Origin of the sequence: Oleidesulfovibrio sp., from assembly GCF_047973035.1 — a bacterium.
In the GTDB taxonomy this organism is placed as follows: domain Bacteria; phylum Desulfobacterota; class Desulfovibrionia; order Desulfovibrionales; family Desulfovibrionaceae; genus Oleidesulfovibrio.
Genome location: NZ_JBKEBF010000031.1, coordinates 115343 through 206923, shown reverse-complemented (window position 1 = coordinate 206923; position 91581 = coordinate 115343). Strand labels below are relative to the sequence as shown.

Annotated in this window: 70 protein-coding genes and 3 pseudogenes; 36 read left to right on the top strand and 37 right to left on the bottom strand. The window is 53.0% G+C overall.

Translation table 11 applies throughout. The features are described 5' to 3' along the window. Positions 1 to 284 precede the first annotated feature (284 nt). The gene (locus tag ACK5LI_RS09670; protein ID WP_416948674.1) at positions 285 to 620 is read left to right on the top strand and encodes a zinc ribbon domain-containing protein YjdM; all 336 of its coding nucleotides are present in this window, start codon (positions 285 to 287) and stop codon (positions 618 to 620) included. Between the two features lie 126 nt (positions 621 to 746). On the opposite strand, the gene ACK5LI_RS09665 is transcribed toward ACK5LI_RS09670, so the two are convergent. From ACK5LI_RS09665 to ACK5LI_RS09650, 4 genes and pseudogenes are all read right to left on the bottom strand, one after another. Next, positions 747 to 3152 (bottom strand): methyl-accepting chemotaxis protein, encoded by a 2406-nt coding sequence (locus ACK5LI_RS09665; protein WP_416948672.1) that lies wholly within the window; start codon positions 3150 to 3152, stop codon positions 747 to 749. Between the two features lie 235 nt (positions 3153 to 3387). Then, positions 3388 to 4527 carry an ABC transporter permease gene (locus ACK5LI_RS09660; RefSeq protein ID WP_416948670.1) on the bottom strand — a complete coding sequence of 380 codons (1140 nt, stop codon included), beginning with the start codon at positions 4525 to 4527 and terminating at the stop codon, positions 3388 to 3390. 392 nt (positions 4528 to 4919) lie between these two features. Continuing rightward, positions 4920 to 5879, bottom strand: a pseudogene (locus tag ACK5LI_RS09655) (ABC transporter ATP-binding protein); the annotation flags it as partial. An 18-nt stretch (positions 5880 to 5897) separates the two neighbouring features. Further along, entirely contained in the window at positions 5898 to 7010 is a 1113-nt protein-coding gene (locus tag ACK5LI_RS09650) for an HlyD family secretion protein (RefSeq protein ID WP_416948668.1), read from the bottom strand. A gap of 608 nt (positions 7011 to 7618) precedes the next feature. Between ACK5LI_RS09650 and ACK5LI_RS09645 the strand changes: the two genes are divergently transcribed. Both ACK5LI_RS09645 and ACK5LI_RS09640 read left to right on the top strand, forming a co-directional pair. Next, entirely contained in the window at positions 7619 to 8926 is a 1308-nt protein-coding gene (locus ACK5LI_RS09645; protein WP_416948666.1) for a nucleobase:cation symporter-2 family protein, read from the top strand. A 14-nt stretch (positions 8927 to 8940) separates the two neighbouring features. Next, positions 8941 to 10308, top strand: a complete 1368-nt coding sequence (locus ACK5LI_RS09640) for an amidohydrolase (RefSeq protein ID WP_416948664.1) — start codon at positions 8941 to 8943, stop codon at positions 10306 to 10308. Positions 10309 to 10458: 150 nt separating this feature from the next. On the opposite strand, the gene ACK5LI_RS09635 is transcribed toward ACK5LI_RS09640, so the two are convergent. Both ACK5LI_RS09635 and msrB read right to left on the bottom strand, forming a co-directional pair. Beyond that, on the bottom strand, positions 10459 to 12876 hold the full coding sequence (locus ACK5LI_RS09635) for a methyl-accepting chemotaxis protein (protein WP_416948662.1): 2418 nt from the start codon (positions 12874 to 12876) through the stop codon (positions 10459 to 10461). Between the two features lie 168 nt (positions 12877 to 13044). Then, positions 13045 to 13461, bottom strand: a pseudogene (gene msrB / locus ACK5LI_RS09630) (peptide-methionine (R)-S-oxide reductase MsrB); the annotation flags it as partial. Positions 13462 to 13995: 534 nt separating this feature from the next. On the opposite strand from msrB, the gene ACK5LI_RS09625 reads away from it, so the two are divergent. The 5 genes from ACK5LI_RS09625 to ACK5LI_RS09605 all read left to right on the top strand — a co-directional run bounded on the left by ACK5LI_RS09625 (position 13996) and on the right by ACK5LI_RS09605 (position 19522). Next, a complete protein-coding gene (locus ACK5LI_RS09625) occupies positions 13996 to 14877 on the top strand; it encodes a formate dehydrogenase accessory protein FdhE (protein ID WP_416948660.1) in 882 nt (293 codons plus the stop codon). Between the two features lie 4 nt (positions 14878 to 14881). After that, the gene (locus tag ACK5LI_RS09620) at positions 14882 to 15601 is read left to right on the top strand and encodes a formate dehydrogenase accessory sulfurtransferase FdhD (RefSeq protein WP_416948658.1); all 720 of its coding nucleotides are present in this window, start codon (positions 14882 to 14884) and stop codon (positions 15599 to 15601) included. Further along, positions 15601 to 16227, top strand: a complete 627-nt coding sequence (locus tag ACK5LI_RS09615) for a molybdenum cofactor guanylyltransferase (protein ID WP_416948656.1) — start codon at positions 15601 to 15603, stop codon at positions 16225 to 16227. Before ACK5LI_RS09620 ends, ACK5LI_RS09615 begins: the two co-directional genes overlap by 1 nt. Next, positions 16224 to 17285: a GTP 3',8-cyclase MoaA gene (moaA, locus tag ACK5LI_RS09610; RefSeq protein WP_416948654.1), complete on the top strand. Its 1062-nt coding sequence runs from the start codon at positions 16224 to 16226 to the stop codon at positions 17283 to 17285. Before ACK5LI_RS09615 ends, moaA begins: the two co-directional genes overlap by 4 nt. 140 nt (positions 17286 to 17425) lie before the next feature. Further along, positions 17426 to 19522: a hypothetical protein gene (locus ACK5LI_RS09605; protein WP_416948652.1), complete on the top strand. Its 2097-nt coding sequence runs from the start codon at positions 17426 to 17428 to the stop codon at positions 19520 to 19522. 18 nt (positions 19523 to 19540) lie between these two features. On the opposite strand, the gene ACK5LI_RS09600 is transcribed toward ACK5LI_RS09605, so the two are convergent. From ACK5LI_RS09600 to ACK5LI_RS09590, 3 genes are all read right to left on the bottom strand, one after another. Continuing rightward, positions 19541 to 20251 (bottom strand): response regulator, encoded by a 711-nt coding sequence (locus ACK5LI_RS09600; RefSeq protein WP_416948650.1) that lies wholly within the window; start codon positions 20249 to 20251, stop codon positions 19541 to 19543. A gap of 235 nt (positions 20252 to 20486) precedes the next feature. Beyond that, positions 20487 to 22568, bottom strand: a complete 2082-nt coding sequence (locus ACK5LI_RS09595) for an ATP-binding protein (RefSeq protein WP_416948648.1) — start codon at positions 22566 to 22568, stop codon at positions 20487 to 20489. Continuing rightward, positions 22565 to 23959, bottom strand: coding sequence for an ABC transporter substrate-binding protein (locus ACK5LI_RS09590; RefSeq protein WP_416948680.1), 1395 nt, complete (start codon positions 23957 to 23959; stop codon positions 22565 to 22567). Before ACK5LI_RS09590 ends, ACK5LI_RS09595 begins: the two co-directional genes overlap by 4 nt. A gap of 329 nt (positions 23960 to 24288) precedes the next feature. Between ACK5LI_RS09590 and ACK5LI_RS09585 the strand changes: the two genes are divergently transcribed. The 6 genes from ACK5LI_RS09585 to ACK5LI_RS09560 all read left to right on the top strand — a co-directional run bounded on the left by ACK5LI_RS09585 (position 24289) and on the right by ACK5LI_RS09560 (position 31369). Then, positions 24289 to 24951: a TlpA disulfide reductase family protein gene (locus ACK5LI_RS09585; protein ID WP_416948646.1), complete on the top strand. Its 663-nt coding sequence runs from the start codon at positions 24289 to 24291 to the stop codon at positions 24949 to 24951. A gap of 191 nt (positions 24952 to 25142) precedes the next feature. Further along, a complete protein-coding gene (locus ACK5LI_RS09580; protein WP_416948644.1) occupies positions 25143 to 26072 on the top strand; it encodes a transposase in 930 nt (309 codons plus the stop codon). A 255-nt stretch (positions 26073 to 26327) separates the two neighbouring features. Continuing rightward, positions 26328 to 26555 (top strand): hypothetical protein, encoded by a 228-nt coding sequence (locus ACK5LI_RS09575; RefSeq protein WP_416948642.1) that lies wholly within the window; start codon positions 26328 to 26330, stop codon positions 26553 to 26555. A gap of 25 nt (positions 26556 to 26580) precedes the next feature. Beyond that, entirely contained in the window at positions 26581 to 29601 is a 3021-nt protein-coding gene (fdnG, locus tag ACK5LI_RS09570) for a formate dehydrogenase-N subunit alpha (protein WP_416948640.1), read from the top strand. 12 nt (positions 29602 to 29613) lie between these two features. Next, a complete protein-coding gene (locus tag ACK5LI_RS09565; RefSeq protein ID WP_416948638.1) occupies positions 29614 to 30327 on the top strand; it encodes a 4Fe-4S dicluster domain-containing protein in 714 nt (237 codons plus the stop codon). A 322-nt stretch (positions 30328 to 30649) separates the two neighbouring features. Continuing rightward, positions 30650 to 31369 carry a molybdopterin-guanine dinucleotide biosynthesis protein MobB gene (locus ACK5LI_RS09560; protein WP_416948635.1) on the top strand — a complete coding sequence of 240 codons (720 nt, stop codon included), beginning with the start codon at positions 30650 to 30652 and terminating at the stop codon, positions 31367 to 31369. Positions 31370 to 31464: 95 nt separating this feature from the next. On the opposite strand, the gene ACK5LI_RS09555 is transcribed toward ACK5LI_RS09560, so the two are convergent. Continuing rightward, the gene (locus ACK5LI_RS09555) at positions 31465 to 31797 is read right to left on the bottom strand and encodes an STAS domain-containing protein (protein WP_416948633.1); all 333 of its coding nucleotides are present in this window, start codon (positions 31795 to 31797) and stop codon (positions 31465 to 31467) included. An 11-nt stretch (positions 31798 to 31808) separates the two neighbouring features. After that, positions 31809 to 34448: a SpoIIE family protein phosphatase gene (locus tag ACK5LI_RS09550; RefSeq protein WP_416948631.1), complete on the bottom strand. Its 2640-nt coding sequence runs from the start codon at positions 34446 to 34448 to the stop codon at positions 31809 to 31811. A gap of 172 nt (positions 34449 to 34620) precedes the next feature. Between ACK5LI_RS09550 and ACK5LI_RS09545 the strand changes: the two genes are divergently transcribed. From ACK5LI_RS09545 to ACK5LI_RS09535, 3 genes are all read left to right on the top strand, one after another. Then, complete coding sequence (locus tag ACK5LI_RS09545) at positions 34621 to 37116, top strand: ABC transporter ATP-binding protein/permease (RefSeq protein ID WP_416948629.1); 2496 nt, start codon at positions 34621 to 34623, stop codon at positions 37114 to 37116. Further along, positions 37091 to 37615 (top strand): cyclic nucleotide-binding domain-containing protein, encoded by a 525-nt coding sequence (locus tag ACK5LI_RS09540; protein WP_416948627.1) that lies wholly within the window; start codon positions 37091 to 37093, stop codon positions 37613 to 37615. Before ACK5LI_RS09545 ends, ACK5LI_RS09540 begins: the two co-directional genes overlap by 26 nt. A 284-nt stretch (positions 37616 to 37899) precedes the next feature. Continuing rightward, a complete protein-coding gene (locus tag ACK5LI_RS09535; protein WP_416948625.1) occupies positions 37900 to 39351 on the top strand; it encodes a 4Fe-4S dicluster domain-containing protein in 1452 nt (483 codons plus the stop codon). 249 nt (positions 39352 to 39600) lie between these two features. Here ACK5LI_RS09535 and ACK5LI_RS09530 read toward each other — a convergent pair whose 3' ends face one another. Continuing rightward, positions 39601 to 39825, bottom strand: a complete 225-nt coding sequence (locus tag ACK5LI_RS09530) for a hypothetical protein (protein ID WP_416948623.1) — start codon at positions 39823 to 39825, stop codon at positions 39601 to 39603. Positions 39826 to 39919: 94 nt separating this feature from the next. Here ACK5LI_RS09530 and hydG point away from each other — a divergent pair, with 94 nt between their 5' ends. Beyond that, positions 39920 to 40945: a [FeFe] hydrogenase H-cluster radical SAM maturase HydG gene (gene hydG / locus ACK5LI_RS09525; protein WP_416948621.1), complete on the top strand. Its 1026-nt coding sequence runs from the start codon at positions 39920 to 39922 to the stop codon at positions 40943 to 40945. Positions 40946 to 41262: 317 nt separating this feature from the next. Then, complete coding sequence (locus tag ACK5LI_RS09520; RefSeq protein ID WP_416948618.1) at positions 41263 to 43272, top strand: cation:proton antiporter; 2010 nt, start codon at positions 41263 to 41265, stop codon at positions 43270 to 43272. Positions 43273 to 43637: 365 nt separating this feature from the next. On the opposite strand, the gene ACK5LI_RS09515 is transcribed toward ACK5LI_RS09520, so the two are convergent. The 13 genes from ACK5LI_RS09515 to ACK5LI_RS09455 all read right to left on the bottom strand — a co-directional run bounded on the left by ACK5LI_RS09515 (position 43638) and on the right by ACK5LI_RS09455 (position 63489). Then, the gene (locus ACK5LI_RS09515; RefSeq protein WP_416948616.1) at positions 43638 to 45593 is read right to left on the bottom strand and encodes a peptide transporter; all 1956 of its coding nucleotides are present in this window, start codon (positions 45591 to 45593) and stop codon (positions 43638 to 43640) included. Positions 45594 to 45602: 9 nt separating this feature from the next. After that, the gene (locus ACK5LI_RS09510) at positions 45603 to 47696 is read right to left on the bottom strand and encodes a DUF6785 family protein (RefSeq protein ID WP_416948615.1); all 2094 of its coding nucleotides are present in this window, start codon (positions 47694 to 47696) and stop codon (positions 45603 to 45605) included. Then, positions 47693 to 53233 carry an FtsX-like permease family protein gene (locus ACK5LI_RS09505; protein ID WP_416948613.1) on the bottom strand — a complete coding sequence of 1847 codons (5541 nt, stop codon included), beginning with the start codon at positions 53231 to 53233 and terminating at the stop codon, positions 47693 to 47695. Before ACK5LI_RS09505 ends, ACK5LI_RS09510 begins: the two co-directional genes overlap by 4 nt. A gap of 24 nt (positions 53234 to 53257) precedes the next feature. Beyond that, positions 53258 to 54007, bottom strand: coding sequence for an ABC transporter ATP-binding protein (locus tag ACK5LI_RS09500; RefSeq protein ID WP_416948611.1), 750 nt, complete (start codon positions 54005 to 54007; stop codon positions 53258 to 53260). A 28-nt stretch (positions 54008 to 54035) separates the two neighbouring features. Beyond that, positions 54036 to 54890, bottom strand: a complete 855-nt coding sequence (locus ACK5LI_RS09495) for a class I SAM-dependent methyltransferase (RefSeq protein WP_416948609.1) — start codon at positions 54888 to 54890, stop codon at positions 54036 to 54038. A gap of 129 nt (positions 54891 to 55019) precedes the next feature. Beyond that, complete coding sequence (locus ACK5LI_RS09490) at positions 55020 to 55697, bottom strand: ABC transporter permease (RefSeq protein ID WP_416948607.1); 678 nt, start codon at positions 55695 to 55697, stop codon at positions 55020 to 55022. A 73-nt stretch (positions 55698 to 55770) separates the two neighbouring features. Then, positions 55771 to 56619: a polysaccharide deacetylase gene (locus tag ACK5LI_RS09485; RefSeq protein WP_416948605.1), complete on the bottom strand. Its 849-nt coding sequence runs from the start codon at positions 56617 to 56619 to the stop codon at positions 55771 to 55773. A gap of 103 nt (positions 56620 to 56722) precedes the next feature. Continuing rightward, entirely contained in the window at positions 56723 to 58036 is a 1314-nt protein-coding gene (locus tag ACK5LI_RS09480; RefSeq protein ID WP_416948603.1) for a glycosyltransferase family protein, read from the bottom strand. Further along, on the bottom strand, positions 58036 to 58656 hold the full coding sequence (locus tag ACK5LI_RS09475) for a histidine phosphatase family protein (RefSeq protein WP_416948601.1): 621 nt from the start codon (positions 58654 to 58656) through the stop codon (positions 58036 to 58038). Before ACK5LI_RS09475 ends, ACK5LI_RS09480 begins: the two co-directional genes overlap by 1 nt. Continuing rightward, positions 58653 to 59801 (bottom strand): glycosyltransferase family 4 protein, encoded by a 1149-nt coding sequence (locus ACK5LI_RS09470; RefSeq protein ID WP_416948599.1) that lies wholly within the window; start codon positions 59799 to 59801, stop codon positions 58653 to 58655. The genes ACK5LI_RS09475 and ACK5LI_RS09470 overlap by 4 nt, the downstream gene beginning before the upstream one ends. A gap of 22 nt (positions 59802 to 59823) precedes the next feature. Beyond that, complete coding sequence (locus ACK5LI_RS09465) at positions 59824 to 61155, bottom strand: glycosyltransferase (RefSeq protein WP_416948597.1); 1332 nt, start codon at positions 61153 to 61155, stop codon at positions 59824 to 59826. Beyond that, positions 61152 to 62336: a glycosyltransferase family protein gene (locus tag ACK5LI_RS09460; protein WP_416948594.1), complete on the bottom strand. Its 1185-nt coding sequence runs from the start codon at positions 62334 to 62336 to the stop codon at positions 61152 to 61154. Before ACK5LI_RS09460 ends, ACK5LI_RS09465 begins: the two co-directional genes overlap by 4 nt. A 19-nt stretch (positions 62337 to 62355) precedes the next feature. Further along, entirely contained in the window at positions 62356 to 63489 is a 1134-nt protein-coding gene (locus ACK5LI_RS09455) for a radical SAM protein (RefSeq protein WP_416948592.1), read from the bottom strand. 242 nt (positions 63490 to 63731) lie between these two features. On the opposite strand from ACK5LI_RS09455, the gene ACK5LI_RS09450 reads away from it, so the two are divergent. From ACK5LI_RS09450 to ACK5LI_RS09415, 8 genes are all read left to right on the top strand, one after another. After that, the gene (locus ACK5LI_RS09450) at positions 63732 to 64046 is read left to right on the top strand and encodes a hypothetical protein (protein ID WP_416948590.1); all 315 of its coding nucleotides are present in this window, start codon (positions 63732 to 63734) and stop codon (positions 64044 to 64046) included. 68 nt (positions 64047 to 64114) lie between these two features. Beyond that, the gene (locus ACK5LI_RS09445; RefSeq protein ID WP_416948588.1) at positions 64115 to 66583 is read left to right on the top strand and encodes a PAS domain-containing protein; all 2469 of its coding nucleotides are present in this window, start codon (positions 64115 to 64117) and stop codon (positions 66581 to 66583) included. An 87-nt stretch (positions 66584 to 66670) separates the two neighbouring features. After that, on the top strand, positions 66671 to 67033 hold the full coding sequence (locus tag ACK5LI_RS09440) for an ArsR/SmtB family transcription factor (protein ID WP_416948586.1): 363 nt from the start codon (positions 66671 to 66673) through the stop codon (positions 67031 to 67033). A gap of 60 nt (positions 67034 to 67093) precedes the next feature. Continuing rightward, positions 67094 to 67576, top strand: coding sequence for a DUF3124 domain-containing protein (locus ACK5LI_RS09435; RefSeq protein WP_416948584.1), 483 nt, complete (start codon positions 67094 to 67096; stop codon positions 67574 to 67576). Positions 67577 to 67621: 45 nt separating this feature from the next. Beyond that, positions 67622 to 68332 (top strand): FadR/GntR family transcriptional regulator, encoded by a 711-nt coding sequence (locus ACK5LI_RS09430; protein ID WP_416948582.1) that lies wholly within the window; start codon positions 67622 to 67624, stop codon positions 68330 to 68332. Positions 68333 to 68533: 201 nt separating this feature from the next. Beyond that, positions 68534 to 69556: an alpha-hydroxy-acid oxidizing protein gene (locus tag ACK5LI_RS09425; protein ID WP_416948581.1), complete on the top strand. Its 1023-nt coding sequence runs from the start codon at positions 68534 to 68536 to the stop codon at positions 69554 to 69556. 71 nt (positions 69557 to 69627) lie between these two features. Further along, entirely contained in the window at positions 69628 to 70425 is a 798-nt protein-coding gene (locus ACK5LI_RS09420) for a sulfite exporter TauE/SafE family protein (RefSeq protein WP_416948579.1), read from the top strand. A gap of 124 nt (positions 70426 to 70549) precedes the next feature. Then, on the top strand, positions 70550 to 70870 hold the full coding sequence (locus ACK5LI_RS09415) for a hypothetical protein (RefSeq protein WP_416948577.1): 321 nt from the start codon (positions 70550 to 70552) through the stop codon (positions 70868 to 70870). Between the two features lie 211 nt (positions 70871 to 71081). On the opposite strand, the gene ACK5LI_RS09410 is transcribed toward ACK5LI_RS09415, so the two are convergent. After that, positions 71082 to 71522: a Fur family transcriptional regulator gene (locus ACK5LI_RS09410; protein WP_416948575.1), complete on the bottom strand. Its 441-nt coding sequence runs from the start codon at positions 71520 to 71522 to the stop codon at positions 71082 to 71084. Positions 71523 to 71613: 91 nt separating this feature from the next. On the opposite strand from ACK5LI_RS09410, the gene dctP reads away from it, so the two are divergent. From dctP to ACK5LI_RS09380, 6 genes are all read left to right on the top strand, one after another. Beyond that, positions 71614 to 72651 carry a TRAP transporter substrate-binding protein DctP gene (gene dctP / locus ACK5LI_RS09405; RefSeq protein ID WP_416948573.1) on the top strand — a complete coding sequence of 346 codons (1038 nt, stop codon included), beginning with the start codon at positions 71614 to 71616 and terminating at the stop codon, positions 72649 to 72651. Then, a complete protein-coding gene (locus ACK5LI_RS09400) occupies positions 72641 to 75718 on the top strand; it encodes an ATP-binding protein (protein ID WP_416948571.1) in 3078 nt (1025 codons plus the stop codon). Before dctP ends, ACK5LI_RS09400 begins: the two co-directional genes overlap by 11 nt. Before the next feature lie 25 nt (positions 75719 to 75743). Beyond that, positions 75744 to 76967 carry an ABC transporter substrate-binding protein gene (locus ACK5LI_RS09395; RefSeq protein WP_416948569.1) on the top strand — a complete coding sequence of 408 codons (1224 nt, stop codon included), beginning with the start codon at positions 75744 to 75746 and terminating at the stop codon, positions 76965 to 76967. Positions 76968 to 77045: 78 nt separating this feature from the next. Next, a complete protein-coding gene (locus tag ACK5LI_RS09390; RefSeq protein ID WP_416948567.1) occupies positions 77046 to 78104 on the top strand; it encodes a nucleoside hydrolase in 1059 nt (352 codons plus the stop codon). A gap of 227 nt (positions 78105 to 78331) precedes the next feature. Further along, positions 78332 to 78607, top strand: coding sequence for a hypothetical protein (locus ACK5LI_RS09385; protein WP_416948565.1), 276 nt, complete (start codon positions 78332 to 78334; stop codon positions 78605 to 78607). Positions 78608 to 78833: 226 nt separating this feature from the next. After that, positions 78834 to 79832: a glycosyltransferase gene (locus ACK5LI_RS09380; RefSeq protein WP_416948563.1), complete on the top strand. Its 999-nt coding sequence runs from the start codon at positions 78834 to 78836 to the stop codon at positions 79830 to 79832. Positions 79833 to 80174: 342 nt separating this feature from the next. On the opposite strand, the gene ACK5LI_RS09375 is transcribed toward ACK5LI_RS09380, so the two are convergent. Together ACK5LI_RS09375 and ACK5LI_RS09370 are read right to left on the bottom strand one after the other, a co-directional pair. Next, complete coding sequence (locus ACK5LI_RS09375) at positions 80175 to 80492, bottom strand: TusE/DsrC/DsvC family sulfur relay protein (protein WP_416948561.1); 318 nt, start codon at positions 80490 to 80492, stop codon at positions 80175 to 80177. Positions 80493 to 81051: 559 nt separating this feature from the next. Next, positions 81052 to 81726 carry a CBS domain-containing protein gene (locus ACK5LI_RS09370; protein WP_416948559.1) on the bottom strand — a complete coding sequence of 225 codons (675 nt, stop codon included), beginning with the start codon at positions 81724 to 81726 and terminating at the stop codon, positions 81052 to 81054. 130 nt (positions 81727 to 81856) lie between these two features. Between ACK5LI_RS09370 and larC the strand changes: the two genes are divergently transcribed. Then, positions 81857 to 83005, top strand: a complete 1149-nt coding sequence (larC, locus tag ACK5LI_RS09365; protein ID WP_416948557.1) for a nickel pincer cofactor biosynthesis protein LarC — start codon at positions 81857 to 81859, stop codon at positions 83003 to 83005. A 399-nt stretch (positions 83006 to 83404) separates the two neighbouring features. On the opposite strand, the gene ACK5LI_RS09360 is transcribed toward larC, so the two are convergent. From ACK5LI_RS09360 to ACK5LI_RS09345, 4 genes are read right to left on the bottom strand one after another with little or no spacing between them, the layout of a single operon-like run. Continuing rightward, positions 83405 to 84316, bottom strand: coding sequence for a hypothetical protein (locus tag ACK5LI_RS09360; protein ID WP_416948555.1), 912 nt, complete (start codon positions 84314 to 84316; stop codon positions 83405 to 83407). Further along, complete coding sequence (locus tag ACK5LI_RS09355) at positions 84313 to 84705, bottom strand: PqqD family protein (RefSeq protein WP_416948553.1); 393 nt, start codon at positions 84703 to 84705, stop codon at positions 84313 to 84315. The genes ACK5LI_RS09360 and ACK5LI_RS09355 overlap by 4 nt, the downstream gene beginning before the upstream one ends. After that, positions 84692 to 85633 carry a hypothetical protein gene (locus tag ACK5LI_RS09350; protein ID WP_416948551.1) on the bottom strand — a complete coding sequence of 314 codons (942 nt, stop codon included), beginning with the start codon at positions 85631 to 85633 and terminating at the stop codon, positions 84692 to 84694. The genes ACK5LI_RS09355 and ACK5LI_RS09350 overlap by 14 nt, the downstream gene beginning before the upstream one ends. 17 nt (positions 85634 to 85650) lie before the next feature. Next, a complete protein-coding gene (locus ACK5LI_RS09345) occupies positions 85651 to 86250 on the bottom strand; it encodes a hypothetical protein (RefSeq protein ID WP_416948549.1) in 600 nt (199 codons plus the stop codon). A 182-nt stretch (positions 86251 to 86432) separates the two neighbouring features. Here ACK5LI_RS09345 and ACK5LI_RS09340 point away from each other — a divergent pair. Both ACK5LI_RS09340 and ACK5LI_RS09335 read left to right on the top strand, forming a co-directional pair. Beyond that, positions 86433 to 86936 (top strand): annotated as a pseudogene (locus tag ACK5LI_RS09340) (hypothetical protein); the annotation flags it as partial. A 15-nt stretch (positions 86937 to 86951) separates the two neighbouring features. Beyond that, positions 86952 to 87920: a SpoIIE family protein phosphatase gene (locus ACK5LI_RS09335; protein WP_416948678.1), complete on the top strand. Its 969-nt coding sequence runs from the start codon at positions 86952 to 86954 to the stop codon at positions 87918 to 87920. 327 nt (positions 87921 to 88247) lie between these two features. On the opposite strand, the gene ACK5LI_RS09330 is transcribed toward ACK5LI_RS09335, so the two are convergent. The 5 genes from ACK5LI_RS09330 to ACK5LI_RS09310 form a co-directional block, all read right to left on the bottom strand. Continuing rightward, a complete protein-coding gene (locus ACK5LI_RS09330; RefSeq protein ID WP_416948547.1) occupies positions 88248 to 89156 on the bottom strand; it encodes a Tim44 domain-containing protein in 909 nt (302 codons plus the stop codon). Between the two features lie 103 nt (positions 89157 to 89259). Further along, positions 89260 to 89658 carry a response regulator gene (locus tag ACK5LI_RS09325; RefSeq protein ID WP_416948545.1) on the bottom strand — a complete coding sequence of 133 codons (399 nt, stop codon included), beginning with the start codon at positions 89656 to 89658 and terminating at the stop codon, positions 89260 to 89262. Between the two features lie 195 nt (positions 89659 to 89853). Beyond that, complete coding sequence (locus ACK5LI_RS09320; protein ID WP_416948543.1) at positions 89854 to 90597, bottom strand: ComF family protein; 744 nt, start codon at positions 90595 to 90597, stop codon at positions 89854 to 89856. Positions 90598 to 90699: 102 nt separating this feature from the next. Continuing rightward, positions 90700 to 91320, bottom strand: coding sequence for a flavodoxin family protein (locus tag ACK5LI_RS09315; protein WP_416948541.1), 621 nt, complete (start codon positions 91318 to 91320; stop codon positions 90700 to 90702). A 5-nt stretch (positions 91321 to 91325) separates the two neighbouring features. Continuing rightward, entirely contained in the window at positions 91326 to 91475 is a 150-nt protein-coding gene (locus ACK5LI_RS09310) for a hypothetical protein (protein ID WP_416948539.1), read from the bottom strand. Positions 91476 to 91581 lie beyond the last annotated feature (106 nt).

Genomic DNA, 91581 nt, shown 5'->3' with positions numbered 1-91581 from the left:
GCCACCCCAGAAAAGAAGATCCCACAAGAATAACGTTTCTCATCAAACATATTTCTCATTTTGGGTGTACAAAGAAGGGCGAAATCCAGAGTTTTTCTCATTTTGGATTTCGCCCTTCTTTTTATCCGAAACAGTCGACCTATACTCACTAGAAGGCCGCGCCAGTAGCGGATTTGGCCTATATCTGTCCTATGTTTGTCCTATCTGTTTTAGGCTCCACGCTATTTCTCATCTTGGCTGTCCCCCTATAGTTGCGTCGGGTAAATAAAACCAAGTAGGAAGTTATGGAAAATCTCCCCAATTGCCCGCAGTGCAATTCTGAATATGTGTATTCTGACGGCAGCATGCTTATCTGTCCTGAATGCAGCCACGAGTTTAAGGCTGATGACGTAGCAGAAAGAGTGTATAAAGATGCCAACGGTAATGTTCTGGAAAATGGCGATACCGTTATCGTAATTCAGGACTTGAAAGTTAAAGGTGCTTCTTCGCCCATTAAAAAGGGCACCAAAGTAAAAAACATCAAGCTGATTGAACCTGAAGACGGCGTGCATGACATTTCATGCAAGGTGCCCGGCTTTGGTTCTATGCTGCTGAAGACTTCTGTCGTTAAAAAAGGTTGATAGCCGCGCACCGGCTGCTGTGTGCAATACATGCGTTGGTGAAAATTCAGGCTGCAAATGAAACCGGCCCTGTCCTAATGTGGACAGGGCCGGTTTTTTATTCCGGACAGGTACGTGGGGACGTGATTAGTGCCGCAGCCGCTCGATGAGCGTTTTCAGGTGCTGGGCGTTTTCTGCCATTTCTTCAACCGCGCTGCTGGCAAGATGCATTGCCTCTGCCGTTTCATCAGATATGGCGCTGATATCGCCCATTGCGCGGTTTACTTCTTCACTGGCGGCGGATTGTTCTTCGCTGGCAGTGGCTATGGCCTCAACCTGTCTGGCTGTGTCCGCCACGATACCGACTATTTTATTCAAGATGGTGCCGGAATCGGCAGCAAGCCCTGTGCTTTGTTCAACGGATTGTGTTGCCGTAGCGGTGGCCCTGATACTGGCTTGTGCTCCTTGCTGGATGCTGGTGATAGCTTGCGTTACTTCGCGCGTTGCCCCCATTGTTTTTTCTGCCAGCTTGCGCACTTCGTCCGCTACAACCGCAAAGCCTCTGCCTGCCTCACCCGCGCGTGCGGCTTCGATGGCGGCATTAAGTGCCAGCAGGTTCGTCTGGTCGGCTATATCTTCAATTACGGTAATAACGTTGCCGATGTCCTGTGCCTGCTGGCCAAGAGCATCCATATTGCCGCGTAGTGCATCCATCTGGTGATGAACTTCACGGATGGATGCCACGGTCTGCTCAACTATTCTTTCACCTTCTGATGCGGTTTCCCGAGCCAGAGTGGCATTTTGTGCCGCTTGCGAAGCACTGCCTGCCACCTCCAGAATGGTGGTGCCCATCTGGCTCATGGCAGAAGCCGTTTCGCCGGTGCGGCTGCTTTGGCGGCGGGCGCCTTGCGTTGTTTCAGTAACCTGTGCGGCCAGTTCGTCGGCACTGCCGGAGACAACCTCTGCAATGTCGGTAGCCTGTTGTGCAATGTCTGCCATCAGGGAATTTTGTTTTTCAATTTCCCGTTGCTGTGCTCTCACCGGAGTCAGGTCGTAATAAACGCTGAACACACCGATAAGCTTCTTATCAAGGTCAAAGATGGGAGTTGCGGTTACTTCCAGCGTACGCGTGCCGGATTTTGACGTGGCGGTAACCTCTGCCTGTTCCATCTGTTGCTTTTTCAGCGCGTTGATAACAGGCGCGGCAGAGGCATCGTTAATAAATTCCGAAAACGGTTTGCCGTAGAATTCTTTGGGTGCTTCTGTTCTGCCGTATGCTTCCAGCAGCATCTTGTTGGCAAAGGCAATGTTGCCGCCAGCGTCCAGCGTGATGACGGGAAAGCGGTTGGAAACGCCCTCCATAACGCCTTGTGCGTATCCCAGACGCTCTTTAAGGTTTGCCACCATACGCTGGATGGCAACACGAAGCATGTCAAATTCTTTGGGGTAGCTGCCCTGCAATACCGCACTCAAGTCGCCGTCTGCTACTTTGCCTGCAAATTCGCGTAGTGCGCGAAGCTGGCCGTTCATGCGTGAAGTGATGAATATGGTGGTGCAGATACCGAGTATAAGTGAACCCAGAGTGATGATGGCGGTCCCCGTGTTTACCGTTTGTAAAGAAGAAACAAGATTTGTCAGGGCGGTAGTTGCTTCTGTTACTTCTTCTTCTGCCGTGGTGCTGAGGATTTCGTTCAGCTGTCTGATCTGCGATGCTTCTATGACTTCCGCAGCAGCTAATGCGCGGTTGTACGCTGTAGGGTCAAATTTAGTGAAAAGTTCATTTCCTGTTTTTTTCAGCGCATTGAAGCTGTCTTCAATTGTCTTTACTTGTTCTTTTTCAACCGCAGATTTCTGCAGCGGTTTAAGCGTATCCAGCGTATCCTCAAATTCCATGACAAAACTGTCGAAGTTGTACTTCTGCTCTGCATCGCCGCACACATACAGGCTTCCGGCTTCGCTCAGTTCGCTTGCAATGTGCAGCAGGTCGGATACGTATTTTATTTCCAGAAGATACAGGCTGAACGAATGGCCTGCGCCTTGTGAAGCAAGAGCTTTTTCCACTTTGATTTCAGTAAGCGCCTTTAATTGCATCTTTAAAGGCGTGCTGAGTTCTTTTTTCAGGCGATCGCTCTCTGTCACAGCCCATCGTGCCAGCTCAGGATCATAGACAGCAAAAACGTCCGAACGGGCCTTTGCTATAAAGTCATCTGCCTGTGCCCGGACCTGTTCCATCATCTCGATACCTTTCGGAGTGGCGGACTCCAGCACCAGCAGCCGTTCATACTGTTCGTTAAACATGGAGTAGCTGTGTTCAAATTCTTTGCGTGCCGCCTTTTGTCCGGTCAGGTAATCCAGCATGTCGGTATGCATCTTGGACGTATTATCCAGCAACCGAAGTGAAGCAATTGTGCCTGGCACGTCGTCTGTAGCCACTTCGGTTGATATGCCGATGCTACGTGTGTTCATGGTGAATGTTGTGACGCCGGAAAGAACGATAAACAGCAGTATTATGCCGAATCCCAGCATAAGCTGCATCCTGATGGATACTTGCACAAGGCCCCCTTATTGCTTTGTACAATTATTGCGTGCCATGTACTGGCACATTCTGGTGAAAGATTCGGCACGTCTGACAGCTCGTGCGAATCTATCCTCCATGCCTCTTATGGAGGTGACCTACGCAACGTACAGTGAAGTATTGTTGCATAGTGAGTGGGTGTTAACATGCGGCAAAACAGGTGGGTAAGGCAAGCGATTCAATAAAAATATACTTGAGCTGAGTAAGTCTATATCAGTCTATGGTCTCGCTGTATCGTTTTAGCGCAATAAGCACGGCAGCAAGCCAGAAAACCAGTATAGGCCATAACGAAGGCCATGACGCCTCAAATCCGTTACCCTTCAGCAATACGCCGCGCACAATACGCAGAAAGTGCGTTAGCGGAAGGATAGAACCGATTGCCTGTGCCCATTCCGGCATTCCGCGAAAAGGAAACATGAAACCGGAAAGAAGTAATGAAGGCAGAAAGAAGAAGATGGAAAGCTGCACTGCCTGCAACTGGTTTTTGGCGATGGTGGAAAAAGTAACTCCCATGCTCAGGTTGGCCCCGATAAAGGGTAGGGCCATGACAAAAACCAGCCATACATCGCCTGCAATCGGCACCGCAAAGATGTAGCGCGCGGCAGCAACTATGAGCACCATCTGTACATACCCCACAAGAATGTAAGGCAGTATTTTGCCTATGATGACCTCAAGCGGGCTGACAGGCGTTGAAAGCAGGTACTCCATGGTTCCGCGTTCGCGCTCCCGCGTGATTGCCACCGCAGTTATAACCACAAGGGTAAGTGTAAGGATTACTCCCATCAGGCCCGGAACAATATTGTATTGCGAAACGGCTTCGGGGTTATAGTCCGCGTGAATGCGGATCTCTACAGGGAGTTGGCCTGACTGCTGCAGCGCGATGCTGCCGGTAAGGTCTCGGTCAAGAGCCCTGCGGACTATTTCAGGAAATGACGTTGTACCACCGCTTGATGCCACCGGATCCGTAGCGTCGGCTTCCAGCAGCAGCACTGGTCTTTCTCCGCGCAGGATGCGGGTTTCAAGGTTTTCAGGAATGGTCAGAGCAAACTGGACTTCTCCGGTGCTCAGCAGATTGCGCAGCTCCGCCCTGCTGTGCGCATGGCGGGTGATACGGAAAAACGTACTGTTTTGCATGGCGCTGACAATGGAGCGGGCAAAAGGCGAATTGTCAGCAGAGAGTATAGCTGTAGGTAGATTGCGCGGGTCGGAGTTTATGGCAAAGCCGAACAGAATAAGCTGCAGCAGAGGAATACCCAGCATCATCCCCAGCGTCATACGGTCGCGACGCATCTGAATGAACTCTTTTGCCACAATGGCAAAGAAACGACGCGGGGAGAATGATGCCAAAGTCATCAGCGGCTACCGTCTTTGTTTTTTGGTGGCGGGACAGGAGTTGGCGATTCAACCTTCGACTCAGCCTGCCGGCTTTTCTGCGGACCGGTTACGGCTGGTGATGAGCCTGATAAAACTGTCTCGTCCTGTTTGGTGCTATCCGGCGGGGCTGAGTTTTGTCTGGTCGCCCCTGATGCTGCTGTTGAAGGGGAAGCACCCTGTTTTTTTGAAGCTGGAGGGACTTGTTGCTGGGCGGAACGTGCTGTGTTTCCAGATTGGTCTGGTTGTTGAGGGGCCGTTTTCTGCCCCGCGTTAGTTGTGCTGTGCCCGCCACGCTTACTGTGTCCGGTGTCTCCTTTCTGTTTATCTTCTCTGGCGAGCTCCCCTGCAGGCGACTCCGCAGGCTGGTGTGACTGCATCAGGGCGATAAACACTTCTTCCAGTCCGGTTTCAATAAGCTGGCACCGTGCACCGGCAGCTTCAATCCGGCTGATGGCTGCTTGCAGGGCCACGGCATCTTTTCCGCTGACATGCAGCTCGTTTCCGAAAGCTGCCACTTGTTCAACGCCTGCCTTGTCGCGCAGTCCTCTGGCTGTATGGTGCGGGTCGTCGGCTGTTACCCGCCATGTTGTGAGGCCGGAAGAGGCTATCAGTTCTGCGCCTGTCCCCTGTGCCAGCAGGTCTCCGTAGGCGATGTATGCAAGGCGGTTACAGCGCTCTGCTTCATCCATGTAGTGGGTACTGATAAGCGATGTGATGCCTTCTTCCGCTAGCAGGTGAACCTCTTCCCAGAAGTCACGACGGGCGCCGGGGTCTACACCTGCCGTAGGCTCATCGAGCAGCAGTAATTTGGGATTGTGCAACGTGCATGCAGCAAGAGCTACACGTTGTTTCCAACCGCCCGAAAGCTGGCCTGCCAGATGCCATTCAAAGCGGCGCAACCCCATGCGGTCCAGACTTTGCTGTACTGTACTGCGAATATTTTCAATGCGATACATCCGCGCCGCAAACGTAAGGTTTTCGGTAACTGTTAAATCTTCGTACAGGCTGAACCGCTGAGTCATATAGCCTACCAGCGGCTTGATGCGATGTGCTTCATCAATAACGTCAAAGCCCAGACATGTTCCGCTTCCTGCATCGGGCCGCAGCAGCCCGCACAACATCCTGATAAATGTGGTTTTACCTGAACCGTTGGGCCCTAGAAAACCGAAAATTTCCCCGCGGGATACTTGCAGGTCAAGGCTGTTGACCACAGTCCGTTGGCCGAAAATTTTGCTGATGCCGCGCACATCAATGACCAGCCGGCTGCTGCCGGAGGGAGAATCTGAAGACTTCTGGTCCTCAGCCTGCGGAGTGTGAGTATAGCTGGTCATGGCATAGCCTGCTTCAGTTTATTGATCTGCAGAGGCAGGTACATCTTGCTCCGGCAACAGTGAGGCCGGAACAAACACATCCACAGGCAGCCCCGGGCGCAGAACGTAACTGTCTGAAAGAGGGTATGCAGATGTACTGTTATTGTGGGCGGCAGCCGGTTGAACTGTCTCATCCGCGGGGGAAGCGTTCTCGTTAGGCTCCTTTGCCGGGGCGCATGGTGCGGCTTCCAGCATAAAGACCAGTTTTGCACGTTGTGAGCTGGAATAAATGACAGGAGGGGTATACTCCGCATTGTCCGCAATGTAGCTGACACACATGGGGAAGGGCCCGCGAACGCCGTCGATGCGAACCTCTGCCTTGTCGCCGGTGCTGATGCGCCCAGCTACGGGTTCGGGCACAAAAAAGCGGACTTTGATATTTTGCGGCGGCAATAACGAAACTACAGGCTTTCCGGCCGGAACCCATTCTCCTTGCCTGTACATAGTGTCGTGGACCTCTGCAGCGGCAGGCGCACGCTGCGTTTTTTCGTCCAGCAGCCATTTGGCCTGCAGTAATTTCGCTTCTGCAGCCTGTACGTCTGCTTCTGCCGCCCGTATAGCGTCTTCCCGTCCACCCATGCGTGCAGTTGCCAGCTCGGCGCGTATCTGGCGCACCCTTGCGGCAGTCTCGCTCAGCTCTGTTTGCGCACGGTCCAGTTCTTCGCGTGAAATGGTACCGCCCTTGAATAACGATGCTCTGCGTGTGTGTACATCTTTTGCCAGCTCATAGGCAGACTGTGCTTGCCGTAATTGTGCCTCGATGGCCCGCAACTCGCTTGGGCGCTGACCTTTGCTCAGATCCTGCAATTTGTCTTTTGCCTGTTGTACGCGCTGCTCTGCTTCGTGCACGGCAGGCGCCTCCTGTCCTGCATCAAGACTGTAAAGCAGGGCTCCCTGTTGTACATCCTGACCACGGGCGACTGTCAGGCTCTCCAGCCTGCCACCGACCCCGGAGCTTATGTAAACGTATTCGCCTTCCACATAGCCTTGATAGATACCAGTGGGGGCTTCGTTTTTGGGGATGAGCAGAAATACGGCTGTAACCAGTACAACAACGGGCATCAGCAGTATGGGTTTGAACCTGAAAGGCATCAGCAGCTCCGGATGTTCAATGTGCGTTACGGTAATACATACCAGTAGTTGCGCTTATATGGCAATGAGGAGTCTGTAAGAGACGTATTTCATGCTTGCTTCCTGACCGGTTGTGCGCAAAGCGGGCTTCTTGTGCCTGACTGCCTGTGTTTTTAATTGTGTGAAAAGCATGTCTGATGCGCATAATTCAATAATATTAACGGTCTTCTGCCTCATGTGTCAGCAGCGCGTGCGGTATTGATGCGGATTGGGCTGAGGAGTGGGGAAGGGGCGGTTCACTCCTTGGGGCATTGCACGCATATGTCAGATCAATGCGCTTGAGGCGTTTGTTCTGTGACCGAAAGCCGGAAAATGTAAAAAAATATGCAAGCAGACAAGTGAAGGCTGCAAAGCTGTGCTGCAGACTGCATAATCTGGAAAATGTCTGTATTAAGAAAGGTTACAGATAGCGGATCATGATTGATAGTATGGTGCGCAGTCTTCTAAGTGCATGTGATTTTTTTTAAACAAGTAGGATTACATGTATGTGGTACTTTACATGAGTGCTGTGAAAGAGTACCGAAAGCCCCCTGTTTCCAATCATAAATATTCCGGCTCGGAGGATGCCCATGGACCGTGAAAACGAACTGCACCTGACAGTGGGTGTGGATGATCCCGTATCGCCGCTGAAGGCATTTGCTCTCGGCCTGCAGCATGTGCTTGCGATGGATGTGTATATTGCTCCGTTTGTCATGGCGGGCATATTGTCGCTGACAGTGACAGAAACAGCGTCCTTCATTCAGATGACCTTTGTGGCGGCGGGTATTGCCACTCTGATTCAGGCAGGTTTCGGTATACGTTTACCGGTCATGCAGGGACCTTCTTATGTTCCTATCGGTGCGCTGGCTTCCATCGGCAACTCGTTGGGGCTTGGGGCCATGTTCGGTTCGTTGCTTCCCGGTGCGCTTATTATGACCCTGCTGGGCAGGCCGCTGAAAGTGTTCAGTAAAATTGTCCGCTATTTTATTCCTCCGCTTGTAGGCGGTACTGTCATCGTTATCGTAGGTATTGCTTTGATGCCTGTTGCGCTTAAAGGTTGCTACGGGTACTACGGCGATCCTGCAAACAACGCCATTGTGGCGCTGGTTTCGGCCGCTGTGCTTGTTATGCTTACCGTAATGGGCGCACGCCCCGGTAAAGTGAACCAGATGGTGCGCATGAGCTCTGTTGTTATGAGCATGGTTGCGGGAACGCTGACTGCGTCCATGTTCGGCATGGTAGATTTTGGCAGTGTTGCCGCTGCTCCCTGGGTGGCTCTGCCCGCAATTTTTCCTTTCGGTACGCCGGAAATCGACCTTTCCGCCACGCTGACTTTATTTTTCATTTATCTTGTCGTGCTGGTGGAAACCACTGGTACGTGGTTTGCCGTAGAGGCAGTTACAGGGGCAAAGCTGGATGATGACCGCATAAATGGCGGCACTTTTGGTGAAGGTATGGGCTGTTTTCTTGGCGCGATGCTGGGCGGAACCCCTGTAACCGGGTACTCCACAAACGCCGGAATCATTGCTATTACCGGCGTGGCCAGCCGCTGGGCCATCATGGCCGGCGGTGTGATTCTGCTGGTGCTGGGTATGGTGCCCAAGCTGATGAACGTCATTGCCAGCATTCCCGGGCCTGTTATCAGCGGTGTGTTTGCAGTTATCTGTGTGGTAATCGCCATGAACGGCTTTCGCGTTGTGCGTAATGTAAAGCTGACCGAAAGGAATATGCTGGTCATGGGGCTGCCTATTCTGCTTACACTTGCCGCCGTATTTATGCCGGAAGAATTACGCAACAAACTGCCCGACCTTGTCCGTTACCTTGTGGAATCGGGCATTGCCGTGGGTGCTGTTTCTGCTGTTGTATTTAACCTCGTGCTACCGCGTGATGCGGAGTAGTTAAAGGATTTGCCATGGGTTCAACCCTGTTACGTAATGCCACTGTTCTTTCCATGGACGCCGAGCGCCGTATTTTTGAAAACGGCGATGTCCTTATTAAAGATGACCGTATTGCCGCTGTCGGCGTTGTAGAACCGCAGGATGCCGATGCCGCCGATGAAGTGCTGGATATGGCAGGACGCATTGTGCTGCCCGGTCTGGTGAACACGCACGTGCACACTTCGCAGCAGCTTGAACGTGGCCTTGCAGATGATGTTGACCTGCTTACATGGCTGCATGACCGTACATGGCCTTTTGAAAGCGCACTTTCAGAAGAGGACCAGTATCTTTCCACGTTGGCCTGCGGCTGTGAACTTATCCGTTCCGGTGTAACCACCTTCGGTGAAGCCGGTGGACAGCATGTGGACGCTACCGGCCGTGCTGTAGAGGAACTGGGGCTGCGTGCCAACCTTTGCCTTTCCAGCATGGACTGTGGTGAAGGACTGCCGGACGGCTGGGTTCGCCCGACGCAGGAAGTGCTGGCAGAGCAGAAGGGCCTGTACGACAGATGGCATGGCAAAGCTGATGGCCGCATTAACATGTGGTTCGGCCTTCGGACAATTTTCAACTGTTCTGATGAGCTGATTGTTGCCACCAAGGACATGGCAGATACCCTGAACACCGGCGTGCATATGCATGTTGCGGAAATTCTGGAAGAAGTCCGCTTTGCAGAACAGACCCGCGGTGCCACTACCGTGGAACATCTGGCTTCGCTGGGTGCTCTCGGGGCAAACCTTCTGGCCGTGCACCATGTGTGGCTGACCCCCAAAGAGGTGGACCTGCTTGCGCTGCACAACGTGAAGACTTCGCACAATGCAGCGGCTGCCATGCGTTATCTGGGCTTTGCGCCTGTGCCGGAAATGCTGCGCAAGGGGATTTCCGTTTCCATAGGTACGGATGGTGCACCCAGCAACAATCATATGGATATGATGAGTGAGATGTATCTTGTTTCGCTTATCCACAAAGGACGTCACCTTGACCCTTATGCCGTAACGGCTGAACGGGTACTGGAAATGGCAACCGTCATGGGCGCACAGTGCATGTTGATGGAAGAGTCCATCGGCTCGTTGTCAGCAGGTATGAAGGCAGATCTTATTGTGGTTAACCCCTGCGATTTCGGAACCCTGCCTGTGCATGATCCTGTTTCAGCTATGGTCGGGGCTATGTATTCGGCAAATGTGGAGTCTTCCATGTGCGACGGGCGCTGGCTGATGCGCGACCGTAAGGTGCTGACCGTGGATATGGAAAGTGTGCTTGGTGAAATACAGTCCAGAGCTGACACCGTACGTAAACGTGCCGGTATTCAACTGCCCCCGCGTTTTCCCGTAACAAAAGTACGGTAGCAGGGTGGCTCTTACGCCAACTTGCCTTTGTTCGTTTATCTGTTGCCTAGCAGCCCAGATACATGAGCGATGGTGCAGTTGGCCTGATGAAATAAGAAAGCCGGTCGGTGAGAACCCCGACCGGCTTTTTATTGTTCTGCGTGATGGTTGCTAGCCTTGGGACAGTTCGTCCAGTTTTTCTGCAAGAATCGTCAGGTTCTGGACTGAGCCGGAAGATTCTTCCATCCTGCCTGCCACTTCATTTGCGATGTGGCTTACCTCGTCCATGGCGGAGCGTATCTGCTCGCTGGATGCGGATTGCTCTTCCGCCGCGGTGGCGATGGCGTCTACCTGTGATGACGACTGATTTACCAGTTCGACAATTTTATTCAGTGCTTCGCCTGACTGCTCTGCCAGCTTGGACGCATTGCCCACCATTTCGGTGGTCGTGTCCACGTTTTTGATGGATTCCTGCGCGCCGGTCTGAATGGCATTAATGGCACCGCCGACTTCGTGTGTAGCGCTCATGGTTTTTTCTGCCAGTTTTCGTACTTCATCGGCAACAACGGCAAAACCGCGTCCTGCGTCACCGGCACGGGCAGCTTCGATGGCGGCGTTCAGCGCCAGCAGGTTGGTCTGGTCCGCTATATCGCGGATGACTGTCATTACCTGACCGATGCCTTCTGCCTGCGAACCGAGATTCTGCATTACGTCTTTGAGTGCTGCTGTCTGTTCCTGCACTTGAAGGATGGCAGATACGGAGTCGCCTACGATTCGTGCACCTTCCAGAGCCTGCTCGCGGGTTTCAGATGCCTGTTGCGCCGCAGCGGATGCGTTGCTTGCCACCTCAAGCACTGTGGCATTCATCTGCTCCATGGCGGTGGCTGTTTCCGCCACGCGTTGCTGCTGCATCATGATACCTGAGTTTATCTGTTCAAACTCGCCCGAAAGCTGATGGCCGGTGCGGGACACTTCGGATGCAGCCTCGCGCGTGGTGTCATTGACTTCTCTGATACGGTTAAGCTGATTTTCAATGGCGTTTTGCGAGTGAACAAGATCAGTCACGTTGGATGCTACTTCCACATATCCATACTGACGTCCGCGCGAATCGCGCAGAACATCGGCAGAAGGATGCACATACAAGGTCTGTCCGCCCGTTTCGATACATATGATTTCCGCTTTGACGGGGCCATTGGCTGCTTTGGCCATTTCAATGGGGCAGTGGGGAGTCTGGCAGACTTCCGTGTTGAACTTGTCATGGCAGTGGCATTCTGCCAGCTGGTTTTCATCAACTCCGATAAAGTCTTTTGCGGCCTTGTTGGCCATGATGATTTTAAAGTTGCCGTCCACTGCAAAGATGGGGTCGGGTACTGTGTTCAGCACGTCTACATACTTTTGCATATCAACCATCATCAGACCCAGCTTGGCCATAAGCGTGTTAAACCAGCGGGCAAGATCGCCGATTTCGTCTTTCTGACTGTCGTTCAGCCTGTCGTCAAAATTGGCACGGTCTTCTGCAATATCTTTGATTTTGCCTACCATCTGACTGACGGGAGTAATCACAAAGCGGCGCAGCATAAAGAATGCAACCAGAGCGGGAAGGATAAGGATGATTGTCAGTGCGCTGATGAGCACGTTGGAAGAATACGCTTTGATGGCTGCAAACTCGCTAAGGTCAAGAGCGCAGACAAGCACGCCGACCTGATCGCCGCGGTAGTCTACAATAGGATGGGTGGCAAGGGCTGTGCTTCCGTATCTGCGGAACTCAAGAGATTTTTTGCCTGCTTCCAGAAGCGGAGCATCAGTATGTTCTACCAGTTCCGTGTTGTCCTGGCCGCTGACCAGCACAAAGTCATTGCCGATAACAGGGTATTTCTTCGGGTTGTTAAGCGAACGGGCAATGGACAGCATGTCCTTGTTCATAAAAAGGGAAAGTGCCGTACCCTCGGCGGAACTGGCAGCAAGAATGGGGTCGAAGGGTACAAGTGTTTCGACAGAGCCGAGTGTTTTACCGTCCGGCCCGATGACGGGGGCCACACCGCGCACAACAAAGCCGCCGCGTCCCAGCTCGATACCCTGAACGGGCTTGCCGGCCTTGTTTACATCAAGAACAGTATTGCGAAAGCTACTGATGTCGTCCGAAACGTCTGTCCACTTGCCGTTGCGCTGGGTTTGCTTTTCGCGCCATAGCCGTACAAGGCTCCGGCCGTTGGGCAGATGATAGTGCAGGCGCATGCTTTTGCCGGTGTTGCTTTTATAGCCCTGCAAAGCCGGCGCAAGCGCAGTGCGCAAAAGCTCTCTTGCCCTTTGCGACTCTGGTGAGTTTTCATCGTTGATGTTGCCGCTGTGAGCAAGCTGAAAAGCCTGAATTACCTCCGGCTGACCGCTGAAGGATGACGCAAGTGCAAGTGCTGAATCTCCGGCAGTGTTGATTCCGGAATCCACTGCATTGAAGACATCTGTTACCATGGAGGAGACGAATTTTTCCTGCATGCGTTCAAAGGATGTGCTGATAATGGCATAACTGGCTATGCCAAGCCCTAATACGATGATGATCTGGGGAAGTGACAATTTCCAGCCGAGTTTCATGGTGGTTCCTTGCATGTGTTTATGCCTGAATCTGATTTAAATACAGGCATGACAGCGGCCCGCCTGCGCCACCGGTGTTTTGATGGTATTATTTTGCATTTTAAAATAAGGCCTTGCAATTTTTGATTATTATTTGCCCCTAAATCAAGAAAAGCAACAGGCCGTGCTTCACTCAAACAAATACATGAATGCCCCATAGCCCTCCTGTTCCAGTTTTTCTGCCGGTATGAACCTAAGTGCTGCAGAGTTGATGCAGTACCTTAACCCTGTAGGCTGCGGACCGTCAGTAAAAACATGCCCTAAGTGAGAGTCTGCATGCTTGCTGCGGACTTCAGTTCTTATAGAAAAAAAGCTGCGGTCTTCTTTTTCAACAATATTCTGCGGTGTCAGCGGTTGATAAAAACTGGGCCAGCCCGTTCCCGAGTCATATTTGTGGATGGAACTGAAAAGCGGCTCGCCTGATACAATATCCACATAGAGGCCGGGCTTTTTATTGTCCCAGTATTCGTTATCGAAAGGAGGTTCAGTACCATCCTGTCGGGTAACTTTAAATTGCAGCGGTGTTAGTTGTTTTTTCAGAACATCAACAGGTGGAGTTAAATATTGTTCACTGCTGGCGGTCTGTTTCTGTTCGGTTGTATGATATTCGTCTGCAAATGCTACGTTCTGAAAAGACAAATAGCCAAAAAAGACTGTAAAACCAAGAATCATTATGTCTCTAAATGCCATAAGAATCTCCTTTTGGATTTAAAATGATCTCTTTTGGTGCTGTGTAACGCTATATAATATGTGTGATTGCGTGGCGAACTGCCTATAACTACAGAAATAATAGGTGTGATAGCTTCTTCGTCAAGAGCGTTGCTCTTGGTTGCGTCCGCCCTGATCGTTGCGGGTTGTTATCTGTTTTTTTGAATAGAATTCTCTGAATTTTTGTTTCAAAATGTGGCGTTACGACCTGCGCAGAACAAAAGAACATTATTTGCAGGATGCTGGCGTGTCGGCATGCGCCTGTGCAAGACCGAGCGCAGGAAGGTTGAAATTGTTTCGTGTACATGGCCATGACACAAAAAACACATCCCCGATGAAAATCGGCAGACATTAGAGACACAAGGAAAAGACATGAGCTTTGATCTGGATAAAGAACGTAGCAGGCTGGAACGCAAACTGGAAGCGTTGCGTAAAAAAGAATTTATTCCTGCCCCCCTGCTTGAGATTGTTGCCAGAACGGCAGAACTGCAGCTGGAAGCACGAGGCAAGGTTCAGGTTTCGTTGCCGGACCAGATTGCTCCGGCTGATGCTCATGCTCAGGGCGCTTCTTTGCTGCCTCGTGAACAATTTCCGTACGACAAGGCTGTGACGGCTGAGACCTTCGGCAAGCTGCTGGCTCTTATGGCTCAGTCGGGCGGTTCCATGGCGGAGGGAGCTACTTCGCTGCATAAGGCTCTTGAGGCCCGTGAATTTTCGCTGGAAGAAGCCTGTGATGCGTTGTTGCAGGATGATCAGCTGTTTTTTGCCGACTGGGGAGCACGTATGCCTGAAGCTCCCAGTTTTGTCCGGTATCTTGTGCAGGGCAGTCTGGTTCCTTCGCTGATGGCGGTAAGTGACCTGCTGGCGGAGCGTCGCGATACCGAAACCGTCTGGTCGCACGGGCATTGTCCGCACTGCGGCTCAATGCCGCTGGTGGCAAGCCTGCGTAATAAAGAGGGCTTCCGGTATCTTACCTGTTCGCTGTGCAGGCATGAGTATCGTGCAAAGCGTTTGCAGTGTCCTTTCTGCGGAGAAGAAGATCACAGCAAACTGGAATATTTCAAGGCAGAAGGTGAGGCCGGTTTTGAAGTGCATGTCTGTCGCAGTTGTCACTGTTATTTGAAAGTTGCAGACTTCCGCGAACTGGACAGGCTTTCAATTCCCGTTCTGGATGATCTTGAATCTCTTGCGCTCGACATTCTTGCGCGGGAGCAGGGATTTGTAAGGCCGACGCAGTCGGCATGGGGGTTTTGATGCCATGAAACTGGCTGGTTGCGGTGCGGCCCCGAGAACAATCGGGGTTCGCCAGTATAAAGATGGCGGGTGGTACACTTTTGATGATGTCCTTAGCCGCGAAGTGCCGGTAACGGTGCGTATCGGCGAGGCAGAGCCCAGAACGCTGTGGGCCTGGCCTGAACAGCTGGAGGATCTTGCCGCAGGGCACGCTTTGCTTGATATGGGGCTGGACGGCCGTAAAGTGCTGGTGACAGCCGCCGGAGAGCGCAGCTTTGTGATTACCCATCACGAACAGCCGCAACCGGCAGTTCTGCCTGATCCCGGTCGACTGGATGCAGCTTCGCTTTTGCAATGTATGGCCGGTTTCATGGGTGCTCAGGGGCTTTGGGATGGTACAGGGTGCTTTCATCGGGCCGGAGTTCTTGATGCCGCTACCCGTACCGTCCTGCACCGTACCGAAGATATCGGCAGGCATAATTGCATAGACCGGCTGGCAGGCTGGGCGGCACGGAATGACGTGCAGCTTGGCGGGCTGGTGATGCTGGTTTCGGCCAGAGTTACCGCCAGCCTGTGCGCAAAGGCAATGCGCGCTGGGTTTCGTTTTATTGTCAGCCGCTCTGCGGTAACCACGGCCTCGGTAGATATGGCCTCTGATGCAGGCGTGACGCTGGTCGGATTTGCACGTGACAGAGAGAACCGGTTTACGCTGTTTACCGATGCGGAAGGAAGGGTGACAGAATAATGGCAGGGATGCACGCTGATGATACTGCGCCTGTGGGCGTAGTGCTGGCTGGAGGGCTGAGCGCCCGTCTGGGCAGCGATAAGCGTGGCGTGCACCTGTTCGGCGAAGGTGAGCCGGATCTTCTGAACCGCTGTGCGGCTCTTTTGAAAGACGTTGTCGGCGAAGTCTGGATAAGCGTGCGCGATTGCCGCCCCAATGCAAATGGATATTTCTGGCTGTGCGACGAAGAGGAAGGTCTGGGGCCGCTAGGCGGTATTATGACCGCTCTTCGGGTGGCTCAGGGGCCGGTTCTGGTGCTTTCATGTGATCTGCCGTTTATGGACAGGTCCATGCTGGAGCGCTTGCTTGCGGCCCGCACACAGCGACAACCGGATAGCCTGATGACAACTTTTGTGCAGGAAGATACCGGTTACATTGAGGCGCTGGTCGCGATATACGAATTCGGTGCACTGGAATGGTTCCGCAAGGCAGCTGACCGCGGGGTTTACAAAGTAAGCCGTGTGGTGCCACAAGAGTTACAGCATCGTGTTTCATATTCAAGGGAAGAATCCCTGCCCTTTTTCAACGTGAACTATCCGGCGGATCTGGAAATGGCCCGTCGGGTAATACGGGCACTTACAGTATGAGTACAATCCACAAAGCCCTGTACGACAATGTCCCGCAAGACCAGCAAAGTCCTGCGGTGGAGCGTTTTTCAGATGAATACGGCAGGCAGGTAAGCTATCTCAGGCTTTCTGTAACGGACAGATGCAACCTGCGCTGTATGTATTGCTGGACTTGTGACGGCTTGTCCTTCATTCCGCATACAAAGATTCTGACGTATGAAGAAATGCTGCGTCTTGTGGATGCTGCTGTAAGCCTTGGCGTGGAAAAGGTGCGTCTTACCGGCGGTGAGCCTTTTGTAAGAAAAGGTTTTCTGTATCTTGTTGAATCACTTGCAAAGCGTCACCCTTCGTTGGATGTGCGCATTACTACCAATGCCACTCTGCTGGCGGGTAAGGTTGCCGCGTTGCGCGATCTTGGGGTCCGCTATGTGAACGTATCCCTTGATACGTTTGACCGTGAACGCTTCCAGAAAGTGACAGGGCGTGACATGCTGCGGCAGGTGCGGCGTGCGCTGGATGAAGTGCTTGAGCACCAGATCGGGCTTAAGTTGAATGCTGTTGCCCTGCGTGGGTTCAATGATGACGAATTGCCCGTATTTTTGAATTTTGCCCGGCGCAACCCTGTTGATGTGCGTTTTATCGAATTTATGCCTATGGGTGGGTGTACCCGCTGGCGTGAAGAAAATTTCTGGTCTGCCAAAGATATTCTGTCTCAGGCCGGTGATTACGCAAATCTTATTCCCGTGCAAGGGCGTACACGCCGTAGCGGTCCCGCAAAGCTGTACGACATTGAAGGGGGCAAAGGGCGTTTCGGCCTTATCACCCCGCTTTCCGACCACTTCTGCAAGTCGTGCAACCGTCTGCGCATTACGCCGGACGGCCGTCTGCGGACCTGTCTTTTTTCGGATAAAGAATACCGTCTGCGCCCTGTAATCCGGCATCCCAAGCTGGGTATGGAGGCTGCGCGCAAGATCATGCAACTGGCGGCACTCCGAAAGCCTTTGGGCTACCGGATGCTTGAACATCTGCATGCTGACGGTTCTGTAGCCGAAAAGCGTATGTCCGCTATCGGCGGGTGATACTTCTCTTTCAACTTCCTGTAGAATAAAGCTTTATATATGTGTATACACTGCCTCAGTGTGTACGGTTTTTTGCCGTGCTTTTTTCGGGCATGTATGCCGATGTCGTACCATAGGTCCAAAGTTTACAGGTTCTTATAATGCTAAAATCTTTTTTTACATGCGTTTTCATTTTATTTGCTGTTCCAGTGCAGGGCGCTGCAGTTGATGATGGGTACTATACTGTTGCGGATGTGCGTGTTGACGTGCTTGAAAAAGGCCTGATGGATCAGGAAAATGTTGTGGCAATGATCCGGAAAAGTGCCAGATTCATTTATTTTTCCATTAATAATCCACAACGTACTGTAACCACGTACAGGCGGGGACGTGCGAGTGTCGCTCCGCTGGTGGTGGACGGCAAGCAGATGACTACCAGCGTGGATGGCGAATCTGTAGTTTTGCTTTTTGAAAAATCGCACCTTGTGCTGCGAAGTCATATTACCGATTTTGCGCTGGGCAGCATTGATGTCTATTTACAGCTAAAGCATGTGAAGGAAGATGATACAGATTTTTCTGAACTGCGTAAGATTCATAAAAAGCAATATGATGGGCATGTTGCATATGTGAAGGACTTGCGGCAACGATTTACAGCAGCTGCGCCTTCTCAGGATAGTTATTTTTTTTCCACAACAGATGAAGGGATAACATTCCTCAGACCTGTAGATGCCACTGTACATAAATGGGACAGCGGAATGTACGTATGGGCTGTAGATGAAATATACATCAACAGGCAGCGTCCTGATGATAATGTGTATACTCTGGTTCCGTATGACGTAGATATAGTGACGACTAAAGGTCCTGCAGAGGCCTTTAATATGCAGCGCTGGATGAAGAAACAGGGAATATTGCCGGAAGACTGCCTGCTGCGGAAACAAGATTATGTGGCCTATGTGGACGCAGCCGGAGGCATACATATGCTGCTGCATTATTATGCGGACGGAACGCATATTTTCGGAAAAGCGGAAATCGATGCAGATACAGACATTACAGCTGTTCGCAAAATATACGATATGGTGACCGCTCTTGCCCCTGCATCGCAGGATCAGCATTCGATTTTTGATCTGAAGCAACGGTTGGGAGAAGGGCGGAAAAAGTCTCAGCCTGATTTTGAGGTAAAGTTGAAGGAACAGCTGGACAACCTGCTGACTCTGGCCCGCCTGCTTATGGAGGACACACAGGACAGTAGCCGTTCCTTCCGGCCCCAGGAGTTTGCGGGCGAAATTGACCTTGCAGTCAGCAAGATGCCATTTGGTGAATATCTGGCTGGCAAGGTGCAGGAACTCGGGCCGGAGTGGGCAGAATATCTGCGGGGAGATACGTATACCGTTTTGCAGCATAGGAACTACGCAGACCGGTTTATTGTTTTTTATGCCTTGAGTGACAATGGCCTGAACTATATCGTGTCTTATGAGGATGTCCAGAATCCCGAAGAGTTTGCGCGCCTTATAGAAGCGTGCAGAGCGCTTGAGCCGTTTCGCCTGCATAATTACGACAAGGAATTTCTTGGCCGCTATGTATTCAAGTATGCTTTTGCTCAGGCCATTGACGGCGGGTTTATCGTTACAGAATATGATGACCGTGGGTTCTGGGGATTAAAAGGCTTTCTGCGTGCGGACGGAGTGCTTCTTATTCCCGCACATTGTGAGTCTATCAAGACTCTGAAACATGGTTTGTTGTGTGAAACAAAGCGTGACACGGATGTGCTTTTCGACCACGCGGGCAGAAAATTGCTGGAAGCACATTCTATCCGTATGACTTCGGATACCGTGGCAACTGTCAGAGTGCGCGGGGCCGAAGGCAGGCTGGTAGGGCAATATGCGTTGCCGTCAAAGGCTTGGACAATACGGCCGCTTTATGCCTCACTGGAAAAGATTAATTCGCCGGTAGAGCGGTTCATTGTTTCGCGGCATGTGGAAGCGCAGGGTGATGCCTCGCCTGATAAGCGCACAAGGCTGGTGGGCGTGATCGATAGTGTAGGTAACGAGGTCATAGCTCTTTCAGACTATGAGTGGATTGTATTTAACGAGGCATACGGAGTGTTTCTGGCAAAGAAAAGAGAGAACGGGACTTTCCGGTTCGGACTTTTTGATGTGAATGGTAAGACGGTCTATCCCATGGAGTATGAAGCTGTACGCGGACCGCTGAGTAACCGGATAGAGCTGCTGAAAGACGGCAACTGGGAAACCGTGGTGCGATAGCTGAAGCGGTTGTACAGGCTAGTCCGCGTGGTCCATTGCTGAATGCAGAGTATCGCAGACAGCTACATGTGCCAGCACTCCCATTGCTTCAAATACGTTGCGGAAGCTTTCTGACAATCCGGAAATAGTAACCGGAATTCCGCCCAGAGCCGTATTGCGGATGCACTCGGCCAGAATGGTGATAGCGGCTCCGTTGATGGATGTGCTTGAGGCAAAGTCCAAGATGATGGCATGTCCGCGCTTTTCTGCCGTCTGAAAAATATTGTGAATGGCAGCCTCAGCTGATGTGCCCAATGTTCCGCGTAATGTGATTACAGAAGCTTCGCAGTTTTCCGTAAGCGTCAGTTCCTCTGCCTGCTGACTACGCAGCTGCAGTCTTTCTTCTGCGCGGACCAATGCCTGATCAAGCGCTTCGCGTCTGATGGGTTTGTTGATGAAGTCCGTGGCATCAAGATTAAGTGCCTGCAGTGCAAGGTCCATATCACCGTGACCGGTGATGACTATGACTTCCGTTGCGGGGGCCAGCTTTTTTATCTGACGCAGCACTTCCATTCCGTCCATGCCGGGCATCCGGATATCTGTCAGAACCAGCGGTGGCTGGTGCGCTTTAAAACGGACAAGCCCTGCTTCGCCTGAGTCTGCCGTGAATACCTTGTGCCCGTAGGCCCCCAGCAAAAGCGAGAACATTTTCAGGGTTGGGGCTTCATCGTCTATAACCAGTATTCGCAAGCAAGTACTCCGCAAAAAACAAATTATCTTAATCAAGCCGGAAAGGCTGTTCTTCCGGCAGAAACAACTGCCGTACCGGACCTATGCACGACCCTGCTCCAGTTACGCTGTTTCCGCACTCTGTGCAAACGGCTGTAGCTTGCGCAAAGTGCGGCACCGGCTCCTGTAGGGCTGTGTAGACCTTTGCCAATAATGATTTTTGCCATTCAGCACAAGGGCGGCCTCAGGCATAAGGTTAAGCCGATGCTGAATTTTGTCCGTTCTGAGTGTTTGCCGCCTGTCTGACTGCATCTGTGGCGTGTACCGGAAAGCTGAGATGAAAAGTCGTGCCTTCGCCTGCTTTGCTTTCTGTTCTTATCTGGCCGCCATAATCGCGTACGATACCGTAACTGATTGCCAGCCCCAGTCCCATGCCTTGTCCCGTTACTTTTGTAGTAAAAAACGGTTCGAAGACCTTGTCGCGGATGCTGTCTGAAAAACCGCAACCATTGTCGGAAAATGAAAGAACGACCTGATCTTCCGCTGTGCGCGAAGAAATGGTGATTATGCCCGAAGTGGGGCGCTGCTGCGAACGTTGCCGTTCAATGATGGCATCGCGCGAGTTACTGATAAGGTTAAAGAACACCTGCTGAAGCCTGTTGTCGTGTGCCAGCACCAGTGGCGGATTTTCCTGCAGATCAAGCTTGATGTTCACGTTTTGCAGTTGGAACTGGCGTAAGGCCAGAGATACTACAGCCTTGACGGGTGCATTGATATCTATGGGGGCGGCTAGAAAATCTGCTTTGCGGCTGAATGAACGTAGCGTGGTAATAATTTCCGTGGCTCTGTCTACCTGAACGTTAATCTCGTCCAGTACTTCCTGTATCTGCGCTTCCTTTGCTTCATGCGGAAGGGGTGCCATGGGCGAGTCGGGCGAAACAAGCATGGTAAGATAGTCGCTGCCCATGCGAATGGCATTGAGCGGCTGATTCAGTTCATGCGCCACACCGGCGCTCATTTCGCCCAGTGACTTCATTTTAGACGCCTGAACAAGCTGGGCGTCTTTTTCCATCATGTCCGTTATGTCCGTTGTGGCCACAATAATTGCCGGTCTGCCGCGGTAGCCGATGGGGCAGGCGTGCATATTGACGTAAAACGGCTGTCTGCCTTTCCGGTAGTGCACCACCTTGTTGTAATACAGGCATCCTGTCGAAGTCTGGATGTCGCCGCCCTCATCAAATACTGCCAGACATTCTCTGTTGGGGTCCGGCCCGACTTCCAGGAATGAAATTCCTTTCAGCTCTCCGTGACTGTATCCGTACACTTCTTCTGCCCGCGGGTTGGCATCCAGAATTGCCTGATTGGTGCAATCCACAACAAAAATTGGATCGGGCCCGCTGTTAAAGAGCGAACGGTATTTCCCTTCCGACTCCTGCAGACGCTGACGGTACAGCTTGATGGACCAGACCATGTTACGGAATGAGTCTGTCAGTTGCAGCACCTCGTCGCCTTTACGTTTGCGATAAAACAGGCACTTTTTGCATCGATGCAGAGAATCCAGCCGCGAACTGCTTTTCAGCTGTTCGTCAAAATGCCAGCAAGGCAGGTCTGTATCGTCGTAGGCAGGGCAGTCCTGAATCGTCCAGCCGGAGTCGCCCCCGTCCAGCGTGCCTGCGGATTGAAAGTTCCCGCGCGAAAGGTCGTCTGAAATGCGTGTAAGCTGAACCACAGGTGCTGTAATGTACTGCGAAAGCCGGTGGCTGATTAAAAATATGATGATAATTACTGCTGAGATAAAACCAAGAAACGTTATGCGCAGCTTGCCCACCAGACTGTCGATATGGTCTTTGCTTAAGCCCACGTGCACTGTGCCTATACGGTACAGGCCTTCGTAAATGGGCACAGCGATGTCGTATGCTGGCTCGTTGTGTACGGAAACCACTTTAACGCTACGCTGTTCACCTTCTGCCAGCGGGTTTGCCTGTGTCAGCTTATCCGGCAGAGGGCGCACCAGCGTGTGCCCCAGTACCGTGTTTTCGTTATCCTGAACAAAAATATATGCCACAAGCTGCTGGCGTTCGCGCAGCTGTGCCTCGTCAAAAATAAGGTTCAGCAACTGCGGCTTATCGTTATCAAGAATATACCCTGCGCCGCGTGCGGCTACGCTGTGAGCAATGGCTGTGCCTCGCAGTTCCAGCTCGGTCGTCAGGCTTGAGACAAGAATCCAGCGCGCTAGCAGGGCTATGGTGCCGCTGATGATCATAATCACCGCAAGGATGGAAATGAAAAATTTGTTTTGCAGGCTCAATGTGGAAAAGCGATCGATGATGCGCCTCATATGGCGGCCTCCTTTCCTGCGTTATCAGCAGCAGGCAGCGGGCTGCCGGTTTTATGACCGACCGGAACCTTAGTCTCAGGTTTTAAGTCGGGAGGCGTTGGCTCCGGGAGTAGTAACGGCTTGTCGGCAGTGCCATTTGATGGCGCATCAGTGGAGAATTCCTTGCTGCAATCCTGCCGGAGGGGGGGCATCAGTTCTTTTACGGGGGCGAAGTCTTTTATAAGGACAAACTCCCCGTTGCACAGCAATGTAAAGTAAACTTGGTCCATTCCCTGATGATCTTTCGCACTGAAGGATACGGTGCTCCGGCCGCCAAGCGAAAAACCGTGCAGTGACTCGACGGCGTCGATGAACGATTCACGGGTAAGCTCCGGTCCTGCTTTTTTCAGAGCCTCAACCAATACCCGCGCATTGACGTACCCTTCAAGGCCGATGATGGATGGCGTATCCTGCGGAAAGTAGCGTTGCATCAACTGAACATATTGCTTCGCATCTGCCATGAGGTCAGGTGTCTGCGGGGCAAGCGGCGGGGGCACAACCTGCGACATTGTTACAGGGTTGCGGGATTCGCCTTCCAGAAGGCGCGCCAGCTCTTCTGCTCCCACAAAAGAAAGAGTATGAAAAACGGCACTTATTCCGGCATCGCCGGCCATGCGGATAAAGCGGGCACTTGGTTCGTATGTTCCGATAACTACAACCGCCTGCGGGTCTGCTGCCAGAATCCGTTGCAGGCCGTCTTTCACGTCCATTGTTCCCCGCTGGTATGAACCGCGTGCCACCGGAGCAAGGCCAAGTTCGCGCAGGGCAAGTTCGGTACCGGTCAGCCCGTCAAACCCGTAGTCATCATATTGGTAAAACACGGCAATGCGGGTCAGGCCCATATCTTCTACCAGATGGCGCACGGCAGCCTCTGTTTCCTGATAGTATGACGCCCGCACATTGATGACATATCTGCTGAAGGGTTTGCGCAGACGGTTTGCACCTGTAAACATTCCTAACAGCGGCACACGTGCTTCTTCGATAAGCGGCAGTACCCGGACTGTTGTCGGGGTGCCCACATAGCAGAAAAGGCCGAACACATCGCCTTCGATAAGCAGTGCCTGAGTATTTGCCAGACAACGAGGCGGGTCGTACCCGTCGTCACGTGCATCCAGCACTATTTTCCTTCCGTATACCCCGCCGTTTTCGTTTATATAATTAATGTAGCTGAGAGCCCCGCGCATGGTCTGAATGCCCAGATAGCTGGCGTGCCCCGTAAGCGGCAGTGATGAGCCGAACCGTATTTCAGTATCCGAGATACCGGCGCGTTGCTGCGAATCCTCTGTGCCCTGCTGCAGGTTGCAACCGGAGAGCAGAGCGGCTGCGGTAATCAGGATAACGACAGCCAGCATGTGTAAACAGCAAATACAGGATGCCCTGTAGGCGGTGATGGGGGAATGTGTGTGGCGCACGGTCTCTCCGCTGAGCAAGAGTCTGTGGGGAAACAGCACATAAGTATGCTGCCGATTCAGACAGGTACGTACCTTGTATAGGTGCTTTTGGGCAAGCGTACGGAAGCCGGTAAAAGGAAGGGAGCTGTTCAGCATGATGTGTCTGTCTGCCGCTTTTATAGCCGGTTTTCATTGTCATACTGTAATGCACGGGGTAGGCTTGATGATAAGAAGCTGCTTTCAGGGATGCAGGAACACCGTGAATAACCATCCGAAAAGGAGTGTGCTGCATGAATATTGCTCACATTTTTACGCCTTGGTCAAAGTCGTACTGCGCGAATGCCCCTATGGCCGGAGCTATATTCCAAAGAGGACAGGCTGAAAGAGGTCGAGGGGGAACAGGGAGAAAAGGCTGCTTGCGGGATGCGGCAAGGCTTTCGGGCTGTTGCCTGCTGCTTTGCATTCTGTTGTTGCCGCTATCAAGTGCGCAGGCAGGGCAACCTTTTCCAGACCTCAAGCTTCCGGCACATCCTCAGGCTGCTGCGCTCGGGCTGCCTGATTCGGCATTTTTTTTGTCGGAACTGGAGGCGGATGTACTGCTTATCAATGTATACAGCTGGTTTTGCGGGCCGTGCCAGCAGGAAGCTCCTTTGCTGGCTATGCTGAATGCAGAAATATACAAGCTGGGTTTGGACAACCGTGTTCTTCTGCTGGGTATTGCGGCAGGAGATACGCCTGATTTGGTTGATAAATTCAGAGACAAACATCAGATAAAGTTTGCCCTGTTTGCTGATCCGGACATGGAGCTGTACAGTAAGCTGGGCAACCTTCCCGTTCCGGCACTGCATGTTGTTGTTAAGGGCTCTGCCGGACTGGAGCGGCGTGAACTGCTTTTGGGACGCTTTACGGAAGACCCGCGTGAATTTCTGCGGCGAATTGCAGTTTTACCATGACAGATTTTTGTCTCACTGCTATAGGGCTTCAGCGTTGATGAAAAAACGCGGCGCATTGTTACGGAAGTTCTGCATCGTGTTGCGTGCTATCGGATGCCGGTGTTCAGGTCTGCTTTTGGCGTGTCATAACTTACCGTTTTTTGACGGTTCCCCTGTTTGCCTTCGGGGTGAATTCTGTATATATCATTGTAATGTCTAAAGCATCTCGACAAGAGCTGTTGCAGTCTGAAGAAGCTGCACTTGCATACGTGCTGGCAGAATGCTGGCCCGGTGGTCTGCGTTTTTGTCCCCGTTGCGGCGAGGACAAACTGTATGATCTTGCCGGAGGACGTGCGAGATGTGCCCGATGCAAATATACATTTCAGGATTTCAGCGGTCGCTGGATCAATAATGGCGGACTGTCGCCGCAAACGTGGCTGCGACTGGCCGACTTGTTTGAAAGTGAGCCGACAGTCCATCAGATGGCTGTAGAGGCGGGCCTTTCGTATAATGCCACCTACAAAGCCGTCACGACCATGCGCTTTGCCATTCTGGCGCACGCCCCTGACGCTGTGCAGCTGCTTGGTCCGGAAACGGGGCTTGGTAACTTTTTGCGTAACCGCAAACTTACAGGTGACCCGGAGGCCTCATCACGCTTGCGCGGTACGGTGCCGGTTTTTGGCATTATGGAGCGAAGCGGACGGCTTTTCATCGACCTTGTTTCCGGCATGTCTGCGGAAACTATCTTCCATTTCAACCACAGCTTTCATCTGAAAGTGGAGCGGGCAGGCAACCTTGTGTGGACTGACCGTTACCGTCATTACGACGCACTGGTTTTCTGCGGTGATGACAGCCTGCCGTATGAGTATCTCCGGCGTCACGACAGACCTGTTGCCGTGGAAAGCGGGCAGGGCTTCTGGGCGTTTGCTGAAAAGCGGCTGAAGATGTTCAAGGGTATAACTCCGCGTCGCTTCCCTTTGTATCTTAAGGAGCTGGAATTCCGCTATAATATTCGTCATGGTGATCTGTTTCCCGTGCTGGTGCGTTACCTGTGTGACTTTGTGCCTGAAACCACACCTGAGGGAGTGGTGGTAACCGCCTCCCCGCAAGCCGGTGCGCAGGGCGTTTCTGCCATAGGCTAACCGTCTTTTTTCTTTTTCTTTCCAGCTTCTTCCGTTCACGTATTCTCAATATCTGTGTCAGACCGTGAGTATGAATTCCTTGTGTTAAATTTAACATATTGAATTTGTACACATTGATGTGTGCCAAGTGTGCCAGAAGTCAAACAAGACAGCCTTTTTTGAGAACTGGTCATGGTGCCGCTAGTATCGTCATACTGGAAAAAGATATGCTGCCGGAGCAGTTCCGGAAGCATATGTAACCCCGAAGGTGACGGCATGGATACACCCCACATCAGGCAGACCGCGAATTCCCCCGCAGAAGGCGTACCCTTTGCGGGTCTCGGGCACAGTCTTACTCCGGTAAGGCTGCGGGCACGTCTGCTTGTGCCTGTGTTTGCAGTTTTGCGTTGTCAGACCACGCAGAGCGAACATTGGCCCGAACCGCAACGACCTGCGGGCTTCCGCCTGCTGGTTCGTCTGGGACGCGAGATACGGGGACGATAACATGCGGCATCACAAAGGAGGCACGATGACGGTATCACGTAGAACCTTCCTGAAAGCAGCAGCCGGAGCGGCAACGGCGTCTGCTTTCGCAGGGCTTGGACTCAGCCTTGCGCCGGGCGTTGCCAGAGCGCAACTGCTCAAGCTGGAATGGGCAAAACAGACCACCTCTGTCTGTTGTTACTGTGCGGTAGGCTGCGGCCTTATCGTTCATACATCTAAAGACGGTTCGGGCCGCGCCATCAACGTAGAAGGCGATCCTGACCATCCTATCAACGAAGGCGCCCTGTGCGCCAAGGGCGCATCCATCTGGCAGCTTGCCGAAAACGACAGACGTCCTTCCACCCCCATGTATCGCGCACCCTACAGCGATCACTGGCAGCCGGTATCGTGGGAATGGGCACTGGAAAATATCGCCGCCCGAGTCAAGAAAACCCGCGATGAATCCTTCAGCACCAAGAACGAAAAAGGCGAAACGGTTAACAGAACCGAAGCCATTGCATCCTGCGGTTCCGCAGCGCTTGATAACGAGGAATGCTGGACTTATCAGAGCTTCCTCAGAGCCCTCGGCCTGGTGTACATTGAGCATCAGGCGCGTATCTGACACAGCGCAACTGTAGCGGCTCTGGCAGAGTCGTTCGGACGCGGTGCGATGACCAACCACTGGATCGATCTGAAGAACAGTGATTGCATTCTGATAATGGGCAGCAACGCTGCCGAAAACCATCCAATTTCATTTAAGTGGGTGCTCAAGGCCAAAGACGCCGGAGCGAAGCTTATCCATGTGGACCCGCGGTACACCCGTACATCGGCACGCTGCGATCTGTTTGCCCAGATCCGTTCCGGTGCGGATATTCCGTTCCTCGGCGGTCTTATCAAGTATATCCTTGATAACAATCTGTACTTTAAAGAGTACGTTGCCGAGTACACCAACGCTTCATTTATCGTGGGCGAAAAGTATTCGTTCGAAGACGGCTTCTTCAGCGGATATGATCCTAAAAAGCGCAAGTACGACAAGTCGCAATGGGCATTTGAGACCGACAAAAACGGTGTGCCTGCCCGTGACAAAACTTTGCAGCACCCCCGGTGCGTATTCAATCTGTTGAAAAAGCATTTTGAACGCTACACCGTGGACAAGGTAGTGGATATTACCGGTACACCGAGAAAAGAACTGCTCGAGGTGTACGAATCTTTTGCCGCCACGGGCAAGCCGGATAAAGCCGGTACAATTATGTACGCTATGGGCTGGACTCAGCATACCGTGGGTGTGCAGAACATCCGCGCCATGGCAATCATTCAGTTGCTGTTGGGTAATGTCGGCGTGGCAGGCGGCGGTGTTAACGCGCTGCGCGGCGAATCCAACGTACAGGGTTCCACCGACCAGTGTCTGCTGGCGCATATCATTCCTGGCTACCTCAGCGTGCCCAAGTCCGCCTGGCCTTCACTGGAGGCTTATAACAAGGCCAATACTCCGGTCAGCAACGACGAAATGTCGGCCAACTGGTGGCAGAACAAGCCCAAGTACGTGGCCAGCCTGCTGAAAGCCATGTACCCCGAAGCTTCGCTGGAAAGCGCCTATAACTGGCTGCCCAAGGTGGATTCGCATAAGCCCATGACGGACTACTTCTGGCTGTCGCTGTTTGAAAAAATGCACAAGGAGCAGTTCAAGGGCTTCTTCGCATGGGGCATGAACCCCGCCTGCGGCGGTGCAAACGCCAATAAAAACCGCGAAGCCATGGGCAAGCTGGACTGGCTGGTCAACGTGAACATCTTTGAAAACGAAACCAGCTCGTTCTGGAAAGGCCCCGGTATGGATCCTTCCAAGATCAAGACGGAAGTATTCATGCTGCCGTGTGCGGTTTCCATTGAAAAAGAAGGTTCCGTTACCAACTCCGGTCGCTGGATGCAGTGGCGCTACGCAGGGCCGAAGCCTTTTGCCGGAAACAAGCCCGATGGCGACATCGTATACGAACTGATGGAAAAGCTCCGTCATCTGTACCAGAAAGAAGGCGGCGTTTTCCCCGATCCTATCCTGCATCTGAATCTGGAAGACTGGCATACCGATCATGTTTTCGACCCACATAAGGTTGCAAAGCTGATCAACGGTTACTTCCTGCGTGATGTGACCATCAAGGGCAAGACCTACAAGAAGGGCCAGCAGGTCCCCAGCTTTGCCTTCCTGCAGGACGATGGCTCGACCTGTTCCGGCAACTGGCTGTACTGCAACTCATATACCGATAAAGGCAACATGGCAGCCCGCCGCGATAAAACCCAGACTCCGGAACAGGCTAAAATCGGTCTGTACCCCAACTGGTCGTGGTGCTGGCCTGTCAACCGGCGCATTCTGTACAACCGTGCTTCCGTAGATGCCAAGGGCACCCCGTGGGCACCAGAAAAGCCTGTTATCGCATGGAACGGTGAAGGCTGGGTTGGCGATGTGCCTGATGGCGGCTGGAAGCCCGGAACAAAGCATCCGTTCATTATGCGTAAGCACGGAGCCGGTCAGATATTCGGCCCCGGTCGTGAAGAAGGCCCCTTTCCCGAGCATTACGAGCCTCTGGAATGTCCTATTAAGGACAACCCCTTCTCGCCGCAGCTGCATAACCCCACGGCATACGTCATCAAGGGCGAAGACGCAGCCGTATGCGACCCGCGTTTCCCGTTTGTAGGCACAACGTACCGCGTGACGGAACATTGGCAGACCGGTCTGATGACCCGTAACCAGGGCTGGCTGATTGAAGCCGAGCCGCAGCTCTTTGTGGAAATGAGTGAAGAGCTTGCAGCGCTTCGCGGTATTGTAGGTGGCGAAAAGGTACGTGTTTCCAGCCTGCGTGGCTCGCTGGAGTGTGTGGCTATTGTCACCAAGCGTATCAAGCCCTTTAATGTGCAGGGTAACGAAGTTCACCTTGTGGGCCTGCCGTGGCATTACGGTTGGATGACCCCGAAAAACGGCGGCGACGCGGCAAACCTGCTTACGCCATCTGTGGGCGACCCGAACACCGGCATCCCTGAAACCAAGGCGTTCATGGTTGACGTCCGCAAAATGTAAGGAGGCTGAAAAATGGGAAAGTCATTCTTTGTAGATCTTACCCGCTGCACAGCCTGCCGCGGATGTCAGATAGCTTGTAAGCAGTGGCACAAGTTGCCGGCAGAAGAGACCATCAACTGGGGATCGCACCAGAATCCCCGCGACCTCAGCTTTACCTCGTATCGCCTTGTGCGGTTTACCGAGGTGGTAGTTGAAGGAAAAGTGGACTGGTTGTTCTTCCCCGAGCAGTGCCGTCATTGCGTGGAACCGCCATGTATGTATCAGGCCATGATTGATGACGAGTCCGCCATCATCCGTGACGAACTGACCGGCGCGGTTATCTTTACCCGCAACACCAAAAATGTGGATGCGCAGGGCGTACGCGATGCATGCCCCTATGACATTCCGCGGGTGGATGCCGAAAGCAAGGTTATGTCCAAGTGCGACATGTGCCTCGACAGAGTGCACAATGGTCTGAAGCCTGCCTGTGTGACTTCGTGTCCCACCGGCACTATGAACTTCGGCGATGAAGAGGAAATGAGGGAGCTGGCGGAAGCCCGTCTTGAAGAGGTAAAAGGCCAGTACCCTGACGCCGTGTTGGGTGACCCCGATGATGTGCGCGTTATCTACCTGTTCCAGCAGGACCCGCTGAGCTACTTCACTAAAGCTGTAGCTGATCTCGGCCCGCTGCATATGAATAGAAAGCAGATGTTTGCGCGTATTATGGGGCGTCGTACCCGCGTTTAGAAAAAACTGACTCTGCGGTGCCGCATTCCTGCGGCACCGCAGTTTTTTTAACTATGAATCCTGTCTCCGTTTTTGTTCTGGGCGTTCGAAAACGGAGGCTCTCTACCTTTGCTTTCCGCGTGGGGCAGAATGACTAAGGTAGTCTGCCGTTTTTGTGTTCTGCTGGTTGCAAGGACACGAGAACGGCATTTTTTGTGTACGCATTTTGTGTTACAGGACGTGGCTTTTCTCTGTTACAACGCAGGGGCAGGATTTAAAATTTTCAGCAAGCTCCAGAAGCGCGTTCTGCTGCCGGACGGTGCTGCGCATATACGGAGGAATTATGAAAGCTATAGGCATTGTGGGGTTCAAGGACTCAGGAAAAACAACGCTTACCGGTCTTCTGGCGGATGCGTTGGAAAAAGTCGGACATACTGTTGCCATCGCCAAGTTTGCTCATCACAAGCTGGATAAAAGCGACAGGGATACAGAACGCTTGATGAAGCCGGGGCGCATAGTGGTAGGACTTGGTAATGATGAAGCTGCCATTTTCTGGAGCCGCAAACGGCACCTGCCCGACTTGCTGCCGTTACTTGCCGCTGATGTCCTGCTGGTGGAAGGCGGTAAGCAGCTTGGATGGCTGCCGCGCGTGGTGTGCCTGCGCAATGCACAGGATGAGCAGGAGTTGGGGGCCGGTCTGGCTGTTGCCGCGTGGAATTATCGGGACAGCACTTCTCCCACGGCGGGCGGATTGCCGGTGTTTGACCAGAACAGTATTGCCGGACTTGCCTTTCTTGCCGTAGAGCGCGGCTTTACGTTGCCTGCCCTTGACTGCGGGGAGTGCGGCGAAGAAGACTGTGCAGGCCTTGCGCAACGCATTGTTGCCGGCAGCGCTACTCCCGCAGACTGTAAAAGTCTGGGGGATGACTTCACCGTGACGGTGGGAGGCGCTCCCATAGGCATGAATCCTTTTGTCGCGCGTATTGTATCCGGTGCGATTAAAGGAATGCTCAGCGAGTTGAAAGGCTATTCGCCGGGGCCGGTGGAGATTCACATTAAATAGCGCGCAACCCGTGTGCACAGGCGGGGATAATTTCCCGCCGCAAGTGTTGTTTTGATAAAAAAACGCTGTCCGGATGTGTATCGGACAGCGTTTTTTTATAACGATTTCAGTGCGGCTTCACGCGTTTCGTACATGCCGAAAAGCTTGTCGTATCCTGAAATTTCAAACACTTCCTGAATGTAATCGCGGGCACAGCATACCGTTACCCTGCCACCGGAAGGGTGCAGTCGCTGGTACGCCATGACCAGAATTCTCAGGCCGGAGCTGTTAATGTAATCAAGGTCTTCGAAGTCAAACAGCAGGCTCTTGGCGCCTTCGGAAAGCAGACTTTCAACAGTCTGTTCAAGCTTCTGGGTGTCCTGTCCGTCCAGTCTTTCACGCATCTCCAGAATCGTCACGGAATCGTGCGTAATGGTGTTCAGCGTCATGCGTGGCTCCTTTATTCTTCTATCTTCTGCTGTGGCTTTTGCTGCGGGTCTTCAGCAAGCTGCTTTCCCAGCAGGATAATGTTTTTATTTTTTTCACGAACGTACCTGAAGTCGTCCATGAACTGTTTTACCAGATGAATACCCATCCCGCCTACAGGCTTTTTGCGCTTTTCAAGGGGCACATTCAGCTCCGGCGGGGGTGCTTTAGTGCAGTTAAAGGGATGTCCGTTATCCTCCAGCCGCGCGCGCAGTACCGTGCCCTGCAGCCACATCCACACCTCGACCCTGCGCTCTGTACCTTCTTCGCTGCCATGTTCAAAAACGTTTGTAACGAGTTCGTCAATGGCCAGTGTGAATGAAAAGCGTGCGCGTTGCGAGCACTTAGCACGTTCGCACATTTTATCAATGACATCGTTTAACGCAGGAGCATCCTGTGTTGAATGCAACCGGACGTAGATGGTGTCATCGGATTCCGGCGGAACGTCATGCTCATCAGTGACCGCGTGGCCGCAGCTGCCTGCCTGCGGCTTGAGTACTACCAGCGTCACGTCGTCAAGGCGGGTGGCACCGCGCGTAAACTCGTTTACGGCATCAATGACAGCCTGACTTATTTCGTGCGCACAAAGGTTCGCATGAGTGCTGATGATTCCGTACAGCCGGTCTTTACCGAACATCTCTCCCTGACTGTTTACAGCTTCCCATATACCGTCAGTTCCCAGCAGCACAACGGACTTTTCAGGCAGTTCCACTTCTTCGGCAGAGTATTGCGCATCGGGGACGACCCCCAGCGGCAGGCCGCTGCCCTGCAGCTGCGAAAAAGAACCATCCGCGGCGTTATATACAATGGCCGGATCGTGCCCTGCACGTACCCACTGCACCACTCGCGAAGCAGGGGAAATAGCCAGAGCAAAGAGTGTGATAAATCTGCCTGTGCCGTTCACGTCTTCAGAGAGAATAGCGTTAGCCCGTTCGATGCGATGCGCCAGACATTGATTACTGTCAGCCTGACCACGCAGCAAGGAACGGCCTGTTGCCATCAGCAGGGCTGACGGAAGTCCGTGCCCTGAAACATCCCCCAGAACAACAGTAAGGGACGGCCCTCCGGCTCCTTCGGTAAGGATGTAGTCATAATAATCACCACCTGTTTCATCGCAATAGGAACTGCGGCCTGAAATATCCCAGCCCGTGAAAGGCGGAGCAGCCGAAGGGAGAAGGCTCGTCTGTATTTCATGCGCAACATCCAGAGCCTGCTGTATCTGTATCTGTTTGCTGAGTCGGGGGCCCATCTCGTTGAAGGCATTAATCACTTCGTCACGCTCATCCCCTAACCGGACAGGAATATGGGCTGTCCAGTCCCCCTGAGACAACCTGCGGGCTGCGTTGACAATGTCCATAAGCGGCTTGGTGGTGGCCCGTGAAGCCAGCAGTGACAGTATGAATGCACCCAGCAGTACTGTAAGAAGTGAAATGCCGACGACAAGATTCATGGCCTCGTCACTTTCTGTGAGCATTTTACTGATGGTGTCGGGCACTTCTTCAATAACGCTACGGGGGGTGATGATGATAACGCTCAGGTCGTCTGTGATGGGGGCGTACGCCAGCAAAGATGGTTCTCCCTGAAAGACAAGATCCATTACCCCGTCACTTTTTTTGCTCATCTTGGCGCGCAGAGTGTCCAGAGGTTCACCTCTGGGAATGGGGATGCCGGAGTCGCGTGTCATCATGCGCCACATCTGTTTGCCTTCATTATCGCGTAGCGTCCGTCCTACAACCCGTAGTAAGGGCAGGCCTTTTTCATCCGGCTCTTTGAGTACCAGCAGCATGTCCAGATCGTCCGACCAGTGAGACACAACGGAGTGCGCCTGAAGGCCTTGCTGCATCAGAATATCCAGAGCGGCAACGCCCAGCAGAGTGCCGTCTTCTGCATGCAGGGGAATGGAAAGGTTAAGTGTCAGCCTACCGGTGATCATATCCACCACAGGAGACGTCCACGTGATGGAATCTCGTATGGCTGCCGCACGGTACCACGGCCTGATGCGCGGGTCGTACCGTGCAGGAATATCCGGAGTGCCCGGATACATGCCTGTCATGCCGTTTTCCAGGCCTATGTACATGCGGTAGATATAGGAGCCGAAAATGCCACGCACGTCGCGCATGATGGAAAGGAGCGGCAGAAAGCGCTTTGCTTCTTCTCTTTGTTTTTCCGTCGGTGAACCGGAGGGAACATGGAAAACCATGCTGCCAAAGCTTACATACCCTGTGGCAGCGGTCATCATCATGCCGCCGGGCCTGCCGGAATAAGCTTCATCCAGTTCCATATCCGGCGGGTAGGGCAGCTGCGGGTGGACATCTTCGCTGAAAAGTGCGGTAGCTTCTTCAGGGGGAGGTGATACGGCCAGCCGTTCTGCCTCGCGCTGCAAGGTGTGCGCAATGACGCTGAGAGCCTGAATGTCCTGCATTAAACCAGAGGCATAGTTGCGGGCCATGTTCAGCATGGCTCCGCTTGCACGGTCGCTCAGCTCCGCTCTGGTTTCGCGTATGACGTCACGCTCGATGTTGTCGCCCAGCACGGCAATAAGCATGCTGACAACCAGAAGGGGCAATACACTTGATGCCAGCAGAACAGAAAAAAATTTCCAGCGAATATTCATAGCAGTTCCGTTGCCGATTTGATCTTATAGTATACCCGTTGTGCGTATAGAGCATTGCAACGGTCGGCAGGGTGTGACAGATTACTTGTATAACAGTATTTGGTGCAGGATGAAAGCGCATCGGATGCTGCCGTTGCAGAACAATACAAGCTTTTACCGGGCGGCTCGTCGAATGGTCACAAAACGTTCTCTATATTACTGGGTGTTCAAGGGCAACGCCAGATTGCAGGCCCTGCTGGTCGGCATTATTCTGATTACGGTTGCCATGCGTATTCTACCTTTGGAAATGCAGAAACGCATTATCAACCAGGCTATCGGCATGGGGGATTTTGAAGCGCTTGTTCTGTACTGTGGGCTGTACATCGCCGCTGTAATCAGTGCCGGCGTACTGAAATATGCCATCAACCTGCTGCAGGGGTGGATAGGCAACCGCACTCTTATGCGGATGCGGCGCGAGTTGTACGAGCATATCCTTTCTCTTCCGCTGCCTTTTTTCCGCAAGACTTCACCGGGGCTGGTTATTTCCAGCGTCATGACCGAACTGGAGTCCATGGCTGCATTCGTAGGCAGCGGTATTTCTGCGCCGGTGGTCAATATTCTTACGTTTCTGGGGTTTGCGGGGTACATGTTTTGGCTTAACCCGCTGCTGGCAGGTTTGAGTATCGCCGTGTATCCCATTGAAATGTTGTTTATTCCGTGGCTGCAGCGCTGGTATAATACGACCAACCGGCAGCGGACTTCGGCTATCCGCGACTTGAGCGGTAAAATCGGTGAATCTGTTTCCGGCATAAGCGAAGTGCATGGCAACGCATCCGTAGCACTTGAGGGCAAACGCTTCGGTAAGGGGCTGGAGGGGCTGTACAAGCTGGCAGTCAGGCTTAACGCCCTGAAGTTCGGCATCAAGTTTGTGAACAACTTTTTTCAGTCACTCGGTCCGTTTATTTTGTTTCTTGTGGGTGGCTATCTGGCGATTAACGGCCGCTTTGACCTTGGTGCGCTGGTCGCGTTTCTTTCTGCCTATGAAAAGGTTTATGATCCGTGGAAAGAACTTATGGAGTTTTACCAGCTGTGGCAGGACAGCAAGGTTCGCTACAAGCAGGTGATGGATTATTTTGATTACGAGCCGGAAGTGCTTGCTGTGCCGCAGGGGCGCGAACCTTACACCTTTAAGGGCGAAATTTCCGTTAAAGATGCTGTGTACGATGTGGGCGGTAATATCCGGCTGGTAGACAAAATATCCATGACGGTAAAACCCGGAGAACATGTGGCGCTGGTCGGCTTTTCGGGCAGCGGTAAATCCACTCTGGCGCGGCTTGTTTCGCAGCACTACAAATACACCGGCGGCAGTGTGATGATCGACGGGCACGAGGTGAAAGATCTTACGCGCCTTGATGTCATTTCCAATATGGGAGTGGTCGCACAGCAGCCGTTTATTTTTGACGGGACTATTTATGAAAATCTTGTCTACGGTTGCGAGGCTCTTGTGGTGCAGGGGGCTGACAAAAGCAGGGTGCCGGACCTTGACCGTGTGATAGAGGTATTGCAGCAGGTCGGCTTGTTTGCCGATGTGCTTCGCTTCAGCCTGCGGGCAGTGCTCGATAAAGATTCGGACAATGCCTTCCGCAACGGGGTCATCCGCGGACGAAGCCGCTTTCAGGAGCTGCATGGGGCAGAGCTTGAGCATGATATAGAGCAGTTCGATGAGAGCCGGTTCATGATGTATGGCTCCATGGCGGAAAACCTGCTTTTCGGCACGCCTCTGACACCGGAATGGCAGGAATCCGGACTACCGGCGAACAAACAGTTCCGCGCCTTGCTGGAAAAAGAAGATCTGTTTGCCCCCCTGCTGCAACTGGGGCAGGACCTGCTTACCCGTACGGTAGACATTATCGGCAGTGCTTCCGCCGATTCTGAACTGTTTGAAAAAAGCCCTGTACCGCAGGAACGGTATGAAGAAGCACAGCAACTTGCCCGTAAGCTGCGAGATGTCAGACGGGCGGCTGAGCTATCGGAGCAGGATGTTCAGGCACTGCTGCGCATTGCTTTTACCTATCTGCCCGCAAGGCATAAAATAGTGCCTCTGCCGGGCCATATTACTACTGTTCTTCCGCAGTTCCGCACTGTGCTGCGCGAAGAACTGGAAAATAATCCGCAGCCGCAGATAGCGTTCTACAACCGTGAAAGTTATCTGCGGGGCCAGTCCGTACTGGATAATATTGTTTACGGGCACGTAAAAGCCGATAGCGCGGGGGCGGAGGAACGCATCTACCAACGCGTTATGCAGCTGCTGATTGTGGAAGGCGTACTTGAGCAGATGCTGCGGCTGGGCCTTGAGTTCCGTGTGGGCAGCATGGGTGACAGGCTTTCGGGCGGGCAACAGCAGAAGGTGGCACTGGCCCGCGCCTTTTTGAAGGAACCACCCATACTTGTTCTGGACGAGGCCACATCAGCTCTGGACAATGCTTCGCAGTCGCGCATACAAAATTTGCTGGAGCGAAAATGGAAAGGGCACAGCACTGTTCTTTCCGTTGTGCACCGGCTTGATACATTAAAAGGATATGACAGAATTGCCGTGCTTAAGGCAGGACGCATAATTGAGCATGGTTCGTGGAATGAACTGATGGAACGCAAAGGGGCGCTGTATGGTCTTGTACACAAAGGCAGCTGAAGGTAACAGCGGCTGCGAATATGACGCCAATGTCGAGCTGCTGCGCTCGATATCCATCTTCAGGGAACTGCCGCTGGATGTGATCCGGTCATATGCTTATCTGTGCGAGCGGGTCAGGTATATGGAGGGAGAATACATCTTCCGGCAGGATGAGCGGGACAGTAACGCTTATATTGTAGTCAGCGGCGTGTTGGAAGCTGTTCGTGAAGTTGAAGGGCAGGTTCACTCTTGCAAGCGCTATTCGGCCGGCGAATTTCTGGGCAGTCTTGCCCTGCTGGCAGAAACACGCAGGTTGTTTTCCGTGCGGGCTGCAGAGCCCACAGTGTGTCTGGTTTTGCCGCGAAAAAAATTGCTGGTCGATATTCAAAGTGCACCGGAAGTGGCCATGCGTTTTATGCAGGCTCTTTGTCAGGCGGTGGTTGAGTGGGAAGAGAACATCCTGCGTAACACCCCTTGCTGCAAGGAAGACTCGCCGGAGGTGGGGGTCAGCCTGATTTGACCGAGAAGCGGTCTGAAAAATCTTTTTATAAAAAATAATCGCTTTTGCGGCGTGCTCTCGCAACCCTTTCTTCATGATAATTCAGAAGGAAGGGTTGTTTGATTGTGAAAAAAAGAATTTGCTCTGTGCCGTTATTTTAGCGTGACACCTGTTTCAGGGGTTGCAAATGGCATCTTGTTTGTGTAGGCAATCAGGCAGCGGGCGCGTGGTTCTCCTGTCATATGCCCGTATGGTTCGGACCCCGAACGGGGCTGGGTATATGAGAAGCAACCGGAGCAACCGTAATGTATTTTAGAACATACGATAACACAATCAACTTTGAAATTATGGTCCGCATTGCAAAGGCGTTCCATGGTGATTCGTTTGAAGAGCAAGTCGCCAGAATCCCACTGGAAATGCGTCCCAGAAAAGCCCAAAGCTCCCGCTGTTGTATCTACCGTGACAGGGCCATCATCCGCTATCGCTGCATGGCGATGCTGGGCTATGCCATTGAAGAAGAAGTCGACGAACTTACTTCGCTCAGCGAATATGCCCGCGGTGCAAAAGAGCGCGATTCCATCAACGGCAACATGCTGACTTTTATTGATGAAGCCTGCAATGGTTGTGTGCGCACTCACTACGAAGCAACCAGTGCCTGCCGTGGCTGCCTTGCAGAGGCCTGCGTGCAGCACTGTCCTAAAGATGCCGTCCTTATTGTAGACGGCAAGTCCAAAATTGATCCCGACAAATGCGTGCAGTGTGGCAAATGCATGAACGTGTGCCCCTATCACGCTATTGTTCAGATTCCGATTCCCTGCGAGGAATCCTGCCCCACAGGCGCAATCAGCAAAGACGAAACCGGCAAACAGGTTATTGACTACGACCGCTGTATTTTCTGCGGCAAGTGTATGGCTGCCTGCCCGTTTGCAGCAGTGCTGGAAAAGTCGCAGATGATTGACGTGTTGCGCCGTATTCAGGAAGGCCGCAAAGTTGTGGCTATCATCGCTCCCGCCATTGCCGGACAGGTGCAGGCCAGTATGGGCCAGCTTGCCACAGCGTTACGCGCTATGGGCTTTGCCGATGTGGCGGAAGTTGCTTCCGGCGCAGACATCACCGCCAAGCTTGAAGCGGATGAATTTGTAGAGCGTATGGAGCACGGAGCGCCTTTCATGACTTCTTCGTGCTGCCCTGCATACACCCAGCTTGTGGACAAGCACCTTACAGAGCTTGCTCCCTTCGTGTCCGATACCCGTACGCCCATGCATTACACTGCAGACATGGTAAAGAAGCTTGATTCTGAAATGGTGACGGTATTCATCGGACCTTGCGTGGCAAAGCGCAACGAAGGCAAGCATGACGAACTGGTCGACCATGTTCTGACTTTTCAGGAAATGGTGGCCATGCTGACAGCTAGGGACATCAAAGTAGCTGAGTGTGAAGAGGGTGAATTTATGTTCCCCGCACTGCGTGAAGGCCGCTCGTTCCCTGTCAGCGGCGGCGTGACCGCCGGAGTCAAAGAACATATCGGCAACCGTGCCGAAGTTCGCCCTGTAGGTGTGGACGGTCTTAACAAAAAATCATTCAGACAGCTGAAATCATGGGTCAAAAAAGGTTGTGAAGGCAACTTTATTGAAGTCATGGGCTGTCAGGGCGGTTGCGTGGCAGGGCCTGCCATCGTGATGCAGCCTCAGAAAGCGGCACGCCGTTGTAACGAATTCGCAGCAAACAGCCCCGGACTCTCGGACGCCGCCGAGTAAGGAGTGCTGTTATACTAAGAGAACGCGCAGGGCGGTGGCCCACGCCGCTCTGTTTATCATGCCTGTTACCTGTTCTCTATTCATGCCCCTAGCAGGGCCGGGACACCCACACTTACCCGGCCCTGCCCCTCTTATCCCTGCCGGTACCGGCAGACCGGACAAACTCGGCGCGGCTGGATGCAGCCAGTCCGGACGGTGCGGCAGAAGCCACGGAGCACCGCCATGCCGAAATCAGAAAAATCATCCCTGTTATTTCAGTAGAATAGAGCTGTAACCAGAGAATGCGGCGACTTTATCGATATTGACGGAATCTGGAAAACCATCCACGCAGCCGCAGAAGCGGGTTCTGACGAAGTTGACGCCATATTGCAGAAGGCCCGCGAACTGAACGGCCTTTTCGCGTACGAAGCTGCCGTTCTTTTGCAAAAAGATGATCCTGAAACTGAAGCCGCCGTGCTTGATGCGGCCCGTCATGTAAAGCAGGCTGTCTATGGCAGTAGGCTTGTTCTGTTTGCCCCGCTGTATGTAACCAGTGAATGCGGCAACCGATGTACGTATTGCGGTCTCAGTGCCGACAATTAAGGACATGGTCCGCCGTACGCTTACAGACGATGAGCTACGCAATGAGGTGCTGGCTCTGGAAAAACAGGGGCAGAAGCGTCTTCTGTTGGTGTACGGTGAACATCCCCGTTTCGGGGCAGACTGGATAGCGCGCACTATGAGTATTGTGTACGATACCGTATGCGGTTCTGCTGAAATCCGCAGAGTGAATGTAAACTGTGCTCCTCTGGACGTGGATGGCTTCAGAAAGTTGAAAGAAGCGGGCATCGGAACCTACCAGTGCTTTCAGGAAACGTACCACAGACCCACATACAGGGCGGTACATAAGGGCGGTCGGAAGGCGGACTATTTATGGCGTCTGCATGCGCTGCACCGTGCGCAGGAGGCAGGCATAGATGACGTAGCCTGCGGGGTGCTTTTCGGGTTGTACGACCATCGTTTTGAGGTGCTCGGCCTGTTGGCTCATGCAGAACGGCTTGAAAAAGATTTCGGAGTAGGGCCGCATACGGTTTCGTTTCCGCGGCTTGAGCCTGCCGCAGGTATGCCTCTTGCCGCGCAGCCTCCGCATCCTGTGGACGATACGACTTTCCGGCGCATCATAGCTGTTGTGCGGCTGGCGCTGCCATATACCGGACTGATTCTTTCTACGCGGGAATCTGCAACTCTGCGCGACGAGCTTATCGCGCATGGCATTACACAGATTTCAGCCGCTTCCCGCACTACGCCGGGAGGCTATGCAGAGGAAACTGATAATTGCTGTGATGATGCCGAAACAGGACAGTTCAGCCTTGGCGATCACAGGCCGCTGGAGACTGTGGTTCGTGATGTTGTGCTCGGACATGGTTTTGTGCCGTCGTGGTGCACTGCTTGTTATCGTAAAGGACGCACCGGATATCACTTCATGGGGCTTGCCAGAACAGGATTTATCCGTAACTTCTGCCACCCTAACGCTCTGTGGAGCTTTCAGGAGTATCTTATCGACTTTGCCTCGGCGGAGACCCGTGCCGAAGGCGAAGCGCTTATAGAGCGATAATTGGCAGATATTCCGGCAGAAGACGCGGCCCGTTTCAGAGCCTTGCTGGAAAGAGTGAAGGCCGGAGAGCGGGATCTGTATTTATAGGCAGACAGGACGGTCTGAGCCTGAAGGAAAGCTGTCCGCAGCTTTTTTCACTGCATGATGCCTACTGAACTTGTATTATTTTATGCCGCGACAAAAGCTGCATAGTGTTTGCTATATCTATCCGTTTGCTTTTGTAGCATTTTGCCCCGTGAGAAATCTTTTTATTCAGTACTTTGTAGGCGGTCACTTTTGCGCTATGGTCACTTCCCTATGCTATCCGGAGGGTTGATATGGAGCTGCTAGGTAATCTTGTTCTGGTGTTAGGTTTTTCCGTGGCGGTTGTGCTGCTGGCTCAGCGCCTGCGTATTCCGGCCATGGTCGGTTTTCTGCTGGCCGGTGTTGCTGCCGGTCCCCATGCTTTGGGGATGGTTTCTGACGTGGCCGCAGTTGACGTGCTGGCAGAAATCGGCGTTGTACTGCTGCTGTTTACGCTGGGTATGGAGTTTTCCATCGCCCGTTTGCGTGCCTTACTCCGTGTGGCGCTTATCGGCGGTGGTGCACAGGTTGGTGTGACCAGCCTTGCAGCTGGCGCAGCCGCGTATTGGCTGCTAGGGTTTGCGTGGAATACCTCGATTTTCATAGGCTTTCTGGTGGCTCTTTCCAGTACGGCCATTGGCATCAGGCTGATGCGTGATAAAGGCGAGGTTGAAACACCGCAAGGTACTGCCTCACTGGGCATTCTGATATTTCAGGATATGGCCGTTGTGCCCATGATGCTGCTGGTTCCAGTTCTTGCCGGACAGGAGGGCAGTGTTGCATGGGCCATTATCACCCTGATTGTTAAAACAACGCTGGTTGTGGCGGGCGTACTGTTTCTTGCCGTGCGCGGTGTGCCGCATCTGTTACATTACGTCGCCCGTTGGCGAAATCGTGAACTTTTTCTGCTTACGCTTCTTTCCATCTGCTTCGGTGTTGCCTGGGGCACGCATGCCGCAGGGCTTTCACTTGCGCTTGGCGCGTTTCTGGCGGGTCTTGTCATTTCCGGTTCGGAGTATGAACATTACGCCGCATCTCAGGTGTTGCCGTTGCATGACCTGTTTATCTGCTTCTTCTTTGTTTCCGTGGGCATGAGCCTTGATGTCGGGCTTGCGCTTACCAACCCGTTTACCGTGATCGGCCTGACTGCGCTGTTGATGCTTTCCAAGGCCGTTCTGGTTACCGGTGCAGCCATGCTGCCGGGGCTTAATCTGGCAAGTGCGGTTATGGCCGGCGGCCTGTTGTGTCAGGTGGGCGAATTTTCATTTATTCTGGCGCGCCTTGGCAACGAAGCCGGTCTGTTCTCCGGCGAGGCCATGCAATTGTTCCTTGCCGCCGCCGTTGTCAGCATGTTTTTAACGCCGTGGGCTGCCAAGTATATGAACAAGTTCGGGCGCAAGCTGCGTCGTCGCGGTTCTTCAGCCCTGCGTGATAATTCTGCTGTTGCAGATGCGGAAAAGAGCGATCACCTTGTGATTATCGGGTACGGACCCGGTGGCAGGCATCTGGCTCAGGCAGCCCGCATGTGGAATATCGATTACGTCATTATAGACAGTAACCCTGACACGGTCCGTGACGAACGGGCACGGGGCATTCCCATCATGTTCGGCGATGCAGCCAGTGAAACCATGCTGGAACATGCCGGTATTGAGCACGCCCGTGCCGTAGCCGTTGTAGTATCTGACCCTGTTGCGGCACATTCCGTAACGGCATTGGTGCGAGAGCTTGCGCCGGATACGCAGATTATTACCCGGGCGCGTTATCTTGGCGAATACGATGACATGCGCAAAGCCGGAGCTAACGAGGTCATTCCTGCAGAAATGGAAGCCTCTGTTGCCATGGTAGGACGTGTGCTTGAACGGTTTATGATCGGCAGTGACGAATTGCGGGCATTTCTGGAGGGCATTCGCGCAGAAGGCTACAAGCTGGATGCGGAAGAACTGAAGAAGCGCGGACAGTATTCATTCCTGCCGTTCATGCAGTTACGCCAGATTTATGTGGAAGAAGGTTCTGCCGTAGAAGGTAAGACTCTGGGCGAATTGCATATCCGCAGAAAGTACCGCGTGGCCGTAATGGCAGTACGCAGTAATGGCACAGTGCTGCCGGTGCCCGGTGCCAAAACGCCGCTGAATGTCGGCGACGAAGTCTTGCTGTCTGGCTGTCCGGCAGACTTGAGCCTTGTCGCATCCATGTTTCAGAAAGACGGTGCCCCGTTGCCTGCAGAAGGAGATGTTCCGGAGGGCTCTGCCTGCGCCACAAGCTGAGGATGGGCCGCGTAGCCGGTAATACGGGTGCGAGCGTGGTAAGGGAACGCGCAGCACGCGTTTTAAGATGTGTGCGTAACAGTTCGAAAAGAGTTTGGTACGAGTATTCGATAATGCTTGTGATGATTTTAAAAGTTGGTTTTTAAGTAAGCCCTTCTGTCCGTTGTTATAAAGGTAGGCGCATCCGGTGTCAGAATCAGTATAACTGATACAGGCGGATGAAGCAGCCACCGACTCATACAAAGAATCGCGGCGTGTCCTGCACAGGATACGCCGCGTTTTATGATGCTTCTGCTACGTAATCTGAAAGCGTGGATAAAAGACTACACAGGGACAGGCTGAAAAGCAGGCAAATCTGCTTACCGTTAGTACGCGAGCCGTCCTAGTGATTTCAGAATAAGTGTGCAGCCCATGGCAAACATGCCCATCAGACCCATGCCGCATGAAAATCCGGCAAGCAGTACAGGGGCATAATGGCGCCAGCGTTTGCCGTATTTTTTGAGGAAGTAGAAACGTCCGAGCAAGGCACCGACCACTTCCAGAATCATGCCGTGCGGGGTGGATTGCCCCAGACCGCGCACAACGCCGTATACCAGCATTATCGGCAGCCCGAACACGCTGAGCAGTGCATACATGGCAATGCCCAGCCCCAGCCCCATGCCGACGATTTTGCCGGAAAGCGCCTGAAAGAACAGCGAGTTGCCTTCCAGTGTGGATGTCTGCATCAGCAGCGAGTTAAGAGCCTGCAAATGCCACAATTCCTGCGCAAAAGGATAGTTGGAAGAGGGTATGGGAGCAAGACGCCATAAAAATTGTGAAAAAATGAGTGAGGCGATCATCACGACGGGAAAGACTACCAGCTCGGCTTTAATAATGCCGCGCAGGCTAGTGCCCGTAAGTTCAATCTGACGGAATTGTACGGTTGCTTCGCCATAGTTGTGAATGGGGATGGGGGCGTACCAGATTTCTATACCGCTGTAGCCGAAGTATTTGGCTCCGGCGATAAAGCTTGCTTCGCGCACCATGGGCAGGCTGACATATTGCCCCGCAACGCCCTCCATACGGGCAGTGACGTACGAAACAACAGGCGTGTATACAAAACCGTACAGCAGAAAGAAAACCCACGGGAATGAAGGCACCAGCCACACGCACAGGGCCACATAGGCCAGCGTGGACGCTACGTAGATGCCGATGGAAAGCCAGAAATTGATGTCCCCGCGTCCTTTGGGCGGGTTGAACAGCGCCTTGAAATCCAGTTGCCTGTCGTGCTGCATGAACGAGCGTATGACCTGCCAGATGCCGATGGCACCGATGGACAGGCCAAGGCCGATGCCGAAGCTCATGTAAAAGTCAAAGTTGTTGGCAAACACGGTTTCAACGGTGCCCATGCCTTCGTGCCAGCGATGCAGGATGCCGTTTTCGTACAACATGGGGTTTGCTACAACCGTGACAATAAGGCCGATAAGCCCGCCTATGACCGCCCAGAAGGGCAGCACCATGCCGATGAAAAGCAGCCCCATATCCAGCTGGATGCCTGTGGCAACAGCGGGCAGAGCGTCTTCGGTATAGCGCGTAAGCTCAATCCACGGAATGGGGATAAGGCGCACCGGTTCCGCTAGCAGCAGACCGGACAGGGCGGGCAGCAGTACATAAATGGCCCCGAAGCCGAGCCCTATGACCCCGCCGATGGAGAATACCCTCCATTTCCAGCCTGTTTTACGGTCCTCCGCGGATTCCGCCAGCGCCATTGTGCCCAGCGCCCCTACGGGTGCCATGGGGAAGGGCAGTTTTTCCACATCACTTGTGATGCGGTACAGGGCATAGCCTAAGCCGAAGTGGTCAATGCGCTGGATAAGCTGCGCACCTACCAGCAGCAGGATGGGGATAAGCCAGTCTCCGTGCAGGAAGGTACGTTCCAGCAACGAGCCTGCCCCCGGCTGAGGTGCCACCCATGCCGGAATGAATTCCGTAAGGCCCAGCATCCGCGCTGCATCAGACTGCACCAGATATTGGTTCCACAACAGCCCCTGAAATGGCGATGCCAGTGCGGCACCGGCCATGTAATACAGCAGAAAGACTTCCTGCTGCTTCAGTTCGGTGTATGACCGTTTGGCTACCTCGGCAAACAGGATAATGGTGACCCAGCGCGCCGCAGGGCCTATGCCCTGACCGATGACCAGTTGCAGGTACATACTGCCGGGCATCATTAAAAAGCCGATAAAGATGGCTCCGATGACTGTCTTCCATCCGAAGCCCTCTTCAAAGTGCGAGGGCGGCTGCAGCAGGTCGCGGTATTCGCGCAGTTCCTTGTCCTGATACATAGATCGCGCCTAAAACGGGAACACCCGGTAGGGGTTGTTGGTAAACGCCGAAACAACGGCCCAGCCGCCTGCCATCAGAAAATCACCTGCGACCAGTCCCACAAAGAAGAGCTGGATACGCCTGTACAGCCGTGTTCCGCCATAGCGCAGTACTATCTGGTTGCCCAGCCATCCTATCAGCAGACTGAACCACAAAACGCGCATGGCTGGAGAATATGCAGCCAGATAGCCCAGTGGATGCAGCGGCCACCAGTAAAAACGCGTAAAGCAGACTACCAGTACCAGCATGATGACCATGCCCAGAATGATGAATCCTGCCGCCCACTCATTAACCGCAGTGGGCAGTTCAAGCAGCTTCCAGGCGTTTTCGTATGTGGCCATGACTGAACGGGAGGCAAAGTCCAGCCTCAGGTCACGCAATCCGTAGCGGTGGGCCATCATGAGCATGGTAAAGAATGAAACGCCTACGGCAATGACAAGCGCCAGCGCGATGCTCCAGAGCAGTCTGCACCGTCCGGTTGCTACTGCAGATTCCGCAGACTGTGCGGATTCCGCAGTGTCATACGTTACTGCCGGATTGGGTTTTCCGGTGGCAATATCCGTTACCTTGGAGCCATGCACCAGTGCAGGCATGACGGATTCGCGCATATCGGCAAACAGCAGTTTTTGCATCACTGCCCCCACAGCTATGTCCGCCCCGCCAAGAATGCCGGAGCCGAACATGGATGTAAGGCCGTCAGTAGGCGCTGCGGAAAGCGAAAAACCGGGCAGGCCGCCCTGTGCGATAAGGCGTGACACCACAAGCAGCATAAGGAAAAACACCAGCGGTAAGGCCACGCATCCGATAATCGAAACACCTGCCCAGTGACACCAGATGCCCATGAGCAGCAAACCTGCAACAGCACCGCGCAAAGCGGTGACAGCACTCATCCACTCGCCGCTGCCGGCAGGGCACGATGCTTCCTGTGTATTTTTTGCGGCGGGTGATGTGCCGGACTCCGGCGCAGGACTTTTTATCCCCGCAGCAAGCCGCAGGGTGGAAAGCAGATGCCCCCGTGCGAGCCATAACAGGAAGCAGAAAAAAATGACTGCCGCGCCCATGGACTGGGCCTCTTCCGGACGGCTGAAGTCCGGTCCCAGCGTTACGCCGAGGGCCGCTTCCGGCGCTTGCAGGCCGGATACATACAAAAGGCCCAGCAACAGCAGTCCCGCCAGATGGAAGAACCACAAACTGAAAGAGACCTGCCGCGAGGCAAGAAATGCAAAGCCTATAAACGCAGGCACGATGTAAATTTTCAGCTTATGAAAGCCGGAAAGCAGACCATATTTGGGAAAATACTTACCGGCCAGCACGAGAGTGTCAATCTGCGGCACGCCCGGAGTGACAAAGTGCAGGCCGTTGAGCAGGTGCAGAAATACGGGAATGCTCAGTCCCCACCACAGGTATCTGTCTGTGACAAACTGCCCCATCTTTCCGGCATCCAGAGCCTCGCCCATCAGTTGCGGTACCCGAAGCAGCGGGTAGTTCATGCGTTCATTTTCTACCCACTGGCGCCCGAACAGACTGACTATGCAGATCATAGTGGCATAGCATACCAGTAAAAACAGAATCCATGTGCCCAGTACAGGCAACCACAGATGCCACGGAATCTGCGAAGCGACTTCGCTCCAGCTCATGGCGCGGCCGCTTTGTATTCCGTCGTACAACAGGCGCACGGCACCGGCATCGCGCTGCAGCCAGCTGTCGGGCAGCAGCGTACGCATTGCATCCGGCCACAGAAAGCCTTCCTGCACAAAGCGGACAGGCGCGGTTATCAGCAACAGGAAGTGCTCTGTAAGGCCGCTCCATGCCACGCCGGAGGCAATGGTGGTAAGCAGCCAGACAACCAGAATTTCGCCACCGCTTAAGGGCGGTCTGCCGCCTGTGTAGCGACTGGCAAAAGCACTTGCACCGTACAGGATGATTGCCAGCACAAAAGGAGCCACAGGCATGGGCCCGCCACCCAGCGGCGCACCGCCGATGAAGGCGCTTTGCATGGGAATGGCAATGCAAAGAGCCAAGCTGAATGCAAGGCCGGTGAATATGGCACGGGGACGAATCATGCTGTGCCTCCGGTGGTATGGTCGGGGCCAGTCTGACTTGCTGCTTCGCGTTCTTCCGCTGCTTCAGCCGGAACATGCCGGCCCATATTCGAAAGAACAGCCTCAAGGCCCGCCTCATAGGCTTGCCGAGCAGAATCGTCCAGCGAGCGCCAGACAAGCAGTTGTTTACGCAGGTCGTTGAGAAAACGTTTGTTCAGGTTATTCCAGATGATGCGTTCACCGGCTTCGCGTCGGATGATTACCTGAATCTGCCTGTAGCCTTTGTACAGTTCTGACGGGCAGAAAACGAGCCGTACATTCTGCCGTACCCCGAAGTCGAACGGAGCCAGCCAGACTTTGAACGCCATGGAGAAACATGCCTCCGCGTCCAGCAACTCGGCATCTGCTATGGTGATTCCCTGCGACGGCAGAATATCGGAACTGATGAAATTGTAATCCATGGAGTCTGTGGAAAACTCGCCATGCGATATGTCGGCATGGGCCTCGTAGTAATCCATCAGATAACCGCCTGCACATGCCTGTTCGCGGCCTTTGATGAGGAACGGCAACGGCAGGGACAGAGTGTCGCCTTGTACTTCGGGCAGCTTCCATGCGCGGGTCACGTCAGGAATGGCCACCTGCGACGCCATGCGGGCGGGGTACAGGGTGGATATGAGCACGACGGACATTACCATGACCATGGCTGCCACTCCGGCGGTGGAAGAATAGTTTGCAGTCATGCCTTGCCAGACCGGAGTTCCGGCAAGCACGGCAGCGCAGCCCTGCGCAAGCAGGTAGCCCAGCACAACGGATATGACAGCCAGCGCCATGGCTTCCGCCACAAACAAAAAGGCAACATGCGAGGGTGCAAGCCCCACAGACGTGTAAATGCCGATTTCATTTTTGCGCTCATGCACCGAGCCTATCATGGTGTTCAGTACGATAAGCGCTGAAATGGCCAGCGGTATGAGGATAACCGAAACGCCGGAATATGTGGTGGCGTTGGCGGCGTAGTACAGGAATGTACCCTCCTGCGTGCCGCGGAAAAGCATCAGCCCGAAGCGGTCGCCAAGGCCCTGCTGTGTGAGCAGGTGTTGCTGGATTTCGTTTTGTGCGACCTTTTGCGGCAGGCGGACAGCCAGAGCCTTTAACGTGCCTCCGGCAGAGGCCAGTGTACGCGCAGGCATTATGGCTACCAGATCGCCATCTACATGTTCGTAGCGGGTGTCGTAGCGCAACAGGTCGTCACCTTCCGTCAGGGCCTCGGCTTCCAGAGCGCTGATCTGTGTTGCCGCCTCGTTGGGATAGGTAATGGGAGTCATGGGTTCGCCGTCAAGGTCGGGCGTATCCCTGAGGGCGTTGTCACGCAGAATGCCGGTAACGGTCAGCTTCATGCCCCATAATGTTACCTGTGGCAGCGGGTTGTCCGGCGTGATGCGGATATCCAGCGAACGCGCAACCTGCTGCGGAATGATGATGGCGTGTTCTTCTCCGCTATGGAACCAGCGCCCTTGTACAAGCGCCTTGTCCAGACCGGATACCAGCGGCTCATCAGGGGACAGGCCCACTACACCGCGCAGGCGAGATTCAATGGTGCCGCGCAGCAGCGGAATAACTGGTGCGCGTGTCTGGTCACTGGTTTCGTACCAGACACGCGGAGCCACAACGCCGTGCATACCGGCGCGCCCCATGCGTGGCGTTGTCATGTCGGGGGAGCCCACGGGGAAAAGCTGCTCCGATGCTGATGCGTCCGTGCGGGAAGCGAGCTGCTCTACCAGACTTTTTTCGTCAGTAGGGCTGTAGGCGGAGGTTCCGGTCGGGGCGTTAGCTCCTTGCATCATACTGCTGCCTGCCGGAGGGATCTCGCTTTGCATTTCCGCCTGCCGCATGCTGCCGGACATGCTTTGCATTCGGGGCATGGAGGCATTGCGCGAAGCAAACAGTGCGTTGGCCGCCTGTAATGCTTCCGGCGGCAGAGTCCGCCAGCCAAGGTCTTTCAGCAACAGCCCTTGATACGGTGCGGTATCGCTGAATGATACCCACCCCGCCTGACGTATGGAACGGGCGGCGGTAAAGTTCATGATCGTGAAGGTAAGAATGACCAGCGTTGCGCAGGTCAGAGCCGTACGCATGGGGCGGCGGCGCAGGTTGCTTACCCCGATGGCGGCTGCCGCAGCCATGGCTGCGCCCTTAGTGACTACCGGCCCGCGCAGATGGCGCGAGCGGCGTTGCAGGTCTTCCATTTCGCGTTCAAAGCGCATGAAAATAATCAGGGAGACTATGGCGGACAGCCCGAGAATGAAGAAAGCCAGAATAACTATGGCGGGGCTGTATGTCAGTCGGAATGCCGGATGCACTGCGTAGATTATACCGATGATGGTCAGCAGAATGATACTGAACGCGGCAATACGCTTATTGATGGAGGCAAAGCCGAACAGCAGCCGCTCAAGGCAGTAGGCAAACGGCACAAACAGCGCAATATAAAAAAGTACCCCTGCCAGTACATCGCGCTGGGTGGTGTCCACATCGTTGTACGCCAGCGAGGCAAGTGAAAGTGAAGCGCGGGCAGCTTCCGTGTAGCTGTCCCATTTTTTCCGGCTGCGCAGATCGTCTGCATCGGCAAGCAGCGCTTCTCCGCGTTGCCGCAGGTCGCGTATCCGTTCGTTGATGATACCGTGATCTTCAAGGTTATCGATGCGGGGGCCCAGCAACGCCCACATATCACGCGCGGCTTTGTATTCCGTATCGTACAGCACCGGCCAGTCGGCCATAAGGTAGCCTGCCCCCTGCGGGTTTTTATCCGATGCGTTCAACAGCAGCATTTTGCGGTCAATGAAGTTGTCGGAAAACGTCATTTTGTAAGGGACGTCAGGCTCAAGGAACAGCGTATTCAGCGTGGATGAACGTGTATCCAACCTGCTGTACCAGTAACGCAGCGGTGCAGCTTCCGTACGGGCATCAATAAGTTGGGGCACGGTGAGGTGCCTGAACGTACGCTGGTTCACCATGCCGAAAAGCGTGCTTTGTGTGCAGCCGAACATGGTAAGGTCGGTACGCACCTGCTCACGTTTCATTTTTACGCGGTAGGCGTTCTTGCCGGTAAGCTCTTTATCAATGGCCCATACGGCAAGGCCCGTCTGCGGGGCAAAGCGGTACCCTTCTATAACCGCTTTGTGTACGGTCTGGTTGTAACGGGCCAGCCCCGGAACATAAAAACGCCCTGTGGCATCGCTTATGGCGGGGAAAACGGTTTTGCCCTGAAAAACTATGAATACGGCGTTCTCTGCGTTTCTGTCGGGAAAAAGCTCGCCCTGTCGCAACATATTGGCGCGGCCGTCCAGCGTGGAAAATCCGCTGCGGGGCATTTTGCCGATGTCCGGTGCCGGACTTGTGGCAAGTTCGTGCAGCAGTGTGTTAATAAGCTTGCTCTGGCGGCGTAGAAAATCAAAATTTACGGCTTCCGGCAGGTCATTAGGCGTGGTCCATGTGGTACGCGTGTCGTGCAGCGTTGCCAGCGTCAGGGCGGGAAAACCGGCAAGAGCCAGCGGTTCCGCGCCTAGCTGAGGTCTGTCAGGCAGATAACTTTGCCACGGTCTGGCACGGCTGGGCCGCAGCGTATCGGAAAGAAGGAGCGGAACAGGAGGCGAATACGGGCCGGGATCAATGCCCAGACTGCGAAGCTCGTCTGCTTTTTTACGCCATACCCGATAGGCTCTGGTGGCATCCGCATTACCCGGCACATAGGCCAGTTGCCTGTCAGAAGCCTGTTGCATCATGGCATCAATGGCGCCCAGTTGGCGGGTACGGTTGACGGTGTCATTAAGTTCGTACAACCACCCGAACTGAAACCCGCCAAGCCCGTCACCGTGACTGGAAAGGTGCAGTGAAATACCGGCGTCCATACGCCGTTTGCCGACAAGGTCGCGCACGATAAGCGCACCGGTCATAGATTGCTCATCGGCCTGAGCATCCATAAGCATACGCTGCTGGTTGGCCGCAACTTCAGGCAGCATGTCCATCAGCACTGTGCGCGACTGTTCATCAATGGCGTCGGATTCCCGCAGTGTTCCGGCTGTCCAGGGCAGACGGCGAAGGGTGATGCGCTGTTTTGCCAGCGTCTGAATTTTCTGGTTTCGTTCAGGGCCGGAGGCTTCAAGCCGCAGTCGCATAAGGGTGCGGGTGATATCATCTTCTTTATTTTTCAGCACATCCCGAAAGGCGTCCCGCACAAGGTCGTGGCTGCCGTTGCGGAATGCCTGCGGCGATCTGGCAACAGCAAGCGGCATGTCCTCTTGCAGAATACCAAGAATAGTTTCTGCCTGTTCTGACCGCTTGCGGGCATCCTGCTGCCGTTTCAGCATCAGCTCACGCGGGGCGGAAAGCGCCCACGCAAGTTCGCGGCTACCGGCCTTGCCCTGACTGTGTCCTGCCGTTGCTACCAGCAGTACGGAGCGCTTCGGCGGTGAAAGGGCAAACTGTCGTGCCGCTTCGACAAGTGCAGCGGCAGAAGCCGCCTGATCTGCAGCGGGAGTAGCGCCCGGCACCATGCCTGTGACATCGTAAAACGCTTCTACCAGCAGAAATCCGTCATCAAGGGCAGGGTCACTGCCGGGGATAAAGCAGAAAACATTGTCAGCCTCCACCCGTTGCCAGACGGTAAGCGAATGCAGCCGTACTTCTTTATTAAGTATTGCAGGGCGGGAGGAATCAAGCGGGCCGAAATACTTTTCAGCCTGCGCCTGCGGCATCCAGAAGACAGGGAAGTCGATGGGTGTAGGTTCCAGCTTTTCCTGAAAAAGCCGCCGCGAGGCTTCGCCCGGCTTGGTGAAATCCACCATGATAAGCGCCGAAGCCCCCAGCCGTGCCGCATTGATCCAGTGTTTGCCGGAGTTCATGTCCATAAGCACGACTGAACCTTTGACGTCCATGCCGTCAAAGTCTGCCAGCGAGCCGCTGCCGCTCCAGACAGCCATACCGGTAACGCCTTCCTTGCCTGTGGAACCGGTGGAAAGGCGGTTCATGAGCAAAGGAGCAATTGCTGCGGGAGAGCCGTCCGGCAGAATTGTTATACTGCTTACGTCATGTACGCGTGCAGGCAGCATAAACGGCTGACGGCCAATGACAACGTTGCCGGAAAGCCCCTCAGGTGTGGGAAATGCAGACGAGAATCCGCGTTCCATCAGGCTTGCGGCATGGCTGCCCCCAACTGTACCGGGGGCACGGTCGCGCAGAAAGGCCATGGCGCGGATGGTTTCTTCCAACGTCAGGGTTTCTGTGGCGGCGGCAGGCAGGGCGTTGAAGATAAGGCCAAGGCACAAAACGGCTGCAGCAAGGAATAGGCACAACTGGTGTAACACGGCGTCAGCCTGATGATATCCGTAGCCTGCCGTGCCGGAAGTTTTTTTCAGGGGGGCTTTCAGGAGCCTGTCTGGCGGGCTTGCCTGAAAATTTCCCCGCAGCTTTTCCGTAATAGCGGCAGAAGGGCAATCCCGAAGGGTACCCTGTAGTGCTTCCGGCTGCCTGCAGCGGGATAACTGTATGTCTAAGCCGTACTTCATGCTGCGCCCCGAGAAGCCATGCGGCTATATATTGCCTTTTTGCGCGCCGGCGATGCCGCCCACCGAAATATTCAGTTCGCCGCGGGACTCAACTTTGTCCACGCGGCCGTCACGCACCCACACTACCCGATCAGAGACATTGAGCATTTTATAGTCATGCGTGGCGGAGATTATGGTTACGCCGCGTTCGGTACTGAGCGTACGCAACAGCTCAATGATGTCTTCGCCTGTCGTCAGGTCAAGGTTGCCTGTCGGTTCGTCTGCCAGAATGATTGACGGATCGTTGGCAAGGGCTCGTGCAATGGCAACGCGTTGCTGCTGACCACCGGAAAGTTCCAGCGGTTTGTGGTCGCGGCGTTCAGCCAGTCCCACAAGGCTGAGCAGCTCCAGTCCTTTTGCTATGGCATCGTCGTTGTTCATACCGGCAAAGGTCATGGGCAGTGTGACATTTTCAAGAGCCGTCATTACAGGAATGATATTGAACGTCTGGAAAATGTAGCCGATTTTTCTGTTACGCAGCCACGCCAGCTCGTACGCGTCGAGCTGCGAAATATCTACTTCGTCAATGAACACTTTGCCGTCAGAGGGCTTGTCCAGCCCGCCGATCATATTAAAAAGCGTAGACTTGCCGGAGCCGGAAGGACCCATGATGGAGATATACTCACCGGCATAAATTTCCAGATCAACGCCTTTAAGAGCCTGAACATCAACCTTGCCCATGCGGAATGTTTTGGTCACCCCCGTGACTCTGACAATGGTGCGGCGCGTGGTCATGGTTGTCAGTTTCCTCCTGCGGATTCAGTTACTCTGCCGTGGGCAGGTGGTGTCCGGTGATGCGGACGCTGAAATATTTGTCCGGCGTTACGGCAAACTGCTGGGTTGCGGCCTTTAGCGGCTGCCGCGTGTACAGCGCACATAACGTATTCGACACATGGTACAGCCTGTGATGCTCGGATGCGGGCATACCTTTAAGGATTCCTGCCATAACAGCCCAGCGCGGCTTTTCCGGAGATTCCGCGTAATCGTGCCAGACGATTACAGAGGATTCGTTGCGCAGCAGGGGCAGCAACTTTTGCGTATCGCGGGCTACAGCTTCGCTGTGGTGGTCACCGTCGATAAAAATAAGATCAAATTTACGCCCTAGTGAACTGAAATCAAAAGTCTGCGTGTCGTCATTGATGCATTCGATACGTGCTGCCAGTTCCGGAGCAATGTTGTTTTTCAGAAAAAAAGCATCCTGCGCAATCATGCTTTCGCTGAATCCGGCTTTACGCATCTGTTTTTCTGACAGGCTGACAGAAACACATGACCTTGCCACGTCTGCCACATTCATCAGCGATTCACCCCGCCAGCGGCCGATTTCAAGGTAATCGCACCCGTCCGGAAAGCGCCTTGCCAACGCTTTGAGCAGCGCAATATCCGTTACCGTGGCGGAAGCCTCTAAAAAGGCGTAAGGACGTACTATCTCGTCAAAGTTGCCGAACAGGTTGATGAGGTCTGTTACAGGCAGGCCTTCCGGCATGTTGTATGTATCGCGTACCAACTCTTGCCAGTAGCGGGTCTGAAAGCGGTCACGATGTATGGCCTTCAGCGCTTTGACCGGCTTGCGGAGCAGGTAGCCGAAGGCCGCCCGAAGGCGTTTGTCTCGGGTATGCATCTGGAACTATATCCCTACAAAGTAAAAAGTCGTGCAACTCAATGCCGAGGCTGCTCTGCTACTGTAACAAGTTGCGACAAGCCGGCATAAGGTGTTTTTTATTTGCGTGCGATAAATCGTCGCGCGTGGTTACAGGTCGGCCCGCATAGCCACAACAGGGCGCATGCGCGCTGCCACAATGGCCGGATACAGTACTCCGGCAAGACTGAGCGCAAGACCTGTTGCGGTGGCTTGAGCCAGAGAAAGCAGCACATCGCTCCAGGGCATCAGCACCACGGCATCAGTACCGAAGCGCATAAGCCCGCTGGTAACCCCGGCAAGCAGGCCGGTTACGGCTCCGGCAACAGAACCCGCCATACCCTGCATGGCGGCTTCCAGCAGGAACAATCGTAAAATCATGGAATCAAGTGCCCCCAGGCATTTCATGATGCCGATTTCACGAAAGCGTTCTGTCACAGACATAAGCTGCGCATTCACAATGCCAACGGCACACACAAGAAGTGAGAGGATGATAATCCATCTGTCCTTGGCACCTGCTTGTACCGTTCCTGAAGCGTTATCCACATCAAAACCGGCACGATATAATGTGCGCAGCATGTCAGCATCGCCATGCTGTGCCAGTCCTGTGGCAATGTTTAAGTTTATAAGTACAAAAGCAAGAAACGCCACCGCAAGCACAAGGCTGCCTGTGGTAATGAGCGAGCGGAAAAAACGCACACGCAGATTGCGCCATGCGATTTCTACGGACTTACTGAAAGGCAGGACAATCTGCCGTTTTGCTGTGTGGTTGCCTTGCTTTTTGTTCATTCTGCACGTTGTGCTACTGTTTTGCGGCGTTAGCTGATGACGCCGGTTTGCCGTAACAGGCTGAAGCCGTGTGTTACGATAGCACAGCTTTGCGAATATCAACAACATCAAGACAGGGGTGGCTGGCTGCAAAAGCAAGAAAAATATTCAGAAATGCAGCTGCGGCTGCATTCATACGCTGGTGGTGCAGCATGATGCCTGCCTGCCCCGTGCTGATTGCTGCGCACAGCTCGTCCGTCAAAGCCTGCCAGCCTGCATCGGGAGAGGTTTCGCGGCGGGTATGCAAGTCTACGTTTACAGAGATATCCTTAAGCCCTTCAGGAGGCAAAGGGCGGGCATTCACCGTGCGTGAGACTCCTTTGAAGCCCAGCAGGACAAGAGCGTTCAGGGCCTCTTCATCCATGCGGTTCCATGGCGGAGTGAAAACCGGACACATGGCACTGCCTGCAATGCGGTGCAGTTTGTCGCGCCCCTTACGGATGTCCGCCTCTTTTGCGTCGTATGTCCGGTGGCTGCCGAACTCTCCTTTTTTTCCTTCGCGCTGCGCGTTGCGGTGGCGCCAGCCGTGCTGGTGCCATGCCCACAGGTGCGGGGCATGAGCCGCGAGTGCCTGAAGGACTTCCCAGCGTGCCTCGTTGAGCCACGCTGGTACTAATGCCGGAGCAAGGGGAACGTTGTTGCGGATAAAGGCCGTAAACATGACGGTATTCATGGCAGAAGGAACAGCAACATCATCAGCGCGGAAAAAAATGCTGGCAGGCTTGCCGTGCAAAGCTGCAAAGTCGTTTGCCGCTATACCCGCTGCATGGTGTAGTTTTGCCGCACGGTCCGCTATCGTAGCCGCAGGTACGCGCCACAGGGCAGAAAAATAGGGACGGGCAGGCTTTGAAGGTTGCGTGATGGGAGAAGCGACAGCAGTCATGCGGAGAAATCCTTATGCGCATCTAGATAATGAAGAGGATACGTCAGTGCCTAAGCTGCATCCGGACTATACGAGGCCGCGCAGAAAGGTAGCTGCGATAATGTCAGCTTCTATTTTCCGCGTACAGCGATTCCAGAAGGAGCGCTGTTTTTTCCGCACCATGCAAGTCTACGGGGGCGTCAGCGGTTGTTTTTTTCTGCGCTATGGCTTCTGAAACCAAGGACGCAAGCCTCTGCGGAACAAGGTCTGTTGTTTCCAGCAGTTTCAGGGCGCCTAAGCGTTCCAGCCTTTCAGAACGCATGCGCTGTTCACGGTTCTGGTCAAAAGGCAGCACAAAGCCGTATGTTCCAGCGGCAAGCAGATTCATGGTCGTATTGTAACCTGCCAGAGAAATAGAACTATCTGCCATTGCCAGATAATCGGCAAAGTGCGGAGTAAATCGCTCTACGCTGATATGTGCTGCATGTGCTGCGGCGGTTTTAATTTGTGTTGCTTCCTTGTGCGCCATAAAAGGTCCGGTAAAGACAAAAAGCTTATGCGGAGTAGTGCGTGCAAACAGAGCAGACGCTTTGACCGTGGCAAGCAGCAGCTCGAAGCCTACGCTGCCGCTGCCTGCACTGGCTACGATAACGGGAAGGTCCATTTTGATATCCAGCGCGTTGCGAAGCCGGTTGCCTGCATCTTTCTCCGGCAACGGCGTCACATACCCCGTGTCCAGCACTGTTGGCGCAATATCCCGTAAACGGGAGAACGTTTCGCCAAGGCGGACAACGGCAGGGTCTGTGTGTACAAAAACAGCGTCAAACCACTGGTTCAGTGCGTTGATAACACGCTGCTCATATTTAGCCTGATCTGCTTTTTCCACTAAAATATCGCGAACGCTGCATACGGTTTTTACCGATCCATAGCGGCCTTCTTTGACTGCATCCAGCAAGGGGGCAAGTTCGAACGAAAATTGTCTGCGCCCGAAAGGAAACAGTTCGATAAGCAGAATATCGGGGCGGGTACGCTGCATGATTTCCTGCAGTTGCAGGGCACGCTGTTTTTTTAACTGGTCAAGCAGGTGCTCCGCGTTTTCCGACTGATTCTTCCGGATATTCCCAGCAGCAGTTTCAGGCTTTATCGTCTCAGAATTTTGCGGCTGGCTGCTTATCGCAACGGCAGTTGAGCCGGAGGAGCTTTCTTCATGTACTGCGCTCTGACCGGCGGGTGTTACAACCCGCAGGGCAGAGAAATCAGCATCCATCATCAGCGGGGGCAACTGTTCGTTGCGCACATGCGGCGGCAGGGGGATATCCACAGGATGACCGCCAGTTACCAGTGTAATTTCATGTGCACTAAGGGCCTTGCATATTTCAAGGCTTCGAAAAAAATGCCCCATGCCGAGGACATGCTGGCAGTACAGAAGAATGCGCATTACAGGGGGCCGTTGAATTCCAGCAGCGAAAGCTTGCCGTTTTCCCAGCAGAAGCGGTGCAGTGCGCGTTTTTCAATGGGGTTGAACTTGCTCATGCTGAAGTCGTCATCAAGAAAATGCGAGATAAGCCCTTTGATGACGCCAAGATGGGTGACAACAAGAATTGTACCCTTTTCAGAGCCATTGTTTTTTTGCTGTGCCATTTCTGCGGCAGCATCATTCAGGCTTTCAAGGCTGCGCTTGAGAACGTTTGAGCGCACTTCTCCACCGGGAGGGCAGAAGTTCCAGCCGGCTTTTTCCTGACGATCAACTTCATCAGGTTCTTTTTCGCGCATTTCCTTAATGGTCATTCCTACCCATTTGCCCCAATCCTGTTCGCGAAGGCGAGGATCAGTCTTGATGGGAATATTGCGGGCGTCATTTACCGCTTTTGCAGTCAGGAAAGTACGCTGCAGGTCGGAAGAAATAACTTTGTCCCAATGACGGTTGCGCAGAGATTCTGCCCATTCACGGGTCTGTTCTATGCCCAGTTCAGACAGGGGAGTATCTGTGTGTCCCTGAATGCGTTTTTCTTCGTTCCAAGTTGTGCTGGCATGTCTTATCACAAGAAATTCGATCATCTCTTTTCCGGATGGGTACACGTGTTATCCGGTTTGGTTTTGCCGCAAATCCGGTTCATTATATTTAGCACGGTACCGTAGTTGGTGTTAAGTTGGTGCGTGGTGCGTACATGGATGCGGGCTTGATCCCCCAAAGTCCGTCGTATCTTGCCATCAGCAGCTAACAGGCCGATGGCGTGAGCAAAAGCGTCATTGTTCCATGATGGTGTGATGATGCCTGTTTTGCCTGTAAGCACCAGCTCGGGAGCACCGTCGTGGTCCCAAGCCACAACGGGTAATCCCGCGGCCTGAGCTTCCAGATACACCATTCCGAGCCCTTCGTTAATACCCGGAAATGCGAAAAGATCGGCTGAGCTGTAGTATTTATATAGTTTTTCCCGAGGGATAAGGCCGGTAAAATGGGCATTCCCAGCCAGAGCATATTTTGCGATACCTTCCATCCGCTCGCGCTCCGGCCCGTCACCGACCACCACCAGAATAATATCATCACCCCGGGCCCGAAGCCTTGCACATGCACTTATTACATGCTCAAGCCCCTGCGTTTTTACACCCTTGCGCAGCATTGCGACAGTCAGCACGACTGATGCGCCCCGCACATGCCACTCCTTGCGCAGTTCCGCACGGCTGCGCGAGTCAAATTTAAACATCTCTGTGTGAATGCCGGGGGGGATAAAACTGACTTTGGACTCCGGCAGCACTCGATGCAAGGCAGGCAGGTCGCGCCGTTTGTTTACAAAAACATGGGCGGCGGCCTGTAGTGCTTTTAGGTTTTTATCGTGCCCCCAACGGGCGCCTGACTCTTTGGCACGTTTGGGTGAATGCGCTCCGGCAAAGATGAAGTAAGGGACACCTGCTGCCGCAGCCACCGGTCCGAGGACATCTGGTGCACGCCAGTAGCTATGGTACGTGAGCCAGGCCGCAGGCTTTTTCATGCAGACAGAGGTGGCAACCTGTGCCTTTCTGTATAGGTATTTGGGCCATAGATGCGGTTTGCGCCATATTTTGTCGGTACCCAGATACGGGACATGATAAATGTGCTGCCCTTGCTGTTCCATGAAATTGCACAGGTCTTTTGCTATCGTAACATCACCCGATGTGCGAGGGTGGTCAAGTGGTTTGAAAGGTGTGCAGAAGCATAGGGTCACAGTGATTCTCCCGTGCTTATTGTCAGGCTGCGGCGTTGGATGAACCGTCAGGAATATCAGGACGTTTGTTGTTCTCTTTGGCGCGGGGCACACCATCAGCAGCAAAAATGTTGCCCAGTTCGGCGGTCAGTTTTTTGTTGTCAAAAACATTTTCTACGCGAGCTCTTGCGGCGGGAATGATTTTTTCCCTCAAGGCGGAGTTGGTTAAAAGACGCTCAAGCGCATCTGCCAATGAAGTGGCATCTCCCGGAGCAGCAAGCACACCCGTTTCTTCATGGCTGATCATTTCGGGTATGCCGGAAACCGTTGTGGATGCAACGGGCACGCCCAGCGCCATGGCTTCTGCAATTACGTTAGGTATGCCGTCCCGGTCGCCGTCCTTAGCTTCGATACACCCAAGCACAAAGGCGTGTACGCCCTTGTAGTGCTCCAGCACCTGCGTGTGGGTAAGCGTGCCTGTCATGGTCACGTGCCCTTCCATTCCGGCTGCTGCTATCTGTTGCTTCAGCCTGTTTCTGGCACTTTCTTTTCCGTCTCCTACCAGAAGCCAGCGTACGTCATGTCCGCGTTTGCGCAGCATTCCCAGTGCTTCTGCAACAATACCGAGCCCTTTTTTTTCCACAAAGCGCGCCACCGTCATTACTGTGTAGGGCGGAGGCGTTGCAGGTTGGCAAGCAGCAGGGTTGAACAGGCTTATATCAATGCCGTGATAAATTTTGTGTACGGGGGTGCTGCTGCTTAGCCTGTCCATATGGGTTTTGTTGTAGCCGGTGCACGTAACGGCAAAACGGGCATGGTCAAGTTTCAGCTTCAGCCGTTCCGGCGCCTGCGTGTATATGTCTTTGGCATGGGCGGTAAAGGTAAAAGGAACATTCAATAAGCGCGACGCATAAAGTGCCACAGACGAAGGGGTATGAGCAAAGTGTGCATGAAGGTGTCCGATGCCCATGTTTTCGTCCTGTGCCTTGTTCGCAAGATAGCACCCCTGCATGAAATGCTTGATCCATGTATGCAGCTTGTCCGTACCTTTGCAGCGTGAAAGCCATAAGCGGGCTGTTGCGGCAAAGCACCTCGGGTCACGGAAAAACCTTTTGAAGGTGTGCCATAACAGGGCTGGCAGGCCGAAGATCATGGATTCCGGAAGGTAGGTTACTTTTGCCTTGATGGCTTGAACAGACTCGTGCGTGAATGATTCACGCGGGGCGCGCATAGAAAAAATATGAATATGGAAGCCTTCTTTTTCCAACAGTCTTATTTCATTGGATATGAAGGTTTCTGAAATGCGGGGATAACCTTTCAGCACAAAACCGAGTGTCGGATTTGTGCTGCGTTTCAGGGATGTGTTGTTTGTCATGATTCGGGAAGTTCCTTTCGGAAAGCGGTAAGTCTGTTTTTGATGGACTCAAGGCCTGTCAGGGCGAAGTTCTCCATGGCCTGCTTCCACGGTGCAGGATTATCAAGCAAAGATATGATATGGCTGTGCATCAGTGCGGGGCTCATCTGGTCCCATTCTATATAATCTGCCAACCCTTCGCGGCGTAACATGCGTGCCCGGATCAGTTGCTCCTGTCTTGGTGTGTCCCTTGGAACGATCAGCGTGACTTTGCGCTGTGAAAGCACTTCGCAGATGGTGTTGTAGCCGCCCATGCTGACAACAAGGTCTGCTTTGGCCATCAGTTTTCCCGGCCTGTTATGGAATGTTTTGAATGCGACACCGGCACTTTTGGCCCGTTCTGCCAGCTCATCCTGCTTCGGCTTGGGCACAAACGGGCCGGAAACCATAATGGTGCGGAAGGGTAAGGGGCCGGATTCGGCCATTTTCATATAACAATCCAGCAGGGGGTAGCCGTCACCGCCGCCACCTGCCGTTACCAGCACCAGCCTGTCTCCATTACGGCGTGCCGGTACGGAGGCACAGGGCGCTTTAAAGTAGGAACGGCGGGGAAGGTAACCCGTAAAAACAAATTTATTATGCAGATACTCAGGAATACCATACTCATCCAGTACATTGTACAGATGTTTTTCGCCATAGACCCAGACCTCAGAATACAGATCTTCAATGACACGGAGGTAGTTTTTGGTTGCCCATTCCGCCTTGGTGGATTCGGAGTCGTCAAGGATGTCGCGCAGCCCCAGAATCACTTTGGTGGAAGGTCTGCTGGTCCGGAACCATTCCAGAATTGGACGGACTTCACCTTTCAGCCCCACCGGAACTTTATCCACAATAAACATGGCAGGGTCGAACGCCTTGGCCGTGGCAGTAATGATTTCCTGCCTGATGTTCAGCGCATGGTTGGGCGCAACTTTGATGGAGTGGGGTACATAGCTTGTGTTTGACTGTTTGATCATGCCGGGAATACGGACAAAATCTATGCCTTGGGGAAATGTGTAGCGGCCCGCAATGGGCGACCCCGTAAGGATCAGGATATTGACATCAGCATCAAGCAGTGCCTGAGCGATGGTCATGGTCCTGCGAATGTGCCCTAGTCCGTAGGTGTCGTGGGAATACATCAATATATTGTACGTGGAAGCCATGCGTCGTTCGTCTCTCTGCTCAGGGGATATCGTATGCCACCGTGGTGGAAAGCTGCGGCGTATCTTCGAGTTGGTCTTCTGTAATTCCGGACGTAACGCATTGTGATGCAGCTTCGCCCTTACGGTTCATCGCAATCAGAGTGGTGATGTTGTTGCGTGCGTATAGCGGGTCATTTGGGGAAATATCAGCTGCTGTTTTAAAATTGTGCAGAGCTGCCGGCAAGTCACCTTTCGCGTGTGCGATTGCGCCAAGGTTATTGAAAGCCTGTGCCATGCGGGGGGCCATACGTATTGCAGACCGAAACGCTGCTTCTGCTTCTTCTTGTTCACCCACGACATAGGCTCTGACACCTTCGATAAAGCTTTGCTGCGGAGCATCAGCGATGATGTGTTCCACCCCCTGACAAGGGCACCGATGCATCCTGCAGGGCGTGGGACCATTTTCCCGTTGTACACTACCTGCAATAATGTTGCCGAGCACTTTCTTGTCGCCTGGGCAGCGGAGTATTGTCCCGTCTGGCTCCATTCGCAGAAAAGTGTAACCGCCGTGGCAGGGCACGCCATGAAAGTTGAAAACTGTCTTTTTGCCGGCTTCAGGGTGCTCTGCAAAGATGGCTTTTGCGAGAGATCCGTAACTTTCCGGATACCGTTTACCCTCGTAATGACCTTTAAAAGGTCGCGGTGTGAGCGGCACCCCGTGACGTGCATAAAATTCTCTGTCCCGCAGAAAGCGTTCTGCCAGCTGGGGGTGTACCACATAGTTCACCTTTATGGTGAAGCCTTTTTCTGCAAGGGTATGGTAGTTTTTGATAAAAGCTTGAACACCATCTCTGCGTTCACGTTCCTCGATGTGCAGGGCCGCATAAATATCATGCACCCGGGCCGGGTCAATCCGCTCTGCGAAACGCCGGATGACAGGTGTCACGCTGAGGTTTGAATCAATTCCGATGAGATGTCTTTCTGTAAGCGCCTCGCACATATTGACGAAGTTCGGGTAGATGAAAGGCTCGCCCCCTGTAAGACCGACAAGCCACTCTCCTCCCGCTTCTTGTAGAAAGCTGATGAGCGAAGTTACGGGCAGTGTTTCTGTAATTGGCCTGTTATCATGAGGAAAATAGCAATAGTGACAAGTGAAGTTACACCTTCTTGTCATGTTCCAGAGTAATTGGGGACGGGTAAAATGCATGCTAATTCACTACACGAAGCTGTTTCCGAATGCCAGAGGCTTGGTAGAGTAATTGGGAAAAAATCTACTGGATTTTTGCGGCATACAAGAGTACTTGCTCCCCTCGGCTGCTCGGGATATGATCATTTTTTGTGCCCGCGGGCAGCAAGAATACAAAATCACAGCGTGTCGCCTGAATTCGGCAGCACTGTACAATATGGTTGTAATTGATGGATATTTCTATACTTTCTGAACTTAAAGAGTTTTTCACCGTGTGTGAGCATAAACCCGGTAAATTGAAAGTCCGGGTTGATCTGGCCATTGCCGCGCATCCCAAGGTTGCTATGCTTAAGGATGCAGGTCGGGGTGGTATTGCCGGAATTATCCGCACGAACATGAATTTGTTTACCCGTACGCTTACAGTTGAGTACGATACCCAGACTATCCCTTATGACAGCGTGCATACATTGCTGAATGATGATGATCCGGCTCGGCTTGAGCAGGTTGTCTCTGAATTGGCAGGCAGGCAAGGGGTAGTTGTCTGACGCCATCATTGTTCAGTTGAAAGCATGTGTCAGGCGCTGTCAGACAGTCTGGGGGACGGAGGTTCGCCGTGTTGCCGGATGTAGAAATGGATGCCGCAGAAAATGACTTGAAGCGTCGCGTTGCAGAGCTGGAAGCCCGCAACCGCGAGTTGGCGCATGAGTGTGAACAATACCGCAAGCGTGTTGATGTGTTAGAATCCGCCGTAGCCTTGAAAGAGGCTGCGGCGGATATTTTTTTGGGTGATACCGGGCGGGAAATTGTCTGGCTTCTGCGCGATGGCGCTTCTGGTGAATGTATTTTTTCCAGCTCGGAATTCGAAAGTTTTATAGGCTGTTCTGCCAATGCATTGCTTGAGGATTCCGCCGTGTTCTCACGCGTGGTTCACCCCGAAGATGCACAGGCTTTACGCCATCTTTTAGCTTTGGATTGTACGGCAACATTTAACTATAGTGTTTTCAGGTTGATCCCAACCTCCGGCGATGCACAGTTTACTGCCGTTCTGCACCGGAACCATGGGGGTGGCGGGAAGTGTTTGGACATGATTGTAGCTGCCCGGACAAGTAATTGGCGTCAGTTTTCTCTGAGTCGTTTTTCTGCCTTTTTCAGAGCTTTTTTTGATGCTGTTCCAGACTCTCTGTTATTACTGGATGCCGAAGCGAACATTCTTGCTGCAAACAAAGCCGCAACGGTACGCCACAGGCTGACGGAATATGAACACGGTTGTGAAGCCGGCCCGTTAAATCTGTCCGAAGCGACCATAGGAAAGGTGCTGAAGTCACTGCAACAGGCGCAGCAGATGAAATGCTCCGTATTCTTTCGCAATCTGGATCGTGAAAGATATTATGAATGTACAGTGTTTCCTGTCCCCGGCGGGCAGCCTGCGGTGCCGCTTTTCGGACTGCTGGAGCGGGACGTGACAGAGCGTGAGGCCGGACGTAGAAGTCTTGTGCAGATTAACAAGGAACTGGAAGGCAGAGTCAAACTGCGTACCGAGGCATTGGAAGCAGAAGTGCAGGAACGCAAGCGAGTAGAAGAAAGCTTGCTCCGTGAGCAGGAGTTCAACAGACTGCTTGTGCAATCCACTCCTAACCATGTGAGTGTCTTTAACGCTCAGGGGCAACTGATGTTTGCCAATAAGGCATGGCGCGTGTTCTATGGCCTACCTGCAGATGTTTGGATGGTTGATGACGCGGTCAGTCTTCTTTGCGGGCACTTTGGCAAAGTGGAAAGGGAAGTGCTGGAAAAAGGCGTTCGCGTGGAGTCGGAAGAACGTATTGTCGGAGCAGGTGGCAAACGCGAATGGTTTGACATAGTGCGGACTCCGCTGGTGATGCCCGACGGTGAAAAATTGCTTTTGACGCTTGGAATCAATGTTACCACAAGGGTTGAGGCCACCCGTGCCATGGAGGCGGTCCGTAAGACGCTGGAATTGCGTGTAAAGGAGCGTACAGCCGCACTGGGGCGCGTTAATGATCAACTGGAGCGTGAAATTGCGGAGCGCAAGCTGAATGAAGAACTGATTGTCCGGCACAGAAATCATCTTGAGGCCCTCATGAATGCTTTGGCCGAAGGTGCCTTGCTTCTGGATACCGGAGGAAGAATTATCACCATGAACATTACTGCGGCTAAGCTGCTCGGGGTTAACACGACAACAGGTTGCGGCAGTGTGTTTTTTGAGTATCTGGAAACGTCCTCCGATCCGCTTGTCTGGCGCGACGCCTTGCATGAAGTGCTTGAATCCATGATGTCGACACGTTTCGAAGTGCAGGCATTCGGGCTGGATCTTGATGTTACCTACTATCCTGTAAAAGGCGTTGCAGGCTGGGTTACCGGTGTGGCCGTATATATTGTGGATGTGACAGGCCAGAAGGAGGCATCCCGCCGTATGCGACGCCTTTCCGCTCAGGTGCTTTCCGCACAGGAAGAGGAACGTAAGCGCATAGGGCGAGAATTGCACGACTCTACCGCACAGACACTCTCCGGCATCAAGTTTATGATGGAAGGCGAGCGCAGCCGTATGGAGCAAGCCAATCTGGATTGGCCGATGGATAACCTGTCGCGTATTATCGGCTACCTGCAAGGCGCGATTGTTGAAACGCGCCGGATCATAATGGATCTGCGCCCGACGGTACTTGATGACCTCGGGCTTCTTGCGGCGCTGCGGTGGTTGCAGCAGGAAACAGGAGATATGCATTCGCTGAATATAACCAGCCATCTTGCCATGTCTGAAGCCGTGCTCAGCGAATCTCAGAAGTCGGTCTTGTTCCGGATAGCGCAGGAGGCGTTGAACAATGTTGCACGCCACAGCGGATCAGGATCTGCCAGAATAGGTCTGGAACAGGTGGGGAATGAGTGTGTCCTGACCATTACCGATAACGGCAAAGGGTTTGATTGTGATGGTGCGTATCGTGCAGGAATCGGTCTGGACAGTATGCGTGAACGGCTGGAACTGGTGTATGGCAGGCTGGAAATTGTTTCAGAGCCGGATATCGGCACTGTAGTGCGCGCCATCGTGCCGTTGGGACCTGATTGCTGATTTTTACTTTCCTTATTTGACCCGCAGCCTGCACGCAGCTATGTTCTTCTTCTATTTCAGCCCTTACGGCTGTATTCTGGAGGTAGCGTGCAGGAAGATACTCCCATTTGCCGTCAACATTGTGAGCACACAGAGGCTATTGACCGCGTAAGAGCGGCCATGTCTCCAGAAGATGATCTGGGGGCACTGGCTGAGCTTTTTAAAGTGCTTGGCGATAAAACCCGTGCGCGTATACTTGAGGCTCTGGCAGTAAGTGAGCTGTGTGTTTGTGATCTGGCAGCCATTCTTTGCCTCAGCCAGTCTGCTGTTTCTCATCAACTCAGACTTCTTCGGGCGTCCAAGCTGGTACGATATCGTAAAGAAGGAAAAAATGTGTTTTATGCGCTGGATGACGACCACGTGCGGCAGCTTTTCCGTCAAGCTCTCGATCATGTGCAGGAGTCACGGTAACACGGTTTTACATTAGAAAACAGGTAACGCGGTAGAGCCGGTGCATATAAGGAGGCTCAGGTGTCGAATAAGGCAGGATTGTTAAGCGTCGTTCTGGCGGCTGTATTGCTTGTGGCAATGCCCGTCTATGCCGAAACGTGGAGTGCCCCCAAGTGGAGAGGACAGACTGTCCATGTTCCTGTGTATTCACATGTTTATTACGGCAACAAGGAAAGCCGGTTTGCTCTGGCGACTACACTCAGTGTGCGAAATTCCTCTGCAGAACATACCATTGTGCTTGAGGAAGTCAGCTATCTGGACTCGGAGGGCAAGGTGGTGCACCGCTTTATTAAAGATGAAGTCAACATCACCGCGCTGGCAGGTGTCCGGTTTGTGGTGGCCGAAAATGACCTGAGCGGTGGTTCAAGTGCCCGCTTTATCGTCCGCTGGAGCAGTAAAAGCCCCGTACCTGCCCCGATTATTGAAGGGGTTATGATAGGCACGGCTTCATCTCAGGGGATTTCATTTGTAACCGGCGGCGTGCCGCTGGAAGGTCGTAAGTGACGCTCTTGTAGAGCTGTTTCTTCGTTTTGATGTGGGAGATAACAGGTGACCAGAAGCACAGTTCGTTTTGCTCCGGGCGGGGTAAAACATCAGCGCGTGCGCGAAGAAATTGCAGATCAACTGCGTGAGTTGATTGCCCGCGGCGAGTTGCGCCGTGGGGATAAATTGCCTGCGGAAAGGCAGCTTGCAGCGGCTTTGAGCGTGTCCCGACATTCCGTGCGCGAAGCTATCCGTTCTTTAGAACAACAAGGCGTGCTTGCCAGCCGCAGAGGAGATGGCACCTATGTGCTGGATGACAGGCAGGAGCTGCTGTACGGGCCGCTCGGCATGGCTGTTGAACAGCGCAATATTCAGGAAGTTCTGGAGTTTCGTAAACTTTTGGAACCCCAGATTGCCAGTCTTGCCGCGCGTAACATAACCGATGCCGATATCGGCCTGCTGCGTGAAAAGCTTAATGAACAGAAGGCTGTTATCGCGGAGGGCGGTTCCGGTTCGGCCCATGACGCTGAATTTCATTTGCTGATTGCAAAAGCCACAGGCAACAGAGTGCTTTACGAGGTTTTGGTACGTATCCACGACATTGTAAGCGAAAGCCGTGATTTTACGCTGCAGACCGAAGAACGGCGTGATTGGGCGGTGATGACGCATGAGCGGGTATTGGAAGCTCTGATGAATCGTGACCCGGAGGCGGCTTTCCGCGAGATGCACGCACACATCGATTATGTAGAGCAGATTGCGTTGCAATGGATTGACTAATTTTGCCTGTATGTAGTTTTTTTTAGTAACACTCTTGCTCTCAGATGCGGTGTACGGTATCGGTTTGGGCAGTCAATCAAAAAGGCATTTACAGTCGCCGGCGGTGCTAAACGCAGGGTTTCGGGCCTTAGGATATAGTCCGGCTGTCGGTGATGACACACTTTTCACACCAGCATCAAACAGTTAGGAGGTTGCTCCTGCATGAAAGAAGTTCGCGAAAACGCAAAAGAACTGATGAAAGGCTTTTGCAGAGTCTGTCCTGTCTGTAACGGAAAAGCCTGTGCCGGTGAAGTTCCGGGCATGGGTGGCCTGAATACGGCTTCAGCTTTTCGTAATAACGTTGAGGCGCTGGCTGCGGTGCAGCTGAACATGCGCCTTATTCACGACGCAGTGCAGCCTGATACCGCGACCGATGTTCTCGGGATTCCCCTCTCAATGCCTGTAATGGCTGCTCCCATCGGCGGCGTTTCATTCAACATGGGCGGCGGTATTACAGAAGAAGAGTATGTGGACGCCATTCTTGGCGGCTGTAAGGAGCAGGGCGTCATAGGCTGTACTGGCGACGGCGTGCCTCCGTTTATTATCGATGCCGGTATGGACGGCATTGCCAAGGTCGACGGTCATGGCATTCCCTTTATCAAGCCGTGGGATAGTGAAGAGCTGGATCAGAAACTGGATCGCGCTCTGGCTTCCGACTGTTCTGTTGTCGGTATGGATATTGATGCTGCGGGGCTTGTTACCTTGCGCAAGATGGGACGCCCTGTTTCGCCCAAAACTGCTGCAGAGCTGAGAGCTATTGTTGAAAAAGTGCACGCAGCAGGTCGTAAATTTATTCTCAAAGGCATTATGACCGTTGTGGATGCCCAGCTGGCTGTTGAGGTCGGGGCGGATGCCATTGTGGTTTCCAACCATGGCGGACGAGTTCTTGATCATACTCCCGGTGGTGCGGAAGTGCTGCCCGAAATCGCAGATGCCGTGAAGGGCCGTATTACTATTATGGCTGACGGCGGTGTGCGCGACGGGTTTGATGTTATTAAAATGCTTGCCCTCGGCGCAGACGTGGTGCTTATCGGCAGGCCGTTCAGCATTGCTGCGGTAGGTGGCAAGGCAGAAGGCGTTGCCAAGTATCTTGAGTCACTACGTGGACAGTTGGTTCAGTCCATGGTGCTTACAGGCTGCAAGACGGTCAGAGACATCGGCAGGCACATCCTGCGCGGATTCTAACGTCAATGAGATGCCCGCTGCCGATGGTGGCGGGCTTTTTACTGAATAAATAGCGCCAAGGTCATCTTATCATGATTGCGTCTCTTGTATTATGCCTTGTGCTGGGGGCCTTTGCAGGCGTACTGGCAGGCTTATTGGGAATCGGCGGGGGGCTGGTGATAGTTCCCATGCTGACTTTTTCGTTTACGTGGCAAGGCGTTCCGCACGAGCATATTCTGCATCTGGCGCTGGGCACTTCCATGGCCACGATTATTTTTACATCCATCTCCAGCATGCGCGCGCATAATCAACGAGGCGCCGTGTTGTGGTATGCGGTAAAGGCCACTGCACCCGGCATTCTGGTAGGTACGTTTGCCGGAGCTTTTATTGCTTCTGCTCTTTCCACCAATTTTCTGAAAGGCTTTTTCGGGTGTTTTCTGCTGTATGTGGCAGCTCAGATGCTGCTTGATATCAAGCCCAAAGGGACACGCCAGTTGCTCGGTTCTGCCGGAATGATTGCCGCGGGAAGCGGGATCGGAGTGCTTTCAAGCCTTGTGGGTATCGGTGGTGGAACTTTGACTGTTCCTTTTCTTACATGGTGCAATGTTACAATCCATAAAGCCATCGGCACTGCTGCCGCCATAGGATTTCCTCTCGCCATTTCGGGCGCGCTAGGCTATGTAATTAGCGGGTGGGGCCAGCCGACCCTGCCCGAATACTCTGTCGGGTACGTCTATCTGCCCGCGATGGTTGGTATTGTATGCGCCAGTATGCTTACCGCCCCTGTAGGGGTGCGGCTTGCTCATAGCCTGCCTGTACCCCGCCTTAAGCGTATTTTTGCTGCGCTACTTATTGTGGTGGGTACAAAGATGCTGCTGAGCCTTTTTTAGGCTTATCTTCCCGATAGAGTTCTCACGCAACCCCCGGTGCCGGCCGGGGGTTTTTTTGTGCCCGAGTGCAGGGACTTATGATATATTGGGTTTACTTTATCAAAATATAACGATGGATTTGCGAATGAAAATAAGCCCACTGCCTGTGTGTTTTGTAGTACTATGTCTGACAGGTTTCTTTTATGGGGCAGCCTGTGCACAAGGTACAAGCTTTTCTGCCCGCAACCTGAATATATTGTTGTGGCAATCTGAAACGATGCAGGATGCATGGCTTATGGAAGGTGCACCTACATGCGCACAGGTGCGCGGCAAGGCCGGATTGATAACTGAAGCGGCTTCCGGCCTGAGCGAAGAGCTGGCGGTGATGCGGGCTGAATATTACAGATTCGCCGGATCGTGCGGCTCTGGAAGCTGCGTATGCGCGTATCCGGCGCGGAGTTGCTGATCTGCAAAAAAAGATATCGCAGGCTTTAGCCGTTTGTACATCAGGAGGACGCAGTGCTCCCCTGCAGGATACAGGTATGGATGAAATGATCCGGATGGAAGTGATGCGCTTTTTTGCGATCATGAGCACAGGGTGCTCACATGTGGCAAAGGCTGTTCCCGCCGCAGCTGTCGATTGCCGCAACTAGCGGCAGATTTTTCAGGAGGCGCGGTCAGCGCGAAGATTTGGGTCTGCAATCAGGGCACAGTCCGTACAGGTACATTTTATGTCCTGTCAGACGAAAATCGTGCTTCACAGCAAGTTGTTCCTGCAGCTGCTCGAGCGTTTCATCTAGAAACTCGACAGTTGTACCGCACCGTTCACAGATAAGATGATCATGGTGGTCATCTTCTACATAGCGCTCATAGCGGGTGGATGCTCCGCCGCTGTGAAACTCGCGGGCAAGACCCGCATCAACGAGCAGGCGCAGGTTGCGGTAAACCGTGGCAAGGCCGATGCGTCGCCCTTGCGTTGCCAGACGTGCAGCAAGCTCTTCGCAGGTGACATGTTCTTCGGTGGTCCACAGTGCGTGCACCACAGCTTCTCGCTGCTGGGTCCATTTCATCCGCTTTTCGGCGATGAAGTCTTGAAACATTCTTGTGTAGTGCTGCATGGAATCACCTTTTTGTCAGTTTACGGAAAAATAATAGAAATAGCGCGGCAATGCCAGTCGTGAAAATGGTTTTCATCTTGAGGAGAAGGTTATGCGCAACGGAACTGTGCTTTGGGCTCTTTTACTGCTGCTTTGGGCCTGTGCGCCGCTGAACGGGTTTGCAGCAGGAACTCCGGTGATGCGCATTTCATTGGAAAATACCGAAAGCCATATGCAGACAGGCGTGGTCCGGACCTTTGCCCAAAGAGTTAATCAGGAGCTTGAAGGCAAACTCAAAGTGGTTGTTTATTCCAATGCACGGCTTTTCAGAGACAGAGATGCTGTCTACGCACTGGCGCAGGGAAAAGTTGAAATGATTGTGCCGGGCACGTGGAATATTGCGCGAATTGAGCCTTCGGTTAACCTTTTCATGATGCCTGTTTTTTATGGCAGGAGTGCGCAGGATGTTTATGCACTGCTTGAAAGTCCTGTCGGGGATAAGCTGGCTGAAAAAATTGAAAAAACAATAAATGCTAAGGTGCTAGGGGTATGGCTTGATCTGGGGCATACCCAGATGTTTACTCTTTCCAGACCGCTTACAGCAGCCCGCTATGTTGAAGGAATGACTATCAGGGTTGCGGGTGGAATTAGCAATGAAATGCGCATCAGCGCTCTTGGCGGGCTTCCGCGTATAATTGCCTGGCCTGACCTGCCTGCCTGGCTTGAATCCGGCTCGGTGGACGGAGTGCTTACATCGTACGAAACGGTAGCCAGTGCAAAATTGTGGGAATACGGACTGCGCTACGCATTCGAAGATAATGAATATTTTGCCCAGTATGTTCCGATAGTCAGTGCGCGGTTCTGGAACGGGCTGCCCGTTGGGATACGTGAGGTAGTGCAAAGGATTTGGGATGAGGTTGCGCTGGAAGGAAGGCTACAGGCGGCCGAAGCACAAGAAAGAGCAAAAAATATTCTGCAGAGAGAGGGCCTGCAGATAACGGTACCCAGCCGGAGGCAGGTGCGGATGTTGCGTGAGCGGGTGTTGCCCAGACAGGATGAGATTGCGCAGGCAACACATGTGGACATGGAGTTGCTCCGGAGTACGGAGGAGTTTTTCAGACAACTGGAGGATGGCAACGGTGTCCCGTAAGCTGGATATAGCCCGAGGTAAGCTGGCTGCAGTTCTGGTTGCCGTAGTGCTTACGGTGATGGCTTTCTTTTTTGCTTTTGATGCAATCAGAAATGCCCGCTCTCAAGCGCTGGCCAAAGCCCAGTTGGAACTTGGCAGAGTTCTGGCGACATTCTCAGCCGAAGTTTCTCATGCCTTGGATATGGTACAGATGCTACTGAATATTCAGGCAGAAGGAATTCATATTTCACAGGCAAGCAGGTTTGTTTTGCACCCGCATATAAACAACGTGCTGGTCTACTCAAAAACCGGTGAAGAGACGTTTGCTCAATTTGAAGGCAGGCTCAAACTAAACAGAGATCTGGTTGAACTGCTGTGGCGGGAACTGCTTCAGACGCAAGGCAGCCCGCGTGTAGTTGCCGTACAAGGCAAAGAAGCATACCCGCAGATTGTCATGTATCGTAGTGGTCAGGATGCGGCCGGTAATCAGGTACTTTTTTGCGGCCTTGTGGATACCCAGTATCTGACAGAGCGCTTTTTGGACGGATCGCTTTCCACAGCGTTTACCGTGGGGCTTGTTCGGGCAGACGGAGCTTTGCTGGTTGCATGGAACGATATGCGTTCATCATTGCGTGGAATGTCTCTCGCATCTCTGGACGTACCGCCGTCAGTTAGTCAGCAGCTGCTGCAGGGCGTCGGCACACGCCGGATAAAAACAGAAGACGCATTATATGAAGCGACTCTTATCCCTTCATACCCCTTGTACATCGTAGCCAGTGCGCGGATTGTTGACGTGTTCAGCCCCTTGCAGTCGGGAATGATGCGTGTTGTTGCTCTGACCGCAGGGCTGTGGTTTGCAGGGATCATTCTGGTGCTTATGGGGTATAAATATACTGTTCGTCATTATGATCTTGAAGTCGCAGAAATGCAGGCCGCTCAACGCGAAGAGTTGGCTCGTCTGTTGAAAACTCTGGTGGTGGAAGTGCAGCTTGCACCGGGGCCTGACAGCGCCATGGAGATTTTTCTCAGGAAGTTGTGCCAGCAGACCAGTTGGAACCTCGGCGCCGTCTGGCTGGCGGAGCATGAAGGGCGTAGCAGACTGGTGCTGTATCAACACGAATCATTCTATCCTATTCTGGCTAAGTACAATCCGGAACTGACGGCTAAACAATCCTTATCTGCGTATATGGAAAACCTGCTCGGCAATCTGAATACAGAGGACGAGAAGGATGTGATGGTTGTAGAAGATGTTAGCGTAGACGAAAGATTTTCGCGTTATTTCGGTGATGGAAAAGATGGCGGCTTCTCTCTGAAGATGAAAACTATCCTGCGCGGGTGCTGCGTGGCGCAGGTGCACCGTGCTTCAACTGGGCTTATCCGCGTGGCGCTGTTTTCATTGGAAAAGGCTGAGCCCACTTCCAATGTGGCGAACCTGCTGGCTCAGATTATGCCGCTTCTGGGGCCGGTGCTGGAAAGCAAACTGGCAGAGGTATACCTGCGTGAGCGTGAAGTTCTTTTTAGAAATATGTACGAAAATTCCGCCCTTGTTCAGTTAGTTATCGACCCTGATAACGGTGCGGTGCTGGACGCGAACAAGGCCGCATGCAGTTTTTATGAATACAGCCGTAAGGAGTTTTGTCAGCTCTTTCTGTATGACGTGTGGACTGCCGACAGAGATGAAATCGATGCAATCATGACTGCATCAACAGAACTCTATACCGGACTTCACCAGCAGCAACATGTTTCCTCATCTGGCAGGATTCATGATGTGGAAGCATATCTGGGCCGTGTGCCGTGGCAAGGGCGAGATGTTTTACTTTGTGCGGCATTTGATAAGACCGGCTTAAAACAGATGGAAGCTGCACTTGCCAAGAGCGAACAACAACTGTCCGTTCTGCTGGAAGTATTGCCGCTGCCTGTGGCGCTGCTTGATGCTGATGGCCTGGTGCAGCGTGTTAACAAGTCCTTTACAGATCTGTTCGGCATGTCGGTATCTGATTGTATCTCCGGCAAGCTCAGCCAGATGGGTATGGAAAACATTCATGAAGAATCGTGCCCTTTAGAAATTGAGAGTGTCCTTGATCTAAGCAGTAAAGTGCCTCAGGAAGTACGCCTGCGCACGTCTTCCGGTGACGAATTGTTTGCGCTTGTGCACCTTGTACCTTTGGATGTGCGAGGCAGTAATATTTTCTATGCTGCTTTTATTGTTGACCTTACAGAACGACGTCGTATGGACGAGCGCCTTGTGCAGAGTGAAAAAATGAGCTCCATCGGCGGACTTGCCGCGGGAATGGCTCATGAGATTAACAATCCCCTTGGTGCCATTCTGCAGGGAGCGCAAAATATAATGCGTCGCCTTGAGCCTGACAGGCCGGATAATACTTTCGCTGCTCAGGCGTGCGGATGCTCACTTGATGCTATTCTGCAGTATCTGGAATCAAGAGGTATATTGCGCTTTATCGAAGGTGTCCGGTCTTCAGCTTTCAGAGCTGCACAGATTACAGCTAATATGCTGAAGTTCAGCAGGCCATGTTCCGGTGCATGGGGATATGTGCCTGTCGAGCAACTTATCGATGTTGCACTTGAGCTTGTAGCTACTGACTATAATTTGAAAAAAAGATATGACTTCAAAAAAATACAGATTATCAAAGATTGTGCTGACGGAATGCAGAGCATTTACTGCATAGCATCTGAGATAGAACAGGTGCTGCTTAATCTGCTTGGCAATGCCGCTCAGGCGATGTTTGCTGCCGAGGTTACTTCCCCTGTAATTATTGTGCGGGCCTGGCAGGAAAAGGACGAGGCCGTTATCGAAGTGGAAGATAATGGCCCGGGCATGACTCGGGATGTCGCAAAGCGGGCTTTTGAGCCGTTTTTTACCACAAAGGAACCGGGCATGGGGACGGGACTCGGATTGGCTGTGTCGTACTTTATCATCACTGCCAACCATAAGGGTTCAATAAGTGTGCAAAGTAAAGCTGATCAGGGTGCTGTATTTCAAATACGGCTGCCAGTCAGTGTTGCTGACTGCCCTCCTCCTGCCGATCTGCTGACGGAGAATTCTGATGATCAAAGTGTTTCCGAATGACGTTGTACCTTTCTGCAAGAGAGCTATGAGTCTTTACACTGTTGCGGCTTTGGCCGCACTTTGTTTGTTTATAACCGGTTGCGCCGATGACTCTGTGTCAAAATCTGAAAGTATAGACAGTAAAACTTATGAAGAGATTGAGGCTCTCGCAAAGGGGAGCACTGTCCGGTTTTATATGTGGGGTGGTTCCGCCCAGATCAATGCATGGGTGGATGGATACGTTGCCAAAGAGATGAAGCTGCGCCACGATATTACCGTAGAGCGTATCCCTATGGATGCTTCTGTCTTTGTAAATAAGTTGCTGACAGAGAAGGCAGCAGGCAAGAACACTGGAACTATAGATGTCTTATGGATAAACGGAGAAAATTTTCGCAATGCCCGGGAAGGCGGCGTACTGTACGGTCCTTTCGCAGATAAATTACCTAATATGAAGTATGTTGATGCTTCTTCCGCTGCAACTGATTTCGGTTATCCCGTAAACGGATACGAAGCGCCTTATGGCAGGGCGCAATTTGTTTTTGAGTATGACAGCGCCCGTATATCTTCTCCGCCAAGAACTTTCGCTGCTCTGAAAAAATGGATAATGCAGAATCCCGGCAGGTTCACATATCCGCAGCCACCTGACTTCACGGGCTCTGCTTTTTTACGTCAGGTTTTGTATGCTGTATCCGGTGGATACCAGCAATTTATGGGCGGTTATGATGAAGCGTTGTGGGCAAAAAAGTCGTCTGAACTCTGGCGGTGGCTTAATGATGTAAAGCCGTTTCTGTGGCAGCAGGGGGTAAGCCAGCCAAAGGACCCGGCTGCACTGGATACGCTGTTTGCGCGGGGCGAAGTGGATTTTAACATGGCGTACCATCCCAGCCATGCACAAAGCAAAATTCTGGAAGGAACGTATCCTGATACCGTGCGTACGTTCGTACTGTCCGAAGGTTCGATATTTAACACTCACTTTACCGCTATTGCCTTCAACGCGCCGAACAAAGCAGGGGCTATGGTCTTGTCTAACTTTTTGCTTTCTCCCGAAGCACAGGCGCATAAATTTAATCCGGAAAACTGGGGAGACTATCCTGTTGTGGAGTCTTCCAAACTGGCTCCGCACCATAAATCGCTTTTCAATGCTGTTTCATTAGGCAAAGCCACACTTTCGCCTGAGATTCTGGCTTCTCATGCCGTTCCGGAAATTCCCTCCACCTGGCTTGAGGCTATCGAGGCGGGGTGGGATAAACATGTGTTGCGTGTTCCCTGACGTACGTCTTGACGTGCGGCGTTACAGAAAACAGATTGGGCTGGTTGCTTATTAATAACTCCGGTCATCGGGGAACGTATGCTCGACACACGTACCATTCTGGGCGGGTCTGTCAGGAACGGGCCTGTCAAAGTTCTTCTTGATATTGATAACGCCATGGGTATGCCCGTGCGCGACGTGGACGACGGGGTGGCTCTGGCGCTTGCGCTATGGTCACCCCGTATTGAACTGGTTGCATGTACCGCCTGTGCGGGTAACTGCAGGGCTGCTGCCTCAGCCCAGAACACATTGCGCATGTTGGATCTGGCGGGCAGGTCGGATATTCCTGTGGCAATCGGTCCTGATATTCCCGTGGACAGCGTTGACAGAACCCGCCATCACGCGTTTCTTGATGCGAAGTCCGCCGGTGACGGAGCGCGTTACTGGGACCACGTAAGCCTTTGCCCTCCATCGAGTAAAGCTGCTGCCGAGCCGGCATGTGATCTTATTGCTTCCATGGTGCGGCAATATCCGCACGAGCTTGTTCTGGTAATGGAAGGCTCGTTTACCAACCTTGCGTTAGCCATACGCAAATACCCTGATATCGTACCCCTTATCGGCGCTGTTGTGCATATGGGGGGCGTGTTTACCGCCACGCAACCTGATGAAATGCAGCCTGTCTGGAACACTCCGGACATTCCGGAGGCTGTGTGGAAGCATGCTTTGCGTTTTAATACATGGTATGACCCGCAAGCCACTGCACAGGTCGTTACTTCCGGTGTGCCCCTGTATTTTGTTCCCGTTAATGTGACCAGCCGGACTTCTCTGACGCAGGAGCAGGCAGAGGCTATGTACGTCGGAGACGATCCGCTTCGTGCTTTTGTGCGTAATACGCTGATTCCGTGGGTGTTATGGAGCACAGAAGTCCGCGGACTGAGCGGAGCCCATATGCACGATGCTCTTGCTCTTGCTGTTGTTTCAGATGTTGATATGTGTGTATGGAAAAATATGTATATTGATATAGGTAGTTTTTTAGAAGGTAGGGATTGGCTACTGTCAGGCTATAAAAAACCCTACCATGAAGTTCGCGTTGCGGTATCTCTTGATATTCCCAGATTTGATGACTGGTTGCACAAACTGTTGCAGATCAGAAAATAATTCTTCGCATTATTGTGCTTTTATTTCAGCGTGTTGCTTTGTTTTGTTGCATGCTTTCCATTTTGCTTTTTTATAGGGCCTCGTTAACTAGTTGAGTCTGCGGTAGAAAAAAATATAAAAGACCTGCAAGGTAGGGGTTGTTAATAAGGGGGCGCCACGCAGAAAGACGGCTTATCTGGCTGTCGCATGAGACACACTTCTGCGTGAGACCTTTTGCGGAGAGCATCGTGAATCAAAAAAACATCGAGCAGATCGTGGAAATGATCTCGGAAGATTTTCGTAGCATCTATACAAGCATGGAAGAACTGGAGCGCAATGACGATGGCAGCTTTATTGTGCCGGATGAAGTGCTTGTGTCGATGGTGGGGGTTTTGCAGAACGTTGTTGCCGGTTTGCAGAAAGCGCAAAGTGAATATGCCATACGTCGGTATCAGAATGCTTTAATTTCTGGTATGGGGGAAGATCCGATGTATACTCCGGCGTACAGCAACACAGAGCAGTAATCCATTGGTATAAACCTGCTCTGTTCCAGCGTACAGGCTGCCATGCAGGCTGTTCGCTTACAGAAAATCAATAAGTTGCGCGTCATGTGTATGCATGGCGCGCTTTTTTGCGTATAGCTTTTCGAGCCATACAGCAGCAATACGTACGCTTATGGTTTAGTTCGCTGCACATGTATTCGGGCGGCTCAAGTGTGTAGGCGCGGGCCGCTAGCAAAGGGAGAATACTATGAAAGTTCTGACCACTGTACCCGGTAAAGAAGGCAAATTCTGGGGAACGCACACCGAGCTTGCAGACAGCCTTTGCGTGGATGCCCTTTACGGCGGATGGCCTGTATATAAACGGTATCTTGCAGGCGTAAATATAGCGTTTAAGATGCTTTTTAAACGTCATAAGTATGATGTCGTTGTGTTGGACGGTGGCCCGATGGGACAGTGCTTCAGCTGGTTGCAGTCGCTTGTCACCTTCGGGCGTGTGCCCACCGTGATGATTGACTGCTTATGGTACCGCTCCGAAAAGCCTCTATTGCAGGTAATTAAACGTATGCATAAGCGCCTTTCCGCGCGCAGTGTTGACTGCTTCGTGGTATGGGCGCGGCATGAAGTGGAAGATTATTCCGAGGAATTTGATATTCCGAAAGATAAGTTCGTGTACGTTCCTTTTTTTCATACCCTTGCCGGATACGAATACTCAGTGGCGGATGAGCCTTTTGTTTTTGCAGGCGGCAACGGTGACAGAGACTATAAAGTTCTGGTCGAGGCTGTACGGGGACTTGATATTCCCGTTTTTATCGCCACAACGGATTCCAGCCTGCTGCAAGGAGTCAGTATTCCTGAAAACGTCACAGTAAAAGGTATAACACCTCAGGAGTTCAGGCAGAAGATGGCTTCATGCAGAATAGCTGCTGTGTGCATGCGCGGTGGTGCCCTTCATTCAGGGGGACAACAGACATTTCTTAACTCCATGATGATGGGTAAGCCTACTGTCGTTGTGGGCAGGCGTATCGCTGAAGGGTACGTACAGGACGGAGAAAACGGCCGGGTGGTCGAATATGGTGATGTACAGGCATTGCGTCAGGTGTTGACTGAACTGTGGCAGTCAGAAGCGGAGCGTCGACATATTGCCGAAGCGGCTAAAAAGACAGCAGAGGCGCTTGATGCCGAAACCTGCATGCGTGCTGTGTATGAAGAGGCTCGAAGAGTATCTGTAGGACGCGTAGTGCCCTAGCCGGTTTCATTTCGCCAGCAAAGCGATTGCCGGCGGGAAGTTCAGATTGTTTTTGGGACGCCTGACGTAGTATGCGACAGGCGTTTTTTTATGGCCTGTGCAACACGGCAAAGCATGGGGACGTGAGTCCATAGTCCGGAAATGAAAGATGTGCGCTCTTCTGATTGCTGAGGGAAGGAGATTGAGAATCTGCAGCATACAGCAGGTCTCAGGCATCAAATTTCAGACAACAAGCCTAAGGTTCGGGCCTCGCCCACCTGTAGCAGACATCAGGTACAAAAAGGGCAGGCATAAAAAAAGGCGGAAGCTTTCGCTTCCGCCTTTGCAATCAATCGCTGAATGCTACACGCAGCCGGTGGGCTTGGGCAGACCAGCCATTTTGCATGCTCCCTTACCGGGGCCGGAGGGGAACAGTTCGTACACCTGCTTCAGTTTGAAGCCGGTGTTTTTGGACAGGATACGCACCATGGGAGCGATGCCGTTCTTGCGGTAGTAGTCCTGCAGGAAGTCAATGATCTTCTGGTGATCTTCGGTGATGTCGGTGATACCTTCAGATTCCTTCACGTATTCAACCCACTCGGGGCACCATTCATCGAAGCGAAGCAGGAAGCCGTCTTCGTCAACCTCGAACGATTTACCCTGGAAGCTTACTTCAGCCATGCTTGTCCTCCTTGGACATAATCTAGCGGTGTATCGGGCTAGTACATACGCCAAACTGCGAAACATAAATGTTTACACAGTTATATGTAAGCAGCGATCCGCTGCTTGACTCCTACACAAACCCCGACGGGGTACTTTCCCGTTGGGAAAACCCTCCATACTGCCATTGTAAAGAAAATGTCAATAGCAAGAGGGGGCAGGGGGAGCGCTGTGAAACGTTTTCAGGCGGCTATGGCTGCATGATAGTTTCTGTGCGCCGGTGCTTTTAAAAGAAACTATCCTCTGAAAGGGAACGTTTGCTCCAAAAGCGTTGCTACCATGCCATAAGGTTGTTTAAAATACAAGATGCCTTTTTTATTATTATTGCTTTGTTTTACAATATGTTAGTGGTGTTTGTGCGCGCGATGGTATTGGTTTTTTTGCCGTAAGTACATACTTTTTAAGAGGAATGATATACTAAAAAGTAATCATTCTGAATCGTTGCGACTTTCTGAATATGGCAGAGAAATAAAAAAAGCGGGCACATAATCGTGCCCGCCGATACGTACATGGGAAGTGTTTAAAAAGGACCGGTATGTACATTGGCTCTCGACCAGTATGTCATGCGGAATTTGGATTTAAGTTCATCAATAAGCGTGTTTTCGTCTGATCTGTCCATAGGACGGATACGAATGAATACCTGCCTCATGCCGTCGTCTCTGTCTTCGAAAGTCAGAATGGACGTGATGCGTGCGGAATGAGAGCGGAGTGTATCCACAATGGGTTTGAGAGTGCCGGGCGAATTCGGCAGTAAAAAGCCGAATTGCACCCCGCCATGCCGTGCACCGGATATGGACAAAAGCACTTTAAAAATGTCTTTGTCGGTAATGATGCCTACAAGGCGTCCATCCTCATCTATTACCGGCATGCCGCTGAAGTCCCGCTCCAGCATTACCAGTGCGGCGTTTTCCACTGTATCATCAGGCGTTGCGGCACAGACATCTTTTGTCATGATGTCTTTGACCTTGATTTCAGAAAGCAGGTAATACAGCTCGTGCACATCAAGAGTAGTCGCCTTTGAGGGGGATGCTTCTTTGATGTCACGGTCAGACAGGATACCGACCAGTTTGTTATTTGCATCCACAACGGGCAGACGGTCAAAGTTGTGTTCTTTCATCAACTTCGAGGCCCGCATCATCGACATATCCGGGGTGGCGCTAATGACGTCTCTTGACATCCAGTCGCGAATCAGCATGGGAATCTCCTCCTGTGGCGGTGCAAAGAGGCGCCTTTAAGGTTATGTATATGATATATTAATCACAATCTGGCAGCAGGTTCAACTGAAATTATACTCATACGCTGCAAGGAGCGAGAGGGAGACTCTCATGAAATTATACATCGACTGTGCATTCGGGTTAGGCGGCGACATGTTTCTTGCTGCTCTTTGCGGGCTGGGGTGTGATGCTTCAGCTCTTCAGCAGGTCTTTGTGTCTGCGGGGATAGATGTCAGCGTGCGGGCTGTTTCTGAATATCGTAACGGCCTTGCCGGAAGCCGGATGGAGATCGACTGGCCGCAGGCCCAGCCTTTACGTCACAGGCCTCAGCTGGAGGACATAATCCGGCGGCTTGATGTTTCGCCGCGGGTAAAGCAGCGGAGCATGCGTGCGATTGCCAGACTGGCTGATGTTGAAGCGCAGGCACATGGCATTGAGGTTGATCAGGTGCATTTTCATGAAGTCGGCGCGGTGGATACGCTGGTGGACGTTGTCGGGGCATTCTGGGGGCTGGAGCAGCTAGGCGTGCATTATGTAAGCTGCGCCCCGCTACCGTGGTTTACAGGTACAGTGCTTTGCGAACATGGCGAGCTTCCTCTGCCTGCACCCGCAACAGCCGCACTCATGCAGGGAAAGCCGGTCGTGCCCTCCAAAGCGCGGCAGGAGCTTATTACGCCCACAGGCGCGCTTATTATTGATGCTGTCACTGACGAATTTGCAGACGGGCCGCAAGGCGTGCTGGCTGCCGGTGCCACTGCGTTCGGCAGCAGGCAAGGCGGCGGGCCGCTGCGGATGTTCCTGCTCGAACAACAGACGGTGCAGGAGCATGACGTTATCTACACATTGCAGACCAACATCGACCACCTGACAGGTGAAGAGTTGGGCCACGCCATTGATGCGCTTATGGCTGCCGGAGCGCTGGACGTTATTTTCACACCTGGCATGATGAAGAAAAATCGCCCCGGCGGCACTCTTACGCTTCTATGTCGTCCTGCCGAGCTGTCTGCTCTGGAAGAAGCTGTAATACATCATACGCATACCTTGGGGCTGCGTCGCCAACGTACGGAGCGTGTCATCCTGCCACGGCGAAAGAGCGTTTTAAACACCCCCAGCGGTCAACTGGATGCGAAAGAGTACGAAGTCGGCGGCAGTACCATGAGCAGGGCAGAGTACGAAGCTTTGGCCGCATTGGCAAAAAAGACGGGCAGGTCATTGCCTGAGTTGCGATTGAAACTTTTCGGCGAAGTCCAAGAGGATTGATACCCCGTAACGCCACCCTGCGTGCTCCGTACAGAAAGATTCCTCGCCAGCTTCAGAGTCCGGTTGCGGCAGGCTGCTTAATGGATGCTTTGTAAAGAAGGAAATAGAGGTAAGCCTCCCTTGTCTGCTGACTGTGTGATTTGGTTATCACAGCGCAGAAGTCGGCCTCTGTCGCATGGAAGCTGCACCCGACAAGCTCTGATATTGTCGCCAATATGCGTCACAATATGAAAAAAGAAACTCCCGCCTCTGTCTGCATAATTCAAAAGGTGAAAATGGGCGCTTCTGTTCGAGGCGTAAGTGCTTGCAGCTGGCAGAAGATTTTGTATTTTGGCACTCTGGCAATAAAAAAAACGCCCTTTCCAGATAATTCCGGAAAGGGCGTTTTTGATTGTATCGCTATTTGTGGAAGATGGCGTGCTTGCCTTTTTTTGCCCACGCTTTCCACGGGCTGTTGAGCACCCCGTTGCTGTAGGCAAGATGGTATTGCGAATCGTGCAATACACGGTTGAACACTGCCATATCGTTGAGCACATCGGTTACGTTGCAGCGTTCCATTTCGGATTTGACGGTACGCAGCACTGATACCAGATGGCGCTGATCGCCGCCGAGGATTCCACAGTTGTAGACAGGCTTTTCTGCCAGATGCGGCATGTCCTGCCCGAATACCTTGCGTATATGACGCTGCATCCACGGATTATCCCCGATGGTGTTACTCTCGCCGCCGATGAAAACTGTGTAGCGCTTGCGGTCACGCCATGCGCGGTACTGACCGGCAACGGCTTTTAAAAAGCCTTTGATGCCCTTGGTGCGGACGAAGCTGCCACTGTCGAAGAAGCGCTTGAGTGAGCGCTTTTCAACCAGCTTGAAGGGGTCGGCGTTAAACCATGCATCGGAAACATCCACCATAAAGATATTGCGGAAGCGTACCCGTTCCAGCAGTGCCAGCATGGCAAGGAAGCGTTCGTCAGCAATGGTGAAGCGACCGGGGGCGACTTGCAGGAAGGTCAGCGTGCCGCGCTTTTTTTCGCTGTGATGAACGGCTACGGCTGCGTGGCAGCGCTGCTGAAAAGCTTCGGACAGGCCATCGTGCAAAATTACCATGTCCAGCTTCAGGCGCATGCCGCTGTGCAGCCATCCTGCAATGTAGTCGATGTTTTCCGCCATGATTCTGGTGCCGTGCTGCGGGTGTTCGCGGCCCGTCAGGTAAGCGCCGAGGACGACATTTTTGCCTCCCAGCCGTTGAGCCAAAGCTTCAATTGCGGACTGGTCAGTGAAGTATTCGTGGCCGGTGTGCTCGGTATGATTCATGATGACTGCCGTGGTTGTGGTTCCCTGAGAGCTATCAATCCCCGCCTGCCCAGTTCGCGCATGAAAATGCTGACGGACATTTCAGCCTCCTTCGGCAGCAGTTTGTACTGCTGTGCCAGCTGCTGCGCAATGTCTGCGACACTGCGCTTTCCGTCAATAAATGCCCAGGTGGCGGAGCCCATTTCGTCAAGTTCAAGAGTGCGCATGACAGGAGAGCCGTTTCCCAGCAGGGTGGCAATGCGCCCGGGGCTGACGGCAAAATGCAGCCGTATAACCCCGTTGGGGCCGTCGGATTGCGATACACTGTCCAGTATGACAGGCACAAGGGCAAGGGCTGCCTTTCTGTCTGCCGGAGAGCCTGGCTTTGGTGCTTTGCTAAATAATCTCAACGGTGCCGCACAATGCTGTCAGGTCGTCATGAAAAACGGAGCCGGAATCCCGCATACGTACCGATAGCAGTTTGTTTTCATGTTCTACCAGCCATGCCGCGCCTGCTTCGTGCTGTGAAACACCGCTGAACGAGCGCAAAAAGGGGACTCGTCCCAGCAATGGCTTGCGGCGGTCGGTTGTCCAGCGGACAATGTCGCCTGCAGCAGGTGGCTTGCACTGCACTTCTGACGAAAGCTCTTCCAGAGGCAGGGCGTAATGCTTTGTGGCCCAGTGCCGCAACGGTAAGCCGTTCAGCAGCACGTTGGCAGGGGCAAACCTGTCAATGGCCAGAGTGGCACTGCCACGCCGGAATTCAAGCCAGAAATGGCCGGGGTGAAACAAAAAGCTGCGAAGTTCATACCCTGTAGGGACGATGCAGGCAAGGTCATAGATGCGGGTAGCAACAGGAGAACCCGCCGGAGAAAGCGACAAGGAACAAAGCAACTGCGTGATGAGTGCCTGTTCGGGCAGAGCACCGGCAATTGTGTGAAACTGTACCAGAACGGTATAACCTTCTGCATCGTTATGCAGCAGAGCACCGCATCCTGCAGCATGGGCAAATGCCACATGGCTGAACAGGTTCCGGATTTTTTTCAGCGCTTCAGAAAGGCAGGCGGGGATACAGGTTGCGTCCACGCAGAAATCTTCTGCATCGGTAAAGCGCTTACGCATGGCCCGTTTTTCTTTATCAAGCTGGAATGGCCGTTTGTCGCGTGCCCACTTGATGTCAAAAACAGGTGCACTGTCGTCTGAAAAAGACAAAAAGGTATTTTCAATGGCAGTCGGAGTCCACAATTCCGGTATCTGCATGTTCAGGCCGTTCCATTGCAGAGCGTGCCATACAGTACCGGAAGTCACAGACGCCGAGGGCGTAGGGGCAGGGTCCATTGGATGCTTGATCCTCTCTAATGATGTGGAATGAAAGGGGAAAGATCGTCCACGAGTATGTTGCGCATCCCTTTGTGTTTTTTGCGGCTATGCTTTTCAGAATAGCAGACGCTTTCTTTGTCCCATGCAGAGCGCAGAAGCATCTTGATGGATACTCCGGGCCGCATGTCGGAAACGACACTGTATGAAAGCGTTATGGAAAGCACATCATCGCCTTCGCGTATAATCCATTCCCAGGCAATCACATTATGGAACGGGTCTCCTATCCAGCGGGTAGGTTTCCCGAACCTCTGTGTATATTCCTTCTCCAGACGCTCGTAAAGAGATTTACTTCTGTCTGCAAATTTCAGCTTGATGCCGATGATTTTGTCATCTCCGGTGCAGTTGCCTGTTATCAGGCTGCCGCCGCGGATGCAGTTGATGGCGTTGTCCCGCAGGCTGACTTCGTTGACAAACAGCGCGTCTCTGTCTGCCTGCAGGGTTTGCATCTGAAGCATGTCTTCATATTCTGACAGTGATGTTCCCAGAGTTATGCCGGCAATGCTCAGCGGAAGATCCGCTTTGGCAGGGCTGGCAAAGCAAAGTACCAGTAGCAGTCCCAGTAGTATCCGTATCATAATCGCTCCGAAGTATGCGGATTGAACGAATCGAATGTTTCATGATAAAACAGATTCAACTTCAAGCTATCCTACTACGCATTTCATAACAAGGGGCGTCATCTATGCGTGCCATTCTGCTTTATATATTTTCTGCTGCAGCACTTGTTGTATACGGTGGCCGTATCTGACCCTTTGTCGGGGCACTTCCGGTCTGGAAGCTCGCAACTGTAGTTTCAGGTACGGTACTTCTGGCTTTGGCGGTCAGGCAAATTTTTGTTGTGCCTTATCTTCAGTCGCTACCTATTACCATGCGGTCCGGCCGGATGGGGCGTTTTGATTTTGCGCTGTTTGTCATGGCAGGCGCAGTCATGGCTCTGGCTAACTGGCTGCTTTTCGACCTGCCTGTGTACAGCAGCGGCAGCAAGATGATACTGGGCATGGTTTCTCTGGGGCTTTTCGTCTCTATTGATCTGGCTCTTGAGAGCGAGCGGAACGCCATAGCCCATGCTCAGGCATCCGGACGTTACTTGTCGCCGCCTGAACAATTCACCCCGCTTACCCGTAAATTTTTTGCCGTTGCGACCTCTGTTACCGTACTGTTTTCTACAATTATCATCCTCGTTGTTTTCCGGGACCTGTGGTGGTTTACCGAGGTCGGTTTGAGCGAGGTCTCGCTTCTGTTCGTCAAGCGCAGCATCCTGATTGATCTGCTGTTTATAATGGGGCTGCTACTTGCGCTTATCATCAATCTTGTCTTGTCGTACGCCCGCAACCTGCGTCTGCTTTTTGATAATCAGACAGAAGTGCTCTCGCAGGTCAGCAACGGTGATATGGGTGGCTTTGTTCCTGTAGCTACTCAAGATGAGTTCGGTTTTATAGCCGGACATACCAATATGATGATTGACGGACTGCGTGACAGAATGCGGCTTCTTGAAGGGATAGCCGTTGCCAGCGAAGTGCAGGAAACGCTGTTGCCGGACGGACCGCCTGAAGCTGATTTCCTGCGCGGCAGGCTGGAAGTGGCTGGGCGCTGCCTGTACAGTGATGAAACGGGCGGTGATTATTATGATTACCTGACCGGCTGGGGAACCGGTGAATCCGGTGCTCCGGCGCTTGGAGTTGTTGTAGGCGATGTGACAGGCCATGGTGTGGGCGCCGCGTTGCTGATGGCCTCTGTACGGGCTTTTGTGCGTATGCGTGCAGTCGGCACGACAGACCCTGCAGTACTGCTGAGTGATGTGAACAAAATGACCGTGGCAGACAGTTACGGCACCGGACGTTTTGTCACCATGTTCCTGTTGCACATCGACCCGGAATCGTTGCAGGTGTCATGGGCTACAGCAGGGCATGAACCGGCACTGGTGTATAGCCGGACCGAGGGCACTTTTACGCGTTTGTATGCCAGCGGGTTGCCGCTGGGCACCATGGAAGACGCTGTCTACGAGGCTGCCTGCTGCAGGCAGTTGCATCGAGATGATATTGTGTTGCTGTATACCGACGGCCTTGTGGAAGCACGCAATGCTGCCGGAGAAATGTTCGGACGGGACAGGTTGCGCAGCGTAGTGCGGGATTATGCCGCATCAGGTGCGCAGAGTGTTGTGGACGCGCTTTGTGACGTTGTGGGCAGTTTTCAAGGCGGAGTTGCGCAGGAGGATGATGTTACCGTTGTTGCAATACGCGTGGTATAAGAGCATGTTGAGCCAGTGCAGCTAGCTGGTAAGGCCTGAAACTGCTGACCCGTTAGGTGCAGATTGCGGCGTAAAGGGCGGCAGAAAAGGGCTTGCACCTTGCATCCGATGCGCGCAGCCATAGGGCCGGATTAAGATGGGCCAGTAAAAGAGAAGACTTTTACTGCTGGCTGGCATAGATATTTACCAAGTTGGCGTATGAGGGCGCGTTGTCTTCAGGCTGTGTTACAGCCCCGTAAGGCGCGCATTGCAGGGTCCTTGTACCAATAAAAAGGGCATGTGAAGTAGCTTCACATGCCCTTATTGTTTCGAGTAACGCCCCTCGACTTATTGTTCTAGTTGCTGGATGCCGTCCAGCGTCCACATTGCGTCCGGTTGAGCACGGTGGAAGTGCCATACTTCACGGACCTGCTCGGGGTTGCCGCCGGAAGCGTCTTCGCGCATCAGTACGTCAAAATACACTGTTGCCAGCGTACCGTCGGACTCTTCTTTTACTTCAAGAACACGCGCGTTGATAAGCAGCAGCTCGGTTCGGGAAGGTGTCGGATCTTCTTTAGCCTGCTGGCTTATTTCAGCAAAAACGGCAGGCGAGGTGAACTGCCTGATGTCGTCCATGTCGCGCTTGTCCCACGAATTCTGCAGTCGAGTGTACACGGAACGTGCGCCTTGAATGAATTCGTCGGTATCAAAACCGGCAGGAACAGAGGGTGCACTGCCCTGAGCGCTGGCACCGCCTGCAGAAGCAGAGCGCAGTCCGCTCCAGCCATCGCTGGACTGCCGGTACATGTTTTGTGGTTCCTGCTGCGAGAGGTTGTCGCCTCCGCCGGAGTAAGCGCCGCCTGCCTGATAGGCAGGTTCGCCGCGCGGAGCCCCGCGACGGCGCATGAGGCGCAGAATCAGAAAGATCAGGCCTCCGAAAAGGAGGATGTCTATGAAGCCGAACCCGCCGAAGCCGCCGCCGAAGAACAGCGAGCCGAGCAGGGTGCCGGCCAGAAGACCGCCAAAGATGCCGCCCATTCCGCCGAAACCGCGTTTGGGTGCGGTTGTGGTGGATTGCGTTCCCATTGCAGGGGCCTTGGTCGGGGCATCTTGCTTGGAAAAGTTCTGGTTAAACGATGGACGACTGCCGAAGGATTTACCTCCGCCAAATCGCTTGGCCCATGCGTCATCAACTGCGGTACACAGCAGACCTACTGCGAGTACAGGAAGCAGCAGAGCCATAATTCGTCGTATCATGGTTACTCCGTTCAAGTGAGGGCGTTCTGTTAGGAGTAACCACTGCACAGACGGAGTCAAGCCATAATAAGCGGTTGAGTACGCAGTACGACGTTATGAAACGCTACGCAACTACGCCAAGGTTGCGCAGCAGGTGTAGAAACAGCTGCCGGTCAATGGGCTTAGGAACATAAGATGTTGCACCGCCTTTATAGTATGCCTCAACCACATTTTTAGGGTCATCCAGTGCGGTAGTCATGACCACTTTCACTTCGTCTGCACTGCGTACGCCATGATTGCGCTCAATGGCACGGATTTGTTTAAGTGCATCCTGTCCGTCCATTTCCGGCATCATTATGTCCATGCATATCAGATGGTAGGGCGTGCCGGCATCCATAGCTGCCTCAAATGCTTCAACAGCTTCTCTGCCGTTCACAGCCACGTCGCAGTCTCCGTGAGAGGCCAGGATGCCTTGAAGGAATTTTCTGCTCGTAAAGTCATCTTCTACAATAAGAAAGCGCATGAGATCCTCCGCATCATTATATTCATTCCAGACTAAGTATTAAACGGCGTTGCGGATTAGGTCAATCAGAGCCGTAAGAATATTACAGAGCTATAATGTACCTATCCGCCGTCACGACAGAAAGGGGCATTCGTAACAAGCGGGTACAGCAAAGAGATACAGCGGAACGTGTTGCAGGATTATAACAGGGGGACGTTAATCAGAGTGTGCCGGAGTGCGTGCGGCAACAAGGACATGAACCTGACTTGCCCCTGCTGCAAGAAGAGCTAACGAACATTGCTCCACGGTTGTGCCTGATGTCATGACATCATCAATCAGCAGAACCTTTTTTCCTTCAACCTTGTATGTTGCTTTGAACGCATCCTGCAGATTGCGCCGGCGCTCATTCCGCGGAAGCCCTGTCTGTGCCGTGGTGTTGCGTGTGCGGTGCAAGGCGTCAAGGCAGAGCGGTATGCCCATGGATGAGGCAAGCAGCCTTGCCGGAAGCTGACTTTGGTTGAAGCCGCGCATGTGCAGACGTTGCGGATGCAGGGGAACGGGTACGATTACTTCTGGGCAGCAGTCTTCATCAAAAGGCCTGTTTTGCACTGCCTTCTGCAACAGATGGCCTGTCACTCCGGATAAGGTAATATCGGGGGCGTGTTTGTAGCGGATGATGAGTTCACGCAACAGGTCTTCATATACGCCGTAAAAGCGTAAAGAACTCCAGACCGGAGGCGTAGTCAGGCAGGCAGAACAAGGGGCTACGGGCATACTGCTGAGAGCATAAGGTACACCGCATTGAGGGCAGAACCCTGAACTGCGGATGGGGAGTTTTTGCAGGCAGTCTTCGCACAGATACTGGTCTTGCCCTGCGGGGGTAAAACCTTCATTGCACGCAGGACAACGTGCTTCGTCCAGATGCAACATCCGGCGCAGGTGGTGCACAAAATTTTTCATCAGAGCAACCTGAAAGACTACGCTTTTTGCGACGTAACACCGGATTTTTACGAATGGCGTGCCAGCCGGAATATACCTTTGCGCGGATATGCCGTTGCGCCATTAGGCAGCTACAATAGCAAATGATCTGGCCGCCTGTCTGCCGTACTCCACTATGCGCTCCTCTGCTTCCGGGTGGCGGTCCATTGCTTCGGCATCGTCCAGTCCGGTAAGAAGCAGCGGCTCCTGCAGTGATATGTTAAATGACTTCAGGAAATAACGCAGCGTCAGCAGGCTGCCTTCAAACAGTCTGTCTCCGTGCTTACGTCCCGCGACCATGGTTATCCATGCCTTACGCGCAGGCAGGTTCAGCATGGTTGCGTCACCACGTTCCCGCAACAGCCAGAAGCGCTGAGTTCTATCAATTAACGCTTTAAAGTGGGCAGGCAAATGATAGAAGTAAACCGGTGCAGAAAAATGGAGCGCCGGAGCCTCAAGCAAGAGGCGGAAAATAGCAGCGGACTGGTCCATATTTTCCAGAAAACACCAGCCCTTCGGGTCATGTTCGCAACGATAGCATGATGTACAGGGCCTGATGTCGTAGTGCCGCAAGTGCAGAACCTCGGCGGGCAGACCGGTGCAAAAGCCCTGCGCAAACAGCTGTGCTGCTTTGTCGCTGTTACCGCCTGCCCGCGGGCTGCATGAAATACTATGAGTGACTAGGTCTTCGACCATAATAGACATTACAATTACTCCGTAACGCCCTCATACTGTCGTGCTTTGGTCTTGCGGGTAAATCGCGCAATAAGGGACTCGCCTTCTTCACTGAAGGCGAGCTCCCATTGAGGCTCGATGGTCAGGGCATGTTCGGCATAGACGTGTCCTGATGGGCGCAGCATGAATTCAATCTGCTCGCTACGCGAAAATCGGAGATACCAACTTATCTCCAGCGACACGCCTCAGCATTTGGTACGCAAATCTATACGCTCTTCCGACATATATCTG

Bases quoted from the DNA above. Each gene is read 5' to 3' on its own strand.
- ACK5LI_RS09565 (WP_416948638.1), top strand. From the start codon at position 29,614: ATGGGAAAGTCATTCTTTGTAGATCTTACCCGCTGCACAGCCTGCCGC.
- ACK5LI_RS09315 (WP_416948541.1), bottom strand. From the start codon at position 91,320: ATGTCTATTATGGTCGAAGACCTAGTCACTCATAGTATTTCATGCAGC.
- ACK5LI_RS09325 (WP_416948545.1), bottom strand. From the start codon at position 89,658: ATGCGCTTTCTTATTGTAGAAGATGACTTTACGAGCAGAAAATTCCTT.
- ACK5LI_RS09620 (WP_416948658.1), top strand. From the start codon at position 14,882: ATGAAACTGGCTGGTTGCGGTGCGGCCCCGAGAACAATCGGGGTTCGC.
- ACK5LI_RS09575 (WP_416948642.1), top strand. From the start codon at position 26,328: ATGGATACACCCCACATCAGGCAGACCGCGAATTCCCCCGCAGAAGGC.
- ACK5LI_RS09635 (WP_416948662.1), bottom strand. From the start codon at position 12,876: ATGAAACTCGGCTGGAAATTGTCACTTCCCCAGATCATCATCGTATTA.
- ACK5LI_RS09595 (WP_416948648.1), bottom strand. From the start codon at position 22,568: ATGAGGCGCATCATCGATCGCTTTTCCACATTGAGCCTGCAAAACAAA.
- ACK5LI_RS09420 (WP_416948579.1), top strand. From the start codon at position 69,628: ATGATTGCGTCTCTTGTATTATGCCTTGTGCTGGGGGCCTTTGCAGGC.
- ACK5LI_RS09580 (WP_416948644.1), top strand. From the start codon at position 25,143: ATGTCTAAAGCATCTCGACAAGAGCTGTTGCAGTCTGAAGAAGCTGCA.
- ACK5LI_RS09450 (WP_416948590.1), top strand. From the start codon at position 63,732: ATGGATATTTCTATACTTTCTGAACTTAAAGAGTTTTTCACCGTGTGT.
- moaA (WP_416948654.1), top strand. From the start codon at position 16,224: ATGAGTACAATCCACAAAGCCCTGTACGACAATGTCCCGCAAGACCAG.
- ACK5LI_RS09375 (WP_416948561.1), bottom strand. From the start codon at position 80,492: ATGGCTGAAGTAAGCTTCCAGGGTAAATCGTTCGAGGTTGACGAAGAC.
- ACK5LI_RS09410 (WP_416948575.1), bottom strand. From the start codon at position 71,522: ATGCAGCACTACACAAGAATGTTTCAAGACTTCATCGCCGAAAAGCGG.
- ACK5LI_RS09330 (WP_416948547.1), bottom strand. From the start codon at position 89,156: ATGATACGACGAATTATGGCTCTGCTGCTTCCTGTACTCGCAGTAGGT.
- ACK5LI_RS09345 (WP_416948549.1), bottom strand. From the start codon at position 86,250: ATGATACGGATACTACTGGGACTGCTACTGGTACTTTGCTTTGCCAGC.
- ACK5LI_RS09465 (WP_416948597.1), bottom strand. From the start codon at position 61,155: ATGACAAACAACACATCCCTGAAACGCAGCACAAATCCGACACTCGGT.
- ACK5LI_RS09550 (WP_416948631.1), bottom strand. From the start codon at position 34,448: ATGAATATTCGCTGGAAATTTTTTTCTGTTCTGCTGGCATCAAGTGTA.
- ACK5LI_RS09670 (WP_416948674.1), top strand. From the start codon at position 285: ATGGAAAATCTCCCCAATTGCCCGCAGTGCAATTCTGAATATGTGTAT.
- ACK5LI_RS09415 (WP_416948577.1), top strand. From the start codon at position 70,550: ATGAAAATAAGCCCACTGCCTGTGTGTTTTGTAGTACTATGTCTGACA.
- ACK5LI_RS09460 (WP_416948594.1), bottom strand. From the start codon at position 62,336: ATGGCTTCCACGTACAATATATTGATGTATTCCCACGACACCTACGGA.
- ACK5LI_RS09425 (WP_416948581.1), top strand. From the start codon at position 68,534: ATGAAAGAAGTTCGCGAAAACGCAAAAGAACTGATGAAAGGCTTTTGC.
- ACK5LI_RS09645 (WP_416948666.1), top strand. From the start codon at position 7,619: ATGGACCGTGAAAACGAACTGCACCTGACAGTGGGTGTGGATGATCCC.
- ACK5LI_RS09395 (WP_416948569.1), top strand. From the start codon at position 75,744: ATGAGTCTTTACACTGTTGCGGCTTTGGCCGCACTTTGTTTGTTTATA.
- ACK5LI_RS09475 (WP_416948601.1), bottom strand. From the start codon at position 58,656: ATGATCGAATTTCTTGTGATAAGACATGCCAGCACAACTTGGAACGAA.
- ACK5LI_RS09455 (WP_416948592.1), bottom strand. From the start codon at position 63,489: ATGACAAGAAGGTGTAACTTCACTTGTCACTATTGCTATTTTCCTCAT.
- ACK5LI_RS09615 (WP_416948656.1), top strand. From the start codon at position 15,601: ATGGCAGGGATGCACGCTGATGATACTGCGCCTGTGGGCGTAGTGCTG.
- ACK5LI_RS09605 (WP_416948652.1), top strand. From the start codon at position 17,426: ATGCTAAAATCTTTTTTTACATGCGTTTTCATTTTATTTGCTGTTCCA.
- ACK5LI_RS09530 (WP_416948623.1), bottom strand. From the start codon at position 39,825: ATGACGGGCCGCATCAAGCACGGCGGCTTCAGTTTCAGGATCATCTTT.
- ACK5LI_RS09515 (WP_416948616.1), bottom strand. From the start codon at position 45,593: ATGTATCAGGACAAGGAACTGCGCGAATACCGCGACCTGCTGCAGCCG.
- ACK5LI_RS09520 (WP_416948618.1), top strand. From the start codon at position 41,263: ATGGAGCTGCTAGGTAATCTTGTTCTGGTGTTAGGTTTTTCCGTGGCG.
- ACK5LI_RS09510 (WP_416948615.1), bottom strand. From the start codon at position 47,696: ATGATTCGTCCCCGTGCCATATTCACCGGCCTTGCATTCAGCTTGGCT.
- ACK5LI_RS09540 (WP_416948627.1), top strand. From the start codon at position 37,091: ATGGTCTTGTACACAAAGGCAGCTGAAGGTAACAGCGGCTGCGAATAT.
- ACK5LI_RS09485 (WP_416948605.1), bottom strand. From the start codon at position 56,619: ATGACTGCTGTCGCTTCTCCCATCACGCAACCTTCAAAGCCTGCCCGT.
- ACK5LI_RS09505 (WP_416948613.1), bottom strand. From the start codon at position 53,233: ATGAAGTACGGCTTAGACATACAGTTATCCCGCTGCAGGCAGCCGGAA.
- ACK5LI_RS09555 (WP_416948633.1), bottom strand. From the start codon at position 31,797: ATGACGCTGAACACCATTACGCACGATTCCGTGACGATTCTGGAGATG.
- ACK5LI_RS09335 (WP_416948678.1), top strand. From the start codon at position 86,952: ATGGGGCTGCTACTTGCGCTTATCATCAATCTTGTCTTGTCGTACGCC.
- ACK5LI_RS09625 (WP_416948660.1), top strand. From the start codon at position 13,996: ATGAGCTTTGATCTGGATAAAGAACGTAGCAGGCTGGAACGCAAACTG.
- ACK5LI_RS09560 (WP_416948635.1), top strand. From the start codon at position 30,650: ATGAAAGCTATAGGCATTGTGGGGTTCAAGGACTCAGGAAAAACAACG.
- ACK5LI_RS09495 (WP_416948609.1), bottom strand. From the start codon at position 54,890: ATGCATACCCGAGACAAACGCCTTCGGGCGGCCTTCGGCTACCTGCTC.
- ACK5LI_RS09350 (WP_416948551.1), bottom strand. From the start codon at position 85,633: ATGGACCCTGCCCCTACGCCCTCGGCGTCTGTGACTTCCGGTACTGTA.
- ACK5LI_RS09370 (WP_416948559.1), bottom strand. From the start codon at position 81,726: ATGCTGATTCGCGACTGGATGTCAAGAGACGTCATTAGCGCCACCCCG.
- ACK5LI_RS09310 (WP_416948539.1), bottom strand. From the start codon at position 91,475: ATGCTGCGCCCATCAGGACACGTCTATGCCGAACATGCCCTGACCATC.
- ACK5LI_RS09535 (WP_416948625.1), top strand. From the start codon at position 37,900: ATGTATTTTAGAACATACGATAACACAATCAACTTTGAAATTATGGTC.
- ACK5LI_RS09585 (WP_416948646.1), top strand. From the start codon at position 24,289: ATGAATATTGCTCACATTTTTACGCCTTGGTCAAAGTCGTACTGCGCG.
- ACK5LI_RS09660 (WP_416948670.1), bottom strand. From the start codon at position 4,527: ATGACTTTGGCATCATTCTCCCCGCGTCGTTTCTTTGCCATTGTGGCA.
- ACK5LI_RS09380 (WP_416948563.1), top strand. From the start codon at position 78,834: ATGAAAGTTCTGACCACTGTACCCGGTAAAGAAGGCAAATTCTGGGGA.
- ACK5LI_RS09360 (WP_416948555.1), bottom strand. From the start codon at position 84,316: ATGAATCATACCGAGCACACCGGCCACGAATACTTCACTGACCAGTCC.
- larC (WP_416948557.1), top strand. From the start codon at position 81,857: ATGAAATTATACATCGACTGTGCATTCGGGTTAGGCGGCGACATGTTT.
- ACK5LI_RS09480 (WP_416948603.1), bottom strand. From the start codon at position 58,036: ATGCGCATTCTTCTGTACTGCCAGCATGTCCTCGGCATGGGGCATTTT.
- ACK5LI_RS09640 (WP_416948664.1), top strand. From the start codon at position 8,941: ATGGGTTCAACCCTGTTACGTAATGCCACTGTTCTTTCCATGGACGCC.
- ACK5LI_RS09650 (WP_416948668.1), bottom strand. From the start codon at position 7,010: ATGCCTTTCAGGTTCAAACCCATACTGCTGATGCCCGTTGTTGTACTG.
- ACK5LI_RS09545 (WP_416948629.1), top strand. From the start codon at position 34,621: ATGGTCACAAAACGTTCTCTATATTACTGGGTGTTCAAGGGCAACGCC.
- ACK5LI_RS09590 (WP_416948680.1), bottom strand. From the start codon at position 23,959: ATGCTGGCTGTCGTTATCCTGATTACCGCAGCCGCTCTGCTCTCCGGT.
- ACK5LI_RS09500 (WP_416948611.1), bottom strand. From the start codon at position 54,007: ATGACCACGCGCCGCACCATTGTCAGAGTCACGGGGGTGACCAAAACA.
- dctP (WP_416948573.1), top strand. From the start codon at position 71,614: ATGCGCAACGGAACTGTGCTTTGGGCTCTTTTACTGCTGCTTTGGGCC.
- ACK5LI_RS09490 (WP_416948607.1), bottom strand. From the start codon at position 55,697: ATGAACAAAAAGCAAGGCAACCACACAGCAAAACGGCAGATTGTCCTG.
- ACK5LI_RS09320 (WP_416948543.1), bottom strand. From the start codon at position 90,597: ATGAAAAATTTTGTGCACCACCTGCGCCGGATGTTGCATCTGGACGAA.
- ACK5LI_RS09390 (WP_416948567.1), top strand. From the start codon at position 77,046: ATGCTCGACACACGTACCATTCTGGGCGGGTCTGTCAGGAACGGGCCT.